Annotated in this window: 112 protein-coding genes, 11 tRNA genes and 1 other RNA gene (1 of these 124 running past the window's edge); 29 read left to right on the top strand and 95 right to left on the bottom strand. The window is 68.4% G+C overall.

What is annotated here, in order from left to right; genetic code table 11:
• The 3 genes from OK345_RS06275 to OK345_RS06265 all read right to left on the bottom strand — a co-directional run.
• Positions 1-1,851: the 5' portion of a hypothetical protein gene (locus OK345_RS06275; RefSeq protein ID WP_265127065.1), read on the bottom strand. The gene continues 6 nt to the left of window position 1, outside the view; the window shows 1,851 of its 1,857 coding nt (coding positions 1-1,851); its start codon is at positions 1,849-1,851; its stop codon lies beyond the left edge, outside the window.
• Entirely contained in the window at positions 1,848-2,807 is a 960-nt protein-coding gene (locus OK345_RS06270; RefSeq protein ID WP_265127064.1) for a glycosyltransferase family 2 protein, read from the bottom strand. Before OK345_RS06270 ends, OK345_RS06275 begins: the two co-directional genes overlap by 4 nt.
• A gap of 68 nt (positions 2,808-2,875) precedes the next feature.
• The gene (locus OK345_RS06265; protein ID WP_265127063.1) at positions 2,876-4,714 is read right to left on the bottom strand and encodes an ArnT family glycosyltransferase; all 1,839 of its coding nucleotides are present in this window, start codon (positions 4,712-4,714) and stop codon (positions 2,876-2,878) included.
• A gap of 40 nt (positions 4,715-4,754) precedes the next feature.
• Between OK345_RS06265 and OK345_RS06260 the strand changes: the two genes are divergently transcribed.
• Genes OK345_RS06260 through OK345_RS06245 form a run of 4 tightly spaced genes read left to right on the top strand, consistent with a single transcriptional unit; the run spans position 4,755 to position 9,142 of the window.
• Positions 4,755-5,708 carry an AAA family ATPase gene (locus OK345_RS06260; RefSeq protein ID WP_425510954.1) on the top strand — a complete coding sequence of 318 codons (954 nt, stop codon included), beginning with the start codon at positions 4,755-4,757 and terminating at the stop codon, positions 5,706-5,708.
• Positions 5,709-5,710: 2 nt separating this feature from the next.
• Positions 5,711-6,670 carry a DUF58 domain-containing protein gene (locus OK345_RS06255; protein ID WP_265127061.1) on the top strand — a complete coding sequence of 320 codons (960 nt, stop codon included), beginning with the start codon at positions 5,711-5,713 and terminating at the stop codon, positions 6,668-6,670.
• Entirely contained in the window at positions 6,663-8,621 is a 1,959-nt protein-coding gene (locus OK345_RS06250) for a transglutaminase TgpA family protein (RefSeq protein WP_265127060.1), read from the top strand. Before OK345_RS06255 ends, OK345_RS06250 begins: the two co-directional genes overlap by 8 nt.
• Positions 8,618-9,142: a Slp family lipoprotein gene (locus OK345_RS06245; RefSeq protein ID WP_265127059.1), complete on the top strand. Its 525-nt coding sequence runs from the start codon at positions 8,618-8,620 to the stop codon at positions 9,140-9,142. Before OK345_RS06250 ends, OK345_RS06245 begins: the two co-directional genes overlap by 4 nt.
• Before the next feature lie 113 nt (positions 9,143-9,255).
• On the opposite strand, the gene OK345_RS06240 is transcribed toward OK345_RS06245, so the two are convergent.
• The 5 genes from OK345_RS06240 to dnaX all read right to left on the bottom strand — a co-directional run bounded on the left by OK345_RS06240 (position 9,256) and on the right by dnaX (position 13,896).
• Positions 9,256-10,557, bottom strand: coding sequence for a hypothetical protein (locus tag OK345_RS06240; protein WP_265127058.1), 1,302 nt, complete (start codon positions 10,555-10,557; stop codon positions 9,256-9,258).
• 42 nt (positions 10,558-10,599) lie between these two features.
• On the bottom strand, positions 10,600-10,950 hold the full coding sequence (locus tag OK345_RS06235) for a histidine triad nucleotide-binding protein (protein ID WP_265127057.1): 351 nt from the start codon (positions 10,948-10,950) through the stop codon (positions 10,600-10,602).
• A gap of 68 nt (positions 10,951-11,018) precedes the next feature.
• Positions 11,019-11,618, bottom strand: coding sequence for a recombination mediator RecR (gene recR / locus OK345_RS06230; protein WP_265127056.1), 600 nt, complete (start codon positions 11,616-11,618; stop codon positions 11,019-11,021).
• Between the two features lie 103 nt (positions 11,619-11,721).
• Complete coding sequence (locus OK345_RS06225; protein WP_265127055.1) at positions 11,722-12,042, bottom strand: YbaB/EbfC family nucleoid-associated protein; 321 nt, start codon at positions 12,040-12,042, stop codon at positions 11,722-11,724.
• A 6-nt stretch (positions 12,043-12,048) separates the two neighbouring features.
• Positions 12,049-13,896, bottom strand: a complete 1,848-nt coding sequence (gene dnaX / locus OK345_RS06220; protein ID WP_265127054.1) for a DNA polymerase III subunit gamma/tau — start codon at positions 13,894-13,896, stop codon at positions 12,049-12,051.
• Positions 13,897-14,037: 141 nt separating this feature from the next.
• Between dnaX and OK345_RS06215 the strand changes: the two genes are divergently transcribed.
• A tRNA-Ser gene (locus OK345_RS06215) sits at positions 14,038-14,130 on the top strand.
• A 49-nt stretch (positions 14,131-14,179) separates the two neighbouring features.
• Positions 14,180-14,276, top strand: an RNA gene (gene ffs / locus OK345_RS06210) — signal recognition particle sRNA small type.
• 321 nt (positions 14,277-14,597) lie between these two features.
• Here the strand turns inward: ffs and OK345_RS06205 are convergent.
• Both OK345_RS06205 and OK345_RS06200 read right to left on the bottom strand, forming a co-directional pair.
• A complete protein-coding gene (locus tag OK345_RS06205) occupies positions 14,598-15,335 on the bottom strand; it encodes an MBL fold metallo-hydrolase (protein ID WP_265127053.1) in 738 nt (245 codons plus the stop codon).
• Positions 15,335-16,084, bottom strand: a complete 750-nt coding sequence (locus OK345_RS06200) for a 3-deoxy-D-manno-octulosonic acid kinase (protein WP_265127052.1) — start codon at positions 16,082-16,084, stop codon at positions 15,335-15,337. The genes OK345_RS06205 and OK345_RS06200 overlap by 1 nt, the downstream gene beginning before the upstream one ends.
• Positions 16,085-16,105: 21 nt before the next feature.
• Between OK345_RS06200 and OK345_RS06195 the strand changes: the two genes are divergently transcribed.
• Positions 16,106-17,152 (top strand): glycosyltransferase family 9 protein, encoded by a 1,047-nt coding sequence (locus OK345_RS06195; protein ID WP_265127051.1) that lies wholly within the window; start codon positions 16,106-16,108, stop codon positions 17,150-17,152.
• A 148-nt stretch (positions 17,153-17,300) separates the two neighbouring features.
• On the opposite strand, the gene OK345_RS06190 is transcribed toward OK345_RS06195, so the two are convergent.
• Both OK345_RS06190 and OK345_RS06185 read right to left on the bottom strand, forming a co-directional pair.
• Positions 17,301-17,699, bottom strand: coding sequence for a DUF6165 family protein (locus tag OK345_RS06190; protein ID WP_265127050.1), 399 nt, complete (start codon positions 17,697-17,699; stop codon positions 17,301-17,303).
• A 345-nt stretch (positions 17,700-18,044) separates the two neighbouring features.
• Positions 18,045-18,135: transfer RNA gene (locus OK345_RS06185), tRNA-Ser, on the bottom strand.
• 207 nt (positions 18,136-18,342) lie between these two features.
• Here OK345_RS06185 and OK345_RS06180 point away from each other — a divergent pair.
• The gene (locus OK345_RS06180; RefSeq protein WP_265127049.1) at positions 18,343-19,047 is read left to right on the top strand and encodes a PP2C family protein-serine/threonine phosphatase; all 705 of its coding nucleotides are present in this window, start codon (positions 18,343-18,345) and stop codon (positions 19,045-19,047) included.
• A gap of 153 nt (positions 19,048-19,200) precedes the next feature.
• Here the strand turns inward: OK345_RS06180 and dnaQ are convergent, their stop codons facing one another.
• From dnaQ to OK345_RS06165, 3 genes are read right to left on the bottom strand one after another with little or no spacing between them, the layout of a single operon-like run.
• On the bottom strand, positions 19,201-19,935 hold the full coding sequence (gene dnaQ, locus OK345_RS06175) for a DNA polymerase III subunit epsilon (protein WP_265127048.1): 735 nt from the start codon (positions 19,933-19,935) through the stop codon (positions 19,201-19,203).
• Between the two features lie 7 nt (positions 19,936-19,942).
• Positions 19,943-20,395, bottom strand: a complete 453-nt coding sequence (rnhA, locus tag OK345_RS06170) for a ribonuclease HI (RefSeq protein ID WP_265127047.1) — start codon at positions 20,393-20,395, stop codon at positions 19,943-19,945.
• 19 nt (positions 20,396-20,414) lie between these two features.
• A complete protein-coding gene (locus tag OK345_RS06165; RefSeq protein ID WP_265127046.1) occupies positions 20,415-21,053 on the bottom strand; it encodes a methyltransferase domain-containing protein in 639 nt (212 codons plus the stop codon).
• Between the two features lie 12 nt (positions 21,054-21,065).
• Between OK345_RS06165 and gloB the strand changes: the two genes are divergently transcribed.
• Entirely contained in the window at positions 21,066-21,830 is a 765-nt protein-coding gene (gloB, locus tag OK345_RS06160) for a hydroxyacylglutathione hydrolase (RefSeq protein ID WP_265127045.1), read from the top strand.
• Positions 21,827-23,017 carry a lytic transglycosylase domain-containing protein gene (locus OK345_RS06155; RefSeq protein WP_265127044.1) on the top strand — a complete coding sequence of 397 codons (1,191 nt, stop codon included), beginning with the start codon at positions 21,827-21,829 and terminating at the stop codon, positions 23,015-23,017. The genes gloB and OK345_RS06155 overlap by 4 nt, the downstream gene beginning before the upstream one ends.
• Positions 23,018-23,166: 149 nt before the next feature.
• Here OK345_RS06155 and OK345_RS06150 read toward each other — a convergent pair whose 3' ends face one another.
• The 16 genes from OK345_RS06150 to OK345_RS06075 form a co-directional block, all read right to left on the bottom strand.
• Positions 23,167-23,304 carry a hypothetical protein gene (locus OK345_RS06150; RefSeq protein WP_265127043.1) on the bottom strand — a complete coding sequence of 46 codons (138 nt, stop codon included), beginning with the start codon at positions 23,302-23,304 and terminating at the stop codon, positions 23,167-23,169.
• A 283-nt stretch (positions 23,305-23,587) separates the two neighbouring features.
• Positions 23,588-25,558, bottom strand: a complete 1,971-nt coding sequence (locus tag OK345_RS06145) for a peptidyl-prolyl cis-trans isomerase (protein WP_265127042.1) — start codon at positions 25,556-25,558, stop codon at positions 23,588-23,590.
• A gap of 176 nt (positions 25,559-25,734) precedes the next feature.
• Positions 25,735-25,811, bottom strand: a tRNA-Asp gene (locus OK345_RS06140).
• A 65-nt stretch (positions 25,812-25,876) separates the two neighbouring features.
• Positions 25,877-25,953 (bottom strand) — tRNA-Asp (locus OK345_RS06135).
• Positions 25,954-26,044: 91 nt separating this feature from the next.
• Positions 26,045-26,121: transfer RNA gene (locus tag OK345_RS06130), tRNA-Asp, on the bottom strand.
• 27 nt (positions 26,122-26,148) lie between these two features.
• Positions 26,149-26,223 (bottom strand) — tRNA-Val (locus OK345_RS06125).
• Between the two features lie 11 nt (positions 26,224-26,234).
• Entirely contained in the window at positions 26,235-26,507 is a 273-nt protein-coding gene (gene hbs / locus OK345_RS06120) for a non-specific DNA-binding protein Hbs (protein WP_265127041.1), read from the bottom strand.
• A gap of 206 nt (positions 26,508-26,713) precedes the next feature.
• Entirely contained in the window at positions 26,714-29,167 is a 2,454-nt protein-coding gene (gene lon, locus OK345_RS06115) for an endopeptidase La (protein WP_265127040.1), read from the bottom strand.
• A 147-nt stretch (positions 29,168-29,314) separates the two neighbouring features.
• Entirely contained in the window at positions 29,315-30,601 is a 1,287-nt protein-coding gene (gene clpX / locus OK345_RS06110) for an ATP-dependent Clp protease ATP-binding subunit ClpX (protein WP_265127039.1), read from the bottom strand.
• A 129-nt stretch (positions 30,602-30,730) separates the two neighbouring features.
• Positions 30,731-31,357: an ATP-dependent Clp endopeptidase proteolytic subunit ClpP gene (gene clpP / locus OK345_RS06105; RefSeq protein ID WP_265127038.1), complete on the bottom strand. Its 627-nt coding sequence runs from the start codon at positions 31,355-31,357 to the stop codon at positions 30,731-30,733.
• A 71-nt stretch (positions 31,358-31,428) separates the two neighbouring features.
• Positions 31,429-32,724 carry a trigger factor gene (gene tig, locus OK345_RS06100; RefSeq protein WP_265127037.1) on the bottom strand — a complete coding sequence of 432 codons (1,296 nt, stop codon included), beginning with the start codon at positions 32,722-32,724 and terminating at the stop codon, positions 31,429-31,431.
• Positions 32,725-32,906: 182 nt separating this feature from the next.
• Positions 32,907-32,991: transfer RNA gene (locus tag OK345_RS06095), tRNA-Leu, on the bottom strand.
• Between the two features lie 82 nt (positions 32,992-33,073).
• Positions 33,074-33,149 (bottom strand) — tRNA-Lys (locus OK345_RS06090).
• A 76-nt stretch (positions 33,150-33,225) separates the two neighbouring features.
• Positions 33,226-33,302, bottom strand: a tRNA-His gene (locus tag OK345_RS06085).
• Between the two features lie 39 nt (positions 33,303-33,341).
• A tRNA-Arg gene (locus tag OK345_RS06080) sits at positions 33,342-33,418 on the bottom strand.
• Between the two features lie 42 nt (positions 33,419-33,460).
• A tRNA-Pro gene (locus tag OK345_RS06075) sits at positions 33,461-33,537 on the bottom strand.
• A 157-nt stretch (positions 33,538-33,694) separates the two neighbouring features.
• On the opposite strand from OK345_RS06075, the gene OK345_RS06070 reads away from it, so the two are divergent.
• Complete coding sequence (locus OK345_RS06070) at positions 33,695-34,456, top strand: Bax inhibitor-1/YccA family protein (RefSeq protein WP_265127036.1); 762 nt, start codon at positions 33,695-33,697, stop codon at positions 34,454-34,456.
• 140 nt (positions 34,457-34,596) lie between these two features.
• Here the strand turns inward: OK345_RS06070 and OK345_RS06065 are convergent, their stop codons facing one another.
• From OK345_RS06065 to grxC, 3 genes are all read right to left on the bottom strand, one after another.
• Positions 34,597-35,604: an isocitrate dehydrogenase gene (locus tag OK345_RS06065; RefSeq protein WP_265127035.1), complete on the bottom strand. Its 1,008-nt coding sequence runs from the start codon at positions 35,602-35,604 to the stop codon at positions 34,597-34,599.
• A gap of 128 nt (positions 35,605-35,732) precedes the next feature.
• Positions 35,733-36,128, bottom strand: coding sequence for a carboxymuconolactone decarboxylase family protein (locus OK345_RS06060; RefSeq protein WP_265127034.1), 396 nt, complete (start codon positions 36,126-36,128; stop codon positions 35,733-35,735).
• Positions 36,129-36,241: 113 nt separating this feature from the next.
• Positions 36,242-36,562 carry a glutaredoxin 3 gene (grxC, locus tag OK345_RS06055; RefSeq protein WP_425510953.1) on the bottom strand — a complete coding sequence of 107 codons (321 nt, stop codon included), beginning with the start codon at positions 36,560-36,562 and terminating at the stop codon, positions 36,242-36,244.
• Between the two features lie 122 nt (positions 36,563-36,684).
• On the opposite strand from grxC, the gene OK345_RS06050 reads away from it, so the two are divergent.
• The 5 genes from OK345_RS06050 to ppx all read left to right on the top strand — a co-directional run bounded on the left by OK345_RS06050 (position 36,685) and on the right by ppx (position 44,212).
• A complete protein-coding gene (locus OK345_RS06050) occupies positions 36,685-38,331 on the top strand; it encodes a M48 family metalloprotease (protein WP_265127032.1) in 1,647 nt (548 codons plus the stop codon).
• A gap of 82 nt (positions 38,332-38,413) precedes the next feature.
• Complete coding sequence (gene phoB / locus OK345_RS06045; protein ID WP_265127031.1) at positions 38,414-39,103, top strand: phosphate regulon transcriptional regulator PhoB; 690 nt, start codon at positions 38,414-38,416, stop codon at positions 39,101-39,103.
• Between the two features lie 103 nt (positions 39,104-39,206).
• Positions 39,207-40,547, top strand: coding sequence for a phosphate regulon sensor histidine kinase PhoR (gene phoR, locus OK345_RS06040; RefSeq protein WP_265127030.1), 1,341 nt, complete (start codon positions 39,207-39,209; stop codon positions 40,545-40,547).
• Positions 40,544-42,628, top strand: a complete 2,085-nt coding sequence (gene ppk1, locus OK345_RS06035; protein ID WP_265127029.1) for a polyphosphate kinase 1 — start codon at positions 40,544-40,546, stop codon at positions 42,626-42,628. The genes phoR and ppk1 overlap by 4 nt, the downstream gene beginning before the upstream one ends.
• 57 nt (positions 42,629-42,685) lie before the next feature.
• Positions 42,686-44,212, top strand: a complete 1,527-nt coding sequence (ppx, locus tag OK345_RS06030; protein ID WP_265127028.1) for an exopolyphosphatase — start codon at positions 42,686-42,688, stop codon at positions 44,210-44,212.
• A 22-nt stretch (positions 44,213-44,234) separates the two neighbouring features.
• Here ppx and OK345_RS06025 read toward each other — a convergent pair whose 3' ends face one another.
• Entirely contained in the window at positions 44,235-45,032 is a 798-nt protein-coding gene (locus OK345_RS06025) for a helix-turn-helix domain-containing protein (RefSeq protein ID WP_265127027.1), read from the bottom strand.
• Between the two features lie 93 nt (positions 45,033-45,125).
• Entirely contained in the window at positions 45,126-45,530 is a 405-nt protein-coding gene (locus OK345_RS06020) for an ester cyclase (protein ID WP_265127026.1), read from the bottom strand.
• A gap of 177 nt (positions 45,531-45,707) precedes the next feature.
• Between OK345_RS06020 and OK345_RS06015 the strand changes: the two genes are divergently transcribed.
• The 3 genes from OK345_RS06015 to lpxH are packed head-to-tail and all read left to right on the top strand — an operon-like array spanning position 45,708 to position 48,138.
• The gene (locus OK345_RS06015) at positions 45,708-46,844 is read left to right on the top strand and encodes a glycosyltransferase family 4 protein (RefSeq protein WP_265127025.1); all 1,137 of its coding nucleotides are present in this window, start codon (positions 45,708-45,710) and stop codon (positions 46,842-46,844) included.
• Positions 46,825-47,364, top strand: coding sequence for a phosphatase PAP2 family protein (locus tag OK345_RS06010; RefSeq protein ID WP_265127024.1), 540 nt, complete (start codon positions 46,825-46,827; stop codon positions 47,362-47,364). Before OK345_RS06015 ends, OK345_RS06010 begins: the two co-directional genes overlap by 20 nt.
• 33 nt (positions 47,365-47,397) lie before the next feature.
• A complete protein-coding gene (lpxH, locus tag OK345_RS06005) occupies positions 47,398-48,138 on the top strand; it encodes a UDP-2,3-diacylglucosamine diphosphatase (protein WP_265127023.1) in 741 nt (246 codons plus the stop codon).
• 33 nt (positions 48,139-48,171) lie between these two features.
• On the opposite strand, the gene OK345_RS06000 is transcribed toward lpxH, so the two are convergent.
• From OK345_RS06000 to OK345_RS05950, 11 genes are all read right to left on the bottom strand, one after another.
• Positions 48,172-48,615 carry a COG3650 family protein gene (locus OK345_RS06000; RefSeq protein ID WP_265127022.1) on the bottom strand — a complete coding sequence of 148 codons (444 nt, stop codon included), beginning with the start codon at positions 48,613-48,615 and terminating at the stop codon, positions 48,172-48,174.
• Positions 48,616-48,659: 44 nt separating this feature from the next.
• A complete protein-coding gene (locus OK345_RS05995; protein WP_265127021.1) occupies positions 48,660-49,100 on the bottom strand; it encodes a DUF2628 domain-containing protein in 441 nt (146 codons plus the stop codon).
• A gap of 130 nt (positions 49,101-49,230) precedes the next feature.
• A complete protein-coding gene (locus tag OK345_RS05990) occupies positions 49,231-49,539 on the bottom strand; it encodes a hypothetical protein (RefSeq protein WP_265127020.1) in 309 nt (102 codons plus the stop codon).
• Between the two features lie 71 nt (positions 49,540-49,610).
• On the bottom strand, positions 49,611-50,447 hold the full coding sequence (locus tag OK345_RS05985; RefSeq protein ID WP_265127019.1) for a ferritin-like domain-containing protein: 837 nt from the start codon (positions 50,445-50,447) through the stop codon (positions 49,611-49,613).
• A 16-nt stretch (positions 50,448-50,463) separates the two neighbouring features.
• On the bottom strand, positions 50,464-51,930 hold the full coding sequence (purF, locus tag OK345_RS05980) for an amidophosphoribosyltransferase (protein WP_265127018.1): 1,467 nt from the start codon (positions 51,928-51,930) through the stop codon (positions 50,464-50,466).
• A gap of 30 nt (positions 51,931-51,960) precedes the next feature.
• Entirely contained in the window at positions 51,961-52,704 is a 744-nt protein-coding gene (locus OK345_RS05975) for a CvpA family protein (protein WP_265127017.1), read from the bottom strand.
• Positions 52,705-52,780: 76 nt separating this feature from the next.
• A complete protein-coding gene (locus tag OK345_RS05970; protein WP_265127016.1) occupies positions 52,781-53,758 on the bottom strand; it encodes an SPOR domain-containing protein in 978 nt (325 codons plus the stop codon).
• A gap of 65 nt (positions 53,759-53,823) precedes the next feature.
• On the bottom strand, positions 53,824-55,086 hold the full coding sequence (folC, locus tag OK345_RS05965) for a bifunctional tetrahydrofolate synthase/dihydrofolate synthase (protein WP_265127015.1): 1,263 nt from the start codon (positions 55,084-55,086) through the stop codon (positions 53,824-53,826).
• The gene (locus tag OK345_RS05960) at positions 55,083-55,694 is read right to left on the bottom strand and encodes a hypothetical protein (RefSeq protein WP_265127014.1); all 612 of its coding nucleotides are present in this window, start codon (positions 55,692-55,694) and stop codon (positions 55,083-55,085) included. The genes folC and OK345_RS05960 overlap by 4 nt, the downstream gene beginning before the upstream one ends.
• A gap of 59 nt (positions 55,695-55,753) precedes the next feature.
• Positions 55,754-56,398, bottom strand: a complete 645-nt coding sequence (locus OK345_RS05955; RefSeq protein ID WP_265127013.1) for a histidine phosphatase family protein — start codon at positions 56,396-56,398, stop codon at positions 55,754-55,756.
• A 166-nt stretch (positions 56,399-56,564) separates the two neighbouring features.
• Positions 56,565-58,730, bottom strand: coding sequence for a S46 family peptidase (locus OK345_RS05950; protein WP_265127012.1), 2,166 nt, complete (start codon positions 58,728-58,730; stop codon positions 56,565-56,567).
• Positions 58,731-58,877: 147 nt separating this feature from the next.
• Here OK345_RS05950 and tdh point away from each other — a divergent pair, with 147 nt between their 5' ends.
• Positions 58,878-59,912 carry an L-threonine 3-dehydrogenase gene (tdh, locus tag OK345_RS05945; RefSeq protein ID WP_265127011.1) on the top strand — a complete coding sequence of 345 codons (1,035 nt, stop codon included), beginning with the start codon at positions 58,878-58,880 and terminating at the stop codon, positions 59,910-59,912.
• Between the two features lie 166 nt (positions 59,913-60,078).
• Here the strand turns inward: tdh and OK345_RS05940 are convergent, their stop codons facing one another.
• The 7 genes from OK345_RS05940 to OK345_RS05910 form a co-directional block, all read right to left on the bottom strand.
• Complete coding sequence (locus tag OK345_RS05940) at positions 60,079-60,777, bottom strand: TorF family putative porin (RefSeq protein ID WP_265127010.1); 699 nt, start codon at positions 60,775-60,777, stop codon at positions 60,079-60,081.
• 104 nt (positions 60,778-60,881) lie between these two features.
• A complete protein-coding gene (locus OK345_RS05935; protein ID WP_265127009.1) occupies positions 60,882-61,943 on the bottom strand; it encodes a sulfate/molybdate ABC transporter ATP-binding protein in 1,062 nt (353 codons plus the stop codon).
• Positions 61,944-61,956: 13 nt separating this feature from the next.
• Entirely contained in the window at positions 61,957-62,919 is a 963-nt protein-coding gene (cysW, locus tag OK345_RS05930; protein ID WP_265127008.1) for a sulfate ABC transporter permease subunit CysW, read from the bottom strand.
• The gene (gene cysT / locus OK345_RS05925; RefSeq protein WP_265127007.1) at positions 62,916-63,785 is read right to left on the bottom strand and encodes a sulfate ABC transporter permease subunit CysT; all 870 of its coding nucleotides are present in this window, start codon (positions 63,783-63,785) and stop codon (positions 62,916-62,918) included. Before cysT ends, cysW begins: the two co-directional genes overlap by 4 nt.
• A gap of 3 nt (positions 63,786-63,788) precedes the next feature.
• Positions 63,789-64,829: a sulfate ABC transporter substrate-binding protein gene (locus OK345_RS05920; RefSeq protein WP_265154799.1), complete on the bottom strand. Its 1,041-nt coding sequence runs from the start codon at positions 64,827-64,829 to the stop codon at positions 63,789-63,791.
• Positions 64,826-65,848: a sulfate ABC transporter substrate-binding protein gene (locus OK345_RS05915; RefSeq protein ID WP_265127006.1), complete on the bottom strand. Its 1,023-nt coding sequence runs from the start codon at positions 65,846-65,848 to the stop codon at positions 64,826-64,828. The genes OK345_RS05920 and OK345_RS05915 overlap by 4 nt, the downstream gene beginning before the upstream one ends.
• Before the next feature lie 18 nt (positions 65,849-65,866).
• Positions 65,867-67,285 (bottom strand): porin, encoded by a 1,419-nt coding sequence (locus OK345_RS05910; RefSeq protein ID WP_265127005.1) that lies wholly within the window; start codon positions 67,283-67,285, stop codon positions 65,867-65,869.
• Between the two features lie 258 nt (positions 67,286-67,543).
• Between OK345_RS05910 and kbl the strand changes: the two genes are divergently transcribed.
• Positions 67,544-68,743: a glycine C-acetyltransferase gene (kbl, locus tag OK345_RS05905; RefSeq protein ID WP_265127004.1), complete on the top strand. Its 1,200-nt coding sequence runs from the start codon at positions 67,544-67,546 to the stop codon at positions 68,741-68,743.
• Between the two features lie 470 nt (positions 68,744-69,213).
• Here the strand turns inward: kbl and OK345_RS05900 are convergent, their stop codons facing one another.
• The 3 genes from OK345_RS05900 to OK345_RS05890 all read right to left on the bottom strand — a co-directional run bounded on the left by OK345_RS05900 (position 69,214) and on the right by OK345_RS05890 (position 72,070).
• Positions 69,214-69,999 (bottom strand): pseudouridine synthase, encoded by a 786-nt coding sequence (locus OK345_RS05900; protein ID WP_265154800.1) that lies wholly within the window; start codon positions 69,997-69,999, stop codon positions 69,214-69,216.
• Positions 70,000-70,026: 27 nt separating this feature from the next.
• Positions 70,027-70,512: a hypothetical protein gene (locus tag OK345_RS05895; protein WP_265127003.1), complete on the bottom strand. Its 486-nt coding sequence runs from the start codon at positions 70,510-70,512 to the stop codon at positions 70,027-70,029.
• A gap of 451 nt (positions 70,513-70,963) precedes the next feature.
• Positions 70,964-72,070: an OmpA family protein gene (locus OK345_RS05890; RefSeq protein WP_265127002.1), complete on the bottom strand. Its 1,107-nt coding sequence runs from the start codon at positions 72,068-72,070 to the stop codon at positions 70,964-70,966.
• 374 nt (positions 72,071-72,444) lie between these two features.
• Here OK345_RS05890 and OK345_RS05885 point away from each other — a divergent pair, with 374 nt between their 5' ends.
• On the top strand, positions 72,445-73,470 hold the full coding sequence (locus OK345_RS05885; RefSeq protein WP_265127001.1) for a zinc-binding alcohol dehydrogenase family protein: 1,026 nt from the start codon (positions 72,445-72,447) through the stop codon (positions 73,468-73,470).
• 158 nt (positions 73,471-73,628) lie between these two features.
• Here the strand turns inward: OK345_RS05885 and OK345_RS05880 are convergent, their stop codons facing one another.
• Positions 73,629-73,958: a hypothetical protein gene (locus OK345_RS05880; protein ID WP_265127000.1), complete on the bottom strand. Its 330-nt coding sequence runs from the start codon at positions 73,956-73,958 to the stop codon at positions 73,629-73,631.
• Positions 73,959-73,999: 41 nt separating this feature from the next.
• Between OK345_RS05880 and yczE the strand changes: the two genes are divergently transcribed.
• The 4 genes from yczE (at position 74,000) to OK345_RS05860 (ending at position 78,169) form a co-directional block, all read left to right on the top strand.
• Positions 74,000-74,608 (top strand): membrane protein YczE, encoded by a 609-nt coding sequence (yczE, locus tag OK345_RS05875; protein WP_265126999.1) that lies wholly within the window; start codon positions 74,000-74,002, stop codon positions 74,606-74,608.
• Between the two features lie 71 nt (positions 74,609-74,679).
• The gene (locus OK345_RS05870; RefSeq protein WP_265126998.1) at positions 74,680-76,713 is read left to right on the top strand and encodes an NADPH-dependent 2,4-dienoyl-CoA reductase; all 2,034 of its coding nucleotides are present in this window, start codon (positions 74,680-74,682) and stop codon (positions 76,711-76,713) included.
• A 281-nt stretch (positions 76,714-76,994) separates the two neighbouring features.
• Positions 76,995-77,453 (top strand): cell wall hydrolase, encoded by a 459-nt coding sequence (locus tag OK345_RS05865; protein ID WP_265126997.1) that lies wholly within the window; start codon positions 76,995-76,997, stop codon positions 77,451-77,453.
• Between the two features lie 98 nt (positions 77,454-77,551).
• Positions 77,552-78,169, top strand: coding sequence for a glutathione S-transferase family protein (locus tag OK345_RS05860; RefSeq protein ID WP_265126996.1), 618 nt, complete (start codon positions 77,552-77,554; stop codon positions 78,167-78,169).
• 73 nt (positions 78,170-78,242) lie between these two features.
• Here the strand turns inward: OK345_RS05860 and OK345_RS05855 are convergent, their stop codons facing one another.
• The 7 genes from OK345_RS05855 to OK345_RS05825 form a co-directional block, all read right to left on the bottom strand.
• Positions 78,243-79,304 carry a suppressor of fused domain protein gene (locus tag OK345_RS05855; RefSeq protein ID WP_265126995.1) on the bottom strand — a complete coding sequence of 354 codons (1,062 nt, stop codon included), beginning with the start codon at positions 79,302-79,304 and terminating at the stop codon, positions 78,243-78,245.
• A gap of 111 nt (positions 79,305-79,415) precedes the next feature.
• Positions 79,416-79,895 carry a hypothetical protein gene (locus tag OK345_RS05850; protein ID WP_265126994.1) on the bottom strand — a complete coding sequence of 160 codons (480 nt, stop codon included), beginning with the start codon at positions 79,893-79,895 and terminating at the stop codon, positions 79,416-79,418.
• 129 nt (positions 79,896-80,024) lie between these two features.
• On the bottom strand, positions 80,025-81,902 hold the full coding sequence (gene prpE, locus OK345_RS05845; protein WP_265126993.1) for a propionate--CoA ligase: 1,878 nt from the start codon (positions 81,900-81,902) through the stop codon (positions 80,025-80,027).
• A 97-nt stretch (positions 81,903-81,999) separates the two neighbouring features.
• A complete protein-coding gene (locus OK345_RS05840; RefSeq protein WP_265126992.1) occupies positions 82,000-83,700 on the bottom strand; it encodes a glycosyltransferase family 39 protein in 1,701 nt (566 codons plus the stop codon).
• Between the two features lie 59 nt (positions 83,701-83,759).
• On the bottom strand, positions 83,760-84,764 hold the full coding sequence (locus OK345_RS05835) for a glycosyltransferase family 2 protein (protein ID WP_265126991.1): 1,005 nt from the start codon (positions 84,762-84,764) through the stop codon (positions 83,760-83,762).
• Positions 84,765-84,771: 7 nt separating this feature from the next.
• The gene (locus tag OK345_RS05830) at positions 84,772-85,761 is read right to left on the bottom strand and encodes a malate dehydrogenase (RefSeq protein WP_265126990.1); all 990 of its coding nucleotides are present in this window, start codon (positions 85,759-85,761) and stop codon (positions 84,772-84,774) included.
• 115 nt (positions 85,762-85,876) lie between these two features.
• Positions 85,877-86,371 (bottom strand): peptidylprolyl isomerase, encoded by a 495-nt coding sequence (locus OK345_RS05825; RefSeq protein WP_265126989.1) that lies wholly within the window; start codon positions 86,369-86,371, stop codon positions 85,877-85,879.
• Between the two features lie 225 nt (positions 86,372-86,596).
• On the opposite strand from OK345_RS05825, the gene typA reads away from it, so the two are divergent.
• The 3 genes from typA to OK345_RS05810 all read left to right on the top strand — a co-directional run bounded on the left by typA (position 86,597) and on the right by OK345_RS05810 (position 90,610).
• Positions 86,597-88,426, top strand: a complete 1,830-nt coding sequence (gene typA, locus OK345_RS05820; RefSeq protein WP_265126988.1) for a translational GTPase TypA — start codon at positions 86,597-86,599, stop codon at positions 88,424-88,426.
• 5 nt (positions 88,427-88,431) lie between these two features.
• A complete protein-coding gene (locus tag OK345_RS05815) occupies positions 88,432-88,911 on the top strand; it encodes a DUF2127 domain-containing protein (RefSeq protein WP_265126987.1) in 480 nt (159 codons plus the stop codon).
• An 88-nt stretch (positions 88,912-88,999) separates the two neighbouring features.
• Entirely contained in the window at positions 89,000-90,610 is a 1,611-nt protein-coding gene (locus tag OK345_RS05810) for an amidase (RefSeq protein ID WP_265127309.1), read from the top strand.
• A 15-nt stretch (positions 90,611-90,625) separates the two neighbouring features.
• Here the strand turns inward: OK345_RS05810 and OK345_RS05805 are convergent, their stop codons facing one another.
• From OK345_RS05805 to OK345_RS05660, 30 genes are all read right to left on the bottom strand, one after another.
• Positions 90,626-92,011 (bottom strand): class II 3-deoxy-7-phosphoheptulonate synthase, encoded by a 1,386-nt coding sequence (locus tag OK345_RS05805; protein WP_265126986.1) that lies wholly within the window; start codon positions 92,009-92,011, stop codon positions 90,626-90,628.
• Between the two features lie 43 nt (positions 92,012-92,054).
• Complete coding sequence (locus OK345_RS05800; RefSeq protein WP_265126985.1) at positions 92,055-92,570, bottom strand: disulfide bond formation protein B; 516 nt, start codon at positions 92,568-92,570, stop codon at positions 92,055-92,057.
• A 157-nt stretch (positions 92,571-92,727) separates the two neighbouring features.
• Complete coding sequence (gene rplQ, locus OK345_RS05795; protein WP_265126984.1) at positions 92,728-93,111, bottom strand: 50S ribosomal protein L17; 384 nt, start codon at positions 93,109-93,111, stop codon at positions 92,728-92,730.
• Between the two features lie 151 nt (positions 93,112-93,262).
• Positions 93,263-94,261 carry a DNA-directed RNA polymerase subunit alpha gene (locus OK345_RS05790; RefSeq protein ID WP_265126983.1) on the bottom strand — a complete coding sequence of 333 codons (999 nt, stop codon included), beginning with the start codon at positions 94,259-94,261 and terminating at the stop codon, positions 93,263-93,265.
• 54 nt (positions 94,262-94,315) lie between these two features.
• Positions 94,316-94,945, bottom strand: a complete 630-nt coding sequence (rpsD, locus tag OK345_RS05785; protein ID WP_057639432.1) for a 30S ribosomal protein S4 — start codon at positions 94,943-94,945, stop codon at positions 94,316-94,318.
• Between the two features lie 14 nt (positions 94,946-94,959).
• Positions 94,960-95,349 carry a 30S ribosomal protein S11 gene (gene rpsK, locus OK345_RS05780; protein WP_042614211.1) on the bottom strand — a complete coding sequence of 130 codons (390 nt, stop codon included), beginning with the start codon at positions 95,347-95,349 and terminating at the stop codon, positions 94,960-94,962.
• Positions 95,350-95,360: 11 nt separating this feature from the next.
• Entirely contained in the window at positions 95,361-95,717 is a 357-nt protein-coding gene (rpsM, locus tag OK345_RS05775; RefSeq protein ID WP_265126982.1) for a 30S ribosomal protein S13, read from the bottom strand.
• A 348-nt stretch (positions 95,718-96,065) separates the two neighbouring features.
• Entirely contained in the window at positions 96,066-97,421 is a 1,356-nt protein-coding gene (gene secY, locus OK345_RS05770) for a preprotein translocase subunit SecY (RefSeq protein WP_265126981.1), read from the bottom strand.
• A 7-nt stretch (positions 97,422-97,428) separates the two neighbouring features.
• Entirely contained in the window at positions 97,429-97,872 is a 444-nt protein-coding gene (gene rplO / locus OK345_RS05765) for a 50S ribosomal protein L15 (RefSeq protein WP_265126980.1), read from the bottom strand.
• A gap of 6 nt (positions 97,873-97,878) precedes the next feature.
• Positions 97,879-98,070, bottom strand: coding sequence for a 50S ribosomal protein L30 (gene rpmD / locus OK345_RS05760; RefSeq protein WP_265126979.1), 192 nt, complete (start codon positions 98,068-98,070; stop codon positions 97,879-97,881).
• Positions 98,063-98,605 carry a 30S ribosomal protein S5 gene (rpsE, locus tag OK345_RS05755; protein WP_225764618.1) on the bottom strand — a complete coding sequence of 181 codons (543 nt, stop codon included), beginning with the start codon at positions 98,603-98,605 and terminating at the stop codon, positions 98,063-98,065. Before rpsE ends, rpmD begins: the two co-directional genes overlap by 8 nt.
• 158 nt (positions 98,606-98,763) lie before the next feature.
• Positions 98,764-99,117 carry a 50S ribosomal protein L18 gene (gene rplR / locus OK345_RS05750; protein ID WP_265126978.1) on the bottom strand — a complete coding sequence of 118 codons (354 nt, stop codon included), beginning with the start codon at positions 99,115-99,117 and terminating at the stop codon, positions 98,764-98,766.
• A 32-nt stretch (positions 99,118-99,149) separates the two neighbouring features.
• On the bottom strand, positions 99,150-99,677 hold the full coding sequence (rplF, locus tag OK345_RS05745; protein WP_265126977.1) for a 50S ribosomal protein L6: 528 nt from the start codon (positions 99,675-99,677) through the stop codon (positions 99,150-99,152).
• An 18-nt stretch (positions 99,678-99,695) separates the two neighbouring features.
• The gene (gene rpsH, locus OK345_RS05740) at positions 99,696-100,094 is read right to left on the bottom strand and encodes a 30S ribosomal protein S8 (protein ID WP_265126976.1); all 399 of its coding nucleotides are present in this window, start codon (positions 100,092-100,094) and stop codon (positions 99,696-99,698) included.
• Positions 100,095-100,317: 223 nt separating this feature from the next.
• Positions 100,318-100,623, bottom strand: coding sequence for a 30S ribosomal protein S14 (gene rpsN, locus OK345_RS05735; RefSeq protein WP_265126975.1), 306 nt, complete (start codon positions 100,621-100,623; stop codon positions 100,318-100,320).
• 18 nt (positions 100,624-100,641) lie between these two features.
• Positions 100,642-101,184, bottom strand: coding sequence for a 50S ribosomal protein L5 (rplE, locus tag OK345_RS05730; RefSeq protein WP_265126974.1), 543 nt, complete (start codon positions 101,182-101,184; stop codon positions 100,642-100,644).
• 11 nt (positions 101,185-101,195) lie between these two features.
• Positions 101,196-101,513 (bottom strand): 50S ribosomal protein L24, encoded by a 318-nt coding sequence (gene rplX / locus OK345_RS05725; RefSeq protein ID WP_265126973.1) that lies wholly within the window; start codon positions 101,511-101,513, stop codon positions 101,196-101,198.
• A gap of 15 nt (positions 101,514-101,528) precedes the next feature.
• Positions 101,529-101,897 (bottom strand): 50S ribosomal protein L14, encoded by a 369-nt coding sequence (gene rplN, locus OK345_RS05720; protein ID WP_019186153.1) that lies wholly within the window; start codon positions 101,895-101,897, stop codon positions 101,529-101,531.
• 13 nt (positions 101,898-101,910) lie between these two features.
• On the bottom strand, positions 101,911-102,180 hold the full coding sequence (gene rpsQ / locus OK345_RS05715) for a 30S ribosomal protein S17 (RefSeq protein WP_265126972.1): 270 nt from the start codon (positions 102,178-102,180) through the stop codon (positions 101,911-101,913).
• Between the two features lie 11 nt (positions 102,181-102,191).
• Complete coding sequence (rpmC, locus tag OK345_RS05710) at positions 102,192-102,377, bottom strand: 50S ribosomal protein L29 (RefSeq protein WP_265126971.1); 186 nt, start codon at positions 102,375-102,377, stop codon at positions 102,192-102,194.
• The gene (gene rplP, locus OK345_RS05705) at positions 102,377-102,790 is read right to left on the bottom strand and encodes a 50S ribosomal protein L16 (RefSeq protein WP_265126970.1); all 414 of its coding nucleotides are present in this window, start codon (positions 102,788-102,790) and stop codon (positions 102,377-102,379) included. Before rplP ends, rpmC begins: the two co-directional genes overlap by 1 nt.
• Positions 102,791-102,795: 5 nt before the next feature.
• Positions 102,796-103,530, bottom strand: coding sequence for a 30S ribosomal protein S3 (rpsC, locus tag OK345_RS05700; protein ID WP_265126969.1), 735 nt, complete (start codon positions 103,528-103,530; stop codon positions 102,796-102,798).
• A 17-nt stretch (positions 103,531-103,547) separates the two neighbouring features.
• Positions 103,548-103,883: a 50S ribosomal protein L22 gene (rplV, locus tag OK345_RS05695; RefSeq protein ID WP_132866034.1), complete on the bottom strand. Its 336-nt coding sequence runs from the start codon at positions 103,881-103,883 to the stop codon at positions 103,548-103,550.
• 12 nt (positions 103,884-103,895) lie between these two features.
• On the bottom strand, positions 103,896-104,165 hold the full coding sequence (gene rpsS, locus OK345_RS05690) for a 30S ribosomal protein S19 (protein WP_265126968.1): 270 nt from the start codon (positions 104,163-104,165) through the stop codon (positions 103,896-103,898).
• A 6-nt stretch (positions 104,166-104,171) separates the two neighbouring features.
• Positions 104,172-104,999, bottom strand: coding sequence for a 50S ribosomal protein L2 (rplB, locus tag OK345_RS05685; RefSeq protein WP_265126967.1), 828 nt, complete (start codon positions 104,997-104,999; stop codon positions 104,172-104,174).
• A gap of 10 nt (positions 105,000-105,009) precedes the next feature.
• Positions 105,010-105,309, bottom strand: a complete 300-nt coding sequence (gene rplW, locus OK345_RS05680; RefSeq protein ID WP_265126966.1) for a 50S ribosomal protein L23 — start codon at positions 105,307-105,309, stop codon at positions 105,010-105,012.
• Positions 105,306-105,911, bottom strand: coding sequence for a 50S ribosomal protein L4 (gene rplD / locus OK345_RS05675; protein WP_265126965.1), 606 nt, complete (start codon positions 105,909-105,911; stop codon positions 105,306-105,308). Before rplD ends, rplW begins: the two co-directional genes overlap by 4 nt.
• A 12-nt stretch (positions 105,912-105,923) precedes the next feature.
• Positions 105,924-106,574: a 50S ribosomal protein L3 gene (gene rplC / locus OK345_RS05670; RefSeq protein WP_265126964.1), complete on the bottom strand. Its 651-nt coding sequence runs from the start codon at positions 106,572-106,574 to the stop codon at positions 105,924-105,926.
• 11 nt (positions 106,575-106,585) lie between these two features.
• Entirely contained in the window at positions 106,586-106,897 is a 312-nt protein-coding gene (rpsJ, locus tag OK345_RS05665) for a 30S ribosomal protein S10 (RefSeq protein WP_005408208.1), read from the bottom strand.
• 598 nt (positions 106,898-107,495) lie between these two features.
• The coding region (locus tag OK345_RS05660; protein WP_265126963.1) for an EF-Tu C-terminal domain-related protein at positions 107,496-108,110 on the bottom strand (615 nt) is incomplete at its 5' end.

The raw sequence follows: 108,110 nt of genomic DNA, 5'->3' as shown, positions 1-108,110 counted from the left end.
CCGCGGCACCACCCGGCACCACTGGTAGGGGTATTGCCCCTGGCCGATGCGCGAGGCCAGCACGACGCACGAGCCCTCCTCCAGCGCCAGCCCGTAGCCTGCCAGTTGCCCCTGCGCCACTGCCCGCTCCTGCAGGGAGGATGTTTCGGCATCGGACGGCGCCCCGGAGCGGGGAACCAGCCGGCAATGCCCGTCCCCGGCCTCCTCCACCGCCGAGCGCAGCCCGCGCACCCGTGCGGCCATCCAGCGCAGCCGTTCGCAGCCGCGCCCTTGCGACAGCCCCAGCCGCCGCGCCCAGTCGTTCATGCGCACGAAGCGCAGCGCCAGCTTGTCCGAATGCGCCGGGATCATCGCAAAGTGCCGGTCGCGCTGTTCCAGCATGCCGGCCAGGTGCGCGCGGTAAGCCGGAGACTCGGGGAAATTCGACGCCACGCTGGCGTAGCGCGCTTGGCCCGGCAGCAGCGGCAGCCGCCAAGCCTGCGGCTCCAGGCCCACCAGCAGCACCACGCTGCGCTCCGGTTCCGGCATCGGCGGTGCCTCCACCGCGAATCCGTCGCGCGCCCAGCGCTCATGCCCCCAGGCGTTCCAGCCCAGCAGCGACACCAGCGCACACAACCCGACCGCCCATCCTCCCCATTTCGCCGCCCGGCCCGGGGCGAACAGCTTCTGGCAGAAGAACCAGAGCAGCAGCGGCGCCAACAGTTCCAGCGCGACCAGGTAGCGGTGGATGCTGAACATCCCCTGCCACAGCACGTAGCCCACGCCGAAGAACGCCAGCACGGCCCCCATGGCCGGTGCGAAAGCCGGTGCCGCGCCCGCACCGCGCACGACGCGCCGCAACGCCACCGCCAGTGCCGACACGTACAGCAGCGGCCAGATGCACTGCACCAGCCAGATCTCGCTGACGCGCCGGGGATTGGCGGCGAACTGCAGCGGCCAGGTCAGGTGCTCCCAGATGCCGCGGGGCAGCCAGCGGGTGTCGGCGACCGAGATCGACGCGGCCAACGGCCCCTGGAACAGGGCGTTGAACTGGGGGAACAGGGGATTGCCGAAGACCTGCCACATCCGCAGGTACCACCACCCGGCCAGCAGCGCCGCCACCACGAGCGCGGCCAGCGTCAGCATGCCGGCCCCGAGCAGGCGCCGCCGCAGCGGCCCGCCCGCGCACAGCGCCGCCAGCCCCAATGCCACCGCATAGATCGCATTGGTCAGCTTCAGCGCGACCGCGATGCCGAGCAGCGCTCCGGCCAGCGCCCAGACCGCGAACGCCGCCTGCGGTGCTGCGGCCTGGCGCTGTTGCGCCGACAGCACGAAATACAGGCTCGCCAGCACGAACAGCGCGGTGGTGTTGTCCGCCATGCTGCCGCCGAACTCGGACAGGAAGGCGCTGCTGCACAGGCCGGCCAACCCCAGCAATGGCGCCAGCCTCGCCCGCTGCGGCTGCCCCTGCAGCGCCCGCGCGGCGATGCCCGCCACCGGCAGGAACGCCAGCCCGTGCAGGGCGCCGAGCACGAACCCGCCCAATGGCGCCGGCAGCCGCGCCATCAGCAGGTAATGGAACACGTCCAGCACCGGGCTGAAGTAGCTCTGCATCTGCGCCGGCGCCAGGTCCAGCGCCAGTCGGCCGTGCAGCAGCGCGTAGCCGTTGTAGAGGTGGTAGTTGCGCAGGTCCCAGTTGGCGTCCTGCCCCATCAGCAGCGCCACCACGCCGCCCAGCAGCATGACCGCCACGGTCGCGCGGGCGACGTTGCCGCGCGAATGGAATGCGAAATACCGGTCCAGCAGGCCGCCGCAGCGGCGCAACCGGGCCGCGATGGCCGGGAACTTCCCGGCGGCGGGAACCGCGCTCATCGCGCCTCTCCCCGATCGCCGGCTCCGTCGCCGCCCGGCAATGCGGGCACCGCGAGATAGGCCATGTGCTTGGCCTCGATGCGGCCGCGGGTCACCGTGTCCAGGATCAGCCCGCAGGCCAGCAGCAGCAACCCCACCAGCATCAGCGCCGCGCACAGGATCGCCGTCGGGAAGCGCGGCACCAGACCCGTCTCCAGGTAGGTCAGCAGCAGCGGCACCGCCAGCGCCAGCGAAAGCGCGACGCTGGCGATGCAGCCGATGGAAAAGAACAGCAGCGGCCGCTCGCTCTTGAACAGCTTGGCGATGGTGCGCAGGATCCGCCAGCCGTCGCGCCAGGTGCTCAGCTTGCTTTCCGAGCCATCCGGGCGGACGCCGTAGGCGGTCTCCACTTCGGCCACCGGCATGCGCAGCTGCAGTGCATGCACCGCCAGCTCGGTCTCGATCTCGAAGCCGCGCGCATGGGCGGCGAACGACTTGGCGTAGCGCCGCGAGAACACCCGGTAGCCGGACAGCATGTCGTCGAAGCTGCGCCCGAACAGCAGCCCGGCGCAGCGCGTCAGCAGCACGTTGCCGAAGCGGTGGCCGGGGCGGTAGGCGGCCTTCTCCCGGTCGCGGCGGGCGCCGACCACCATGTCCAGGCCGTCGTCCAGCAACCGCCGCACCAGGCGCGGCGCGGCCGCCGCCTCGTAGGTGTCGTCGCCGTCGACCAGCACGTAGACGTCCGCCTCGACGTCGGCGAAGCCGCGCCGCACCACGTTGCCCTTGCCCTGCAGCGAGACCTCGCGGACGCGCGCACCGGCCTCGCGGGCGAGCCGGGCGGTGCCGTCGCTGGAGTTGTTGTCGAGCACGACGATCTCCGCCTGCGGCAGCTGCGCGGCGAAATCGCCGACGACCTTGGCGATGGTGGCCGCCTCGTTGTAGCAGGGCACGAGTACGGCGATGCGCGTTCTGTCCATGGAGGGTCCATGCCCGTGGCGGGCGTCGATCGGTTGCGGTGAGGGGAGACGGGCCGGACCCGGCGCGGTCAGCGCGCGACCTGCAGCGGCTGCTCCCACCAGTCCTCGACACTGCCGTCGGTGCCGTGCAGGCGCAGCCCCAGCCAGTAGCGGCCCGGCGCCAGCACGCGGGTATCCAGTTCGGCGCGGAAGCCTACATCGGGATGGTGCGGATCGGTGGAGATTTTCCAGAACCCGGTGACGTCGTAGGGCCGGCCGTACTCGGCCTGCGCGGCGACCTTGCCGTCGAGCAGCACCTCGACCCGGGACAGGCCGACGCCGTCCTTGAACGCCCAGCCGGCCACTTCCACCACGCCGGTTCCGGTCGCCTCCGGCTGCGGGCTGTCGACCCAGGCCATCGCCGGGGTCACGCACGGCCCGTCCACCTTTTCCGCCGGCAGCGCGAACAGCAGGAAGCGCTGGTAGCCGTGGTCGCTGGACACCACCCGCGGCGGCGGCAACGGCCCCACCTGCTCGCAGACGGCGTGGTAGGTCTGCAGCAGGTCGCGGTAGCGCTGGTCGCTGGGCGAGAGCACCAGCAGCTGCGGCCCCTGCCGCCGGCCGTCGTGGATCAAGCCCCACAGCGCCAGCTGCGCGGTACGCCCGTGCTTGTCGTTCAGCGCATGCGGCAGCACGCGGATGGAGGCGTCGTCCAGCTGGAAGCCCAGTTCCGCGCCGACCTTGAAGCTGCCGGCCAGCACCCGGGTGCCTTCCGGCAGCCGCGCCAGTTCCTCGCGCACCGCGGTGGCCAACGGCTCCCAGCCGGCGAAGTTGCGTGGGTAGTACTTGTTGCCGGCCAACTGTTCGCGCACCGTCGGCACCGACACCATCAGGTAGTAGCCGAAGGCACAGGCCAGGCCCGCGCCGGCCAGCCACCAGCTGGTGCGCCGCAGCCAGCGCGGCCAGCCGTTGAACACCACCGGCACCGCCACCAGCAGCGCGAAGTAGCCGGGCAAGGGCCAGTGGAAACTGATGCGCTCGACATCGGTGAAGAAGCCCAGCAGGAAGATCGCCAGCGTGGAAACGCCACCCACCAGCGCGAAATAGCGCCACTGCACGCGCACCCCGCTGCCGGCACGCACCCCGGCCAGCGCCACCCGCCACATCGCGATGCACAGCAGCGGCGTCACCAGCAGCGGCTGGATCACCAGGAACCACAGCCCGGTCCACTGGAACTCCCACGGGTGGCGCTCGACCACCTGGAACTTCAGCCCGGCATCGTGGTTGTCGGCGTTCCACGCCAGCAGCGGCAACCACGCCACCACGCCGACCATCAGCGCCACCCACACCCGCGGGTCGCGCAGCATCGCCCGTCCCTGCGGAATCAACAGCAGGGCGACGAAGCCGACGCCGATCACGCCGATGAAGCGGTAGTGGCTCAATGCGCCGATCAGCAGCCCCAACGCCAGTTCCACCGCACCCAGCGCATCCACCTGGCGCAGCAGCCGCGCGCCGGCATCCAGGCACAGCACCGCCGCCAGCGCCATCGGCACGTCCGGCACCGCCAGGATGCCCAGCGTCGCCGACAGCGGCATCAGCGAGGTCAGGCTGCCGGCCTGCCACCCGGCCACCGCGCCGAACCAGCGCGCGGCGATGCGCGCGATCAACCACGGCAGCAGCGCGGCCACCGCCAGGAACGGCAGCCGCAGGCCCAGCACGTGCTGGCCACCGATCTCCACGCCCAGCCGCGCCATCCATGCGGTCAGCCCGGGCAGGTCGGAGTAGGCCGCCGCCAGGTGCTGGCCTTCCTGCCAGTAGAAAGCCTCGTCCACGAACAGCGGCAGCCGCGCGGCGATCACCAGCTTCACCGCGGTCACCAGCGTCCACAGCACCATGAAGATCGTCTGTGCGCGTTGCTCGCCCTGCATTGGCCTTTACACTCCCGGGATAAACAACAAGAGACGATCGATGCCAACTGCGCCTCATGAGCCCGGAATGCTAACCGATGCACTGCGACAGTCCCTGCAACAGGCACAGGACCAGGTCAATTCGCTGGTGCTGGGCAAGGCCCACGAAGTGCGATTGGCGTTCGTCGCACTGTTGTCCGCGGGACATCTGCTGATCGAGGACCTGCCGGGACTGGGCAAGACCACCCTGGCCCACGCGATGGCCTCGACCCTGGGCCTGGGTTTCCAGCGCGTGCAGTTCACCTCCGACCTGCTGCCGGCCGACGTGCTGGGGGTGTCGATCTACGATCCGCAGTCGCGCCAGTTCCAGTTCCATCCCGGCCCGGTGTTCACCCACGTGCTGCTGGCCGACGAGATCAACCGCGCGCCGCCGCGCACGCAGAGCGCATTGCTCGAGGCCATGGCCGAGCACCAGGTCACGCTCGACGGCGTCACCCACGCCCTGCCCGATCCGTTCCTCGTCATCGCCACCCAGAACCCGGTGGACCTGTCGGGCACCTTCCCGCTGCCGGACTCGCAGTTGGACCGCTTCCTGCTGCGGCTGGCGCTGGGCTACCCCAACAGCGAATCCGAGCGCGCCCTGCTCCGCGGCGCCGACCGTCGCGACCTGATCGCGCAGACACTGCCGCGACTGTCCGACGACGACGTGCGGACGCTGCGTGCGGCCGTGCAGCAGGTACACGCCAGCGATGCGCTGATCGACTACGTGCAGGCGCTGCTGACCCGCAGCCGCCAGCATGCCGGTGTACGCGTGGGCCTGTCGCCGCGCGCCGGCATCGCCCTGCTGCGCGCGGCCAGGGCCTACGCGCTGCTGCTGGGGCGCACGCACGTGCTGCCCGAGGACATCCAGGCGCTGTTCGTGGCGGTAGCGGGGCACCGGCTGGTGGCCGAGGCCGAATCCTCTTCCGGACCGGCGCTGGCGCGCGCCATCCTGCACAGCGTGCAGGTGGACTGAGCATGCCCGAGGCGTTACGTGCCGGTTGGCGGTCGCTGCAGTTGCTGGCCCGGCCGCGGGCGCCCGAGGCCCTACCCGCGCGCCTGGACCGGCGCCGCATCTACGTGCTGCCCACCGGTTTCGGCCTGTTCGTGGCGCTGCTGCTGGCGGTGATGCTGCTGGGTGCGCTCAACTACAACAACAACCCGGCGCTGCTGCTGGCGCTGCTGCTCGGCGCAGCCGGCATCGCCAGCACCATCAACGCCCACCTGCAGCTGTCGGGACTGCGGCTGGAGGCGGTCTCCGCCGAGCCGGTGCCGGCCGGTTCGCCGCTGAAGCTGCGGCTGACCCTGGCGCGCGGCGACAACCGTTCCCGGCGCGGGCTGCAGGTGGCGCATCCGGGTGCCGAACCCGTCTTCGCCGGCCTGGCACAGGACGACCGCACCGAGGTGGACCTGTGGCTGCCCACCACGCAGCGCGGCTGGCTCGACCTGCAACGCATCCGGCTTTCGACCACGCAGCCGCTGGGGCTGGCCCGCGCCTGGGGCTGGCTGTGGCCGGAAGCGCCATTGCTGGTCTACCCGCAGCCGGAAAGCGCGGGCCCGCCGCTGCCGGAAAGCGACGGTGCCCCGGCCCGCACCCGTGCCCATCCGCTGGGCGAGGAACTGCAGCAACTGCGCGGCTACCGCGCCGGCGATGCACCGCGCACGATCTCATGGAAGCATTCGGCGCGGCGCGACACCCTGCTGGTGCGCGAGCATGAGCGCCCGCTCGGCGTGGAGGTGGTGCTCGACTGGCGGACGCTGGCCAACCTGCCCTACGAACGGCGCATCGCGCGGCTGGCGCGCTGGGTCAACGAAGCCGAACGCGAGGGCCGCCGCTACCGGCTGAACCTGCCGGGAAACCCGGTCCTCGGCCCCGGCAACGGCGATGCCCATCGCCACCTGTGCCTGCGCGCGCTGGCGTTGTTGCCGCATGGCTAGTCCGCCCTCGCCCGCGTTGAGTACCGGCAACCGCGGCTGGAGCCTGCTGACCACCGCGTTGGCGTTGCTGCCGCTGCTGCTGCAACTGCCCGCCGCGCTGTCGGCCAGCTTCATCGGCACCGCGCTCGCGGTGGCGTTGCTGTCGTGGCGGCGATCGCTGCCGGCGCCGCTGCGGTTGCTGCTGGTCGCGGTCATGCTCGGTGCCATCTACTGGCAGATGGGCGCGCGCCCCGGCCGCGACAGCGGTTGCGCACTGCTGGCGGCGATGCTGGCGATCAAGTCCTCGGAACTGCGCACCCTGCGCGATGCGCGCAGCCTGCTCGGCTTCGCCCTGTTCGCGCCGTTCGCCGCGTTCCTGCTCGACCAGGGGCCGGTCACCCTGGTGCTGGCGCTGGCCGCGGTGCTGAGCGCGCTGCTGTCGCTGCAGCGGCTGGCCGACGAGGAAGGCCACGCCGCCACCCCGGCATTGCCGGCGCAGCTGCGCGGCATCGGCCGGCTGGTGGTGATCGCGCTGCCGCTGGCACTGGCCGCGTTCTGGCTGTTCCCGCGGCTGGGCTCGCCGCTGTGGGGCATCCCCGAACGCGCCCTGGCCCGGCCCGGGCTGTCGGACTCGATGAATCCCGGGGAATGGATCGACCTGATGGCCGACGACACCCCGGCCCTGCGCGTGCAGTTCTTCGGTCCGGTGCCGGAGCCGCAGCAGCGCTACTGGCGCGGTCCGGTGCTGACCCGGTTCGACGGCCGCAGCTGGACCCGCCCGCAATGGTCGCCGGAACCGGGACTGCCGGCGTTCGTGCCCGGCCCGCAGCGCTGGGACTACCAGCTCGAATACGAGCCCACCGACCGCCGCCTGCTGGTCGCGCTCGACCTGCCGCTGCAGGCGCCGGCCGGCAGCCGCCTCGACAACGACTACAGCCTGTCCAGCGACCTTCCCTTGAGCGCCTTGAGCCGATGGCGCATGCAGTCGGCCGCGCCGCAGCAGTTCCAGGCCGAACTGTCCGCGGCCGCGCGCCGACAGGCCTTGCAGCTGCCGGAAGACTTCAACCCGCGCACGCTGGCGCTGGCGCGGCAATGGCGACAGCAGGCCGGCGCCGACGACGATGCCATCGTGCGCCGCGCCCTGGACTGGATCACCGCCGAGTTCGGCTACACCCTGGACACTCCGCTGCCCGGCCGCCACGGCGTGGACGAATTCCTGTTCCAGCACAAGGCCGGCTTCTGCGAGCACTTCAGCTCCGCGTTCGTGGTGCTGATGCGCGGCGCCGGCATCCCCGCCCGCGTGGTCACCGGCTATACCGGCGGCGTGCGCAACCGGTTCGGCGACTACTGGGTGGTGCGGCGCATGGACGCCCACGCCTGGACCGAAGTGTGGCTGCCCGAACGCGGCTGGGTGCGGGTGGACCCGACCGCGGCGGTAGCGCCCGAACGCATCTACGACACCCTGGAAGACCGCCTCGGCCAGGGCGATGCCGATGCCGTGCTGACCCTGGGCGAGCGCTGGCAGCAGATCACCCAGTTCGGCGATTGGATGCGCCGCGGCTGGAACGACCTGATGCTGTCCTTCGATGCCAACCGCCAGCAGCAACTGCTGCGTCCGTTCGGCATCGAACGCCTGCAACCCGGGCAGCTGATCGCGATCTTCGCGCTGTTCGCCGGCGCCGCGCTCGGCTGGATGGCCTGGCTGCTGGCCCGCGGCGAACGCGAACGCGATCCGCTGCTGCGCGCCTGGCACCGGCTGGGGCGCCGCTACGCGCGCCTGGGCCTGGGTCGCGAACCACACGAACCGGCCCTGCAATGGGCGCAGCGGGTCGCTGCCGTGCGCCCGGACGACGGCCTGTCCGCACTCAGCCGGCGTTTCGTCGCCGCACGTTACGCTGGCGCCGATTCCGACCACGTTTCATTATTGCGCGACCTGCGCAGGCACCGCCCGAAACCCGGAGCACACCCATGAAGACCACGTTCCTGCTTCCCCTCGCCGCCGCCCTCACGCTGGCCGCCTGCGCCACCGCGCCCAAGCCGCTGCAAGGACAGTTCAGCACCGTATCCCCGCGCGACTCGGTCGCCCAGCAGCAGACCGGTGCGCCGGTGCGCTGGGGTGGCCGCATCATCGAGACCCACCCGGGCCAGGGCGAAACCTGCTTCCAGCTGATCTCGCGCCCGCTCAACGGCAGCGGCCGGCCCAACACCAGCTCGTCCGATGCCAGCGACGGCCGCTTCCTCGCCTGCCGCGCCGGTTTCTACGATCCGGCGGTGTTCGAGCCGGGCCGCGACGTCACCTTCATCGGCCGCATCGAGGGCTACGAGAACACCCGCATCGGCGAGTTCGACTACCGCCTGCCCAAGATCGCCGCCGACGTGGTCTACCTGTGGCCGGTGCAGCGCGAGGTGGAAGTGGTTCCCGCCTATCCCTACGGCCCGTGGGGTCCGGGTTGGGGCCCCCGCTGGGGCTGGGGCTACCGCGGCTGGTGGTGATCGGCCGGGCGTGATCCCGCAGGTGTGATCGAGAACAGACGCTGCTTTCGGGCAGCGTCTTTTTTCGATCAGCGTTGGCTGGACGGCGCCATCGGGCAAGTCCGGGCCATGGATCACTCCTGCGCGCGGATCGTCCAGTCGCCGGCCCGCGCCCCCGGCACCAGCGCCCAACCCGGCTTCAGGCGCAACGACCAGCCATCCCCCTTCAGGCCATCGGCGGACGCCACCGCGCCGGTGTACTGCACGGACAGGCGCGACCAGTCCGCCGAGAGCAGGCCGTCCTTCTCGACTTCCAGCACTCCCCAGGCCGCCGCCGCGCGGATGGTTGCATACGCCGCGCCCTCCGGCGGCAGCGGCGTCACCCTGTTGGGATCGAAGCTGAAACTGGCACCGTTCACCGGCGCCGCGAGCACCGGGCCATCGACCAGCCGGGCGCGCAATGCCGCCGAAACGGCGGCCTGCCCAACGGCCCGGGCGGTTTCTTCGGCCTGTATCCCGCGCATGCCGTAATGCGATCCGCTCCGCTCGAAGGCCGCATCGTCGGGTGAAACCGCCAGGCCAAGGGCCGACGCGAGCATCGCCGGCAATCCATCGCGCCGGTTCCAGGCCGCTCGCCAGCCCGGGGATGCGCTGTCGAGCAGCACCCCATACGCGGGCCCCGTGTAGTAGGCGAAGGACCGGGCATAGGCGGCGACGCCGTCGCCTTTCCGCAGGTGGTCGGCCAGATGCGCGGACATGGCGGCATCCTGCGACAGGATCCGGCCGGTGTACTCGGCGATTCCCTCGTGCCGCTCCATCGCGTCCTCGGCCTGCCGCGCATCCGGGAACCGCGCCTGCCGCCATGCGCGGAAGGTCAACGCATCCTGGACCGCGCGGAGCCGCTCTCCCGGATCCGTGGCGGCGACAGCCGCCGCCAGCGCGCGCAGTTCCAGGCGCAGCGACAACCGTCCCTGTTCCGTCTCCAGCTGTTCCTGGTCGGCATGGGTCGCCGCCAGCCCGATCCGCCCCTGGATGCGATGCCAGGCCTCGTGCATGAGCAGGATGGAAAGCGCTGGTTCCTGCTGCGGCAGGGGCAGCATCAGCATGGTCCACGTGCGCCCGTTCCATGCCACCGCGGTATTGGCCACCGGAACCGTATCGGGCAGGCGTCCGCGGAAGACCGCCCCGTCCCGTTCGAGGGAGGTTTCGAGCCCGTCCATGTTCGCCAAGAACCGCCGTGTCGCTGGGTCGGCCAGCAGGGTGGGACCGCACAGGTCCACGCCCCAGGCATTTCCCGCATCGGCCTCGCACAGGGCCTGCATGCGCTGGAATGCCGCCATCGCCGCGGCCGGCTCCAGTGGCGCCTGGGCCATCGCGCCGGCCGATGCGGCCATCGCCAGCGCCAGACAGATATACCTGCGGACGGATCGCCGCATCGTGGGTCCTCCCATCGGGTGGAAGCGGGGTTCCGCGCCCGATCAGGCGGCGCCGAAATGCCCCAGCGGCGCACCGGCCAGCAGGTGCAGGTGCAGGTGGAACACGGTCTGCCCGGCATGCTCGCGGCAGTTCATGACGATGCGGTAGCCGTCCCGGGCCAGGCCCTCGCGGCGCGCGTACTCGGCCGCGGCGAACGCCAGCCTGCCGATCAGCGGCGCCTGGTCCGCGGTCAGGTCGTCCAGCGTGGGGATCACCACGTTCTTGGGAATGAACAGCACGTGCACCGGCGCCTGCGGTGCGATGTCCTTGAAGCCCAGCACCTCCTCGTCCTCGTAGACGATGGTGGCGGGAATTTCGCGGCGGATGATCTTGCCGAAGAGGGTGTCGGTCATGGCGGTGGTCGCATGCGGGAGGAACGGCCCACTAGCTTAGCCCGCGCCGTCGTACGGGCGGGAGGCGGCTATTCCGGCACTTCGCTGCGGCTGCCGAACGCATGCGACAGGGTGCCGCGATCGACGTACTCCAGCTCGCCGCCCAGCGGCAGCCCCTGCGCCAGCCGGCTCGGGCGCACCCGGTGCTGGCGCGCCAGCTGCGCCAGGTAGTGCGCGGTGGCCTCGCCTTCCACCGTGGAATTGGTGGCGATGATCAGCTCCTGCACCTCGCCCTGCCGCAACCGGTCTTCCAACTGGTCCAGTCCCAGCTCGCGCGGGCCGATGCCGTCCAGCGGCGACAGCCGTCCCTGCAGCACGAAATACAGGCCGCGATAGCCGGTGGCGTGTTCGATCGCCAGGCGGTCGGCGGGCGATTCGATCACGCACAGCTGCTGGCGCTCGCGGCTGGCGCTGGCGCACACCGGGCAGACCTCGCTCTCGCTGAAGTCGCGGCACTGCGCGCAGTGGCCGATCCGCTCGATCGCCGCGGCCAGCACCGTCGACAGCCGCTGGCCGCCTTCGCGCTCGCGCTCGAGCAGGTGGTAGGCCATGCGCTGGGCGGTCTTCTGGCCGACGCCGGGCAGCACCCGGAAGGCCTCGATCAATTGTTCGAGCAGCGGCACGCTCATCGGTCGATCCAGTGCGGGAGCAGGCGCGCGAAGCCGGTACGGCCCCGCGACACCTGGAGGAAGGCGGCAGCGGCGGCGCAACCGCACCGCCGGCCCGGCCGCATCAGAACGGCAGCTTCATGCCCGGCGGCAGCTGCATGCCGGCCGTGGCCGAGCCCATGCGCGCCTTGGATTCGGCGTCGATCTTGTTGGAGGCGTCGTTGAAGGCCGCGGCGATCAGGTCCTCCGCCATTTCCGGATCGGCCAGCACCGACGGGTCGATGCGGACCTTGCGGCACTCCTTGGCGCCGGTCAGGGTCACGCTGACCATGCCGCCGCCGGCGCTGCCGGTCACCTCGAGTTTGGCCAGTTCTTCCTGGGCGCGCTGCAGGTTCTCCTGCATCTTCTGCGCCTGCTGCATCAATTGGGCGATATTGCCACGCATGGTCTTTCACTCATCAAAGGGACGGATGGAATCGGGCACGACCCGGGCGCCGTGCTGCTGGACCAGCAGCTGCACCGCCGGGTCGGCCATGAAGGCGGCTTCCGCCGCATTCTGCCGCTCGCCGCGCTGACGATCGGCGCGTTCGTGCAGGGTCTCGACCCCGGCCTCGCCGGTCTCGATCACGATCTTCGGCACCTGGCCGAGCACGGCCGCCAGGGCATCGGCCAACTCGCCCACCGAGCGGTCCGAGCGCAGATATTCGAACCCGGGCGCCAGCGTCAGCCGCAGCGTGCCGCGGGCGTAGTCGACGAACGCGGCATTGGCCGCCAGTTGCCGCGACGGCCCGGACAGCGCGCTGGCTGCCACCAGGTCCAGCCACTGCTCGGCACTGGCCAGGACGAACCCGCCGTCAGTCGTCGCCGCCGGACGCGCTGGAGCTTCCGGTGCCCTGGCCGCAACCGGAGCAGGCGCCGCAGGTGCAGGCGCCCTTCCGTGGCCGTCGGTCCACGGCGGCGCCATCGCCGCTTCCGGACCGCCCGCCATTTCGGCGGCCAGCGCTTCGTCCTCGCGGGACGCCGCAGCAGCGGATACGGGTGTCGAAGGCCAGGGCGGCGTGTCTTCGGCGACGGTGGGCCGGGCTACCGGCTGCGTCCGCGCGACAGGGGCCGAAGCCGGCGGTGGTGCCGCCGGCGCTGCCGGAGCGGATACCGGGGCGGCCGCCGGCGCAGGCTCGGCATTGCCGGGCGCCGCTTCCCGCGGCACCGCCGGGGCGCCGCCGGACGGGCGGAACGCCAGCATCCGCAGCACCGCCATCTCGAACCCGGCGCGCGGGCTCGGCGCCAGGTGCAGGTCGCGGCGTCCGCCCAGTGCCATCTGGTACCAGAGCTGCACCACTTCCGGGCGCAGCCGCGCGGCGAAGGCGGTCACATCGACGCCGTCGCCGGGTACCGGTGCTTCCGGCACCAGCTGCCGCACCTGGGTACGGTGCAGCGCCTCGGCCAGCGCCTCCAGCACCCCGCTCCAGTCCGGCGAGAATTCGGCCAGCGCCGCCACCACCTGCAGCAGGCGGACGCCGTCGCCATCGGCCAGCGCATCGAGCATCGCCCCGACCTGGGTACGGTCGACCGTGCCCAGCATGGTCCGCACCACCTCCTCGCGCAGCGCGCCGCCGGCGTAGGCGATGGCCTGGTCCAGCAGCGACAGGCCGTCGCGCAGGCTGCCGTCGGCGGCCTTGGCCAGCTGCACGATGGCGCTGGGGTCCGATTCGATCTGCTCGGCGGCCAGGATCCGGGTCATCTGGCCCTGGATCTGGTCCTCGTCCAGCCGCTTCAGGTTGAACTGCAGGCAGCGCGAGAGCACGGTGACCGGCAGCTTCTGCGGGTCGGTGGTGGCCAGCAGGAACTTCACGTGCTCCGGCGGCTCTTCCAGCGTCTTCAGCAGCGCGTTGAACGCCGCCTTGGACAGCATGTGCACTTCGTCGATCAGGTAGACCTTGAACTTGCCGCGCGAGGGCATGTACTGCGCGTTCTCGATCACCTCGCGCACGTCGTCCACGCCGGTGTTCGACGCGGCGTCGATCTCCAGCAGGTCGATGTAGCGGCCGGCGTCGATGTCCAGGCAGGCCGCGCACTGGCCGCACGGGTCGGCGCTGGTGCCCTGCTCGCAATTCAGCGACTTGGCGAAGATGCGCGCGATCGTGGTCTTGCCCACGCCGCGGGTGCCGGTGAACAGGAAGGCATGGTGGACGCGGCCGCTGTCCAGCGCGTTGCTGAGCGCGCGGACCACGTGTTCCTGGCCCACCAGTTCGGCAAAACGCTTCGGGCGCCACTTGCGGGCAAGGACGAGATAGGACATCAGGCAACCGTCTTCATCTGAACCGCCATTGTGCCATGCCCGGCCACACCGTCCGCGACCGCGCAGGCCACGCTTGTGGCAAAGCCGCGCGCCCTATAGAATCTGCGCCCCTGCAGCGTGCTGATGGATGCGGCAGGAACCGGAGAGGTGTCCGAGTGGTTGAAGGAGCACGCCTGGAAAGTGTGTAAGCGTCTAAACCGCGCTTCGGGGGTTCGAATCCCCCTCTCTCCGCCAGATTCAGTCAACCGGGCCGCGCTCAGCGCGGCTCGCGTCTATGGAGGCCCCGTCGGCCCCTCGCGACGCTAGGTCGAAAATCCCGCCAGGGCCGGAAGGCAGCAACGGTATCGATCGACGCGGGCGCCGAGGTCAGCCGGCGGGGCCTCCACCCTTTGGGAGTTATTCATCCGGGTCTGAAGGGGCATCCTTCGATCACGACCGACGGCCCAAGGCCGCCCGGCGTAGCTCCGAACCACGGCGGGGATCTTGCAGGAGCGACGTCAGTCGCGAGCTTTTCGAGCAGCAGCCAAAGCGCCCCAGGACAGCCCCCCTCGGATGGGCGGAGAACCTTTCCCCGAGGTCCCTGCGGACAGCTGGCCATTCATTGCATGGACCCGTGGCGACGGGTCAAACAGTTCCGGCATGGGTGAAGAGTCACCTGGCGCGGCGGCGGGTCAGACCGGGCCGGTCCCGGTGGGGATCACCTAGCGCGGCTCGGCCAATGCAATGACCTCGCCGGGCGTCGCTACCCGGTGCCCGCGCTCGCGCAGGCGCTGGCCGTCCTCGGCGCTGGCGTAGTGGTAGAGCACCATCCGCGCCTGCAGCTGCGGCGGGTACTCGCGCTCCAGGTCGTCCACCCCGGTATGCGAGGGATTGCCGTGCAGGCCGCAGTCGTGGGCGATCAGTTCGCCGGCGTCGGCGAAACGGGCCAGCATCTCCGGGATCGGCCGGGTATCGCCGGTCCACACCAGCGAACCATGCAGGCGCAGTCCATAGGCGGTCTCGGGCCAGTGGTGGCGCACCGGGAACACCTCCAGGCGGACGCCGTCGTGCCAGAACGCCTCGCCGACCACGATCAACTGGAACGCGTCCCAGAAGTTGGCGCCGCCCTCGGCCAGCACGTTCGGGTAGTCGGCCACGCGCCGGTGCAGCAGCGGCACCACCGGCGCCGGCACGTACAGCCGCACCTTGCCGCGGCGCTCGGGCGAGAAATAGCTGTCGACGAACAGGCGCTCGAAGCCGGCGACATGGTCCAGGTGTACATGGGTGACGAAGATCGCCTGCGGCATCGCCCCGTACCGGGCGCGATAGGCGGTCAGCCCCTCGCCGCCGCAATCGATGGTCAACCAGGGCCGGCCGTCGCGCTCGATCGTCGCCATCGGCGAACCCAGTTCCACCGCCGATGCATTGCCGACGCCCAGGAAACGCAGCGCCCAGTCCATCAGTAGCCCCGGTTCCAGGCCAGGTCGTAGGCGCGCCGCAGGCGCGCGTAGTCCTTCTCCACGTCCTCGCGGCTGCGCTCGCCGCGCAGCTTCAGCAGCGAGCGCAACAGGCGCTTGAGGTTGCGCTCGCGCCAGCGCGTGGCCGGGATGCGCAGCTGGCTGCGGTCGAAGTCGATCAGCCAGCCGTGGCCGTTGGCGTCGAACAGGATGTTGTGGGCATTGAGGTCGGCATGATCCAGGCCGGCGCGGTGGAAGCGCGCGATCAGCCGGCCCGCCTCTTCCCATGGCGCGCCACGGCCGGCGACCAGCGCGCGGTCGGCCAGCGAGCGTACCCCTTCCAGCCGTTCCATCAGGATCGCCGCGCGGTAGCGCAGCCCCTCGCGCATGTAGAACGCCGCCAGCGGTCGCGGCACCGGCAGCTTGCGCGCCAGCAGCGCGCGCATCAGCCGGAACTCGGCGAAGCTGCGGGTGCGGTCGGCGCGATGCCACAGGTAGCGGTCGCGGCTGAGCCGGGCGACCAGCCCGCCACGCAGGTAGTGCCGCAGCACGCAGGCGCCGAACGGTGCGTCGACGAACCATGCGCCGCCGCGTCCGCCCTCGCCCACCGGCCGCGCCCTGTCGCCCCAGTGTTCCGGGGAAAACAACGCCATGTCGGCTTGCCGCAGGCGTTCGCGGTCGAACAGAATGGCCCCGTAGCCGCGTCCCTCGCGGCAAGGCGTCAGCGCTTCAGTGGCGTCGAATGCGACCATTCTTTCGAGTCTAACAACACCATGCCCCCAGCGTCCTCTTCCCTGTGCCTTTTGCGTTTGTCAGCGCTTGGGGACGTGACCCATGTCGTGCCGCTGGTGCGCACCCTGCAGCGCGCGCAGCCGCAGACCACCCTGCACTGGGTGATCGACAAGGCCGGCCACAAGCTGCTCGACGGCCTGCCCGGGGTGGTGTTCCACACCTACGACAAGCGCAGCGGCCTGGGCGGCATGCGCGCCCTGCGGCGCGAACTGCCAGCGACCGGTTTCGACGCGCTGCTGCAGATGCAGGTGGCCTTCCGCGCCAACGTGCTGTCGGCCTTCATTCGGGCGCGCCGGCGCATCGGCTACGACAAGGCGCGCTCGAAGGACCTGCATGGGCTCTTCATCAACGAACGCATTCCCGACCGCCCCGGCATCCATGTACTCGACGCCATCGGCAGCTTCTGCGAGCCGCTGGGCCTGAAGCAGACCGAGGTCGGCTGGGACCTGGCCACGCCGCCGGAAGCGCGCGACTGGGCACGCGCGCAATGGGACGACGACGGCCGCCCGGTGCTGATGATCTCGCCCTGCTCCAGCCACGTGCGCCGCAACTGGTATGCCGACCGCTACGCCGCGGTGGCCGACCACGCCGCCGGGCGCGGCTGGCGGGTGGTGCTGTGCGGCGGCCGCAGCGAGCTGGAACGCAGCACTGCCGATGCCATCCTCGCCGCGATGCGCCAGCCGGCGCTGGACCTGGTCGGCAAGGACACGCTCAAGCAACTGCCGGCATTGCTGGAGCGCGCCGCGCTGGTGATGACCCCGGACTCGGGCCCGATGCACATCGCCAATGCGGTCGGCACCAAGGTGCTGGGCCTGCACGCGGCCAGCAACCCGCAGCGCAGCGGCCCCTACTCGGACCGCCGCTATTGCGTGGACCGCTACGACGATGCCGCGCGCCGGTTCCTCGGCAAGCCGGCCAGCGAATTGAAGTGGGGCACCAAGATCGAGTTCGACGAGGTGATGCAGCTGGTCACCGTGGACGATGCCATCGCCGCGTTCGAGCGTTATTGCAGCGACCGGAGCGCGTGACCCGGAACGCGGGATGACCTGATCCCGCAACTGCGGAGGATGCCCGGGCCCGGGCATCCGCGCCCATGCGCCAAAGAAGATGGAAGCAACGCGGCGTGGGCGTCCCCGTTCCGGCGGGCTCCCGGGAACGCGAGCCGCCGCGGGCCGGTCACGTCGCCCGGTAATCCTGGTAGGACTTCTCCTCGACGTAGGACGAACCCAGCGCCAGGTTGATGTCCTTCTTGATCCGCGCCCGCTCGTCGTTCTGGAAGTAGACGCTGCGCGCCAGCTGGACGAACTCCTCGTCGAAGGCCTGCGCCTTCTCCTTCAGCCGGATGTCGTCCTCGATCGTCCACAGCCGCTCGTTGACCGCCTTCAGCTCGGCGCGCAGGCGGGCGATGTCCCTGACCGCGGCCGGATGCGCCATCCAGGTCTTTTCCAGCGCGCTCAGTTCGGTACGGACGTTGGCCAGCTTGGCCGGGTCGCTCATGCGCTCGGACTTGATCTGCAGGATGGCGATCTTGTCGAGCAACTCGCCGAAGGAAACGGGGACAAGGATTTCGGACATGGTGGACACCGGAAGAACAAGGCGCCCAGTGTAGCCGCCATGCTGCAAACGGGCATCGCAACGCCCGCAAGCGCCGCCCGCAACTGGAATCCCGCTTCCGCGAGGCCGGCAGGCCCGATCGCGTCGCCCCCGATCCAGAAGCCGCACGGGACGACTGATTGCATGCGCACGCAGGCGCGGGCGATCGGCTGCCGGGGAAGCCCGGGCGCGGCCGGGCAGCGCGGCCCTTGTCCGCTGCGCGCGCCGGCGGTCCCGCGCCGCCCTGCCGCTCCCGGATCGGGAGCGTTTCATCGGTGTCGCCGGCCGGAAATGCAAAACGCCCCACAAGGGGGCGTTTCGCGTATCTGGCGGAGAGGGGGGGATTCGAACCCCCGAGGCGCTATAAACGCCTGCCTGATTTCGAGTCAGGTACATTCAACCGCTCTGCCACCTCTCCAGATGGTCCCCGGCGAACCGGGGGAGCGAATGATACGGGGCCGGCGCGCCGCGGACAAGCCATTGCCGCACTCCCGCGGAAACCGGCGCTGCGGCCGCCGGGCGCAGGCCACACGCAGCCGGCAATCGCGCGTCTTGCCGGATGTCCGCCCGGCCGCGATGATGCCGTTGTGAACTACAGCAAACGCCAGCCCGCCGCGGTCGCCCCATGATCGAATTCGGACACCTCACCCACGTCGGCCTGCGCCGCGAACTCAACGAAGACACCTATTACGGCGACAGCGAGCTGGGGCTGTGGCTGGTGGCCGACGGCATGGGCGGCCACGCCTGCGGCGAGGTCGCCAGCGCGCTGGCGCGGGAGACCATCGTCCGCGAGATCCGCGACGGCACCCCGCTGGTCCAGGCCATCCGCATCGCCGACGAGGAGATCATCCGCACCTCGCGCCGCCGCAACGACACCCTGCCGATGGGCACCACGGTGGTCGCCGCACGGATACAGGGCAATCGCTTCGAGGTGGCCTGGGTCGGCGACAGCCGCGCCTACCTGTGGCGCGCCGGCAAGCTGGCCCAGCTCAGCCAGGACCACAGCTACGTGCAGGAACTGATCGCCCAGGGCAGCCTGACCGCCGAACAGGCGCGCGCCCACCCGCACCGCAACGTGGTCACCCAGGCGCTGGGCGTCACCGACCCGATGCACCTGAACGTGGCCACGATGACCGGCGAGCTGCGACCGGGCATGCAGCTGCTGCTGTGCAGCGACGGCCTGACCGAGGAAGTGGACGACAGCGGCATCGCCGACACCCTCGGGCACGACGACTGCAGCGCCCAGGAATGCGTGGACACGCTGGTCGCCGCCGCACTGGACGGCGGCGGCTCGGACAACATCAGCGTGATCCTGGTGCGCTGCCACTGACTTCTGCCCGGACGCGTCCTGCCCCGGGGAAAGCCCCCTGAGTCAGGGGGCGGCCGCGAAGCGGCGGGGGTCTGGATACCGGTAAGGCGGGGCCCACGATTTGCACCGCAAATCGTGGGGTGTCAGCGCGCATGCGCTGGCGCGTCACCCCGATCAGCCCTCGGCGAGCGCCTGCGGCTCCGGCTCGCCGTCCCACAGCGCCCGCCCGGCCTTCTTGCGCAGCCGTTCCAGCCGCGCCGCGTGCGCCTCCAGTTCCGAGGCGGTGACCGCCACGCGCGGGCGCGGCAGCAGCATCGACGGGTCGAACGCGAGCACGGCCGCGCCGGTGGCGGACGAGCCGTCCTCGGGCTGGCCGAAGCCGATCTCCTCCTGCCCCGAGGTCAGCGCGATGTAGACGTCGCCCAGGATCTGGGCATCGAGCAGCGCACCGTGCAGCTGCCGGTGCGAGTTGTCCACGCCCAGCCGCTTGCACAGCGCATCGAGCGAGTTGCGCTGCCCCGGGAACTGCTCGCGCGCCATCGTCAGGGTATCGACCACCGACGCGCGGTCGCGGATGCGGCCGTACTGCGGCCCCAGCAGCGACAGTTCGTAGTCCAGGAAGCCCAGGTCGAACGCGGCGTTGTGGATGATCAGCTCGGCGCCGTCGATGTAGGCCAGGAATTCCTCGGCGATCTCGGCGAACGCCGGCTTGTCGGCCAGGAACTCCAGGGTCAGCCCGGTGACTTCCTGCGCCCCGGCTTCGAATTCGCAGTCGGGCTTGAGGTAGCGATGGAAGTTGTTGCCGCTGGGCCGCCGCTCCAGCAGTTCGACGCAGCCGATCTCGACGATGCGGTTGCCCTTCTTCCATTCCAGGCCGGTGGTTTCGGTATCGAGAATGATCTGGCGCATATGCCCCTCAGTTTACCGGCGCGGCCGCGCGTACCCGCACCGCCTCGTCGCGCGCCAGCTGGTCCACGCGTTCGTTGTCCGGGTTGCCGGAATGGCCCTTGACCCAGCGCCAGTCGATCTCGTGCCGCTGGCTGGCGGCATGCAGTCGTTCCCACAGCTCGCGGTTCTTCACCGGGTCGCCGCCGGCGGTCTTCCAGTGGCGCCGTACCCAGCCCGGCATCCATTCGGTGATGCCCTGGCGCACGTACTGCGAATCGGTATGCAGCACGATCCGGCACGGCTCGGTCAGCGTTTCCAGCGCCATGATCGCCGCCATCAGCTCCATCCGGTTGTTGGTGGTGTGGGCCTCGCCGCCGCTGACCTCGCGCTCATGGCCCTTGTAGCGCAGCAGCGCGGCCCAGCCGCCGGGACCGGGATTGCCGAGGCAGGCCCCGTCGGTATGTATCTCTATCGTCTTCATTTCGTTCCAGAAACAGGAATCAGGTAACCACCTGGCCGCGCCAGCCTACCGGCACCGCGCTCGGACCGACAGCGGCAGCCACGCGCTTTTCCGCCTCCAGCAGGCAACTGGCGCGCAGCAGTGCCGGTCCGTGGCCGCGCCCCTCCTCGCCCCACAACGGGCCCAGGTAGTGCGGCGGGGCATATTGCAGCCCGGATTCGCGCAGCAGGTGGCGGCAACGGGCCGGCAGCAGCGGATCCGGGCGATGCCGCCGCCAGCGGAGCCGGTACGGGCTAAAGGGATTGAGCGTGGTCAGCCACAGGCGTCCGCCGGGCATCAGCACCCGCGCGCACTCGGCGATCAGCTCACGGCTGCCGGCCAGCGGGGCGTGCTGCAGCACGATGGCGTTGACCGCCTCGCCCGGCAGCGGCAGCGGCAACCGGCAGCGCAGGTCGCCCAAGTAGCCATCGCCCTCCCGGTGCAGCCGCAGACCACGCCCGGGCGGCGGCGGCGTCGGCCACCAATCGCTGGACGGCCCCAACCACAACCAGGGCTGGGCCGGCATCCGCGCCAGCTGGGTCGCCAGGTAGTGATGCTCGATCCGGCGCACCGCCTGTGCCGCCTGCGTGTCAAACCAGGTTGAGACTGCGGCTTGACGGGGGCTCGGGGCGGCAGGCATGGTCCCAATTCTATGCGACTGACCGCCCTGCCCGCATTCGAGGACAACTACATCTGGGCGCTGCAGGCGGCGGACGGCCGCACCGTGTTCGTCGATCCCGGCCAGGCCGAACCGGTGCTGGCGGCCGCCGCGCAAGGCCTGCAACCGGCGGCCGTGCTGCTGACCCACCACCACGCCGACCACATCGGCGGCGTCGCCGAACTGCGCCGGCGCTGGCCGCAGCTGCCGGTCTTCGCACCGCAGGATGAACGCATCCCCCTGGACTGCGTCCGGGTGGGCGACGGCGACCGGGTACAATTGCCCGGCTGGACCTTCGATGTCATGGCGGTGCCGGGCCATACCCGCAGCCACATCGCCTTCGTCGGCCATGGCCGCCTTTTCTGCGGCGACGCGTTGTTCAGCCTGGGCTGTGGACGCATGTTCGAAGGTACCGCCGCCCAGATGCTGGCCTCGCTGAAGCGACTGGCCGGCCTGCCGGCACGGACCCTGGTCTGTTGCGGCCACGAATACACGCTGGCCAACGCCGCCTTCGCGCGGCAGGTCGATCCCGCCAACGCGGCATTGCAACGCCGCCAACAGGAAGTCCTGGACATGCGCCGTCATTCACGCCCCACCGTTCCCGTCGAGCTGGCCAGCGAACTGGCCTGCAACCCGTTCCTGCGCACCGCGACGGCGGAAATCCGCGCTGCGGTGGAAGCGCGCCTGGCGCGGTCGGCCGCCGACGAGACCGAGGTATTCGCCGAATTGCGGCGCTGGAAAGACGGTTTTCGCGCATGAGCCGGCGCGGCCTGGCGCTGGGGCTGCTGCTGGCGCTCGCCGGCAGCCACCCGGCAACCGCACAACCGCTGCCGGCCGTTGCCGGCGTCGCCCAGAACCTGGCCGCACTGTCGGCGCTGCCGCTGGAGGCCGACGCGCTGCCGCCACCGATGGTCCGCAACGGCCAGGAGATCTTCGCCAGCTTCCGTGAGGGCCTGGCCGCGCCGCAATGCGATGCCGAGGCCACCAGCCCGCGCTGGCAAAAGCATTTCGCCCATGCCCCGGCACGCCTGGGCAACGGCGACGACGACGTCCTGCCGCTGTTCGGCTACGTGGTGGACGAGCTGCGCAGCGCCGGGCTGCCGACTGAATTCGCGCTGATCCCCTTCGTCGAGAGCGGCTACCGCCCCGGCGCGCGCAGCCCCAGCGGCCCGGCCGGCCTGTGGCAGTTCATCGCCAGCACCGCCCGCAGCCACAAGGTGCCGATGGACCAGGGCTACGACGGGCGCCTGTCGGCGGTGGATTCGACCCGCGCCGCGGTCCGCTACCTCAAGACCCTGCACGGCATGTTCGGCGGCGACTGGCGGCTGGCGGTGATGGCCTACAACGCCGGCGAGTACCGGATACTGCAATCGCTGCGCCGCGCCGGCATGAACGCGCAGAACGCGCGGCCGGCGGAACTGCCCGGGCTGTCGCCGATCACCTATGCCTACGTCGAGAAGCTGCATGCCCTGGCCTGCATCCTCGAGCAGGCCGAGGCGGAGGACGAACTGATGGCCGCGCTGGATCGCCCGGTGCCGGTGCTGCAGGCCCATCCGGTACCCGCGGGCGCGCCGCTGGAACAATGGGCGCGGCAGCAGACGATGGATCCGGCCCAGGTCGCGCGGCTGAATCCGGCCCTGAAGAACGGACGCAGCGACATCCGCGTGCTGGCGCCGCTCACCCCGGCCTCCCTCGCCACGGCCGCCGCACCCGCCGCGACGGCGCTCGTGGCCACCGCCGATGCACCCGCCGGCAGTCCGTCGGCAACGACCACGACCGCCGCCGCAACCGGCCCGCGCCGGCATACCGTGCGCAGCGGCGAATCGGCCTGGAGCATCGCCCGCCGCTACGGCATTCCGGTCAAGGCGTTGCTGGCCGGCAACGGCCTCACCGCCGCCAGCGTACTCAAGCCCGGCATGGTGCTGCGTTTCGAGGAACCGCGCTGAGCGCACGGGAGGCGGCCCTGTCGCCTCCCGTCCGAAGACCGGTGCCGGTCCCGGCATGTTCGTCCAGCCGCAGCCGGAGAGCCGCCCGGCTCCCTGCCGGCATCGCCCGGAAGCGCCGCCTTGTCCGTGGCATCGCCGGTGCCTTCCCCTCACGAACGGGTCTCGTCCTCCGGGATGAAATCGCCAAGGCAGGAATCGGCACGGTCGTCGCGCTCGGCGACTGAATCGCGCTGCTGGACCGCCGCGAAGGCATCGGGCAGACGTGCCGGACGCACGACCGCCTGCATGCTTCGATCCGCATCGCCTGCGACTATCGTGACGATGCCTGCCTCTTCCCCAGGGTTCGGGACCGGATTCCCCGGGGCCCGGGTGAAGGACCTGTCTTTTCGGTGCCCGGTCGCGACTGACGTCGCTCCTACAAGGAGCGGGGATTGCCGTGGGAGCGATGTCAGTCGCGAGCGTTTCGAGCGACAACCGGGCGCCCCGGCAATGCACTTCCCCGAGGCAGGCCAGAACCAAACAAAAAGCCCGGCGATGCCGGGCTTTTCGTCGGATGCGGATCGCCGCCGGTCAGAGCTGCGCTTCTTCGATCTGCACCTTGAAACGCTTGCGCATGCCGTCGACATAGGCCTTGGCCGCCGCCGCACCGTCGATCTGGCTCAGCTGCTGCTTCAGCATCGCCTGCTGCGGCTCCGGCACCTGCGCCAGGTCGCCCGGCGTCACCTGCGTCACCGCGAACACGGCGTAACGCCCGTCCTCGAGCGCGACCTTGCCGTAACTGGGCTTGCCTTCGGCCGGCACCGGTGCGGCGAAGATCGCGCTGTTGGCCGCGGCGCTGGGTACCGGCGCCATGCGCGGCAGGCCGGGCAGCGGCATCAACTGCAGGTCGTCACTGGCTGCCAGCGCCTGCAGCGTCTGCCCTTCGCCGAGCTTGGCCAGCAGCGCGTCGGCGGCCTTGATCGCCTGCTGTTCGACGCGGTCGGCACGGATGGCGGCGATCACCTGCTCGCGTGCCTTGTCCAGCGGCAGCGCCTGTTCCGGCACGTGCTCGGTCACGCGGATCATCACGTTGTGGTTGGGCCCGATCTCGATCGGATCGCTGACCGTCCCGTCCTGCACCAGCACGTCGGAGAACGCCGCACGCAGCACCGCCGGATTGCTGGCGATGCCGCTGGCGGTGGTGCGGGTGAACGGCCCCAGCGTCTGCACCGGCAGACCGACCTCCCGGGCCGCCGGCTCCAGTGCCGTCGGATTCTTGTAGACCAGGTCGACCAGGCGTCCGCTGAACTCGTTGAACGCGCGCTCGGTGTCGGCCTGCAACTGCTCGGCCGCCAGCTGGTCGCGCACGTCCTCGAACGGTCGGCCTTCGCCGCCCTGGATCTCGCGCAACTGCAGCACGTGGTAACCGAATTCGGTCTTGACCGGCCCGACCACGTCGCCCGCCGCCATCGCGAACAGCGCGTCCTCGAACGGCTGGACCATCACGCCCTTCTCGACCCAGCCCAGGTCTCCGCCCTCGGCCTTGGAACCGGGATCGTCGGAGTTGGCGCTGGCCAGCGCGGCAAAGTCGGCGCCCGGCTGCCGCGCTTCTTCGGCCAGCTTGGCCGCCTTGGCCTCGGCCGCCTTCTGCGAGGCCTCGTCGGCGCCGGCGCTGATCAGGATGTGCGACGCCAGGCGCTGCTCGGGCGCGACGAAACGCATCTTCTCGTCCTCGTAGCGGCGGCGCAGCGTGGCCTCGTCGGCCGCGGCAACGGCCGGAACACTGGCGGCATCCAGCTCGACGTACTCGATCGACACCGTTTCCGGCTGGCGGAAGTCCTGCGTATGGCTGTCGTACCACTGCTTGATCTCGGCATCGCCGATCTCGGCGGTGTCGGCCTCGGGCTCCGGCAGCAGCGCGATCTCGACGTCGCGGGTCTCGCCCAGCAGCCTCAGCAGGCGCTCGCTCTCGCCCTTGGTGGCGAAACCGGACTGGGCCAGCGCGCTGGGAATGATCGACTGCTGCAGGCTGTCGCGCACCAGCCGCTCGAACTGGGCGGGGGTACGCGCCGGCGCGCCCTGCGACAGGGCCAGGCGGTACTGGTCGCCATCGAACTTGCCGTCGCGCTGGAACGCCGGAATGCTGGCGATGTAGTCGCGCACCGCGGCGTCGCCGATGACGATGCCGGACGATTCGGCCGCCAGCCGCACCACCTGCTCGTCGATCAGCTGGTCCAGCACCAGCAGCTTGTTCTCCAGGGATTCGAACTCGCGCGGGTCGAAGTCGTCGCCCTGCTGCTCGCGGGCCTGCATGCGCGCCTGTTCGAAACGGGTGCGGAAGTCCTCGGTGCTGATCTCGTGGTGGGTCCACAGCAGCGACGCCGGCCACCACGACGGTGCCGACTTCCACCACGTCGGCGGCGCCTGCACCTTGGCCACGTTGTTGGCGCCGACACCGCCCAGATAGCTGTTGTCGATCACGAACAGGAAGGGAATCATCAGCAGGCAGATGATCACCGTGGCGATCCAGCCCGAGGTCTTGTCGCGTAGTTTCTGCAGCATTGGAAAATCACGGCCTGATGGCGAGCCGGGCAGTTTAACCCGCTTCGGCCCTGCTTACCCAGCGGGCCGCGCTCCGCACCGCGCGACAGCTTGCGCCGGGCACCGCCCTGGCCGCTGGCGCGGCAGGATCCGGCAAAGAAAAAGCCCCGCGCTGACGCACGAGGCTTTGAGACAACTGGCGGAGCGGACGGGACTCGAACCCGCGACCTCCGGCGTGACAGGCCAGCATTCTAACCAGCTGAACTACCGCTCCACTTTAGACTCTACAACTGCGGCGTCCCCTGCAACGCAGCGCATTGCGGGAAAACACCCTGGAACTGGCGGAGCGGACGGGACTCGAACCCGCGACCTCCGGCGTGACAGGCCAGCATTCTAACCAGCTGAACTACCGCTCCGCACTTTGAAACCTCGTTACTGCCCGTCTTCCCGCGGCCATCCGGCCTTGAGAAAACAAGGCCCCCGATCGCTCAGGGGCCTTCTTGAAACTGGCGGAGCGGACGGGACTCGAACCCGCGACCTCCGGCGTGACAGGCCAGCATTCTAACCAGCTGAACTACCGCTCCACTTTCAATACTGCAACTGACGGTGCTTGGTGGGTGCTGAGGGTTTCGAACCCCCGACCCTCTCCGTGTAAAGGAGACGCTCTACCGCTGAGCTAAGCACCCCAGCAAGCCGCTTAGTTTACGGCATCCTTCAGGGCTTTACCAGCCTTGAACGCCGGATTCTTCGACGCGGCGATCTTGATGGTGTCGCCGGTCTTCGGGTTGCGGCCGGTACGCTCGGCGCGCTCACGCACCTGGAACGTGCCGAAGCCCACCAGCGTCACGGCGTCGCCCTTCTTCAGCGCCTTGGTGATTTCGCCGATGATGGCATCGACAGCGCGGCCGGCTTCAGCCTTGGACAGATCAGCAGCAGCGGCAACGCCATCGATCAATTCGGTCTTGTTCATTCTGTAAAGCTCCCTTTGCGGTGGTTCCGCGGAATCGATGAGTGGGCTTCCGTCCTGTATCGCGAACGGAAGCCGGGAAGTTTTTCAAACGCCGGACACGCACTCCGTACGTGTCCGCGAGTCGTGCTTTTATACCAGCCGCCCCCTACCCACGCAAGCTGAAAAGCCAATAACGGCGCGGGTTTCAGGCATTTTTCCATGCCATTTCAGTGCTTGACGCGCGCGCTCGGAGATGTCTTCGCCTTGCCGCGCACCGCGACCCGCTGCCCGTCCTTGCTCGACTTCTTCGGCGTCAGCGGCGTCTCCAGCGCCAGGTCCAGGACCTCGTCGATCCACTTCACCGGAACGATCTGCAGGTCGCGGGTGACGTTGACCGGAATGTCGGCCAGGTCCTTGCGGTTCTCCTCGGGGATGATCACGGTGCGGATGCCGCCGCGCAGCGCCGCCAGCAGCTTCTCCTTGAGCCCGCCGATGGCGGTGACGCGACCGCGCAGGGTGATCTCGCCGGTCATCGCCACCTCGGCCTTCACCGGCACCTTGGTCAGCATCGACACCAGCGAGGTCACCATGGCGATGCCGGCGCTGGGGCCGTCCTTGGGAGTGGCGCCGTCGGGCACGTGCAGATGCACGTCGTGCTTCTGCAGGAACTCCGAATCGATGCCCAGCCGGTCGGCGCGCGAACGCACCACCGACAACGCGGCCGAGGCCGACTCCTTCATCACGTTGCCCAGCTGTCCGGTGAGGATCAGCGCGCCCTTGCCCGGAACCAGGGTGGACTCGATCTGCAGCAGGTCGCCGCCGACCTCGGTCCAGGCCAGGCCGGTGACCAGGCCGATCTCGTTCTGCTCCTCGGCGCGGCCGAAGTCGAAGCGGCGCACGCCCAGGTACCTGTCCAGGTTGTTCGAGTCGACCACCACCAGCGCCTTGGGCTTTCTTGCCTTCCTGGCGGCCCTCTTGACCGGCTGCGGACCGGCCAGCGCGATCTCCTTGACCACCTTGCGGCAGATCTTGGCGACTTCGCGCTCGAGGTTGCGCACGCCCGATTCGCGGGTGTAGTAGCGCACCACGTCCTGGATCGCATCGGCGGCGATCTCCAGCTCCTCCGGCTTCAGGCCGTTGGCCTTGAGCTGCTTGGGCACCAGGTAGCGGGTGGCGATGTTGAGCTTCTCGTCCTCGGTGTAGCCGGGGATGCGGATCACTTCCATGCGGTCCAGCAGCGGACCGGGGATGTTGAGCGAGTTGGAGGTCGCCACGAACATCACTTCGGACAGGTCGAGATCCACTTCCAGGTAGTGGTCGTTGAAGGCGTTGTTCTGCTCGGGATCGAGCACCTCCAGCAACGCCGAGGACGGGTCGCCGCGGAAATCCATCGACATCTTGTCGATCTCGTCGAGCACGAACAGCGGGTTCTTGCTGCCGACCTTGTTGAGGTTCTGCACGATGCGGCCCGGCATCGAGCCGACGTAGGTGCGGCGATGGCCGCGGATCTCGGCCTCGTCGCGCACGCCGCCCAGGCTCATGCGCACGAACTTGCGGTTGGTGGCCTTGGCGATGCTCTGCCCCAGCGAGGTCTTGCCCACGCCGGGCGGCCCGACCAGGCACAGGATCGGGCCCTTCATCTGCTTCACCCGCGACTGCACGGCCAGGTATTCGAGGATGCGATCCTTGACCTTGTCCAGCCCGTAGTGGTCGGCGTCGAGCGTGTCCTGCGCGGCCTTGAGGTCCTTGCGCACCTTGCTGCGCTTCTTCCACGGCACGCCCAGCAGCCAGTCCAGGTAGTTGCGCACCACCGCGGCCTCGGCCGACATCGGCGACATCTGCTTGAGCTTGTTGAGCTCGGCCTTGGCCTTGCTCTCCACCGCCTTGGGCATGCCGGCCTCGGCGATCTTGCGGGCCAGTTCGTCCAGCTCGCCCGGCGCGTCGTCCAGGTCGCCCAGTTCCTTCTGGATCGCCTTCATCTGCTCGTTGAGGTAGTACTCGCGCTGGCTCTTCTCCATCTGCGACTTGACCCGGCCGCGGATGCGCTTTTCCAGCTGCTGCACGTCGATTTCGCCATCGACCAGGCCCACCAGCATCTCCAGCCGGTCGCCGACCTGCAGGGTTTCCAGCAGGCGCTGCTTGTCGGCCAGGCGCACGCCGATGTGGGCGGCGATGGTGTCGGCCAGGCGCGCCGGCTCCTCGATCCCGGTCAAGGTCTGCAGCAGCTCCGGCGGCAGCTTGCGGTTGGTCTTCACATACTGCTCGAACAGCGACATCAGCGAGCGCGCGATCGCCTCGATCTCGCGCGGCTCGCGCGATTCGTCCGATTCGATCTCCACCGCGTGGCCCTGCAGCGCGCCGTCGTGCTCGACCACCTTGTCCACGCTCACGCGCGACAGGCCCTCGACCAGCACCTTGATGGTGCCGTCGGGCAGCTTCAGCAACTGCAGCACCTGGGCCAGCGTGCCGACCGTGTACAGGTCGGCCGCGGCCGGGTCGTCGGTCTCGGCCGACTTCTGCGCCACCAGCAGGATGCGCTTGTCCGCCTCCATCGCCCGCTCCAGCGCGCGCATGGACTTGTCGCGACCCACGAACAGCGGGATCACCATGTGCGGGAACACCACCACGTCACGCAGTGGCAGCACCGGCAGGTCGAGGACTTCGAGTTGGGAATGGGCCATGAGGGCTCCGCAGGAATTCGGGGAACGGGCAATAAAAAAGCCGATGGCCCCGTTATGGGGCCATCGGCGCAACGATGCAAGAGCTGCGGGAGGACGCCCGGCCGCGACCGTTCACGAGCACCGGAATCCGGCCTCCCGGGCGCCCATTCAGTCGCCGGAGGCGGCCTTGGGCGCGGCTGGCGGCGTCTGGTAGATCAGGTAGGGCTCGGACTTGTGCTCGATCACCGACTCGTCCACCACCACCTTGCTGACGTTCTCCTGCGAGGGCAGCTCGTACATGGTGTCCAGCAGCACCGATTCGACGATGGTGCGCAGGCCGCGGGCGCCGGTCTTGCGCTTGAGCGCCTTCTTGGCGATCGCCGACAGCGCGTCGGGGCGGAACTCCAGCTCCACCTCCTCCATCTCGAACAGCTTCTTGAACTGCTTGGTGATGGCGTTCTTCGGCTCGGTCAGGATCTTGATCAGCGCCGGCTCGTCCAGCTCCTCCAAGGTCGCCACCACCGGCAGGCGGCCGACGAACTCGGGGATCAGGCCGAACTTGATCAGGTCCTCCGGCTCGACCTCGGCCAGGATCTTGCCCACTTCCTGCTTGCGCTCGGCGCTCTTGACCTTGGCGCCGAAGCCGATGCCGCCGGCCTCGGTCGAACGCTGCTGGATGATCTTGTCCAGCCCGGCGAACGCGCCGCCGCAGATGAACAGGATGTTCTTGGTGTCCACCTGCAGGAATTCCTGCTGCGGATGCTTGCGCCCGCCCTGCGGCGGCACCGAGGCCACGGTGCCCTCGATCAGCTTCAGCAGCGCCTGCTGCACGCCTTCGCCGGACACGTCGCGGGTGATCGACGGGTTCTCGCTCTTGCGCGAGATCTTGTCGATCTCGTCGATGTAGACGATGCCCTGCTGCGCCTTGTCGACGTCGTAGTCGCACTTCTGCAGCAGCTTCTGGATGATGTTCTCCACGTCCTCGCCGACGTAGCCGGCCTCGGTCAGCGTGGTCGCATCGGCGATCGTGAACGGCACGTTGAGCAGGCGCGCCAGGGTTTCGGCCAGCAGCGTCTTGCCCGAGCCGGTCGGGCCGACCAGCAGGATGTTCGACTTGGACAGCTCGACATCGTCGCTCTTCTGGCGGCTCTCGATGCGCTTGTAGTGGTTGTAGACGGCCACGGCCAGCGTGCGCTTGGCCCGGTTCTGGCCGATCACGTACTGGTCCAGGACCTCGAGGATCTCGCGCGGCTTGGGCAGCGAGCTGCGCGCCGACTGCGCCTTTTCCTCGAGTTCCTCGCGGATGATGTCGTTGCACAGCTCCACGCATTCATCGCAGATGAACACGCTCGGACCCGCGATCAGCTTGCGCACCTCGTGCTGACTCTTGCCGCAGAACGAGCAGTAGAGGATCTTGCCGCTGTCTCCGGAACGACCTTGCCGGTCTTCGCTCATGCTTCGCTTACCCAGTTACTCGCCCCGATGAACGGGACGATTCGATTTCGAGAATAGCACAGGGCCGGGAGGACGCCAGTCCGCTCCCGACCCTGCGGAAAATGCAGTGTTTTCGGCCACTTGCACCCGTCAGGCTGGCTGGATCGACTCTTCCGGGCGACGCTCGAGCACCTGGTCGACCAGGCCGTAGGCCTGGGCGTCGGCCGCGCTCTTGAAGTTGTCGCGCTCGGTATCGCGGGCGATGGTCTCCAGCGACTGGCCGGTGTGCTTGGCCAGCACCTCGTTCAGGCGCGCACGCAGGGTCAGGATCTCGCGGGCATGGATGTCGATATCCGTGGCCTGGCCCTGGAAGCCGCCCAGCGGCTGGTGGATCATCACCCGCGAGTTCGGCAGCGCATAGCGCTTGCCGGCCGCGCCAGCCGCCAGCAGCAGCGCGCCCATCGAGGCGGCCTGGCCGACGCAGATGGTGCTCACGTCCGGCTTGATGTACTGCATGGTGTCGTAGATCGCCATGCCGGCGGTGACCACGCCACCGGGCGAGTTGATGTAGATGCTGATGTCCTTTTCCGGGTTCTCCGCTTCCAGGAACAGCAGCTGCGCCACCACCAGGTTGGCCATGTGGTCGTCGATCGGGCCGACCAGGAAGATCAGCCGCTCCTTCAACAGGCGCGAATAGATGTCGTAGGCACGCTCGCCGCGGCTGGTCTGCTCGACCACCATCGGAACCAGGTTCAGGGCTTTGGTTCGGTTGTCCATTACGTGAGGCACCTATTTGGGGGGAAACACTTCCCCGCGCCGAGGCGCGGGGCGGGTGGAAAGCGGCCCGCTTACTGGCGGATCGCTTCCTGGAACGTCAGCGCCTGTTCGGTGTGCTGGGCACGCTCGGCGATCCAGTCGATCACCTGCTCTTCCATCACGCGGTTCTGCAGGCCACTCATCAACTGGGGGTCGTTGCGGTACATCTCAATGACTTGCTCCGGCTCCTCGTAGGTGGAGGCGATCAGGCGCATCGTCTCGTTCAGGCGCTTGGGATCCAGGCGCAGCTCGTTGCGACGGGCGACCTCGCCCACCAGCAGGCCGACCAGCACGCGCTTGCGCGCGGCTTCCATGAAGCCCTGGTGGGCGTCGGCGGGCACTTCGCCCGGGTTGCGGCCGCTGCGGCGGATCTGCTCGACCTGCTGCGCCAGCATGGAACGGGCCTCGTTCTCGACCAGGCGCGGCGGCAGTTCGACCGACGAATAGGCCGCGATCAGCTGCTCGCCGACCTCGCGACGCAGGCGGTTCATCAACGCGCCCTTGAGCTCGCGCTCGAGGTTGGCGCGGATGTCGGCATGGAACTGCTCGACGTCACCGCTCTTGACGCCGAAGCTCTTGATGAATTCCTTGCTCACTTCCGGCAGCAGCGGTTCGGACACGTCGGTGGCCTTGACCGTCACCTGGACCTGCTTGCCGGCCAGCGCCGGCACCCGCCAATCGGCCGGGAAATCGACCGTCAGGGTCTTTTCCTCGCCCTTGGCCAGGCCCACCAGGCCCTTCTCGATCTGCTCGAACATCATGCCCGAGCCGATCACCACGCTGCCCTTCTCGGTGCCTTCGGCCGGCAGGCGTTCATCGCCCGCCTGCGACCAGGTTTCCAGCGCGACCAGGTCGCCTTCCTGGGCGCCCCGCTCCACCGGCTGCCAGGTGCGGCGCTGCTGGCGCAGGTTCTCGACCATCTGCTCGATGTCGGCGTCGGTGATCTCGGCGGTGTGGCGCACCACGCTCAGCTTGGCCACGTCGATGTCGCCGAAGTCCGGCACCAGCTCCACGGTGGCGACGAAGTCCAGTTCGCCCTCGCCGGCCTTGTCGATGCGCGGGTTGCCGGCGATGCGCAGTTCGTGCTCGCGCAGCGCGGCGTCGAAGGTCTCGCGCAGCAGGCCGTCCATCGCCTCGGCACGCACCTGCTGGCCGAAACGCTGCTCGATCACCTTGGCCGGCACCTTGCCGGGACGGAAGCCCTTGATGCGCGCGGTGCGTGCGATCTCGCCCAGACGGCCATCGATATGGGTCTGCAGGCGCTCCTCCGGCAAGGAGAAGGTCAGGCGGCGTTCCAGGTTGCCGGTGGATTCGATCGAAGCTTGCATGTTGACTCCTGCCACCGGTGGCGCCCTGGCCCCGGCACGATGTGGTAGAGAAACGGGTTGACGCGGACGCGCATATCCGCCGCAGCCCGGTAGTTTCGCCGATTACGGCGGGCGCTGCCAGCCTGCGGCCTCATGGGTCGCGCCGGGGCCTGCGCCGGGCCGGGACGCCGGTTGCACCCGGCTGGTGCGAAAGGGGGGACTCGAACCCCCACGCCTTGCGGCACTGGAACCTAAATCCAGGGCGTCTACCAATTCCGCCACTTTCGCGAGACAGGCCACGGGCCTGGGCATCATTGTTGCAGGCGGCGCCACAAAGAAAAAGGCACCCGCCGGAGCGAGTGCCTTTGTCTGGTGGGCCGTCAAGGATTCGAACCTTGGACCTATTGATTAAGAGTCAACTGCTCTACCAACTGAGCTAACGGCCCTGAAACTGGACGCACATTTTAGCGTGCTTTTTTTGCTTTGCAACACCCGATTTCAAAAAAAATCGGTCGGGTTCAGTGGGGTGGCTGAGGGGATTCGAACCCCCGACCACCGGAATCACAATCCGGTACTCTAACCAACTGAGCTACAGCCACCGCTGAAACCTGAAACATCCTGCCCATGCACCGCCGCGATGGCGCGCCCGACAGGAATCGAACCTGTAACCGCCGGCTTAGAAGGCCGGTGCTCTATCCAGTTGAGCTACGGGCGCCCGGACCGGATTGTCGCATTCCAATCCCGATACGCAGCGGATTGGTCGGGGTAGAGGGATTCGAACCCCCGACATCCTGCTCCCAAAGCAGGCGCGCTACCAGACTGCGCTATACCCCGGCGGTGAATCTCCCGAGGTTCCCCCCGAAAGGTCGGCTATTGTGGGAAGCCGGGCCGATTCTGTCAACGCCCCGGATGCGATTTCACGCATTTCGCTATGCTTGCCCGCAGCGGCCACCGCGGCCGGCCATTCCATACACCACAGGGAGCAACAGACATGCGCAGCGGCAACCCCGCCCTCAAGGAATCCACCTTCCTCGACCTCGGCTCCGGCACCGTGGTATCGCGCGACAGCGGGACGATGACCCTCAACGGCACCGTCAACAAGACCGGCGTCCTGCTGTTGCTGGCCGTGGCGACCGCCGCGTTCGCCTGGAACAACACCCTGACCGCGACCGGCGAACTGGCCCCGGGCGCGATGCTGTACCTGTGGGGCGGCCTGATCGGCGGCCTGCTCCTGGCGCTGGCGACGATCTTCAAGAAGACCTGGGCACCGGTCACCGCGCCGCTGTACGCACTGTTCGAGGGCTTCTTCCTCGGCACGATCTCGGCGCTGTTCGAGGCGCGCTTCCCGGGCATCGTGTTCCAGGCGGTGATCCTGACCTTCGGCACCCTGTTCGCGCTGCTGTTCGCCTACCGCAGCGGCCTGATCAAGGCCACCGAGAACTTCAAGCTGGGCGTGGTGGCGGCCACCGGCGGCATCGCGCTGGTGTACCTGGCCACCATCGTGCTGGGCCTGTTCAACATCAACATTCCCTTCATCCACGACTCGGGCCTGATCGGCATCGGCTTCAGCCTGTTCGTGGTGGTGGTGGCCGCGCTGAACCTGGTGCTGGACTTCGACTTCATCGAAAACGGGGTCGACGCCGGCGCACCGAAGTACATGGAGTGGTACGGCGCCTTCGGCCTGATGGTCACGCTGGTGTGGCTGTACATCGAGTTCCTGCGGCTGCTGTCCAAGCTGCAGTCGCGCAACTGACGCCCCCCCCCCTCGTAGAGCCGAGCTTGCTCGGCTGCGGCTTTCCCGGCAGGGCCACAGCCGAGCAAGCTCGGCTCTACGGATTCCGCAAACAGCAAGGGCGCCGTGAGGCGCCCTTGCTGTTTGCACGATGATCCCGATCAGAGCCGGCTGGCGATGGCCTGGGCGAAGCCCATGGTGTTGCCGCTGCCGCCCAGGTCGCCGGTCAGCGAATCCTTGGCTTCCAGCGTGGCGACGATGGCCTTGCGCAGGCGCTCGGCGTTTTCCGGCTGGCCGATGTGGTCCAGCATCTGCGCCGCGCCCAGCAGCAGCGCGCACGGGTTGGCCTTGCCCTGGCCGGCGATGTCCGGCGCGGTGCCGTGCACGGCCTCGAAGATCGCCGCGTCTTCGCCGATGTTGGCGCCCGGGGCCAGGCCCAGGCCGCCGACCAGGCCGGCACACAGGTCGGAGATGATGTCGCCGAACAGGTTGGTGGTGACGATGATGTCGAACTGCTCCGGACGCATCACCAGCTGCATGCAGCAGTTGTCGACGATCATTTCCTGGAATTCGATTTCCGGGTAGCGGGCGGCGACTTCGCGGGCGACGTTCAGGAACAGGCCCGAGGTCGACTTGATGATGTTGGCCTTGTGCACCGCGGTGACCTTCTTGCGGCCGGTGGCGCGGGCCAGGTCGAAGGCGTAGCGCACGATGCGCTCGGAGCCCTTGCGGGTGATGCGGGTGCCGGAGAACGCGGTCTCGCCGTCGGCGGAGACTTCCTGGCCTTCGCTCAGGTAGGCGCCTTCGGTGTTCTCGCGCACGGTGATCAGGTCCACGCCGTCGGCGAAGCGCGACTTGGTGTTCGGGAACGACTTGGCCGGGCGCACGTTGGCGTACAGGTCGAACTGGCGACGCAGGGCCACGTTGATCGAGCTGAAGCCGCCGCCCACCGGGGTGGTCAGCGGGCTCTTCAGCGCCACCTTGTTCTTGCGGATCGAATCCAGGGTCGCGGCCGGGATCAGCTCGCCGTGCTTTTCAAGCGCCACCAGGCCGGCGTCGGCGTACTCGTAGACCAGGCCGGCGTCCAGCTTGTCCAGCACGAACAGCGTGGCGTCCATGATCTCCGGGCCGATGCCATCGCCGCGGATGACGGTGATTGTCTGCGTCATTTGATAGATATTCCGAACAGGGAGGGAGAGCGCTGTCCGGCAGCCCGGAGCACAGGCGCTAAAAATGGTTTCAACTGGCAATTATGCCCGATCCGCCCCCTTCTCCCCAAATAGACGATGGTCGGGCCTCAGCCGTGGTCGTGCCCGGCCGGCGCCTGCGCGCTGCCGTTTTCCAGCTGGTCGAGGAAGTCCACCGCCCGCCGCAGGTGCGGGATCACGATCGAACCGCCGACCACCAGCCCCACCGAGAAGGTCTCGAAGAACTCCTCGCGGCCGACCCCGGCCTCCTTGCACTGGGCCACGTGGTAGCTGATGCAGTCGTCGCAGCGCAGCACCAGCGAGGCCACCAGGCCCAGCAGTTCCTTGGTCTTCACGTCCAGCGCGCCGGCCTGGTAGGTCTGGGTGTCCAGTGCGAAGAAACGCCGCACCACCTGGTTGGGCTCGGCCAGGATGCGCTGGTTCATGCGCTGGCGGAACTCGGTGAACTCGGCGATGCGGTCGTCGCCGCTGCTGTGCTTGCTCATGCTTGGTGTCCATGGGAATGGGGGCGGTCGCCCGGGACGGACCGGCAATGGTCCGCCCGGCCGCCCAGGCCGGATCGTTGGTGCAGCGCGCGGCCCTGTCGCCGGGTAGCGGTTCAGCCGGCAAGAAGCGGCTCGAGCTTGCCGGCGCGATGCAGCGCCATCATGTCGTCGTAGCCGCCGACATGGACGTCGCCGACGAAGATCTGCGGCACGCTGGTGCGGCGGGTGCGCGCCATCATCTTCTCGCGCTCGACCGGATCCAGGTCGATGCGGACCTCGGTCCAGGCCTGGCCCTTGCTCTTGAGGAAGTTCTTGGCGGCCACGCAGTACGGGCACACCGCGGTGGAATAGATGGTGATCTCGGGCGCCGCGCCCGGTGCACGGCTGGATGCGTCTTGGCTCACGGGAAACTCCACGCGGGAAACAGGGTCCATATATGGTAGCGGCCGGCTGGTTTTTCGACGTCACCAACGCAACACTGCGGATTAACCGCCGCTTCACACTGCCGCCCCGTTACCGCCTCATCCTCGGCCCAGACCTGCCCCCGGAGTTCCGCTTGCGCCCGCTGCTGCTCGCCACCGCCCTCACCCTGGCCATCGCCGCGCCGCTTGCCGCCGCCCAGGACACCAAGCTGCCGGACATCGGTTCCTCGGCCGGCGAACTGCTCACCCCCGCCCGCCAGGCCGAGTACGGTGGGATGATGCTGCGCGAGCTGCGCAACTACGGCTACCTGCTCGACGACCCGCTGATCGACGACTGGCTGCAGTCGATGGGCACCCGGCTCGGCTCCAACAGCGCGCAGCCGCGGCAACCGTTCACCTTCTTCATGCTCAAGGACCGGCAGATCAACGCCTTCGCCACCCTGGGCGGCTACATCGGGGTCAACGCCGGGCTGGTGCTCACCGCCCAGCGCGAGGACGAGGTGGCGGCGGTGCTGTCGCACGAGATCGCCCACGTCACCCAGCAGCACGTGCTGCGCAGCGTGGAGCGCGCCCAGCGCGACCAGATCCCGATCCTGCTCGGCATGCTGGCCGCGGTGATCGCCGCCCAGCAGGTGGGCGGCAACTCCTCCGGCGACGCCACCATGGCCAGCATCACCAGCGCGATGGGGCTGATGCAGCAGCGGCAGATCAACTTCACCCGCTCCAACGAGTCGGAGGCCGACCGCCTGGGCATCCGCACCCTGGCCCGCAGCGGTTACGACGTGGATGCGATGGCCGGCTTCTTCGAGCGCATGTCGCAGGCGATGCGCGGCAACGAGGGCGGCTACACCACCCCGGATTTCCTGCGCACCCACCCGGTCAACATCACCCGCATCAGCGAAGCCAAGGCGCGCGCCGAGCAGATGAAGAAGGACACGGTGCTGCTGACCACGCAGACCCCCACCGGCACGCGCCAGGAGCGGGTGGACCCAGCCGACCCGTCGCTGTCCGACCCGCTGACGCGCCGCGACAATCCGCTGCTGCCCTCATCGATGCAGCTGGCGGTGTCGCTGGACAGCCTGGCCCGCGGCGGCAGCGGCCAGTTCGACTGGGCGCGCGAACGCCTGCGGGTGCTCAGCGCCAGCACCCCGGCCGAACTGCTGCGCGAGTACGAGAGCCTGCGCCGCAGCCAGAAGCAGGGCCTGAGCGAGCCGCAGCGCTATGGCCTGGCGCTGGCCCGGCTGCGCGGCGGCGCGGCCCCGGAGGCCGAGCAGGAACTGCGCCAGCTGCTGGACACCTATCCGGACAACCTGTGGCTGGCACTGGCGCTGGGCGAGGCCGAATCGCGCAACGGCCGGCACGCGCAGGCCAACCAGCGCTTCGAGGCGCTGCTGCAACGGCTGCCGTTCAACCGCCCGGTGGCGCTGACCTACGCCGCGGTGCTCAACGAGCAGGGCGGGCGCGAGGCCGGCCAGCGCGCGCAGGCCATGCTGCGGCCGCTGCTGGCGCGCTCCGGCGACGACCCGGTGTTCCAGCGCACCTTCGCCCGCGCCTGCGAGCTGGCCGGCGACACCACCCGCGCCGGCGAGGCCTACGCCGAGGCCGCCTACCTCAGCGGCCGCCCGGAGCAGGCGCTGATGCAGTTGCAGGCGCTGAAGAAGAAGCCGGAACTGGACTACGTCGCCCGCGCCCGGGTCGACGCCCGCATCGAGGCGATCACGCCGACGGTGCTGGAACTGCGCCGGCAGGGCATCCGCGACCCGGACCTGCAACGGCGCTGAGCCGCGGCGACCGTCACAAAGGTGTCACGAAACCGTAGTCTACTGGGCGCAATCCCGGCCCGATGTGCAATACGGTGGACACGTGCAGAAACGCATCCTGATCGTCGATGACGAACCCGCGATCCGCGACATGGTCGCCTTCGCCCTGCGCAAGGGCGATTACGAGCCGGTCCATGCCGGCGATGCGCGCGAGGCGCAGACCTCGATCGCCGACCGCGTGCCGGACCTGATCCTGCTGGACTGGATGCTGCCGGGCACCAGCGGCCTGGAACTGGCGCGGCGCTGGCGCAAGGAGCCGCTGACCCGCGAGGTGCCGATCATCATGCTGACCGCACGCGGCGAGGAGAACGACCGCGTCGGCGGACTGGAAGCCGGAGTGGACGACTACGTGGTCAAGCCGTTCTCCGCGCGCGAACTGCTGGCCCGCATCCGCGCGGTGATGCGCCGCACCCGCGAGGACGACGAGGACGGCAGCGTGGCGGTCGGCCCGATCCGCATCGACGGCGCCGCGCACCGGGTGTTCGCCGGCGAGGCGCCGGTGCCGATCGGCCCCACCGAGTACCGCCTGCTGCACTTCTTCATGACCCACCCCGAACGCGTCTACACCCGCTCGCAGCTGCTGGACCACGTCTGGGGCGGCAGCGTGTACGTGGAGGAACGCACCATCGACGTGCACATCCGCCGCCTGCGCAAGACCCTGGAGCCGTTCGCCGCCGAGAACATGGTGCAGACCGTGCGCGGTGCCGGCTACCGCTTCTCGGCCGCGGTCTGAACGTTCCGCATCGCCGCCGGCCCGACAGGGTGCCGGCGACGACCGGTCCTGCTATAACCCCGGGTCCCCCCACGGATTCCCCGCCGCCCCACCCGAGAGTGCAATGCCCCGCCACATCCGTTCTGCCTGGTTGAAGACGCTGGCCACCGTGGCCGCGCTGCTGTTGCTGGCATGGCTGGTGGGATGGCTGGCCGGACATCCGGGACTGGCGCTGGCCCTGGCGGCACTGGGCATCCTCGGCTGGCACTACTGGCGCCTGCGCCGCGTGCTGATGCGGCTGACCGCGCGCCAGCGCTGGGATACCGCCACGGGCACCGGCGCCTGGAACGAACTGGACCGCCTGCTCTACCGCAACCAGCGCGAGATGCGCGCGCACAAGCGGCGCCTGCTCGGCATGCTGCGCAGCTACCGCGCCGCCGCCGCCGCCCTGCCCGATGCGGTGGTGGTGGTGGACCGCAACAGCCAGCGGGTGCAGTGGTTCAACGAGGCGGCCACCACGCTGCTGGGACTGCACCACCCGCGCGACATCGGCGGCGCGCTGGTCGACCGCCTGCAGCCGCTGCCGCTCGCCCACTGGCTGGCCGGCGGCCGCAATGCCGAACCGATCCTGGACGCCCCCTCGCCGGTGAACCCGTCGCTGCGCCTGCACCTGCGGCTGATCCCGTATTCGGACGACTACTGGCTGCTGGTGGCGCGCGACGTCAGCAAGCTGCTGCGGCTGGAACAGGTACGCCGCGACTTCGTCGCCAACGTCTCGCACGAGCTGCGTACGCCGCTGACCGTGGTGCACGGCTACCTGGACATGATGGACCCGGAGGACTTCCCCGGCACCGGCGGCATGCTGGCCGAGATGCGCAAGCAGTCGCAGCGCATGGCGCAGCTGGTGGAAGACCTGCTGACCCTGTCGCGGCTGGAGTCGCAGCAGTACATCGAGCGCGAGACCGTGGCGATGACGCCGATGCTGGCCACGCTGCGGCGCGAGGCCGAGGCCTACAGCCAGGGCCGCCATGCCATCACCGTCGAGGACAGCGCCGGCGTCGACCTGCTCGGCTCGAACAAGGAGCTGCACAGCGCGTTCTCCAACCTGGTGACCAACGCCGTGCGCTACACCCCGGCCGGCGGCCGCATCGACATCCGCTTCGCCCGTGACGGCGACGGCACCGTGCTGTCGGTCAGCGACAGCGGCTACGGCATCCCCGCCCACCACCTGCCGCGGCTGACCGAACGCTTCTACCGCGTGTCCAGCAGCCGTTCGCGCGAAAGCGGCGGCACCGGGCTGGGGCTGTCGATCGTCAAGCACATCCTCGGCCTGCACCAGGCGCGGCTGGAGATCCAGAGCGAAGTCGGCAAAGGCAGCGTGTTCTCCTGCCACTTCGAGGCCGAGCACGCACGCCAGCGCACCGACGCCCCCCTTCCCTCCCCTGCCGAAGACTCCCGCGCATGAGCAGCCCCGCTCCCGTCCCTTCCCCGTCCATGGACAGCGACCTGCTGCGCGATCCGGCGCTGTACATCAACCGCGAGCTGTCGCAGCTGGACTTCAACTTCCGCGTGCTGGCGCAGGCGCTGGACCCGCTGGTGCCGCTGCTGGAACGGCTGCGCTTCCTGTGCATCTCCTGCACCAACCTGGACGAGTTCTTCGAGATCCGCGCCGCCACAGTGCGCCACGCCCAGGACTTCGGCCTGCCGCCGGCGCCCGACGGGTTGACCCCGCAGGCCATCCTAAACGCCATCCACGACCGCGCCGCCGAGCTGGTGGACCAGCAGTACCGCTGCTGGAACGAGGTGCTGCGCCCGGCCCTGCGCCAAGCCGGCATCGGCGTGCTCGGCCGCGAGTCGTGGAGCACGCGGCAGAGGCGCTGGCTGCGCGCCTACTTCCGCAACGAGATCATGCCGGTGCTGTCGCCGCTGGGGCTGGACCCGGCGCACCCGTTCCCGAAGATCCTCAACAAGTCGCTGAATATCGTGGTGGTGCTCAACGGCGTCGACGCCTACGGCCGCGCCGGGCACATGGCCATCGTGCGCGCGCCGCGTTCGCTGCCGCGCATCATCCAGCTGCCCGAAGCGCTCGGCGGCCCGCACACCTTCGTGTTCCTGTCCTCGGTGCTGTCGGCGTTCGTCGACGAACTGTTCCCGGGCATGGAGGTGGAAGGCGCCTACCAGTTCCGCGTCACCCGCAACTCCGAGCTGGTGGTGGACGAGGAGGAAGTGGAGAACCTGGCGCTGGCGCTGCGCGACGAGCTGGTGGACCGCGGCTACCGGCCGGCGGTACGGCTGGAGATCGCCCAGGACTGCCCGCGACCGATCGTGCGTTCGCTGCTGCAGAATTTCGAGCTGCCCGAACATGCGGTGTATCCGATCAACGGCCCGGTCAACCTCAACCGCGTCATCCAGGTCTACGACATGGTGCCGCGGCCGGACCTGAAGTACCCGCCGATGAATCCGCGCACGCTCAAGGACGGCGATCGCATCTTCGAGACGGTCGCCCGCAACGACGTGCTGCTGCACCACCCGTTCGACTCCTTCTCCGCGGTGCTGGACCTGATCAAGCAGGCCGCGGTGGACCCCAATGTGCTGGCGATCAAGCAGACGCTGTACCGCACCGGCAAGGACTCGGGCATCGTCGATGCGCTGATCCAGGCCGCGCGCAACGGCAAGGACGTCACCGTGGTGGTCGAGCTGCGCGCGCGCTTCGACGAGGAGGCCAACCTGGGCCTGGCCGACCGCCTGCAGGAAGCCGGGGTGCAGGTGGTGTACGGCGTGGTCGGCTACAAGACCCACGCCAAGATGCTGCTGATCGTGCGCCGCGAGGGCCGCAAGCTGCGCCGCTACGTGCACCTGGGCACCGGCAACTACCACAGCGGCACCGCCCGCGCCTACACCGACCTGAGCCTGATCACCGCCGACGTGGAGATCGGCGAGGACGTGCACCAGCTGTTCCAGCAGCTGTCCGGACTGGCCCCGCGTACCCGGCTCAAGCGCCTGCTGCAATCGCCGTTCACCCTGCACACCGGGGTGCTGCAGCGGATCGAGCGCGAGACCCGGCTGGCCGCCGGCGGCCAGCCGGGCCGCATCATCGCCAAGATGAACGCGCTCAACGAGCCGCAGGTGGTGCGCGCCCTGTACGCCGCTTCGCAGGCCGGGGTGCAGATCGACCTGATCGTGCGCGGCGCCTGCACCCTGCGCCCGGGATTGCCGGGAATCTCCGACAACATCCGGGTGCGCTCGATCGTCGGCCGCTTCCTGGAGCACAGCCGGGTCTACTGGTTCGGCAACAACGGCGCGCCCGAGCTGTACTGCGCCAGCGCCGACTGGCTGGAACGCAACCTGCTGCGGCGGGTGGAGACCTGCTTCCCGATCCTGGACCCGGACCTGGCACGGCGGGTGTACCGCGAGGTGCTGCAGAACTATCTGGACGACAATCTCAACGCCTGGGAGCTGGCCGCCGACGGCCAGTACCGCAAGTGCGTGCCGGGCCACGACCAGCCGCCGCACTCGGCGCAGATGGCGCTGCTCGAAGGGCTCTGATCCGGGCGCCGGTGCGAGGTGACGCCGCGCCCCGGCCTTCGGCTACCATTCGCCCCCATGCCCCAGTTCTCTCCGACCACCCCGCCGCTACAGGACGGCGACCTGCTGGCCGCCATCGACCTGGGGTCCAACAGTTTCCACATGGTGATCGCCCGCTACCTGCTCGGGCAGCTGCGGGTGGTCGACCGCCTGCGCGAGACCGTGCGCATGGCCGACGGCCTGGATGCCAAGGGCGGGCTGTCGGCCGAGGCGCGGCAGCGCGCGCTCGAGTGCCTGGCCCGCTTCGGCCAGCGCATCCGCGAGGTGCCGTCGCTGCGGGTCCGCGCCCTGGCCACCAACACCGTGCGCCGGCTGCGCTCGCCGCAGGCCTTCCTGATGCCGGCCGAAACCGCGCTGGGACACGCCATCGAAGTGGTCAGCGGCCGTGAGGAGGCGCGCCTGATCTACCTTGGCGTGGCCCACGCGCAGCCGCCCAAGCCGGGCCAGCGCCGGCTGGTGATCGACATCGGCGGCGGCTCCACCGAGTTCATCATCGGCCAGGGCCTGCAGCCGCTGGAGCGCGAGAGCCTGCAGGCCGGCTGCATCGCCAGCACCCAGCGCTTCTTTCCCGGCGGCAAGCTGTCGAAGAAGCGCTGGAAGGAAGCGCTGACCGAGATCGGCAGCGAGTTCCAGCCGTTCGCCGCCAAGTACCGGGCGCTGGGCTGGGACGAGGCGCTGGGCTCGTCCGGCACCCACAAGGCGATCAGCGAGATCTGCGCGGCGATGAAGCTGAGCAAGGGCGCGATCACCGCCGAGGCGCTGCCGCTGCTGCGCGAGGAACTGCTGCGCGCCAAGCGCCTGGAAGACATCAACCTGCCCACCCTGTCCAACGACCGCCGCCCGATCATCGCCGGCGGCATCCTGGTGCTGGAGGCCGCCTTCCAGGCGCTGGGGCTGCAGAAGCTGCTGGTCAGCAAGGCGGCCATGCGCGAGGGCATCCTCTACGACATCCTCGGCCGCGGCAGCGACAACGACCCGCGCGACGAGTCGGTGGCCGCGCTGACGCACCGCTACGGCATCGACACCGCCCAGGCCGGGCGCGTGGAAGCCACCGCGCAGCGGCTGTTCGACCAGGTCTGCGAGGCCTGGAGCCTGGACCCGGACGATGCGCGCATGCTCGGCTGGGCCGCGCGCCTGCACGAGCTGGGGCTGGTGATCGCCCACAGCGGCTACCACACCCACGGCAGCTACGTGCTGGAGAATTCGGACATCGCCGGCTTCTCGCGCCAGGAACAGCAGTTGCTGGCCGCGCTGGTACGCACCCACCGCCGCAACGTGTCCAAGACCGCCTTCGACGCCCTGCCCGAACGCCTGCTGCTGACTGCCCGGCGCCTGGCCGCGCTGCTGCGGCTGGCGGTGCTGCTGCACCGCGCGCACGAGCCGGACCCGATTCCGACGCTGGAACTGACCGTGGACGGCAACCGGCTGTCGCTGGTGCTGTCGCAGGCCTTCATCGATGCCCGCCCGCTGCTGCGCGCCGACCTGATCGGCGAGGCCGAGGGCATGGCCGGGCTGGGCATCAGCTTCCGGCCGTTCGTGGCCTGAGCCCGGCGCGGGCCGGCGGCGCTCACGACGCCGGTGGCGACGCCTGGCCCATGAGCAGCCCGCGCGTCTGCGCATCGGCCGGATAGAAGCACTCCAGCGCCAGCTCGGACAGCATCACGTCCGTCGCCGTGCCGAACACGGTGGTGGTGGAGATCAGCTGCAAGGTCCGCCCCGAACGCGGATCGCGCAGCCGCAACGGCACCGCGATCCGGTCCGCGGGCATGCCACCGGTGGCCGGCGGCGGTGCCGGCAGCGCCTGCAGCTCCCGGTGCAGGGAGCGCAGCACCGGATCGCCGTTGGCATCGGCCTGCTGCGACAGGCGCTCGAGCAGATGATGGCGCCACTGCGCGAGATTCTCGATGCGTGGCGCCAGCCCATCGGGGTGCAGGCTCAGCCGCAATACGTTGACCGGCTCCTGCAGCAGGGCCGGTGCGACGCCCTCGAGCAGCGCGGCGATGGCGGGATTGGCCGCCACCAGTTGCCAATGGCGATCCACCGCCAGCGCCGGGAACGGCATGTGGCCGGCCAGCACCGCATCGATGGCGGCCTTCGCCGCGCCCATTCCCTCCGCTTCCAGTGCCGTCTCCGCATAGGCCGGCGCATACCCGGCGGCCAGCAGCAGGCGATTGCGCGCGCGCAGCGGCATGGTCAGCGGCTCGGCCAGCCGCAGCAGCAGGTCGCGGCTGGCGGCGGCCCGGCCGTTTTCGACGAAGCTCAGGTGGCGTGTGGATATCCCGGCTTCGCAGGCCAGCTGCAGCTGGCTCCAGCGACGGCGCCCGCGCCATTCGCGCAGTACGTCGCCGACCGTTTCATGGTTCATTGCATCGTCTCGCGATCGGTGAAGGGAGTCTTGCCCGGCTGGAGCACGACGCGTCCGCAGCGTGCCCGCACCGCGACGGCCCGGGACCCTGCCTCAGACTATGCCCGCTTCGGCAATGACGGTGTCGATCAACGGGTGCCGGCAGAAGATGCGGTTCTCGACCACGCGACCGTCGCGCTGGCGGATGCAGTCCACGCCGCTCATCCGCAGCGGCTGGCCGCGCCAGGTGCCGTGGGCGATCCAGCGGATGAAGATGACCTCGCCGGTATCGGCATGGTCGGCCAGTTCGAGCCGGAAGTCGGGCACATGCCGCAGCAGGATGCGCAGCGGTGCGGCGTAGCGCGCGATCCCGGGCAGGGGCTCGCGGCAACCCGGCCAGTAGCCCTGGACAGCGGGATCCAGTTCGTCGCTGGGCAGGTCGAAATCCGGATTGGCCCAGAAATCGATGAACTGCTGGACCGTCCAGCGCGGCCGGGCGGCAGGAATGACTTGATTCATCGTGGTACTCCGTTGCGGGAAGGTGGCGCCATGGTGGCGACCATCGCGCTGCCAGGCGATTACCTGCGAGGTCATGACCTGGCCGCAGCGCGGGATGAACCCGTCATATTTCCAGCATCTGGCTGACACCCTGCTGCCATCGACGGTTGCCACCCTGCACGGCAACGGGAGGCCGCCATGCGCTATGCCATCGTCACCGAGACCTATCCACCGGAAGTCAACGGCGTCGCCCTGACCGTGCACGGGCTGGAACAGGGCCTGCGCGGCGCCGGCCACCAGGTGGACGTGATCCGCCCACGCCAGCCGCACGATGGCGCCGACAGCGATGCCGTGCTGGTCCGCGGCGCCGCCCTGCCGCGCTATCCGGGCCTGCGCTTCGGCCTGCCGGCGCCGCAGCGGCTGGCCGCGCACTGGCGCAGCCAGCGGCCCGACGCGGTCTACATCGCCACCGAAGGCCCGCTGGGCTGGTCGGCGCTGCGCACCGCGCGGCGGCTCGGCATCCCGGTCGCCTCCGGCTTCCATACCCGCTTCGACGAATACCTGCCCGACTACGGCGTGGCCTGGCTGCAGGCCGCGGCGCTGCACTGGATGCGGCGCTTCCACAACCAGGCCGACGCCACCCTGGTCCCCACCCGCGAACTGCAGGCCTTCCTCGACGGCCAGGGCTTCGAGCGGGTGCGCCTGCTGGCGCGCGCGGTGGACAGCAGCCTGTTCGACCCGCAGCGGCGCGACCCGGTGCTGCGCGAGGAATGGGGCATCGACGGCCGCGGCTTCGCCGCGATCCACGTCGGCCGCATCGCCGCCGAGAAGAACCTGCAGCTCGCGGTGCGCGCATTCCGCAAACTGCAGCAGGTGCGGCCGAAGGCGCGCTTCGTCTGGGTCGGCGACGGCCCGCTGCGCGAGAAGCTGGCCCACGAGAACCCGGACTTCATCTTCTGCGGGGTGCAGCGCGGCGAAGCGCTGGCGCGCCACTTCGCCAGCGGCGACCTGTTCCTGTTCCCCAGCCGCAGCGAGACCTTCGGCAACGTCACCCTGGAGGCGATGGCCAGCGGCCTGGCGACGGTGGCTTTCGACTACGGCGCCGCCCGCGAGTACCTGCGCAACGGCAACAACGGCGCGGCGGTGATCAGCGACGAAGGCTTCATCAACGCCGCCGTGCAGCTGGCCGGCGACGACGAGATGCGCACCACCCTGGGCGCCAATGCCAGCCAGGCGATGCAGCAGCTGCATCCGCAGCGGGTGATCGCCGAGTTCGAGGCGCTGCTGGCGGAGCTGGCCCATGCCCGGAGCGCACATGCGACCGATGCCGCCTGAAGGCCTGCTCGGCCGCGAAGCGCGCTGGTGCCGGCGCGCCAACCGTTATGGCCGGCGGCGCCGGGTGCGGCAGCTGTTCGCCGCGATCAGCCGCCTGGGCGACGGCCTGTTCTGGTACCTGCTGATGGCCGCGCTGGTGGTGGTCGACGGCCTGGACGGGCTGCGCGCCTCGGTGCACATGGCCGCCACCGGCGTGGTCGCGCTGCTGCTGTACAAGGCGCTCAAGCGCTGGACCCGGCGCCCGCGCCCGTTCGCCGCCGACCTGCGCATCCGCGCCTGGGTGGCGCCGCTGGACGAATTCAGTTTCCCCTCCGGCCACACCCTGCACGCGGTGTCCTTCAGCATCGTGGCGCTGGCGCACTATCCGTGGCTGGCACCGCTGCTGGTGCCGTTCACCGTGGGCGTGGCGCTGTCGCGGGTGGTGCTGGGCCTGCACTATCCCAGCGACGTGCTCGCCGCCAGCGCGATCGGCGCGGTGCTGGCTTCCACCGCGCTGCTGGCCTGGCCGCTGCCGGGCTGAGCAGCGCCGCAACACGCGCCCTACAATGCGCGGATGACGACACTGTTCATTTCCGACCTGCACCTGGACCCGAGCCGTCCGGCGATCACCGAACTGTTCCTCGACTTCCTGCGCGGCGAAGCGCGGCAGGCCGAGGCGCTGTACATCCTCGGCGACCTGTTCGAGGCCTGGATCGGCGACGACACGCCCTCGCCCGCCGCCGACGCGGTGGCCACGGCCCTGCACCAACTGCACGATGCCGGCGTGCCGGTGTACTTCATCCGCGGCAACCGCGACTTCCTGCTGGGCGAGGACTACGCCAGGCGCGCCGGCTTCCGCATCCTGCCCGACCCCAGCGTGATCGAGCTGTACGGCAAGCCGGTGTTGCTGCAGCACGGCGACCTGTTATGCACCGACGACACCGCCTACCAGGCGTTCCGCGCGCAGACCCGCGACCCGGCGTTCCAGGCGCAGTTCCTGGCGCAGCCGCTGGCCGCGCGCATCGCCTTCGCGCAGCAGGCGCGCGCCGCCAGCCAGGCGCGCCAGTCCGAGCTGAAGGAAGGCGACCGCGCGCAGTTCGAGACCGTCACCGACGTGGCGCCGGACGAGGTCGCCGCCACCTTCGCGCGCTACGGCGTGGACACGATGATCCACGGCCACACCCACCGCCCGGCGATCCACAGCCTGCAGGCCGGCGGACGCAGCTGCACCCGCATCGTGCTCGGCGACTGGTACGAGCAGGGCTCGGTGCTGCGGGTGGACGCCGACGGCTACCGGCTGGAAGCGCTGGGTTGAACGGCTGGCGGCGGCTGCCGCCGGCCTGCTGCCTCACAGCGGCGGCATGTCCACCGCCGGATCGCGCGCGCAACCCTTGAGCATGCGGGTACCCAGCACGAACTCGGCGGCGTAGGGGTACTCGTAGTCGGACATGCCGTCCGAACACGGCTCGCGGCGCACGTCCAGCGCGAACACCTCCTCGTCGTCCTGGCCGCTGAGATGCAGGCCGGCGCCATCGACCTGGCGCGTGGCCTGCAACCGCCGTGGCGATTCCATCGTTTCCGGGGTGGTGTATTCCAGCACCTCGCCTTCCACCCTCACGCTCCAGAACGGTTCGGTGCCGGCGACCAGCAGCGGGTCCGGGAAATCCCCGGCGGCCGGTGCGGCCTCCGCTCCGGTCGCCTGCGCCGCTGCGTTCTCCACGTTCGGCGGCTGCGGGGCGCACGCCGCCAGCGCGAGCAGCGGCAGCAGCGACAACGGACGGAACGGGTTCATGGCGATCTCCTTCGATGGCAGGACACCGGCGGGGCGGGCGACCGCTACAACCATGGCGGCTGCGCCAGCACCATCCGCTTGTAGTAGCCGATATTGGCACGCACCGCGTAAACCGCCGCGAAGCCGTAGCCCACGACGCGCGTCACGCTGTCCAGGCCCGCCAACTCGAGCAGCAGAATGACCGCCAGCGCGATCAGCACATAGACCACTGCCTGCCGCCACAGGCCCTTGGCCAGGTAGTAGAACGGCCCCAGCAGGAAGGCCAGCAGGTTGAACTGGACCCGCCGCCGTTCGGAGAAAGGCAGTTCGCGAAAGCGCGGCAGTTCGGGGCCGCCGGCCGCTTCTATCGCGCGGAAGCGTCGCTTCCACGTCTCGGACACGTCCAGCGCCGCGATCCGGTCATGGTGCGTGCCCCGCTCCTCCCGCGCCGGCGTCAGCGCCGTGTCGGAAGACTGGTAGGGATTGCTGTCGTAGGGGTCGCTCATCCTGTTGCCTGTCCAAGTCCTGCCGAATCGAATCCTGTCGAAACCCGAAGGCCGCGCCTTCCGCCGCCACTCCATGCGGGCAACCTGCCCCGGCGGACCGGCCGTGCCTGCCACCTGCCCCGCCGCCGGCTCACAAGCGGTCGTCGTCGATCTCGATGCGTGCATCGCGGGTGGCTTCGCCGCGGGCGATGCGGCAGCGCACCCGTACATCCTCGCCGCCGGCGCGCAGGCGGCCTGCGACGTGCAGCACGTCCACCCGCAGCGTGTGCGATGCCGACCACTGGAATACCGGGATGCCGGCCGCGGCATACGCGGCCTCGGCGCTGCGCTGGCAGATGGGTACCAGCTCGCTCGGCTGCTCGATCCTGCGGTCCGGGTCCAATGCCGCCACCGATACCCAGGACGCGATCAGCCATGACGCGCTTGCCGTGCTTCCCATCGCAGCCTCCTGCCATCGTCATCGCAGCGGCGATGGTGTCGCCGCCGGCCCGCATCCGTCAAACCGGCCGCTCAGCCCGCCTGTTCGACCAGGTTGGCCAGCTCGTCGGCGTCGAAGCCGGCCAGCAGCCGCGCCTCCATGTTGAACGGGCCGTGCAGGTAGCCGCCGGCGTATTCGTGCAGCAGCTCCTTGAAGCGCGTGCGCGGCTCGACCCCGGCGCGTTCGCAGTACCAGCGGTACCAGCGCGAACCGGCGGCGACGTGCGCCACCTCCTCGCGCAGGATGATCTCCAGCACGTCGGCGGTGGTTTCGTCGCCCAGCCCGCGCAGCCTGGCGATCATCCCGGGAGTGACGTCCAGCCCGCGCGCTTCCAGTACCCGCGGCACCAACGCCATCCGTGCCAGGCCGTCGTGCGCGGTCTTCTCGCACATTTCCCACAGGCCGTTGTGGGCCGGGAAATCGCCGTAGTCGTGGCCGTGCGCCAGCAGGCGTTCGCGCAGCAGCAGGAAGTGCCGCGATTCGTCGTCGGCGCAGCTCACCCAGTCGGCATGGAACGACGACGGCAGGCCGCGGAAGCGGTACACCGCATCCCAGGCCAGGTCGATGGCGTTGAGTTCGATATGGGCGATGGCATGGATGAACGCCGCACGGCCTTCCACGCTGCCCAGGCCGCGCCGCGGCAGCTCGCGCGGATGCACCAGCAGCGGCCGCGCCGGCCGGCCCGGCATCCGGATCGGCTCGGGCGGCGGCGCAGCGGCCGGCAGTTTCAACGCGCCGTCGCGGTAGCCCGCGGCGAAATGCCGGCTCAGCGCCGCCTTGCGCAGCGGGTCGGCCTCGGCCAGGCAGGCCTGCGCTGCCCGCAACAGGTCGCCGCCGATATCGGGCACCGCCAGGGTCGCGTCCGCCATCGCCGTCACCGCGGCCTCAGGCGCGGCGCTTGTTCTTCGCGTCGTCCGAACGCAGCTGCTGGATGCGCTCGAAGTAGCCCGGCTCGATGCCGGTCACGTACTGGCCGGTGAAGCAGGACGAATCGAATTCCGGCAACTCCTGGTTGCCCTCGCGCACCGCCGCTTCCAGGTCCTCCAGGTCCTGGTAGATCAGCCAGTCGCAGCCGAGCATCTTCTCGATCTCCTCGACGCTGCGGTCGTGCGCGATCAGCTCGTCGGCCGAGGGCATGTCGATGCCGTAGATGTTCGGATAGCGCACCGGCGGCGCGGCGCTGGCCAGGTAGACCTTGCGCGCGCCGGCGTCGCGCGCCATCTGCACGATCTGCTGGCTGGTGGTGCCGCGCACGATCGAGTCGTCCACCAGCAGCACCACGCGGTTGCGGAATTCCAGGTGGATCGGGTTGAGCTTGCGGCGCACCGATTTCACCCGCTCGCCCTGCCCCGGCATGATGAAGGTGCGGCCGACGTAGCGGTTCTTGACGAAGCCCTCGCGGTACTTCACCCCCAGCACGTTGGACATCTCCAGCGCGGCGTCGCGCGAGGTGTCCGGGATCGGGATGATGGTATCGATGTCGTGGTCCGGGCGCAGGCGCAGGATCTTCTCGCCCAGCTTCTGGCCCATGCGCATGCGCGCCTTGTGCACCGAGACGTTGTCGATCATCGAGTCCGGGCGCGCGAAGTACACGTACTCGAAGATGCACGGCGAATGCCGGGTGTCGGTGGCGCACACCTCGGAGAACAGCTCGCCGCGGGCGGTGATCACCAGCGCCTCGCCCGGGCGCACGTCGCGCACGCGGGTGAAGCCGAGGATGTCCAGCGCCGCCGATTCGGAAGCGACGATGTACTCGTCGCCGCCCTCGCCCTCGCGCTTGCCCAGCACCAGCGGACGGATGCCGTGCGGATCGCGGAACGCCACCAGGCCCAGGCCCAGCACCACGCTGACCACCGCGTAGCCGCCCTTGCAGCGGCGGTGCACGCCGGCCACGGCGCGGATCGCCGCTTCCGGGGTGAGCATGCGCTGCGCGTCCAGCTCGTAGGCGAACACGTTCAGCAGCACCTCGCTGTCCGAATCGGTGTTGATGTTGCGGCGATCGGCCTCGAACACCTGCTGGCGCAGCGCCTCGGTGTTGATCAGGTTGCCGTTGTGCGCCAGCGCGATGCCGTAGGGCGAGTTGACGTAGAACGGTTGCGCCTCGTCCATGCCTTCCGAGCCGGCGGTCGGGTAGCGCACGTGGGCGATGCCGATGCGGCCCTTCAGCACCGACATGCGCTTTTCGTCGAACACGTCGCGCACCAGGCCGTTGGCCTTCTGCACGCGCAAGCGGGTGCCGTCGGCGGTGGCGATGCCTGCCGCGTCCTGCCCACGATGCTGGAGGACGGTCAAGCCGTCATACAGCTGCCCGGCGACGTTTTCGTTGCCGACAATACCGACGATGCCACACATCTTGCGCGATCTCCGCGGGGCTGTGCCCGATTACTGTGAAGGTGGCCGTGCCTGGCCGGAGGACTCGACCCGTGCCGGGTCGGGCTGACCCGGGCGCACCTGCGCCGGGTCGATGTTGGAGGGCAGCACCCGTGCCGGATCCTGTGGGTTGGCCTGGCCTGCGGCGTCGTTGCGGCCCTGTCCCAGCACCTTCGACATCGCTTCCTGCAACCCGCTGCCCGCTACCATTTCGTTCAATGCGGCATTATCGCCTGCCATCGGCAACTTGCCCAAGTCCATTTCCGGCAGGCCGCGCAGGTCCACGTCGGGCATGGACAGGTCCGGCAACTGCGCGCGCATCCAGTCGGCGCCCGGCAGCAGCACCGGCAGCAGCTTCGACTGCTGCCAAGCGGCCTCGCGCGGCAACGGCGTGAAGCCCATCAGCAGCACCAGTACGCTGCCGAACAAGCCACCGCGCAGCACCCCCAGGCCGAAGCCCAGCGCCCGGTCGGTGCTGTTGAGCCGGGTCGCCTCCAGCGCGCTGCGCAGCACCATCCCGAGGATGACCACCACCACCAGCACCGCGACGAAGGTCAGCGCGTAGCCGCCCAGGTAGTGGGTCATCGACGGCTGGCCGCCCTCGGCCAGCCAACGCGCGGTGGTGTCGCCGAACTGGAACGCGGCCCAGCCGGACAACAGCCAGGACAGGGTCCCGACGACGATGCCGACGAAACCCTTCATCAGCCCGAGCAGGGCCGAGACCCCGATCACCACCATCAGCACCAGGTCGATCATCCGCAGCACTCCATGCTCGATTCCACCGGTATTGCCCGTCCGGCCTCCGGCAACGACGGCGGGTGCAGCATCCCGTTCAAGGGTGCGGCCGCACCATGCCGGCAATGCCCACCTTGGCCGCGACCTGCGCCTTGAGCTGCTCGGCCTCGGCCCGGTTGGCGACCGGCCCGACCCGGACCCGGCTCAGCGTGCCCTTGTCGGTACGGACCTGCTCGACGAAGGCGCTGAAGCCGGCCGCGCGCGCCTTGTCGCGCAGCGCGTTGGCGTCGGCCGCCTGCGAGAACGCGCCCAGCTGCACGGCGAAACCGACGTTGCTGGCGGCCGGTGCCGCCGGTGCGGCGACGGCGGGCTTGGTGGTGGCCGGCGCCGGCTTGGGCTCCGCCTTGGGCGGCTCGGGCCTGGCCGGGGCAGGCTTGGCCGGCTCCGGCTTGGGCGTGGTTGCCGCCACCGGCCGGGCCGGTTCCGGCGGCAGCGGTTCGCTGCGTACCGGCGGCGCCGCGGCGTCGGCATCCAGCGTCACCACCTGCGCGTTGACGTCGCTGCGCAGCTTGGTCGCCTGCAGGCGCACCGATTCGGCCTGGGCGCGGTCGGCATACGGTCCGATCCGCACCCGCCACGCGGTGCGGCCGTTGATGGTGTCGGCCTGGCTGAAGCCGGGCAGCTGCGATTTCTTCAGGTAGGCGATCACCGCATCGGCATCGGCCTCGCTGGCATAGGCGCCGAAGTTGACCGCGTAGTTGCCGGCGGCGGTGGCCGGCGGCAGCGCCTGGCCGTCGTCGTTGCCGGCCAGGTCGGCGGCATCGGGGTTGTCCTGCAACGGCTGCACGCCGGCGGGCATGCCCGTCGCCCCGCCCGATGCGGCGCCGGCCGGCGTCACCAGCGGCAATTCGCGGGTCTCGAACTGGCCGCCGGCAGGCGCCTCGGGCGCCGTCAGCGGCACGTCCCTCACCCCGCTGTCCGGCGCCGGTCCCTTGACCAGCATCGGCAGGAAGATCACGGCCAAAGCCACCAGAACGATGGCACCAATCAGTCGCTGTTTCAGGGAAGTATCCACAGAAGCTTGCTAGCGGCGCGGCGGAATGCCTTGGCGATTATAAGCGGCCCGGCCGGCCCGCGACCTCAGCCAGCTGAACGGAGCAGGCGCAACGCCGCCGCCGCGGTATGGAAGGAACCGAACACCAGCACCCGGTCGCCCGGCCGCGCGCCGGCCAGCGCCTGTTCCAATGCCTGGGCCACGTCCGTGGCCACCGGTGCGGCGGCCGCGGCGGTGCCCTGCAACCGCTCGCGCAGGGCCTGGCCGGACTGTCCGCGCCCGCCCTCGCCTTCCAGTCCGGCCAGCTGCCAGCGGACGACCTGCGGTTGCAGCGCCTCGACCACGCCGCGCACGTCCTTGTCGGCCAGCGCGGCGAACACCGCCACGGTGGCACCGGCCGCCGGCCGCGCCTTCAGCGCCACGGCCAGCTCGCGCGCCGCCTGCGGGTTGTGGCCGACATCCACCAGCACCTCCACGCCGTCGCGCAGGAACGCCTGCAGGCGACCGGCGACCTGCGCCGAAGCGATGCCCGCGGCCCAGGCCGCCTTCGGTACCGGCCGGTCGAGCGCGCGCAGCGCGGCGATCGCGGCGGCGGCATTGGCGCGCTGCACCGGCGCCCACAGCGCGGGCTGCGGCAGTTCGATGCGGAACGACACGTCGCGCCAGCGCCAGCGGCCGCCCTCGAGCGGCTCGGCGAAGAAGTCGCTGCCGAAGCGGATCGCATTGGCGCCCAGCACGTAGGCCCGCCGCAGCACGCTGGAAGGCGGGTCGATCTCGCCCAGCACCACCGGCTTCCAGCCGCGGATGATGCCGGCCTTCTCGGCGCCGATGCTTTCGCGGTCCTCGCCCAGCCAGTCGCTGTGGTCGATGTCGACGGTGGTGATCACCGCCACGTCGGCATCGACGATGTTGACCGCGTCCAGTCGCCCGCCCAGCCCCACTTCCAGTACCGCCAGGTCCAGCGCCGACTGCTGGAACAGCCACAGCGCCGCCAGCGTGCCGTATTCGAAATAGGTCAGCGCGGTGTCGCCGCGCGCGGCCTCCACCGCCTCGAACGCGGCCACCAGCGCCGCGTCGTCGGCCTCGGCGCCGTCGATGCGCACGCGTTCGTTGTAGCGCAGCAGGTGCGGCGAGGTGTAGCAGCCGACCTTCCAGCCGGCGGCGCGGGCGATGGCCTCGACGAAGGCCACGGTCGAGCCCTTGCCGTTGGTGCCGGCCACCACGATGGTGCGTGCGGCCGGCTGGCCGAGCTCCATGCGCGCGGCCACCCCGCGCACGCGCTCCAGGCCCAGTTCGATGTTCTGCGGGTGCTGCTGCTCGATGTAAGCCAGCCATTGGTCCAGCGTCATTCACTCACCTGTTCGCTTGCCATGCCAGCGGCGCCCAGCGCCTGGATGGTTTCCACGGTTGATCCGAATACCGAGCGCCGGCCCAGCAGCCGCACCTGGAGCGGGGAGCGTTCCCGGTGCTGCTGGTGGAAGCGACGGTCCACGCACAGTCGTCGCCGCGACGCCTGGGGAATGCTATCGCGCAGTTGCCAGCGGCACAGCCTGTCGCTGCTGGATTCGGCCAGCCGCATGCTTCTCGTTTCGGCATGCGGCTGCCCCAGCAGGCGGGTGAACGTCCACGGCAGGCTGTTGGCCAGCAGCAGCCACAGGACGAAACCGATCACCACCGGCGCCGATACCAAGTACAGTCGGTACTGCGCCCTGCCCAACGCACGCAGCGCCGCGAGACGGCCCGAGCTGCGCGCCACGTGCAGCATCGCCAGGTGCAGGACGACGCCCCCCATCAGGCATAGCGCCATCCCCTGCCCGCCCGCCAGCACCCCGGCCGGGAAGAACGTCACCGCCATGCCGTGCACGCACAGCGCCACGACCAGCAGCGCGCCGACGTTGGCGACGACATCCTGCCAGCGTGGCCGCAGGCGGCCGAACCACACGTGTTTCCAGTCCACCGTCTATCGTTTCCGGCGATGGCCGCATGCACCGGCCGATATGCGCGATCGCACCCGGCTCACAACGCCCGGTGCTTGGCCTCGCCGAAGAACGGGGTGTGGTGGGCGCAATCGTTCAGGCGCACCACTTCCAGGCTGTCCATGTCCGGGCCTTCGAGCAGGTTGAGCGTGGTCGGCGCCTGGCGGAAGGTCCACAGCCGGGCGATCGGCAGGCCCAGCACCCTGCACAGGATGACGCGGTTGACCGCATCGTGGGCCACCACCAGCAGCGTGTCGGAGTCGCCCAGGCCTTCGGCGGCCTTGGCCAGCCCGCGCCAGCTGCGGTCCAGCACCTGCCGCAGCGACTCGCCGCCGGGCATCAGCACGGTGTCCGGCTCCTCGCGCCAGGCGCGCAGGCGGGCCGGATCCTTGTCGTTGATCTCGCTGGCCAGCAGGCCCTCCCACTCGCCGTGGGCGATCTCCTGCAGGTCCGGCTCGGTCAACAGCATCGGCTCGCGCTCGCCGCCCAGCGCGAACTTCGCGGTGGCCTGCGCGCGCGACAGCGGCGACGCCACTGCCCGGGTGATATCCACCGACTTGAGCCGCTCGCCCAGCGCCTTGGCCTGCGCCTCGCCGATCGGCGAAAGGGGAATGTCGATCTGGCCCTGGTAGCGGCCTTCGGCGTTCCACGGCGTTTCGCCGTGGCGGGCAAGCAGGATGCGCATGCAGCGATGATTCCGTTGGGAAGGGAGGCCTCTCCGCGCCAGCGCGGAGGGAGCGGCATGATACCGCGCCGCAACAGGGGTGGCCGCTGAGCCGGCCGACCGGCACTTCCCCGCCGGCGAATCCCGGGCGGGGCCTGCGCCGCCGCCCGGGGTCGAAGCGCCGGCCTTACCTGGCCAGGCCCAGTTCCTTCAGCAGCTGCGGCGCCGGGGCCACTTCCTGCATGATCCACTGCATGTAGCGGCTGTCGACCGCGATCATGCGGGTCATGATCGGGTCGAACACCCAGTTGGAGCTGACCGATTCCCAGTTGCCGTCGAAGGCCAGGCCGACCAGCCGGCCGCGGGCGTCGAGCACCGGCGAGCCGGAGTTGCCGCCGGTGATGTCCAGGTTGGACAGGAAGTTGACCGGCACCGAACCCAGGCGCTCGTCTTCCAGGCCGCCGTAGCGCTTGGCCTTGACCGCATCCAGCAGCGCCTTCGGCGAATCGAACGGATCGGCGCCGGTTTCCTTGGCGACCACTCCCTCCAGCGTGGTGAACGGGGTGTAGGCCACGCCGTCCCTGGGCTCGTAGCCCATCACGTTGCCGAAGGTGATGCGCAGCGACAGGTTGGCGTCCGGGTACACGAACTCGCCCTGGCTCTTCTTGTAGTCGGCCAGCGCCTGCAGGTACAGCGGGCGGGCCTGCAGTGCTTCGCCGGCGCGGGTCTTGCGCTCCCGCTCCTGCTCCAGCAGCGCCGGCATCACCGCCACCGCGTACTGGATGGCCGGATCGTCGCTGGCTTCGAACGCGGCGTGGTCGGCGGCGAACCACTTCAGCCGCTCGTCCAGGCTGCCCAGCGCACTGCCCGACAGCTTGCCGACCAGCGCCTCGACCGCCGCGGCGTCGTTGCCGGCCAGCCACTGGTTGAGCACTTCGTTGTTGCGCTGGTCGGCCGGCAGCGCCACGTACTGGTTCAGCCAGTAGCCCTGCAGCTGCTGGTCCATCTTCGCCACGTAGCGACGGTCCATCTGCTTCAGGCTGCCCTCGATCGACGGCAGGTCGCGCTCCTGGTAGCCGGACTCGCGCTCGGCGTCGGGCTTGCTGCGCTCGAGCGACAGGCGGTACAGGTTGATCGCCGCCGACAGCACGCCGGTGTTGTTGAACTGGCCCACGATCAGGTCGCGCTCGCGGGTGGCCTTGGCCTTGTCGTTCAGCGAAATCAGTTTGGCGTGCGCGGCCAGCGCGGCACGGCCCTGGCTGCCCTGCTTCTTCAGCCATGCCAGCACCGCCGCTTCCTCGGCATGCTTCTGGCCGGCGGCGTCGATGCGCTTGAAGCCATCCAGCTGGCCGGTGAAGTTCTTGGCGGTGTTGTTCAGGCCGGCCATGGTCGCGGCGTACTTCACCTTGACGTCGGCATCCTGCTCGCCGGCCTTGCCGATCAGGTCGATCAGCGCCTGGTAGTGGCGGGCGATGGTCGGGTAAGTCCAGCTGGCGGTGTTGTCGAACTCGCTGGCCAGCGCGTAGCGGTTGGTCGAGCCCGGGTAGCCGGCCACCATCACGAAATCGCCGGCGCCCAGCGGCTGGTCGGCGAACTTCAGGAAGCGCTTGGGCTGGTAGGGCACGTTGTCCGGGGAGAACGCGGCCGGCTTGCCGTCCTTGCCGACGTAGGCGCGGTAGAAGGCGAAGTCGCCGGTGTGGCGCGGCCACATCCAGTTGTCGATGTCGCCGCCGAACTTGCCCACGCTGCCCGGGGGCGCGTAGGCCAGGCGCACGTCCTTGATCTCCAGGTTCTTGAACAGGCGATAGACGTTGCCGCCGGAGAAGCTGTACAGGCGGCAGCGGAAGCCTTCCTCGGCTTCGCACGCGGCCACCTGGGCCTTGTCGAAGGCCTCCAGCGCGCGGGTGCGCGCCAGCGGGTCGTTGCCGGCGGCGGCGATGGCGGCCCTGGCCTGCTCGGTCACGTCGGTGATCTGGTCCAGCACGTACACGCGGGCGTTCGGGCCGGCGCTCAGCTCGTCCTTCGGCGCCGGGGCGTTGAAGCCGTCCTTGATCAGGTTGTTCTCGGCGGTCGAGTTCAGCTGGATGGCGCCATAGGCGCAGTGGTGGTTGGTCACCACCAGGCCCTGCGGCGAGACGAAGCTGGCGGTGCAGCCGCCCAGCGCCACCACCGCCCCCATCGGGTCGCCGGTCAGGTCGGACAGCTGCTCGGGGGACAACTCCAGGCCGGCCTGCTTCAGCGGACCGGCGATTTCCGGCAGCTGCTGCGGCACCCACATGCCTTCGGCGGCATGGGCGAGCTGGGCCAGCCCGAGGCTGGCGACGATGGAGAAGGCAAGCAGGTTCGAGCGCATCGAGCGACCCCCTATGGATGGAACCGGCGATTGTAACGCTGGCAACCATCGCCACCGAGCGTGCCATTGGCCATGCCCGGCAAGGGCGGCGGTTACAGGTGAAAGCATATAATCGGCGTTCTTTTCCTATCTGCGGACCGGCCGGCAATGGCACAGACAATGAAGGCGCTGGTGAAGCGCGAAGCGACCAAGGGCATCTGGATGGAGGAAGTGCCGGTCCCCGTCCCGGGACCCAACGAGGTGCTGATCAAGCTGGAGAAGACCGCCATCTGCGGCACCGACCTGCACATCTACCTGTGGGACGAGTGGAGCCAGCGCACGATCAAGCCGGGCCTGACCATCGGCCACGAGTTCGTCGGCCGCGTCGCCGCGCTGGGCTCGGCGGTGACCGGCTACGAGATCGGCCAGCGCGTGTCGGCCGAGGGCCACATCGTCTGCGGCCACTGCCGCAACTGCCGCGGCGGGCGTCCGCACCTGTGCCCCAACACCGTGGGCATCGGCGTCAACGTCAACGGCGCCTTCGCCGAATACATGGTGATGCCGGCCAGCAACCTGTGGCCGATCCCGGACCAGATCCCGTCGGAGCTGGCCGCGTTCTTCGATCCCTACGGCAACGCCGCGCACTGCGCGCTGGAGTTCAACGTGATCGGCGAGGACGTGCTGATCACCGGCGCTGGCCCGATCGGCATCATCGCCGCCGGCATCTGCAAGCACATCGGCGCGCGCAACGTGGTGGTCACCGACGTCAACGACTTCCGCCTGAAGCTGGCCGCCGACATGGGCGCCACCCGCGTGGTCAACGTCGCCAACACCTCGCTGAAGGACGTGATGGCCGACCTGCACATGGAAGGCTTCGACGTCGGCCTGGAGATGAGCGGCAACCCGCGCGCGTTCAACGACATGCTCGACTGCATGTACCACGGCGGCAAGATCGCCATGCTCGGCATCATGCCCAAGGGCGCCGGCTGCGACTGGGACAAGATCATCTTCAAGGGCCTGACCGTGCAGGGCATCTACGGCCGCAAGATGTACGAGACCTGGTACAAGATGACCCAGCTGGTGCTGTCCGGCTTCCCGCTCGGCAAGGTGCTCACCCACCAGTTGCCGGTGGACAAGTTCCAGGAAGGCTTCGACCTGATGGAACAGGGCAAGGCCGGCAAGGTGGTGCTGAGCTGGAACTGATCGCCCGCCGGCCCCTGCAGGAGCGACGCCAGTCGCGACAGGGGCCTCGTGCAAGATTCATCGGCAAGGCCCCTGTCGCGACTGACGTCGCTCCTGCAGGGGCAGGTTCGGACATGGAAAAGGCGCCCTGCGGCGCCTTTTCCGTGTCCGGCAGCGGTGCCCGGGATTACTGCGAGACCTTCACCGAAAGCACCACGCGGTCGTCGGCCAGCTTGCCGAAGTTGGTGTCGCCCTTGCTGTCGGTGCCGTAGTAGTTCAGGCCCACGCTGACGATGCCGAAGCTCTTGCTCACGCCCACGCCCCAGTCGGTGTAGTCCTCGGCCACGCCGCTGTCGAACGTGCTGCGGCCGATGCTGGCCGACAGGCTGAAGTCGTTGGGCAGGCCCCACTCGCCGCCGATGCCGTAGTACCAGCCGTCGGTATCGCTGGCCCATACGTCGTTGCTGTAGGCCACGGTCAGGCTGTAGTTCTCGGCGAAGCTGGTGGTGGTGATCAGCTCGTTGTAGTTGAGCTCGCTGGCGCCGGGATAGGTATAGCGGTTGAGCATCACGTCGAAGTTGACGCTGTCGCCGATGTCGAAGCCGTAGCCGACGAAGTAGTCCACCTCGAAGTCCGGGTCGCCGTCGCCGAAATCGACACCCGAGGCCCAGGTGCCCACGTACAGGCCGAACGGCGCGGTATAGGTGATGCCGGCCTGCCCGGTCGGGTTCTCGTCGGTCTGCGAGGCGCCGCGGAACACGTAGTCGGACACCGCGCCGATTTCCCAGCTGATCGGAGACGAGGTTTCTTCCTGCGCAAGGACGGCGAACGAGGCGGACGACAGGACGGCGCAGGCAACAGCGACAAGACGCTTGCTATGCATCATGCGAATCTCCAGGTGGGTGGCGGGCGGGAGGCGCTGCCGTGGACCGGCGAACCGGTTCACGATTTTTTAACCGACCTGATATTGCGACGCAACAATCCCCGCCGTCAATACGGCAGTTCGCCCCCGCCCTGCGCGGCCGCCGGGAACACCCCGTAGCGCCGCACCACCAGCTGCAGCGGCGTGCCCGGGGCGTAGGCCGGCGCCCCGGCCGGCAGCTCCAGGTCCACCTCGGCCGGATCGGCCTGCAGCCTGGCCCGCATCCGCACCCGCGGCCCGCTGCGCTGCACCGCCACCACCGTGGCCGCCCAGCCGTCCTCGCCCACGCCCAGGTCTTCCGGGCGCACGTAGATTTCCAGTTCCCCGTCGGGCAACGGCACCTCCGGCGCCGGCCAGTCGCGGCCGGCCACCGACAGCCGGCCTTCGCGCAGCCGTGCCGGCAGCCGGTTGGCCTCGCCGACGAAGCCGTACACGAACGGCGAGCGCGGCCGGTCGTAGACATCGGCCGGCGACCCGACCTGCTCGATCCGGCCGTGGTTGAGGATGGCCACGCGGTCGGCCAGCTCCAGCGCCTCTTCCTGGTCGTGGGTGACGAACAGCGTGGTCAGGCCGGTGCGGTCGTGCAGTTCGCGCAGCCAGCGCCGCAGGTCGCGCCGCACCTGCGCATCCAGCGCGCCGAACGGCTCGTCCAGCAGCAGCACGCGCGGCTCGATGGCCAGCGCGCGCGCCAGCGCCACCCGCTGGCGCTGCCCGCCGGACAGCTGCGCCGGATACCGCCCGCCCAGTCCGTCCAGCTGCACCAGCGACAGCAGTTCGTCCACCCTGGCCGCGATCCGCGCCTTCGGCCAGCGCGCCTGGCCGCGCCGCACCTGCAGGCCGAAGGCGATGTTGTCGCGCACGTCCAGGTGCCGGAACAGCGCGTAGTGCTGGAACACGAAGCCGGCCCGCCGCGCCTGCACGCTCAGTCCGGTGGCGTCCTCGCCGTCGAACAGGATGCGGCCGCTGTCGGCGTGCTCCAGTCCGGCGATGGCGCGCAGCAGGGTGGTCTTGCCCGATCCCGACGGTCCCAGCAGCGCCAGCAGCTCGCCCTGGCGCACGTCCAGGCTGACATCGTCCAGTGCGGCGAACGCGCCGAAGCGCTTGCTCAGGTGTTCGATCTTGATGCCCATCGGCCTTGCCCCGTCAGTGTCGGTGGTTGGCGGCCAGCGATTCGCCGTGGCGCCATTCCAGGTAGGACTTCAACGCCAGCGTCACCAGCGCGGTCAGCGCCAGCAGCGACGCGGCGGCGAACGCCGCGCTGTAGGCGTACTCGTTGTAGAGGATCTCCACGTGCAGCGGCAGCGTGTTGGTGCGCCCGCGGATATGCCCGGACACCACCGACACCGCGCCGAACTCGCCCAGCGCGCGTGCGCTGCACAACAGCACGCCGTACAGCAGCGCCCAGCGGATGTTGGGCAGGGTCACCCGCCAGAACGTCTGCCAGCCGCTGGCGCCCAGGCTCAGCGCGGCCAGTTCCTCGTCCACGCCCTGCTGCTCCATCAACGGCATCAGCTCGCGCGCGATGAACGGGAACGTCACGAAGATCGTGGCCAGCACGATCCCCGGCAAGGCGAACACCACCTTCGGCAGCTGCACGGTGAACTCGCCGACCAGCGGCAGCGACAGCGATACGCCCTCGTCGATCAGTGGCCAGGCCCAGCCCTGCGCGCCGAAGATCAGGATGAACACCAGGCCGGCCACCACCGGCGACACCGCGAACGGCAGGTCGATCAGCGACACCAGCCAGCGCTTGCCGGGGAACTGGTGCTTGCTGACCGTCCACGCCGCGGCCACGCCGAACGCCAGGTTCAGCGGCACCGCGATGGCGGCCACCAGCAGGGTCAGCCTGATCGCCGCCAGCGCATCCGGTTCGGACACCGCGGCCAGGAACGCCTGGGTGCCGCCGCGCAGCGCCTCGATGAACACCAGCAGCAGCGGCAACAGCAGGAACGAAAGCAGGAAGCCCAGCGCGCCCAGCACCAGCAGCACCTGCACCCACACCGGCTCGGTGACGGCCGAGCCGGCGCTGCGCCGGTGGCTGTCGCCGGCGTCCACGCCCGTGTCCTCCGGCAGCGCGGCGATCACCGCGGAAATGGCCTCGCTCATCCGCCCCTCCGTTTACCGGTACGCGCCAGTCGCGACTGCAGGGTGTTGATCGCCAGCAGCAGCGCGAACGACAGCAACAGCATCAACGCGGCGATGGCGGTGGCGCCGGCGTAGTCGAATTCCTCCAGCTTGATGGTGATCAGCAGCGGCGCGATCTCCGACACGTGCGGCAGGTTGCCGGCGATGAAGATCACCGAGCCGTACTCGCCCACCCCGCGCGCGAACGCCAGCGCGAAGCCGGCCAGCACCGCCGGCCACAGTCCCGGCAGGATCACCCGCCACACGATCTGCCAGCGGCTGGCGCCGAGCGTGGCCGCGGCCTCCTCCAGCTCGCGCTCGGCCTCGGCCAGCACCGGCTGCACCACCCGCACCACGAACGGCAGGCCGATGAACACCAGCGCCACGGTGATGCCCAGCGGGGTATAGGCGACCTTGATGCCGACCGACTCCAGCCAGCGGCCGATCCAGCCGCTGGGCCCATACAGCGCGGTCAAGGCGATGCCGGCCACGGCGGTCGGCAATGCGAACGGCAGGTCGATCATCGCGTCGAACAGGCGCTTGCCGGGGAAACGGTAGCGCACGAACACCCACGCCACCCAGGTGCCCATCAGCGCGTTGAACGCCGCCGCGGCCAGCGCGGTGCCGAAGCTGACCCGCAACGCCGCCAGCACCCGCGGCTCGGTCCAGATCCGCCACAGCTCCGCCGGCCCCAGCTGGCCGGCATAGACGAACACGCCCACCAGCGGGATCAGCACGATCAGGCTCAGCCAGGTCAGCGTGTAGCCCAGGCTCAGGCCGAAGCCCGGCACCACCCGCCGCCGGCGTGGCGCCCGGTACTTGCGTACATCGATCGCGGTGCTGCCCATGACTCAGCGCACCGCGTAGATCTGGTCGAACACGCCGCCGTTGGCGAAATGCCGGGCCTGCGCCGCTTCCCAGCTGCCGAACGCATCCTCGACGCGGAACGCTTCCACCGCCGGGAAGCGCCCCGCATGCCGGCGCAGCACCTCGGCATCGACCGGACGCAGGTGGTTGCGCGCGAAGATCGCCTGCGCCGGTTCGCTGTAGTGGAAGTGCAGGTAGGCATCGACCAGCTCGGTGCTGCCATGCCTGCCCGCCACCTTGTCCACCCGCGCCACCGGGTTGTGGGCACGCACGGTCAGCGACGGCACCACCACCTCGTAGTCGGCGCCGCCCAGTTCGGCGCGCAGCAGGCCGATCTCGTTCTCGAAGGTCAGCAGCACGTCGCCGATGCCGCGCTGGACGAAGCTGGTGGTGGCGCCGCGGCCGCCGGTGTCCAGGATCGGCACGTTGGCGAACAGCTTGCGCACGTAGTCCTGCCCGGCGCGGTCGCTGCCGCCGGCCTGGCGCCGCGCCCACTCCCAGCCGGCCAGATAGCTGTAGCGGCCGTTGCCGGAGGTCTTGGGGTTGGGCAGGATCACGCCGACGCCGGGCTTCACCAGGTCGACCCAGTCGCGGATGCCCTTGGGGTTGCCCTTGCGCACCAGGAACAGGATGGTCGACCACGACGGCGCGCTGTGGTTGGGCAGGCGCCCGGCCCAGTCCGCCGGCAGCAGCCCGGCCCTGGCGATCTGGTCGATGTCCAGCGGATTGTTCATCGTCACCACGTCCGCTTCCAGGCCGTCGATCACCGAGCGCGCCTGCTTGCTGGAACCGCCGTGCGACTGCTCCACCACGACCGTCCTGCCGGCGGCCTTCTGCTGCGCGACGAACACCGGGTTCAGGTCCTTGTAGACGTCGCGGGCGACGTCGTAGGACACGTTGAGCAGCGTCGCGTCCTTGGCCTGGACGGCGCCGGCGGCCAGCACCGAGGCGATCGCCAGCGCCCGCAGCCAGCGCCTTGGGTTCATGCCGCGATTCCCGCTGGCGACGATCGGCAGCGTGGTCATTTCTTCGCCTGCAGCCGGTCGAACTCGCCGCCATCGGAGAAATGCACCTGCTGCGCCCTGGCCCAGGAGCCGAACACGCCGTCGATGGTCACCAGTTCGACGTTCGGGAACCGGGCGACGTCGGCCGGATCGGCCAGCTCGGGATGGCGCGGCCGGTAGTAGTGCTTGGCGGCCAGCTTCTGCCCCGCCGGCGAGTACAGGTATTGCAGGTAGGCCTGCGCCGCCTCGCGGGTACCGTGCTTGTCGACGTTCCGGTCGACCAGCGCCACCGGCGGCTCGGCCAGGATCGACAGCGACGGCACCACGATGTCGAACTTGTCCGGGCCCAGTTCCTCGATCGACAGGAACGCCTCGTTCTCCCAGGCCAGCAGCACATCGCCGATGCCGCGCTGGACGAAGGTGGTGGTGGAACCCCGCGCGCCGGTATCCAGCACCGGCACGTTCTTGAACAGCGCGCCGACGAAGTTGCGGGTCTTGGCCTCGTCGCCCTTGAAGATCTTCAGGCCATAGGCCCAGGCGGCCAGGTAGTTCCAGCGCGCGCCGCCGGAGGTCTTGGGGTTGGGCGTGATCACCGAGATGCCCGGTTTCACCAGGTCGTGCCAGTCGCGGATGTTCTTCGGGTTGCCCTTGCGCACCAGGAACACGATGGTCGAGGTGTACGGCGAACTGTTCTCCGGCAGGCGCGACTGCCAGTTGCCGGGGAACAGCTTGGCCCGCTCGGCGACCGAATCGATGTCGTAGGCCAGCGCCAGCGTCAGCACGTCGGCCTCCAACCCGTCGATCACCGCGCGCGCCTGCTTGCCGGAACCGCCGTGCGAGGTCTCGATGTTCACCTTCTGGCCCTTGCTCTGCTGCCAGTGCTGGGCGAAGGCGGCATTGAACTCGCGGTAGAACTCGCGGGTGGGATCATAGGAGACGTTGAGCAGCTTGAGATCCTTGGCGCCGGCGGCGAAGGCGAGGGTCAACGCGAAGGCGGCCAGGGCCACGCGCAGGTGCGACTTGAAATGCTGGGCTTTCATGGGATGGCTCCGGTTCGGTCAGAAGGCGACTTGCAGGCGGGAGAACACCGCCTTCTCGTCCTCGCGATCGGCGCCGGCCAGGGCGCCGCCGTCGAAGCGGGTATGCAGGTAGTTCACGACCAGCTTGAGGTTGCTGTTGAGGTACCAGTTCAGGCCCAGCGCCCATTCGGTGGCCCGGGTCGCGGCGACGTCCGGGTCGGCGAACAGCGGGAAGGCGCCGTCGTCCACGTCCAGCACGCCGTAGCGGCCGACCAGTTCGAACGCCCCCCAGCCGTTGCCGCCGGGCTTGAACGGGCTGGCCGGGCGCACGCCGCGGTAGCTCGCCTCCTCGCCGGTCAGCACCCAGCTGGCGGTGGCCTGCCAGGCGCTGTTCTCCAGGTCGGCGCGGTTGCCGGCCAGCTCCAGCTCCTGCTTCGAGCGGATGTACTCGGCCTGCAGCCCGAACGGGCCGCGGTACAGGTAGCCCTGCGGCGAGAGGCGGGTGTGGCGACCGTCGGCGGCGACCGCGGCCCGGTAGTTGAAGAACTGCTGCTGGCCCTGGGTGCGGTAGCGCGGCAGGAAATTGTTGCCGGTACCTTCCTTGTCGCCGGTGCTGCCGGCGATGCCGAAGCCGATGCCCGGCAGCGGTTCGAAGAACAGCCGCGCCGCGTACTCGAAATTGCCGTCGGAATTGCTGCTGGCGCCGTCGCGCCCGTCCGCCGTGCCGTTGTAGACGCCGACCACGTAGTTGAACTTCGAATCGGCCAGCACGCCCTGCAACTGCACGCCCAGTTCGCGGTTGGGCGCCAGCTCGGTGGGGAACGCGCGTTCGATCAGCGCGATGGCGTTGCCCGATTGCAGCCGCTCCAGGCCGACCGGCCCCTTCACCTTGCCGGCGCGCAGCGTATAGGCCGGGTCGAACTTCAGGTCGACGTAGGCATCGACCACGGTGGCGCTGTCGCCGGCGAACTCGGGGGTGATCCGGAACCCGACCAGCTTGCCCAGCGATCCTTCCAGGGTCGGGCGGACGCGGCGGAGCAGGAAGGAATCGTTGGCCGGCACCTGGTCGTCGTCCTGGAAGAAACGCGCGTCGCCCTGCACCAGCCCGCGCAGCTTGAACTCGTAGGCGCCGTCCCCGGACTTGACCGCCGCGCCACCCGCACCGACGGTCACCACCGGCGCTTCCTTGGCCTTGGCCACGCGCGCCTCCTCCTGCAGCTCCAGGTTGCGCTCCAGCGCGCGCAGGCGCTGGTCCAGCGTTGCCAGATCCAGTTCGTTGCCGTCGGCGGTCTGCGCGGCGCCGCCGAAGCGGCGCTCCAGCGCTTCCAGCCGCTGCTGCAGCTGCTCCACGGTCGGCCGTTCCTGCGCGAAGACCGGGGCAACCAGCGAACAGGCCAGCGCGCCCACCAGCCACGCCCGCGCACCCTTCGCCCTGTTGCCTGCCGGTATCGTCCGCATTGCGCATTCCCCGTGCGATGGCCGCATGCGGCCGGAAACGCGATGCTGCGCACGCACAAAGCCCGGGGGAAATGACTTGAGGGACGGGGTTCATGCCTTATCCGCATAAACCCCACGCCATGGCAGGAGGCGCCACGGCGGTTCGCCAGGCTCCGGAGCCATACCCGCCCGTCGCGAGCTTTCCGGACAGACCCGGGGATGCCCCCCGTGGATGGACGAAGGACCTAAAATGAGGCCCTTTCCCACCGCCTCCCTGCCATGTCCGCCTCCCTGACCCAGCACTATGCCGACGAACTGGACGCCATCCGCGCCCAGGGCCTGTTCAAGTCCGAGCGCATCATCACCAGCCCGCAGTCGGCCGAGATCACCCTCGACGACGGCCGCACGGTGCTCAACTTCTGCGCCAACAACTACCTGGGCCTGGCCGACCATCCGGACCTGATCCAGGCGGCCAAGGACGCGCTGGACAGCCACGGTTTCGGCATGGCCTCGGTGCGCTTCATCTGCGGCACCCAGGACCTGCACAAGCAGCTGGAAGCGCAGATCGCCCGCTTCTTCGGCAAGGACGACACCATCCTCTACGCCGCCTGCTTCGACGCCAACGGCGGCCTGTTCGAGCCGTTGCTGGGCGAGAACGACGCGATCATCTCCGACGCGCTCAACCACGCCTCGATCATCGACGGCGTGCGCCTGTGCAAGGCCAAGCGCTTCCGCTACGCCAACTGCGACATGGCCGACCTGGAAGCGCAGCTGCAGGCGGCCGACGCGGCCGGCTGCAGGACCAAGCTGATCACCACCGACGGCGTGTTCTCGATGGACGGCTTCATCGCCCCGCTCGATGAGATCACCGCGCTGGCGGAAAAGTACGGCGCGCTGGTGCACATCGACGAATGCCACGCCACCGGCTTCCTCGGTGCCAGCGGCCGCGGCTCGGCCGAGGTCAAGGGCGTGCTGGAGAAGATCGACATCATCACCGGCACCCTGGGCAAGGCGATGGGCGGCGCGCTGGGCGGCTTCACCTGCGCCAGCGCCGAGGTGATCGAACTGCTGCGCCAGCGCTCGCGCCCCTACCTGTTCTCCAACTCGCTGCCGCCGCACGTGGTGGCCGCCGGCATCAAGGCGTTCGAGATGCTCGACGCCGCCGGCGACCTGCGCGAAAAGCTGGCCGAAAACACGGCGTATTTCCGCGAAAAGATGACCGCCGCCGGCTTCGACGTGAAGCCCGGCGTGCACCCGATCAGCCCGGTGATGCTGTACGACGCGCCGCTGGCGCAGAAGTTCGCGCAGCGGCTGCTGGAGGAAGGCATCTACGCCATCGGCTTCTTCTTCCCGGTGGTGCCCAAGGGCCAGGCGCGCATCCGCACCCAGATGAGCGCGGCACACACCCGCGAGCACCTGGACCGCGCCATCGATGCCTTCACCCGCATCGGTCGCGAGCTGGGCGTGATCGGCGGCTGATCCTCCTCGCGTATGCAGAAAAGCGCGAAGGCGCCACGGGCAACCGCGGCGCCTTTGTCCCTCTGCTCTTCACGCTCGTGCCGGAGCGTGGCCTGTTCTTGCTGGCCAGCAGCGCCGGCGCGGCCTTCGACGGCGACTTGCCGTTGGCGGCGCGGATGCCGCCGGCCTCCATCCGGGCGTCGAATCCGTCGGCTTGCAGCCGGCAACCCCATCCCGCTGCCCGTGGAAGCGGTGGCCGCCGCAGGGATCCCGGTCGCCCTTCGTTATCGCCGCCGGCGACATGCCCGCCACGATGGCACTCCTGCGCCCCGCCAGCACCGCCACCGCCAGGCGCATGATCGGCACGCCGGGCCGACCGCGAACCGTCCCGTACCCGCTGGCACCGCGCTCCAAGGAAGCCCGCGTGCGGAACGCGGAGCCTGGCGCGGTTCGCGGTTCGGGCTTCCGCTCCCGGCCACTGCACGAAGGAATCAGCCGGTGGTACCACCGTCCAGCGCGCGCACCTCGTCGCCGCTCAACTCGCGCCACTGGCCCTTGGGCAGGTCGCCGAGCGGAAGCGGGCCGATGGCTATCCGCACCAGCCGCAGCACGCCGATATCGAAGGCCGCCAGCAGGCGGCGGATATGCCGGTTGCGGCCTTCGTCCAGCACCACTTCCAGCCATGCGTGCTTGCCGCCGCTGCGCAACAGCGTGACCGCGCTGGCGGCCAGCCGCTCGCCGTCGTCGACCACGCCCTCGCGCATCGCCTGCAGTTGCGCCGGCGACGGAATCGCGTCCACCTGTACGTGATAGGTCTTCTGCGGGCCGGTCAACGGGTCGGTCAGCCTGGCCGCCCATTCCGGGTCGTTGCTGAAAAGCAGCAGGCCCTCGCTGGCCTTGTCCAGCCGCCCGACCGGCGCCAGCCAGGGCAGCGACGCACCGTCGAAACAGCGGTACACCGTGTCGCGCCCCTGCTCGTCGTGCGCGGTGGTCACCAGTCCGCGGGGCTTGTTGAGCATCAGGTAGATGCGAGCGCCGGCTCCCAGCGCCACACCGTCCACCGTCACCTGCTGCCGGTCGCGGCGGACCGGGAACTCGGGGTCCCGGACCACGCGCCCGTCCACTGCCACCCGGCCATCGGCGATCCACTGCGCGGCCTGCGTGCGCGAACAGAGGCCGGCCTTGGACAGCACCCGCGCCAGCCCATGGCGCGCTTCGCCCGGCACGGCGGCACGGCGCGCGCCTCCACGGCGTGGTGGTGGCCGCCCGGCATTCACTTCAGGAAATCCCCGCTATGCGGGGCCTTACTTGGTTTCCACCGGCGGCGCCTCGGCAGCGGCCTCGACCGCGGCCGGACGCGCCTTCACCACGCGCACGCCGCGCGCCTTCATCCAGGCGTCGAACTCCTCGGCGGTCATGCGCTTGCCGCCCTGGCTCATGTCGAAGCGCCAGGGGGTATTGTCGAATTCGGTCCGCGGCTTGTAGGCGGCCGGATCGTTGGAATTGATCGCAGGACCGGCCGGCACCGCGCTGGCGATGTTCTGGCAGCCGTCCACGCGCAGGCGCATCAGCACCTGGTCCAGCGACTGCTCCTGGCTGAAATTGGACGTCAGCACGCCGGCCGGCATTCCCAACTGGCCCTGACGGGTGTGCAGTTCCGCAGCGACCGGTGCGATCACGGTCGCCGGCAGCGCCACCGGCTTGATGCTGGCGGCCGAGCAATCCACGGCTGCGTGGGCGACGGGAATCAGGGCCAGGCCAAACGCGCCAGCCAGTGCAATACGCAGCATCGGGATACTTCCATTGGGACGAGGACGGACGCGGCGAGTGTAGGCAGGCCCCGACAGGCTTTCAACCATTGTCGATGGCGATGGCGACAAACCCGGTGCGTGCCGGGTCCAAACTGCTACGCAGCTCACGCATGCCGTTTCCCGGATACGGGGCGGGCTCTCCGGCAATACATGTCCGCAGCTGCTCGAAAAGCTCGCGACTGACGTCGCTCCTACAACCACTTGCCGCTCCTTGTAGGAGCGACGTCAGTCGCGACCGATGGACGCCGAGGCCCTGAACAAGCCCCTCGCAAAGAAGGCCCTTCATCCAAGCCCATGAACCCGGCCCAGGAACTGGCGAGGCCGGTCGCACGCCCTCCTCCCCCGGGAAAAGGCCATAGAAAGAACAAGGCCCGGAAAAGAACAAGGCCCGGCATATGCCGGGCCCTGCTCTTGAAACCGAAGCGTCCGATCAGTTCTGGACGTTCAGCTCGGTACGACGGTTCTGGGCGCGACCTTCCGGATTGTCCGAGCCATCCGGGTTGGTGTTCGGAGCAATCGGACGGCTCTCGCCGTAGCCGATCGGGCCGACCATGCGCGAGGCATCCACGCCGTTCTGCTGCAGGTAGTCGTACACCGCGGTGGCGCGACGCTCCGACAGCTTCTGGTTGTACTCGTCGGTACCCTTCGAGTCGGTGTGACCGGCGACTTCGACGCGCAGATCCGGGTAACGCTTCAGGATCTCGGCGGCTTCGCCCAGGATCGCAACGGCGTCCGGACGCAGGGTGGCCTTGTCGAAGTCGAAGTTCACGCCCTTCAGGTCGATCGAGACCGGCACCGGGCAACCGTCCGGACCGATGGTCTGACCCGGCTGCGAATCCGGGCAGCGGTCGTCGCAGTTGTTGACGCCGTCGCCGTCGTCATCCAGGTCGGCGCAGCTCGGGGCGACCGGAGCCGGAGCCGGCGGCGGGGCAGCGACCGGAGCCGGTCCCAGCGGGATCACGATGCCGACCGAAGCCAGCACGTCGCCGAACCAGTCTTCGTCGTTGCCGGCCAGGCGCGGGTTGACGCTCTGGTCGTCGAAATCGGCGCGGTAGGCGACTTCGGCGCGCACGGCGACGCGCTTGTCGAAGGTGGTCTGCAGACCGACGCCGACCTTGGCGGCCAGGTTGCCGTCTTCACGCTGTGCCGGCGAGTTCGGCGAATTGATCACGTACTCCTCTTCCGACTTCTGGTAGCCCAGGCCGAACAGCAGGTACGGGTTCCAGCCACGGCCGTCCTGGATGAAGTGGCGGCGCAGGTCCAGCGACACGCCGTACTGGCTCCAGTTCAGATCCTGGTTGGAATCGAAATTCGGGTTCTGATAGTTCAGCTCGCCATCCAGCGACCAGTTCGGGCTGATGAACTTACCGAGGCCCAGGGTCACGAACGGGGCATCGTTGGTGCCGCGATCGTTGTCCTGGAAGTTGAAGCCGGTCGAACCGGTCAGGTACCAACGGTCGTCGAATTCCTGCGCCGACGCAGCCTGGGCAAAAGCCAGACCACCCAGCAGCGCGGCAGTAAGAATCTTCTTGTTCATGAATACAGCTCCTTTTCGGGGGTATGAAACCGGTAGAGGCATGGTCCAGCACAGGTAATTCGTCAGTGTTCAGACGGCCGTTTCCGCACGCCATCGCCGCGAACATTATGCTCTGGCAGGTGAAGACGACGTTAACGGTCCCGTAACATGTGAAGACGACCACCAGACCTCTACGTGTCCGGCATGCGGCACCCTATACAGCTTCATGAAGGTTGGCAATAGCCAGCGGTGACAAGGCTTTGCGGCCCCGGTCACGACCGGCAAGGCGGTAACGGCATGTCGTTCGCGGCAATATTCCCGTCCTATATCCGCGGGGCGGTGAAATGGCGGGGGATACGTATGATTCGATATCCCCTCCCACACCCGGAGCTCCCATGAAAGCCGTCGGCCTGACCCATTACCTGCCCATCGACGATCCCGATTCGCTGCGCGACCTGGAAATACCCGCACCGCCGCCGCCGCAGGGACAGGATCTGCTGGTCAGGGTGGAGGCGGTCTCGGTGAATCCGGTCGACACCAAGCTGCGCGCGCCCAAACCGGACGTGGAGCAGACCCCGCGCATCCTCGGTTTCGATGCCGCCGGCGTGGTCGAGGCGGTCGGTCCGGACGTCATCGCCTTCCAGCCGGGAGACGAGGTGTACTACGCCGGCGACGTCACCCGGCCCGGCAGCAATGCCCAGTACCAGCTGGTGGACGAGCGCATCGTCGGCCGCAAGCCGACCACGCTGGATTTCGCCGAAGCCGCGGCGCTGCCGCTGACCACCCTGACCGCCTGGGAACTGCTGTTCCAGCGCATGCCGTTCCAGTTCGACGGGGGGCACAACAGCGATCGCAGCCTGCTGGTGATCGGCGGCGCCGGCGGCGTGGGCTCGATCGCCATCCAGCTGGCGCGGCACGCCGGGTTCACGGTGATCGCCACCGCCTCGCGCGAAACCACGGCGGCCTGGTGCCGGCAGCTGGGCGCGCACCATGTCGTCGATCATCGCCAGCCGCTGCAACCGCAGCTGCAGGCGCTGGGTTTCGACAACGTGGATGCGGCGATCAACCTGGCCGATACCGATCGCTACTGGCAGCCGCTGGGCGAACTGCTGGCACCGCAGGGCCATGTCGGCCTGATCGTGGAGCCGGCCGGCGAACTGCGCATCGGCGATCCCTACAAGGCCAAGTGCATCGGCATCCACTGGGAACTGATGTTCGCGCGCGCGCGTTTCCGCACCGCGGACATGATCGAACAGCACCGCCTGCTCAACCGCGCAGCCAGCCTGGTCGACGCCGGCGAACTGCGCACGACGCTGACCGAAACCCTGGGGCCGATCAACGCCGCCAACCTGCGCGAAGCGCACCGTCGGCTGGAATCGGGCAGCACCATCGGCAAGCTGGCACTGGCCGGCTGGGAATAGACCACTTCGCCCGGAGGCCGGCGCGGGACAGCCCCGCGCCGGCTCACCGATGGCGATCCGGGCAACTCCTTCGCAGCGCGCCGCCGCACGGCGTTCCCTCAGCGGGCCGAGCCGAAGTCGGCCGTCATCCGCCGCTACCGCGGCCATTGCTCCACTCATCAGGCCGGATTCCGCAACATCCATTCCAGTCGCGTCGCCGCGGCGAAGGCCACGTGCATCCACTCCAGTGTGCCGGCACCGACCTCTCCGCCGCCGCATCGGCGGTAGCGGTCGCCGCACATACGGCGACATGCTGGACCATGTACTGGCCAGAAATGCTCGACCGACAGGCTGCCATCGGCCAGTGCGACGTTGAACGGCAGGGTGCGCATGCTTTCGTACGGCGCCAGCTTGCGTTGCCGTGCGTCGCGGCGGAAGGAACATCGGACGGCCTCATCGTCGGGCAGTGGCCGGCGATTGCAGGTCGGCGCCGCAACCGCCCCGCGCATTGCCGGCTAGACTCCTCGCCCCGCCCGCTGCTTCCGCGACGATGACGACCTCCCTGTTCCTGCGCGTGCTCCAGCTGCTGGCCGGCCTGTTCCTCTACGGCATCGGCGCGGCAGTGATGATCCGCGCCGGCATCGGCATCGCCCCCTGGGACGTGCTGAGCCAGGGCATCGCGGTGCAGACACCACTGTCGTTCGGGCTGGCCACCAACCTGGTCGGCGCGCTGGTGCTGTTGCTGTGGTGGCCGATCCGGCAGAAGCCGGGGGCCGGCACGGTGCTCAACGTGCTGCTGATCGGCCCCAGCGCCCAGTTCGGCCTGTGGCTGCTGCCGGACGCGCACGGGCTGGCGGTGCAGCTTCCGATGTTCCTGCTGGGCCTGGTGCTGGTGGCCATCGCCACCGGGCTGTACATCGGCGCCCGCTTGGGCCCGGGCCCGCGCGACGGCCTGATGACCGGCCTGCACGCCCGCTACGGCTGGGCCATCTGGAAGGTACGCACGGCGATCGAGGCCAGCGTGCTGGCGCTCGGCTGGTGGCTGGGCGGCGACGTCGGCCTGGGCACCCTGGCCTTCGCGCTGCTGATCGGTCCGCTGTGCGGCATCACCCTGCCCCTGTTCGGACTGCGCAAGGCGGCTCCCGCGCCAGCGGCCTGAATCCCGCGAAGACTTGCTCCACGCGAGGTTTCGCGGCACCCTGCGCGCTTCCGTACGCAAGCGTATCCAGCATGTCGCCAGCCGCCGAAGCCACTCCCTATCCACACCTGTTCGCCCCCCTGGACCTGGGCTTCACCCGGCTCCGCAACCGGGTGCTGATGGGCTCGATGCACACCGGGCTGGAGGACCACGCCCGCGATTTCCCGAAGCTGGCCGCCTATTTCGCCGAGCGCGCGGCCGGCGGCGCCGGCCTGATCGTCACCGGCGGCTTCTCCCCGAACGTGGTCGGCTGGCTGGCGCCGTTCGGCAGCAAGCTGTCCTGGCCATGGGAAGTGCGCCGGCACCGCCAGGTCACCGCCGCGGTGCACGGGCATGGCGCGAAGATCTGCCTGCAGCTGCTGCATGCCGGCCGCTACGGCTACCACCCGCTGCAGGTGGCGCCGTCGAAGCTGAAGGCGCCGATCAACCCGTTCACCCCGCGCGCGCTCTCGGCCCGCGGCGTGGAGCGGCACATCGCCGACTACGCCCGCGCCGCCCGGCTGGCGCGCGAGGCCGGCTACGACGGCGTCGAGGTGATGGGCTCGGAGGGCTACCTGATCAACGAGTTCATCGCCGCGCGTACCAACAAGCGCGACGACGCCTGGGGCGGCGATGCCGCCAAGCGGATGCGCTTTGCGGTGGAGATCGTGCGCCGCATCCGCGAGGCCTGCGGCCCGGACTTCATCATCGTCTACCGGCTGTCGCTGCTGGACCTGGTCGAGGACGGCAGCAACTGGGACGAGATCGTGCAGCAGGCCCAGGCCATCGAGGCGGCCGGCGCGACGATCATCAACTCCGGCATCGGCTGGCACGAGGCGCGCGTCCCCACCATCGCCACCTCGGTGCCGCGCGCGGCCTTCGCCGGCGTCACCGCCAAGCTCAAGCCGCATGTGCGCATTCCGCTGGTGGCGACCAACCGCATCAACATGCCGGACGTGGCCGAGGGCATCCTCGCCGCCGGTGGCGCCGACATGGTGTCGCTGGCGCGACCGCTGCTGGCCGACCCGCAATGGCCGAACAAGGCGCGCGCCGGCAGGGCCGAGGCCATCAACACCTGCATCGCCTGCAACCAGGCCTGCCTGGACCACGTGTTCCAGAACAAGCGCGCCAGCTGCCTGGTGAACCCGCGCGCGGCCCATGAGACCGAACTGAACTACCTGCCGGCAGCGCAACCCAGGACCGTCGCCGTGGTCGGCGCAGGCCCGGCCGGCCTGGCCTGCGCCACCGTCGCCGCCGAGCGCGGCCACCGCGTGACCCTGTTCGACGCCGCCGCCGAGATCGGCGGCCAGTTCAACGTGGCCAAGCGCATCCCCGGCAAGGAGGAGTTCCACGAGACCCTGCGCTACTTCCGCCACAAGCTGGCCGAGACCGGCGTGGACGTGCGGCTGGGTACCCCGGTCGATGCCGCCGCGCTGGCCGGCTTCGACGAGGTGGTGCTGGCCACCGGCATCGTCCCGCGCAAGGTGGACTTTCCCGGCGCCGACCACCCGATGGTGGTGAGCTACCTGGACGTGCTGCTGGGCCGGGTCGAAGCCGCCGCCAAGGTCGCCGTCATCGGCGCCGGCGGCATCGGCTTCGATGTCGGTGAGTTCCTGGTCCACGAGGGCGAGTCGCCGTCGCTGGACCCGGCGCGCTGGATGGCCGAGTGGGGCGTGGACCCCCGCTTCGAGGCGCGCGGCTCGCTCGCCACGCCGCGGCCGGAGCGCCCCGCCCGCCAGGTCTGGCTGCTGCAGCGCAGTCCCGGCAAACCCGGTGCCCGCCTCGGCAAGACCACCGGCTGGATCCACCGCGCCACGCTCAAGGCCAAGGGCGTGAAGATGCTGGGCGGGGTCGAATACCTGGGCGTGGACGACACCGGCCTGCGCATCCGCGTCGACGGCACCGAACAGACCCTGGAGGTCGGCACCGTGGTGGTCTGCGCCGGCCAGGAGCCGCGCCGCGAGCTGGTCGAGGCCCTGCAAGCCGCAGGCAAAACGCCGCACCTGATCGGCGGCGCCGACGTCGCCGCCGAGCTGGACGCCAAGCGCGCGATCGACCAGGGCAGCCGCCTGGCGGCCCGGTTGTAAGGTCCGCTGCCGGAGCGGGTGCTGGCGGCCCCGCTCCGTTTTCCAGCCAGTTACCAACCTGAATGTCAACAAGCCCCATTCAGGAATGGTTTTGGGTTGCCCCCCTACCTTGCGCGCACTTTCGCTCGCCACCCAGTTCCGGTGAGCATCCGGTCCGATCGATGGACCGGTCCCGGGCGGCCCGTTCTGGCCGCCCCCCCATGACGCCAAGCCTGTCCTGCTCCCCTCCCCAGCTGCGTTGGAAGGAAGCATGCCGCGGCCCATACGGAGCAAGGAGATTCATGAAACTGGCCTGGATACTCTGGCTGTCGCAACTGTTGCCGCAGCCAGCCGCCGACTCGCTGTGCCTGAGCACCACCGTTTACCTGGAAGCCCGCGACCAGACCCTGCGCGGCCAACAGGCCGTAGCCGAAGTGGCCCTGCGCCGGCTCGACAGCGGCCTGTGGGGCGACTCGATGTGCCAAGTGGTGACCGCACGCAAGCAGTTCGCCCCCACCATCGTTGCCCCCGGCACCCAGCTGCGCAACACCGATGCCTGGGCCGAAGCCGTGAACGTGGCCTTCGCCGCCGAGCGCAACTGGGCGCTGCCGGCCGGCGAGCGCCAGGAGATCGTGCCCGGGGCCAGCCACTTCGCCGCGCTGGCGATCGCCAGCCCGAGCTGGCGCAACGCCTACCAGGTGGCGACCATCGGCGACCATACGTTCTACAAGGTGCAGACGCTCAAGCCGCGCTCTTCCTGAACCGGGACGCCACGCGTCCCAGCCGGCAGGCATGCCTGCCGGCATGCCGCCCTGCGCATTTGTGCGGATAATCGGGGTTTCCCTTCCCGAGGCACTCCATGAAGCTCTACACCAAGCCTGGCGCCTGCTCGCTGGCCGACCACATCGCGCTGATCTGGTCCGGCCTGCCTTTCGAAGTCCAGATCGTCGATGCGGCGACCATGAAATCACCCGCATACCTGGCCATGAACCCGGCCGGCGCGGTGCCGGTGCTTGAGGACGATGACTGGGTACTGACCCAGAACGCGGCCATCCTGCATTACATCTGCGACAAGGCACCGGCCGCCGGCCTGGACGGCGGCAACGACCCGCGCACCCGCGCCGAGGTGAATCGCTGGCTGTCCTTCGTCAACGCCGACCTGCATCCGGTGTACTACCCGATCTTCGGCTCGACCAAGTACCTGGAAGACGAAGCGGTCATCGCCCGCACCCACCAGAACGCACGCGACAAGCTCAAGGGCCTGTACCAGCGGCTGAACGACCGGCTGGCCCGGCACGACTGGCTGGGCGGCACCCCGCGTCCCTCCATCGCCGATGCCTATACCTATGTCACCCTGCGCTGGGCACGCGGGCTGAAGATCGATCTGGCCGGCATGGACGCGCTGGACCGCTTCGAGCAGCGGATGCTGGCCGACCCGGGGGTGCAGGCTGCATTGACGGCCGAAGGCCTGGCCTGACCCCCGACGCAAGGCCTGCAGCCGAAAAGGCCCGGCAATCGCCGGGCCTTTTCATTTCCCGTGACCGCACCCCTCAACCGATCTCGCGGATCACATTGCCCTGGCCGTCGCGCAGCGAGGTAGGCCGCACCTCGATCTGCAGCGTTCCGCCGGGCAACGGATACCGGCCACGTTGCGCATGCACACCGTCCAGCAGCGTTTGCAGGCTGGCATCGGAGAGAACGCAGCGCGCTTCGTCGCCGTCGATCGCGATGGCGTCCACGGCTCCCGGTTCAAACCGCCAGCGCCTATCCCTGCCGAGCACCACCAGTGGCTTGCCGTGGCGCAGGCGCAGCGGCAGCAGCTCGAGCACGCTGGGAACCTGCCCCGCCCCCAGCACCAGCGTGGCGACACCATTGTCGAGCGACCATTCCAGCGTCTCCACGAACAGCATGCCGGTACTGGAACCCTCGCGCCGGCTGCCGGCCTCGATCTGCCCGGCCAGCGCCGGGTCCTGCAGCAGCGAGCCGCGCGACAGGTCGGTGATCCACAGCGGCATGGCCGGCTCCAGCACCCGCAGTACGCCGGTGGTGGACCAGCGCTTGACCGCCGCCATCTCGTCGTCGGTCAACCCCACCACCTGCAGGAAGCGCAGATGACCGTTGGCGGTATCGATTGCCCCCAGCCGCGGATCGGCGACGAAGGCCAGGTGACGCAGCCGGGTTTCGGTATCCAGCGCGATGGGGCCATTGGCATCGAGATGGTGCCCCTCCTCGAACACGTTGCCGCTGCCGAAGACGTAGCGGGCAAGGTTCTGCAGCAGGTTCATCGGCCACACCGGCGGCGTGCCATCACCGCCTTCGCCGGGCGCCATCGCCAGGCGGAAAGTCAGTTCGAATCCGTAGCCGCTGTCCTGCGGATCGTCGCTCTGCTTGTCGTACAGCTCGGAAAAGCCATAGGTGACATAGCTCCAGTGCGGGCGCGGCGCTTCGCTCCAGTACACACTGATGCCGTCGAGCGGATCGTGGCCCCCCAGGGTGTAGGGCATGACGGTGCCATAGTGCCGGGGCTCCTGCCCCGGGTACGCGGCCGCCAATGCGGCATTGATGGCATCCCAGCCGGGGCTGCCGGCCTCATCGTGGTCGTCATGGGCCATGCCTGGCGCTCCTGTCGCAAAGAAGCCGGCATGGTAGTGCATGCCCCGGCCGGCACGACCGCAGTGGCATAGCCCGCAGGCCGCTGGCGAAGGGCCAGCGGCCCGGCCGCCTCAGGTCGATACCAGCGCGCGCGTCTCTTCCAGCCAGCGCGTGGCGAAGGCATGGCTCTTGGACTTGCTGAGCGCATTGGCCACATCCGGCCACAGCTGCTCCAGCCCGGTCGCGGTATCGGCGCGTTCGATCTTCAACTGCAGGAAGTACCCCTTCAGGCCCAGGTGCTTGCGCACCGACTCGGTCATCCAGTCGTACAGCTGCTGGTAGCGCTCCGGATCGTTGCCGATCTTCGCGGTCGCCATCACCTTCGGCGCCGCGGACGCCTGCCCGGCCACCGCCTCGATCAACCCCATCGCGGCCAGCTGCGCCAGCGCATCGTCCGGCGCCCGCAGGTTCTGCCCCAGTTGTCCGAGTTCCTCGTCGTCGCGCTGGCCGTCCACCATCAGCAGGATCGAGCGCAATGCCGGCGGCAATTTCCGCCCGCGATCCTCGATCTCCTGGCGGCCAGCCTCCGTCTTGGCATGGATCAAAGCCATCTTCCCCCCCTGTTGTGCTGCATCGCATTGCAATGGGGCAGGCTGCCGCGGCGCTTGCGCCGGCGCGGACCTCGCTCTGCCCCTCCCCTGCGATCGCACAGACTGGCCGCCAGCCGGCGGCCCCCCGCGCTATTTCCCCAGCGCGCGGCGGATCTCCTCCAGTGCCCCCGGATCGTCGAGCGTCGAAAGATCCCCCGGGTCGCGCTGCTCCGCCAATGCCTGCAACGAACGCCGCAACAGCTTACCCGAACGGGTCTTGGGCAGCGCATTGACCACGTGGATATGCGCCGGCCGCGCCACCGCCCCCAGCTGATCCGTGACCCGTTGCATCATTTCAGCCACCAGGCCGCTGCAGTCGCCCGGCTGCGCCTGCTTCATGGTGACGAACACCATCGGCACCTGCCCCTTCAGCTCGTCCTTGACGCCGATGACCGCAGCCTCGGCCACGCCCGGATGGCTGGAAATGGCCTCCTCGATCTCGCGCGTGCCCAGGCGGTGGCCGGCGACATTGATGACGTCGTCGGTGCGGCCGAGGATGAAGGTATAGCCCTGCTCGTCGCGGATGGCCCAGTCCAGCGAGCTGTAGAGCAGCTCCTTGAAATGGCCGAAGTAGCTCTTCAGGAAGCGCTCGTCGTCGTTCCACACCGTGCTCATGCAGCCCGGCGGCAACGGCGGCTGGATCACCAGCACCCCCTTCTGCCCGGGCGGCACCTCGTCGCCGCTGCGTTCGTCGATCACCTTCATCCGGTACCCCAGATTGGGGAACCCGGGCGAGCCGAACCTGACCGGTTTCATGTCCAGGCCCGGCAGCAGGGTCAGCGCCGGCCAGCCGGTCTCGGTCTGCCAGTAGTTGTCGATCACCGGCTTGCCCAGCGCATTGCTGATCCAGTCGGCGGTCGGCTCGTCCAGCGGTTCGCCGGCCAGGAACAGGTATTCCAGCGCAGACAGGTCGTGGTCGCGGATGAAGGAGACGTCGTGCTTCTTCAGCACGCGGATCGCGGTCGGCGAGGAGAACATCGTGCGCACGCCGTACTTCTCGCACAGCGACCACCAGATGCCCGGATCCGGGTTCACCGGCAGCCCCTCGTACAACAGCGAGGTGCAGCCGCCGATCAGCGGCCCATAGACGTTGTAGGAATGCCCCACCGCCCAGCCGACGTCGGAGGTGGAGAACATCACCTGCCCCGGCGCGCAATCGAACACGGTGCGCATCGACTGCGCCATCGCCACCGCATAGCCGCCGACGTCGCGCTGCACCCCCTTGGGCTTGCCGGTGGTGCCGGAGGTATAGAGCAGGTAGCTGGGCTCGTTGGACTCGAGCCATTCCACCGGCACCTCGGCCTCGCCGACCTCGGCGCGCAGCGTCGCGTAGTCGACGTCGCGGCCGGCCAGCTTCGGCTCGGCCGGGTCCAGGCCGCGGGAAACGATGAGCACCTTCGGCGGCGGGAATTCCGCCTCGGCGCAGGCCGCATCCACCATCGGCTTGTAGGGAATCACCTTGCCGCCGCGCATGCCGGCATCGGCGGCGATCAGCAGCTTCGGCTGCGCGTCGTCGATGCGCAGCGCCAGGTTGTGCGCGGCGAAACCACCGAACACCACCGAGTGCACCGCACCGATGCGCGCGCAGGCCAGCATCGCGAACACCGCCTCGGCCATGTTCGGCATGTAGATCACCACGCGGTCGCCACGCACCACGTCCAGCCGCTTGAGCACCGCGGCGAAGGCGTTCACCTCGCGGTACAGCTCGCGGTAGCTGATCTCACGGGTGACGTTGGTTTCGGTGGAGACTGCCACCAACGCGAGCTGGTCGGGCCGCTCGGCCAGGTGCCGGTCCACGGCGTTGTAGCAGAGGTTGGTCTGCCCGCCGACGAACCAGCGCCGGAACGGCGGATTGGAATAGTCCAGGACCTGCTGCGGTGGCTTGTGCCAGTGGATCCGCTGCGCCTCTTCGCCCCAGAACGCCTCCGGTTCGTCGATCGAACGACGGTAGATCTCTTCGTAGCCCACAAAGCCCTCCCAGACCTGCGATGACCCTTGCGAGCATAGTCCGGAGAAATCTGCCTGGCGCTGCGACCATGGTCGTAATACCGCACCCCGGATGCGGTCAGAGGCGGCCCGGGCTGATCAGGTACATCTCCACCTCGTTCGGTTCGGCCGGGGTGGGAGCATCGGCCCTTTCCCGTGCCGGGGAGATACCGCTGGCACGGGCCGCCGCAACCGTCCTGGGCAACCAGGACAAGCCGCGCAAGGCCCGCCTGGGCACCTGCCCGTATCGTCCCACCCGGGTGGCCTGCATGCGCCCTTCCTCGACCTGCACGCGCAGCGAGGCGACCCAGCGCGAAGGCTTCCTGGCCTCCATGAACGCCCCGTGCCCGGCAACCAGGAAGGGCGGGCTCATGTCGTCCAGTTGCCGGTATCCGAACCGGCCGCGAACGTCGTCGCCGCTCCGGATCGCCTGCATCAGTCGGTTCTCGCCGTCGGGGTACACGGGCATCAGCAACGCCCGGCACCGGTTCAAGTCGGTGGTCCAGCCACTTGCAACGTCGTAAAGCGGAATCCCCGGGTATCGCTGGCGCGCATCCTCCCGGGCCTGCGTAAACGCTTCCTTGGCTGCAGCCGCGTAGATGAGCCCGCGCTCTCCGCGGTCCAGGTATGGCGCGCTGGCCAACCAGATCGCTACCGTGGCCGACACCGCCATCGACAATCTGGCTGCCGCTCCGGCGCGCGCCAGGTGAACCACGGACACCATCAGATTCACGACGAGGATCGCGGCCGGCACGATACTCGGCGCGTAGTACCGCTGCTGCATCACCGGCAACAGGTAGCTGCTCAACGAAGCCGTGCCGAAAGTGAAATAGAACAGCGGCCAGGCCCAGAAACCCACCACCGCCAGCCATGCCAATCCCATATGGCCGGGTAGTCGTCGCTGGTACCAGATAAAGGCCAGCCGCAAGGACGCGACAGCAGCCAGAGCGAACAAGGCGGAGGTATGCGGGCCAAGCAGGTACCGCAGCGTACGCAGCCTTGCGATCGGCGAGCGCCCCTGGGTCTCGATGAAGCCGGCGACATCGTGCGGCACCAGCAAGCTGGCCACACTGGAATGCCACTGCCCGGCGGCAATGCGGAACACCAGCGATTCGATCGCCAACACCGCGGCAAAACCGATCGCCAGCGCAATGCCGTCTCGCAGTGAAGCGGCAAGATTGCGCCGCAGGCCCATCAATGCCATCACCGCCAACGGCACGGGCAGCAGCACCAGGCCGCTTTCCTTCAAGGTGAACGCGGTGGCGATGCTGGCGCCGAGGCCGAAGGCGAACCAGGCGGACCGGCGCGAATCCCCTGGCTTGGCAGCCACGGCCTCCAGCCAACAGCACAGGAACAACAGGCCGAGCATCAGGAAGAGCGTCGATGCCAGATCGGGAAGCATCGCGCCGGCATACAGGAAGAACACCGGTTGCGTGCCTGCCAGCACCATCGCGGCCACCGCGGCCATGCGCGACAGCACACGCCGGGCGAGGAAGTAACCCACCGCCCCCAGGCCCACGAAAAACAGGGTGTAAGGAACGACCAGAAGCTCCAGGTCCACTCCCGGCGCATACATCATTGCCCCGGGCAACAGGAACATCACCCGACGTTCGGCGAGCGAGGTCACCGAAATGGGCTCCCCCAACGCAATCTTGATCGCCCCGATGAGATAGCGGGTATCGTCGCTGCAATACAACCCGGTGAAGAAGTAGTACCCGATCAGCGAAAAGCAGATCGCTACCAGGCCGGCGTACGGCATTTCTCGAATCAGGTTGCGCAAGCTTGATGCCTCAGACTAGGGAAAGCGTCGCTGCAGATCGACAGGACCCGACAGCCGACTCAGCGCAGGAAACGATGCACTACCCGCCGCGGTATACGACTGTAGTCGAAGGCGAAGAACCCCTGCAGCAGCACGAAGCCGACGATCGCGGAAATGCTGACCACCGCGATGGTACCGGCCGGCGACTCGACGCCGCGAAGGAAGTTCGTATACCAGGTGAGGCCACCATGGACCATGGCGAACGCCAACAGCCCCAGGCCGCCGAGCAGCTGCACCGACGCCAGGCTGAAATCGCGCAGGAAGTACTCGTAGAAGATCCGCTTCAGGAAGTTGCGCGCATGTGACCGGGCGAACCGCGGCACTTCCCTGAAAGGATTGAGACCGGAGCGCTCTTCCCCATAGACCGCGCGCATCGGCACGTCCACCACGACCGCATCCACCAGGTGCAAGCGGAACAGCAGATCGCTCTCGAAGAAATAGCGACGCTCCAGCTTGTCCAGTTCCACTTCGCGCAGGCAGTCGGCATGGATGGCGGTGTAGCCATTGGTTGGATCGAACACGTGCCAATAGCCGCTGGACAGCTTGCAGAGGAAGGACAACGACGCATTGCCGATCAAGCGCACGACCGGCATCGCCACCACGTCGCGGATGTGAAAGAAACGGTTGCCCTTCGTGTAATCCGCCTCATGGGCGGCGATGGGGGCGACGAATTCCGGGATCAGGGCCGGGTCCATCTGGCCGTCCGCGTCCAGCTTCACACAGATCTGCGCGCCGAGTTCGAGCGCTCGGCGGTAGCCGGCGACCACTGCCCCCCCAACCCCGAGATTCCGGCTGTTGAACAACACCTGGACCCGGGAATCGCCCGACTCGGCCTGGACCCGGAGTCCGCTGGACTCCGGGCAGGCATCGTCGACAACGATGATGAGGTCGACCTCGGCGCCGATCCTGGAGATGACGTCGAGCACGGAATTGCTTGCACGATACGTTGGAATGACGACGGCGACCGTCGGCTTTGCAGCGGCGCTGCCGTCCATCAGCGCCGCCCCCGGCGTGCAGGCAACCACCTTCCGATCAGCCCAGCAGATCGGCCACGCCGGCGCGCTCTTCTTCCAGCTCGGCCAGGGTGATGTCGATGTACTTCTTGGAGAAGTCGTCGATCGGCAGGTCCTTGACGATGCTGTACTTGCCGTTCTCGGTGGTCACCGGGAAGCCGAAGATCACGCCTTCCGGGATGCCGTAGGAGCCATCGGACGGAACGCCCATGGTCACCCACTTGCCGTTGCTGCCCAGCACCCAGTCATGCACGTGGTCGATGGCGGCATTGGCGGCCGAGGCGGCCGAGGACAGGCCACGGGCGGCGATGATCGCAGCGCCGCGCTTGCCGACGGTCGGGATGAAGGTGCCGGCGTTCCATTCCTGGTCGTTGATCAGCTCGGCCACCGAGGCGCCGCCGCTGGTGGTGGCGAAGCGGTAGTCCGGGTACATGGTCGGGCTGTGGTTGCCCCACACGGTGAACTTCTCGAAGCTGTCCACGGCCTTGCCGGTCTTGGCGGCCAGCTGGCTCAGGGCGCGGTTGTGGTCCAGGCGCAGCATCGCGGTGAAGTTCTTCGGATCCAGGTCCGGCGCCGACTTCATGGCGATGTAGGCGTTGGTGTTGGCCGGGTTGCCGACCACCAGCACCTTCACGTCGCGCTTGGCCACGGCGTTCAGCGCCTTGCCCTGCACGGTGAAGATCTTGGCGTTCTCCAGCAACAGGTCCTTGCGCTCCATGCCCGGGCCACGCGGACGCGCGCCGACCAGCAGGGCGACGTCGACGTCCTTGAACGCGACCAGCGGATCGGCGGTGGTCACCACGCCGGCCAGCAGCGGGAACGCGCAATCTTCCAGCTCCATCACCACGCCCTGCAGCGCGGCCTGGGCCTTTTCGTTGTCCAGCTCGAGCAGCTGCAGGATGACCGGCTGGTCCTTGCCCAGCATTTCGCCGGAGGCGATGCGGAACAGCAGGGCGTAACCGATCTGGCCGGCAGCGCCGGTCACGGCAACACGTACGGGTGCTTTCATGGGGGTTTCCTCTGCTAAGAAGCTTGGTGGGGTGGACAAGCCACGGCGGCGCGGCAACGCGGCGTCACCTGCCCGGATTCGGGATTGGCCGCCCATGCAGGCGGCCGGGGGGCGGTCAGGCGGCGAGGATCTTGTTCCACTCGGCCACGCGGTCGGCCTTGGCGGCCAGCGCGGCGTCGGCATCGCCTTCGATGGTGATCTTGTTGATGGTGTCGCCCTGCTTCACCGCATCGACCACGTCCAGGCCTTCGAGCACCTTGCCGAACACGGTGTGCTTGCCGTCCAGCCAGTCGGTCTTGATGTGGGTGATGAAGAACTGGCTGCCGTTGGTGTTCGGGCCGGCGTTGGCCATCGACAACACGCCGCGCTCGTGCTTGACGCCGTTGTTGGTCTCGTCCTCGAAGCGGTAGCCCGGGCCGCCACGGCCGGAACCCTCGGGGCAGCCGCCCTGGATCATGAAGTCGGCGATCACGCGGTGGAAGCTCAGGCCGTCGTAGAAGCCGCGCTTGGCCAGGTTGACGAAGTTGGCCACGGTCAGCGGCGCCTTGTCGGCGAACAGCTCGACCTTGATCGGGCCGCGGGAGGTGTCGAAATGGGCGATCAGGGACATGGAAATCCTTGGGTTACGGGGGGCGTTTTACCAGCCCAATAGAATACACCCAGGCCGCCGCCCGGGCCGATGGGGTGCGGCCGGGGCGCCCCGGCCGCCGGCTGTCCGCGCCCAGCTGAATGGAGCCCTCGGGGCCCGACGGTCGGATTTTTCGCGATCTGCCCCCGAGCCCGTATAATGTTGGACTTCTTTTTCCAAATCCGGCGCCGACTGGCCCCCTTTCGCATGTCCATCGAAAATCTTCGCAACATCGCCATCGTCGCCCACGTCGACCACGGCAAGACCACCCTCGTCGACCAGCTGCTCAAGCAGTCCGGCACCCTGTCCGAGCGCACCGTGCTGGCCGAGCGCGTGATGGACAGCAACGACCAGGAAAAGGAACGTGGCATCACCATCCTGGCCAAGAACACCGCCATCCGCTGGAACGGCAACCGCATCAACATCGTCGACACCCCCGGGCACGCCGACTTCGGCGGCGAGGTCGAGCGCGTGCTGTCGATGGTCGACTCGGTGCTGATCCTGGTCGACGCCATGGACGGCCCGATGCCGCAGACCCGCTTCGTGACCCAGAAGGCCTTCGCGATGGGCTTCAAGCCGATCGTCGTGGTCAACAAGGTGGACCGCCCGGGCGCGCGTCCGGACTGGGTGATCGACCAGGTGTTCGACCTGTTCGACAAGCTCGGCGCCACCAACGAGCAGCTGGACTTCCCGATCGTCTACGCCTCGGGCCTGAACGGCTACGCCGGCCTGGAGGACACCGTGCGCGACGGCGACATGACCCCGCTGTACGAGGCGATCATGCAGCACGTGCCGGCCCCGAGCGTGGACATCGAAGGCCCGTTCCAGATGCGCATCAGCCAGCTGGACTACAACAACTTCGTCGGCGTGATCGGCATCGGCCGCATCCAGCGCGGCAAGCTGAAGAAGAACATGCCGGTCACCGTGATCGACCGCGAAGGCAAGAAGCGCCAGGGCAAGGTGCTGCAGGTACTCGGCTTCATGGGCCTGGAGCGCATCGAGGTCGAAGAGGCGCAGGCCGGCGACATCGTGGCCATCTCCGGCATCCAGGAGCTGACCATCTCCGACACCATCTGCGCGCTGGACTTCCCCGAGGCGCTGCCGGCGCTGACCGTGGACGAGCCGACCATCTCGATGACCTTCCAGGTCAACAACTCGCCGTTCGCCGGCAACAAGGACCTGTCCGGCGGCAAGTTCCTGACCAGCCGCCAGATCCGCGAGCGCCTGGACCGCGAAAAGGTGCACAACGTTGCGCTGCGCGTGGAAGAAGGCTCCGACGCCGACAAGTTCCTGGTCTCCGGCCGCGGCGAGCTGCACCTGTCGGTGCTGATCGAGAACATGCGCCGCGAGGGCTACGAGCTGGCGGTGTCGCGCCCGGAAGTGATCATCAAGGAGATCGACGGCCAGCAGATGGAGCCGATCGAGCAGCTGGTGGTGGACATCGAGGAACAGCACCAGGGCGGCGTGATGGAGAAGCTGGGCATCCGCAAGGGCCAGCTGAAGAACATGGAGCCGGACGGCAAGGGCCGCGTGCGCCTTGACTACATGATCCCGGCGCGTGGCCTGATCGGCTTCCAGAACGAGTTCAAGACCCTGACCCAGGGCTCGGGCCTGCTGTTCCACGTATTCGACCACTACGGCCCGAAGGAACAGGGCGCGATCGCCAAGCGTCCGAACGGCGTGATGATCGCCAATGCGCCGGGCGTCACTCCCGCCTATGCGCTGGGACCGCTGGAAGAGCGCGGCCGCCTGTTCGCCGCCGAAGGCGACAACGTGTACGAAGGCCAGCTGGTCGGCATCCACTCCAAGGACAACGACCTGACCGTCAACGCCATCAAGACCAAGCCGCTGACCAACATGCGCGCTTCGGGCAAGGACGATGCGATCAAGCTGACCCCGGCCATCAAGTACACGCTGGAGCAGGCACTGGACTTCATCGAGGACGACGAGCTGGTGGAAGTCACCCCGAAGGAAATCCGCCTGCGCAAGAAGTTCCTGACCGAAAGCGACCGCAAGAAGGCTTCGCGCGGCGGCTGATCGCGTTGGCCGGCAACAAGCCCTACAACCCGGATCCGCACGCGCATCCGGGTCTGGCAGCCATCGCGCTGCTGGAAGCGGGAAAGGCCGTGCTGGCCTTTCTCGCGGCGGCCGGCCTGGAAATCTCCGGGCCCGCCCCGCTGCGCAACATCGTCGATGCCCTGATCCGCCGCATCGGCGGCGACCCCGAGCAGGGATCGTTCTCCTCGCTGCTGGACCTGATCACCCCCGACACCGTGCACCTGGGCGCCGCCGCGCTGGTCGCCTATGGCCTGCTGCGCGCACTGGAAGCATGGGGCCTGTGGCGGGCCCGCGCCTGGGCCTCGTGGCTGGGCTGCATTTCCGCGGCGCTTTACCTGCCACTGGACCTCTACGCCATCTTCCAGCACCCGGGCTGGGCCACCTGGTTGCTGCTGGCGATCAACCTGCTGGTGGTCTACGTGCTGGCGCGCGATATCGGCAAGCGCCACCAGGCAAGGCCCTGACCACCGGCTCCCGCACGATTGCCAAGGCCCCCGATGGCTGGTTAGCCTGCGTGGGTCCAGAAGGAACCTGATGATGCGCTGCCTTGCGATGCTGTCGGTCGTTGTCGTCGCCTTGTGCGCCTGCCAGGCCGAAACGCCACCGCCGCCGCGATCGACTCCGATCGCCACCCCCCTGCCGCCTGCGGACGACATCCCCCCGTTCCCCTATGCCGAAGCGGACATCGCCGGCCTGCAGGCGCGCATGGCCAGCGGCGAGCTGGACAGCGTCACCCTGACCCGCGCCTACCTGGACCGCATCGCCGCCATCGACCGCGCCGGCCCCACCCTGCGCGCCGTGATCGAGCTCAATCCCGATGCGCTGAAGGACGCCGCGCGGCTGGATGCCGAACGCCGCGCCGGCCGCCTGCGCGGGCCGCTGCACGGCATCCCGCTGCTGATCAAGGACAACATCGGCGCCCGCCCCATGAGCACCACTGCCGGCTCGCTGGCGCTGGAAGGCTTCCGCCCCGACGACGCCTTCCTGGTCGCGCGCCTGCGTGCGGCCGGCGCGCTGATCCTGGGCAAGAGCAACCTCAGCGAATGGGCCAATTTCCGTTCGCCGCATTCCACCTCCGGCTGGAGCGCGCGCGGCGGGCAGACCCGCAACCCCTACGCCCTCACCCGCAACCCCTGCGGCTCCAGCAGCGGCAGCGCGGTGGCGGTGGCGGCCAACCTCGCCACGGCTGCCGTCGGCACCGAAACCGATGGCAGCATCGTCTGTCCGGCCGCGGTCAACGGCATCGTCGGGCTCAAACCGACGGTAGGCCTGGTCAGCCGCAGCGGCATCGTGCCGATCTCGTTCAGCCAGGACACCGCCGGGCCGATGACCCGCAACGTGGCCGACGCCGCCACGCTGCTGACCGCCATGGCCGGGCGCGACACCGCCGACCCGGCCACCGCCACCATGCCCGGGCGGGCGGTCTACGACTACACCGCGCGCCTGCGCGGCGATGGCCTGCGCGGCGCCCGCATCGGCCTGCTGCGCAACCGGCTGAGCGAGCGGCCCGACATCGCCGCGGCGATGGACAACGCGGTGGAGGTGCTGCGCGAGGCCGGCGCCACCGTGGTGCCGGCGGAGATTCCCGGCGACGGCGGCTGGAACGAACCCGAACGCGAGCTGCTGCTCTACGAATTCAAGGCCGGGCTGGAGCGCTACCTGGACGTCCACGGGGCGCCGATACGGACGCTGGCGCAGCTGATCGCGTTCAACCACGAGCACGCCGAACGGGAGATGCCGTTCTTCGGCCAGGAGCTGCTGGAAGAGGCCGAGGCCAAGGGTGGCCTGGGCGAGCGCGCCTATATTTCCGCACGGACCCGTGCCCGCCGCCTGGCCGGCACCGAGGGCATCGACGCCGCGCTGCGGCTGCAACGACTCGATGCCCTGATCGCCCCCACCACCGGCGTCGCCTGGCCCACCACGCCCGGCCAGGGCGATGATTTCCCCGGTGGCAGCTACGGTGCCGCCGCCGTGGCCGGCTACCCCAGCCTGAGCGTGCCCATGGGCCACGCCGACGGCCTGCCGCTGGGCCTGCTGTTCATGGGCACCGCCTGGAGCGAACCGCGGCTGATCGAACTGGGCTACGCCTACGAACAGCTCACCCGCGCGCGCCGGCCACCCGCCTTCCACGGCGGTCAGCCATCGCCGCCCCGCTCGCGCTGATCCCGGCGCCTGCCGTCAGGAAACCGGAAGCTTGCCCTGCTTGCGCACGATCGCCATCGCGATCTCCAGCGACTGCTCGTAGTTCAGGCGCGGGTCGACGCTGGAACGGTAGGCCCGCTCCAGATCGCGCTCGGTCAGTTCGCGCGCACCGCCGGTGCATTCGGTCACGTCCTCGCCGGTCAGTTCCAGGTGCACCCCGCCCAGGCGGGTGCCGGCGGCGGCATGCAGGTCGAACGACAGCTCCACTTCGCTGCGGATGTTGTCGAAACGCCGGGTCTTGTAGCCGTTGCTGGTGCTCTCGGTGTTGCCGTGCATCGCATCGCACACCCACAGCACGCGGCGGCCATCCCGCTTGACCGCGTTGAGCAGCGGCGGCAGCTTCTCGGCGATCTGCGCCGCGCCCATGCGGTGGATGAAGCTCAGGCGCCCCGGCTCGTCGTCGGGATTGAGTACGTCGATCAGCCGCAGCAGCTGGTCCGGCTGCACCGATGGCCCGACCTTGATCGCGATCGGGTTGCGCACGCCGCGCAGGTACTCGACGTGGGCGCCGTCCAGTGCCGCGGTGCGCATGCCGATCCACGGGTAGTGCGTGCTCAGGTTGAACCAGCCCCACTGCCGCGGCACCTGCCGCGTCAGCGCCTGCTCGTAGGGCAGCAGCAGCGCTTCGTGCGAAGTGTAGAAGTCGATGCGGTTGAGGTTGTGCACCGGCGAGCCGGACAGCGTCTCCATGAAGCGCACCGCATCGTCGATCGAGGCCACCATGCGCTGGTAGTCCTCGGCCAGCGGCGAGCAGCCCACCCAGCTCAGGTTCCAGTATTCGGGGTGATGCAGGTCGGCGAAACCGCCATCGATCAGGGCACGCACGAAGTTCATCGTCATCGCCGAACGCGAGTGCGCGGTGATCATCCGCTGCGGGTCCGGCATCCGCGCCTGCGCGGTGAACTCCGGCGCGTTGATCACGTCGCCGCGGTAGCTCGGCAGTGCCACGCCGTCGCGGGTCTCGGTATCGGCCGAACGCGGCTTGGCGTACTGCCCGGCAAAGCGCCCCACCCGGATCACCGGCGTGCGCAGGCCGTGCACCAGCACCAGGCTCATCTGCAGCAACACCTTGAGCCGGTTGGAAACCGTGCTCGATTCGCAGTCGCTGAAATTCTCGGCGCAATCGCCGCCCTGCAGCAGGAAACGCTTGCCCTCCTGGGCCTCGGCCAGTTGCCGCTTCAGCGCGAAGATCTCCCAGGACGTCACCAGCGGCGGCAGGCGTTGCAGTTCGGCCAGCGCCGCATCCAGCGCCACCGGGTCCGGATAGGTCGGCATCTGCAGACCGGGCTTGCTGCGCCAGCTGTCCGGCGCCCAGTGCTCGGGCAGGTTGACAGGCTGCGGGCTGCGGTCCGGGGAGTTCATGGGAAAGGTTCCAGTGGGGGGAAACAGGAGAAGCTTGCGGGGATCAGAGCAGGCGCTTGGCGCGCGCGCGCCAGCCCGCGTACAGCGCCCAGCCGCCGAGCAGCACGAACCACACCAGGCTCCACATCGGCATGCTCAGGCCCAGGAACTGCCAGTCGATGTTGCCGCAGTCGCCGGTACCGGTGAGGACCGTGCGGAACACCTCCAGCGGCCCCATCGTCTCGCTGAGGAAGCTCAGCGGGGGACCACAGCTGGACATCGCGTCCTTCGGCATCACCTGCACCCAGACGTGGCGGCCGGCGATGCCGATGCCGACGGCGGCCGCGATGAAGGCCAGCACGCCGTAGGTCTTGCGTCCGGCACCGTCGCCCGGGCCATGCAACGCGCCGATCAGGAACAGCAGCCCCAGCGCGGCAAAGGCCAGCCGCTGGAAGATGCACAGCGGACAGGGCTCCAGCCCCAGCTGCAACTGCAGGTAGATGGCATACCCCAGCAGCCCGGCACAGACCAGGAAACCCAGCAGGAACTGGGCGCGGAAATTCCATCGCAATGGATTCATCGCAAACGCTCGTCGATATCGAGCGACAAGGGTAGCAGGCCGGCATCGCCGTCCGAACCCCGCGGTTGCCGCGTTTATCGGATCACTGCGTCGCCGGAAACGAAAAACCCGGCTCGAGGCCGGGTTCTCCGCAAGACATCTGGCGCGAACGGTCCGATTACTCGGCCACTTCCTCGGCCACGACCGGACGGTCGACCAGCTCGACGTACGCCATCGGCGCGTTGTCGCCGGCGCGGAAGCCGCACTTGAGGATGCGCAGGTAACCGCCCGGGCGGGCCTGGTAACGCGGGCCCAGCTCGACGAACAGCTTGCCCACGGCTTCCTTGTCGCGCAGGCGCGCGAAGGCCAGGCGGCGGTTGGCGACGCCATCGGTCTTGGCCAGGGTGATCAGCGGCTCGGCGACGCGGCGCAGTTCCTTGGCCTTCGGCAGGGTGGTCTTGATCAGTTCGTGCTTGAACAGCGAGGCGGCCATGTTCTTGAACATCGCTTCGCGGTGGGCGCTGGTGCGGTTGAACTTGCGACCGGATTTCTGGTGGCGCATGGTGTTGGTTCCTGTGGAATGTTGAAACTACTGGGAATCGCTGTCGCCTTCCTGGCGTTGAAACATGGACTGCGGATGGCCCTGACCAGTCGTCCAGACCGGATGTGCGCCGCGGGCCTTCAGGCCCGTCGGCGCGATGCTGCGGGTGCTGTCAGCCGAGCATGCCGTGCTGGGCGACGCCGGCCGGCGGCCAGTTCTCCAGCTTCATGCCCAAGGAAAGGCCGCGCTGGGCGAGCACTTCCTTGATCTCGGTGAGCGACTTCTTGCCCAGGTTCGGGGTCTTGAGCAGCTCCACTTCGGTCTTCTGGATCAGGTCGCCGATGTAGTAGATGCTCTCGGCCTTGAGGCAGTTGGCCGAACGCACGGTCAGCTCCAGGTCGTCGATCGGGCGCAGCAGCACCGGGTCGACGCCGTTGTTGGCCGGCTTGGCCGCACCGCGGTCGCGGTGGGTGAAGTCACCGAACACCGACAGCTGGTCGCTGAGGATGTCGGCGGCGGTGCGCACGGCTTCCTCGGCGTCGATCGTGCCGTTGGTCTCGATGTCCAGCACCAGCTTGTCCAGGTCGGTACGCTGCTCGACGCGGGCCGCTTCCACCGAATAGGCGACGCGGCGCACCGGCGAGAACGAGGCGTCCAGGACCAGGCGGCCGATGGCACGGGTTTCTTCGTCCGGACGACGGCGGGCGGCGGCCGGCTGGTAGCCGAAACCGCGCTCGACCTTCAGGCGCATGTTCAGCGCGACGTCCTTGGTCAGGTGGCAGATCACGTGATCGCCGTTGAGGACCTCGACGTTGTGGTCGACCTTGATGTCGGCGGCGGTCACGATGCCCGGGCCCTGCTTGGACAGGGACAGGGTGGCGCTGTCGCCGGTGTGCATACGGATCGCCACGTCCTTCAGGTTGAGCAGGACTTCCAGCACGTCCTCCTGCAGCCCTTCGACCGTGGTGTACTCATGCAGCACGCCGTCGATCTCGACTTCGGTGATGGCGAAGCCCGGGATGGACGACAGCAGCACGCGACGCAGGGCGTTGCCCAGCGTATGCCCGTAACCACGCTCCAAGGGCTCGATGACGACCTTGGCGCGGGTCTCGGTAAGGCGTTCGATCTGCGGACCGCGAGGACGCAGAACCTGGTTGGCGGTAACCGTCATGTTGCGGGTTCTCCTGCGAACCTCCGGTGCGACCCGGAGGTTCTCCATTGTGAATTACTTCGAATACAACTCGACGATCAGCGCTTCGTTGATATCCGCAGGCAGGTCGGCGCGATCCGGCACGGCCTTGAAGATGCCGCTGAACTTCTTCGAATCGACTTCCACCCACGACGGGCTGAGGTCGTGCTGTTCGGCCACGGTCAGGGCTTCCTGCACGCGCAGCTGCTTCTGCGCCTTTTCGGACAGGGCGATCGCGTCGCCCGCCTTGACCTGGTACGAAGCCAGGTTCACCGACTTGCCGTTGACCGTGACGCCACGGTGCGAAACCAGCTGGCGCGCGGCCGGGCGGGTGACGGCAAAGCCCATGCGGTAGACGACGTTGTCCAGGCGGGTTTCCAGCAGCTGCAGCAGGTTCTCGCCGGTGTTGCCCTTCTTGGTCGAGGCCTTCTTGTAGTAGTTGCGGAACTGACGCTCCAGCAGGCCGTAGATACGCTTGACCTTCTGCTTTTCGCGCAGCTGGGTGGCGTAGTCGGACAGCTTGCCCTTGCGGGCGGTGGCGCCGTGCTGGCCGGGCTTCTGCTCCAGCTTGCACTTGGAGTCCAGCGCACGGGCCGGGCTCTTGAGGGAAAGATCGGCGCCTTCGCGGCGGGCGAGCTTACAGGTAGGACCGATATAACGAGCCATTTCTTATCGCTCCTTTAGACGCGACGCTTCTTCGGCGGACGGCACCCGTTGTGCGGGATTGGCGTCACGTCGATGATGTTGGTGATCTTGTAGCCCACGTTGTTCAGCGAGCGCACGGCCGACTCACGACCCGGACCCGGGCCCTTGATGCGGACTTCCAGCGACTTCACGCCGTAATCCAGCGCAGCGCGGCCGGCCTTTTCGGCGGCGACCTGTGCGGCGAACGGGGTCGACTTGCGCGAGCCGCGGAAGCCGGCGCCACCGGAGGTCGCCCAGGACAGTGCATTGCCCTGACGGTCGGTGATGGTCACGATGGTGTTGTTGAAAGAAGCGTGGACGTGGGCGACGCCATCGGTGATGACGCGCTTGATCTTCTTCTTGGTCTTAGCAGCGGGCTTAGCCATTTGTCAGTCCCTTACTTCCTGATCGCCTTGCGCGGACCCTTGCGGGTGCGGGCGTTGGTACGGGTACGCTGGCCACGCAGCGGCAGACCGCGACGGTGACGCAGGCCACGGTAGCAACCCAGGTCCATCAGACGCTTGATGGCGATGCCGATTTCGCGGCGCAGGTCGCCCTCGACGATGTACTTGCCGATCTCGGCGCGCAGGCGCTCGATTTCCGGCTCCGACAGGTCGCGGATCTTGGTGGTCGAAGTCACGCCTGCGGCATCGCAGACTTTCTTCGAGCGGGTACGGCCGATGCCGTAAATGCTTTGCAACCCGACCCAGACATGCTTCTGGGCTGGCAGGTTGACGCCTGCAATACGCGCCATGACGCGGTTCTCCAGCTGAGTGATGGCCGACTGCGCGCCACGGGCACGCCAATCCGGCAGGATGGATCAAAAAAGTGAACTAGCGATTCTAACAAGGTCTCGGTTTACATGGAAGCCCGTGGAACCGGAAGGTTCCATGGACCCGGCATGGGGAGTGTGCCCATGCTCCGGCGCCGGATGTCGTTGGCGGCGGGAAACCTCCCCGCCTCCGCCCGCGCTACTCCCGCGCGGAACCACCACATCTCACCCCCACCCGAGACCGCTGCAGGGGCCGCCCTTCTATTCGGAAGGCCGCGTCCGGGAACCGGAGGGCCTTCGCGTCGGGAAGCGGAAATTATAACCGGGGAATCAGTTGCGGGCAAAACCGCCGCGCGAACCGCCCTTCAGGTTGGCCTTCTTCAACAGGCTCTCGTACTGGTGCGACATCAGGTGGGCCTGGATCTGCGCAATGAAGTCCATCACCACCACCACCACGATCAGCAGCGAGGTGCCGCCGAAGTAGAACGAGGCGTTGAGCTGGGTGCGCATGATCTCCGGCAACAGGCACACGATCACCAGGTACACCGAGCCGGCCGCGGTCAGGCGGGTCAGCACGCCGTCGACGTAGTCGGCGGTGGCCTTGCCCGGACGGATGCCCGGGATCAGCGCGCCCGACTTCTTCAGGTTGTCGGCCGTTTCCTGCGAGTTGAACACCAGTGCGGTGTAGAAGAACGCAAAACCGCTGATCAGGCCGGCGAACACGATCATGTGCAGCGGCTCGCCCGGACCCAGCGCGTTGGCCACGCGCTGCAGCCAGGTGGCCTGGCTGGCCTGGCCCGACCACATCGCCAGGGTCGCCGGGAACGCCAGGATGCTGGAGGCAAAGATCGCCGGGATCACGCCGGCCATGTTCAGCTTCAGCGGCAGGAACGAGGTCTGGTTCATGTACGCGTTGCGACCGCCCTGGCGGCGCGCGTAGTTCACGGTGATCCGGCGCTGGCCGCGCTCGACGAACACCACGAAGTAAGTGAAGGCCAGCACCAGCAGCACGATCATCAGCAGCGAGATGAAGCTCATGTTGCCGTCGCGATAGGCCTCGACGGTCTGGATCACCGCCGACGGCAGGCCGGCGACGATGCCGGCGAAGATGATCAGCGACACGCCGTTGCCGATGCCGCGCTCGGTCACCTGCTCGCCGACCCACATCAGGAAGATGGTGCCGGCGGTCAGCGCGACCACCGCGGTCAGCACGAAGCCCATGCCCGGCGCATAGACGACCGGCGCGCCGCCCGGCGACAGCTGGTTCTGCAGCGCCAGGGCGATGCTGCCGCCCTGCACCACCGCCAGCAACACGGCGCCGATGCGGGAATATTGCGTGATCTTGCGGCGACCCGATTCACCTTCCTTCTGCAACGCCTTCAGCGTCGGGAAGATGTGGACCGCCAGCTGCATCACGATCGATGCCGAAATGTACGGCATCACGTTCAACGCGAAGATGCTGAAACGGTGCAGGGCGCCGCCCGAGAACATGTTGAACATGTCCACGATGCCGCCGCCCTGCGCCTGCATCAACGAAAGCATGGCATCGGGATTCACGCCAGGCACCGGCACGTAGCAGCCGATGCGATAGACGAGCAATGCCCCGAGTACGAACAGAAGACGCTGGCGAAGTTCAGTGAACTTGCCCATTCCGCCCGCGAGGTTACCGATGCCAGCTTGCGCCATGTTCCAGTTACTCCTGTACGCTGCCGCCGGCAGCTTCGATCGCAGCCTTGGCGCCGGCGGTAGCCGCAACACCCTTCAGGGTGAACGCCTTGGTCAGCTCGCCCTTCTTGACGATCTTGGCCTTCTTGGCCGTCGACGGGACCAGCTTCGCGGCACGCAGTGCGGCGAAATCGATCTCGCCGGCCGGCAGCTTGTCCAGCTGGTAGGACAGCACTTCGGCGGTGTCCTTGGCGATCGGCGAACGGAAGCCGATCTTCGGCAGACGGCGCTGCATCGGGGTCTGGCCGCCTTCGAAGCCAGCCTTGATCTTGCCGCCACCCTTGCGGGCGAACGAACCCTTGTGACCGCGGCCGGCGGTCTTGCCGAGGCCGGAGCCGATGCCGCGGCCGACGCGGGTGCGCTCGGTGCGGGCGCCCGGGGCCGGGCTCAGTTCATTGAGACGCAGAGTCATGGTCGATTACTCCTCAACCTGGACGAGGTAGTGAACCTTGTTGATCAGACCGCGAACCTGCGGGCTGTCCTTCAGTTCACGCACATCGTTGAGCTTGTTCAGGCCCAGGGCACGCACCGACAGGCGGTGGCGCTGCTGGGTTCCACGCAGGCCGCGCACCAGGCGCACCTTCACGGTCTTGTTGGACTCATTAGCCATGGTTGAGTTCCTCCACCTTCTTGCCGCGCTTGGCCGCGATGCGGGCCGGCGACTGCATGCCGGCCAGACCCTTCAGGGTGGCGCGCACCAGGTTGATCGGATTGCGCGAACCGACGGCCTTGGCCAGCACGTTCTTCACGCCAACGGCTTCCAGCACGGCGCGCATGGCACCGCCGGCGATGACGCCGGTACCTTCGGAAGCCGGCTGCATGAACACGCGGGCGGCACCGTGGCCGTCCTTCACTGCATGCCACAGGGTGCCGTTGTTCAGGTCGACGTTGACCAGGTTCTTGCGGGCCTGCTCCATCGACTTCTGGATGGCGACCGGCACTTCGCGCGCCTTGCCGTAGCCGAATCCGACCTTGCCCTCGCCGTCGCCGACCACGGTCAGCGCGGTGAAGGTGAACTGACGACCGCCCTTGACGGTCTTGCTGACGCGGTTGACCGCGACCAGCTTCTCGATCATGCCGTCGTCGACTTTCTCTTCGCGGTTGCGGTCGCGATCACGACCCCGCGGTGCACGTTCTTCTGCCATTTCGATTCCTTGATTGTTGAAATATGTACGGCTCGAGGCCGCTTATGGTTGTGGAATGCCGCATTGGATCGCCAGCCGCTGCAGAAGAACGGTGGCGCCCGGCGCAACCCGCGCCGGCAGGTAGGCGGGAACGGGGCATCACCCCGTTCCCCGATACCTCAGAACTGCAGGCCGCCTTCGCGGGCCGCATCGGCCAGGGCCTTGATGCGACCGTGGTAGCGGTAGCCCGAGCGGTCGAACGCGACCTTCTCGATGCCCGCAGCCTTGGCGCGCTCGGCGACCAGCTTGCCGACCTTGACGGCGGCGTCGCTGTTCTTGCCGTTCTTCAGGCCTTCCTTCACGTCGGCCTGCAGGGTGTTGGCGGCAGCCAGCACCTTGGAGCCGTCGGCGGTGAAGACCTGCGCGTACAGGTGCTGGCCGGTACGCAGCACCGTCAGACGCGGCACGCCCAGCTCGCGGATGTGTGCACGGGTCGACTTGGCGCGACGCAGACGAGCGATGTTCTTGTTCATGATCTTTTTCCTTGGAAAGCTGAGGACCCGAATTAGGCCTTCTTGGCTTCCTTACGAATGATGACTTCACCGGCGTACTTCACACCCTTGCCCTTGTAGGGCTCCGGCGGACGGAAACCGCGGATCTTGGCCGCGACTTCGCCGACGCGCTGCTTGTCGGTGCCCTGCACCACCACCTCGGTCTGGGTCGGGGTCGACAGGGTGATGCCTTCCGGCGCGACGAACACGATCGGGTGCGAGAAGCCGAGCGACAGGCTCAGGTCCTTGCCCTGCATCGCGGCGCGGTAACCGACGCCGACCAGCTCCAGCTTCTTCTCGAAGCCTTCGGAAACGCCATGGACCATGTTGGCCAGGATGGCGCGCACGGTACCGGTCAGGGCGATCTGCGACGGATCGTTGGCGGCCAGGGTGGCGACGCCGTTCTCGACGGTGATTTCAACGCCGGCGGACTTGGCCAGCGACAGGGTGCCCTTCGGGCCCTTGACGCTCACCAGCTCCGGCTGGATGTTCAGTTCAACGCCCTTGGGCAGGTTGACCGGCTTCTTGGCTACGCGGGACATAGTGGACTCCTTCTCGCCTTAGGCCACGAAGCACAGGACTTCGCCGCCGACGCCCAGCTGGCGCGCCTGCGCATCAGTCATGATGCCCTTGGAGGTGGAAATGATGGCGATGCCCAGGCCGTTGAGGACCTTCGGCAGCTCGCTCTTGCCGCGGTACTGGCGCAGGCCCGAGCGCGAGTAGCGCTTCAGGGTAGCGATGACCGGCTTGCCTTCGAAGTACTTCAGGACGATTTCGAGTTCGGCCTTGTTGTTCTCGATCTGGTTGACGCGCAGGTCGGTGATGTAGCCCTCGGCCTTCAACACCTCTGCGATTGCCACCTTGATCTTGGAGGACGGCGCCTTCACCGTCTGCTTGCCAACCGCGGCCGCATTCTTGATGCGGACCAGCAGGTCGGCGATGGGATCAGTCATGCTCATAGTCGATTACCTTTGAGTGCACCGATATCCGCTTTCGCGAAAATCTCGTGTTTTCCTGGGGTGGGCCAGGGCCCTTGACGCGTTGCCCACCGCAAACCGGCAGGCAAGGAGCGGGATTATACGACAAAGAGTCCGACTTGCGTCGGACTCCCTGAAAAGATGCCCCGGCGGTACCCTGCCCCGGCATCCCCGGACCGCCCCGCTGGGCGGACCCGGTTCGCTCTTACCAGCTGGCCTTGCGCAGGCCCGGCACGTCGCCGCGCATGGTGGCTTCGCGCAGCTTGTTGCGGCCCAGGCCGAACTTGCGGTACACGCCACGCGGGCGGCCCGACAGTTCGCAACGGGTGCGCTGGCGGCTCGGCGACGAATCGCGCGGCAGCTTGGCCAGCTTGGTAGCCGCATCGATCTTCTCTTCGTAGCTCGCGTCCACCGAGGACACGATCTTCTTCAGAGCAGCGCGCTTTTCGGCGTACTTCTTGGCCAGCTTTGCCCGCTTGATGTCGCGGTTGACCATGGAGGTCTTTGCCATTTCGGTTTCCTCGACGAATCAGTTACGGAACGGGAACTTGAACGCTGCCAGCAGCGCCTTGGCTTCCGCATCGGTCTTGGCGGTGGTGGTGATGGCGATATCCATGCCGCGGATCGCGTCGACGGCGTCGAAGTCGATTTCCGGGAAGATGATCTGTTCCTTCACACCCATGTTGAAGTTGCCGCGACCGTCGAAGGAACGACCGGAAACACCACGGAAGTCGCGCACGCGCGGCAGCGAGATGTTGATCAGGCGGTCCAGGAACTCGTACATCTTCACCCGGCGCAGCGTGGTCTTGCAGCCGATCGGCCAACCATCGCGGATCTTGAACGACGCCACCGAGATGCGCGACTTGGTGACCACCGGCTTCTGGCCGGAGACCTTGGCCATGTCGGCGACGGCGTTTTCCAGGATCTTTTTGTTGGTCGCGGCTTCGCCCACACCCATGTTCAGGGTGATCTTGACCAGCTTCGGCACTTCCATCGGATTGGTGTAGCCGAACTGCTTCATCAGCGCCGGCACCACTTCTTCCTTGTAGATTTTTTCGAGACGGGAAGTCATCAGCTCATTCCTCAGGCGTCGAGCGCCTCACCGCTGGAGCGGAACACACGCAGTTTGCGCCCATCCTCCAGCACCTTGAAGCCAACGCGTTCGCCCTTGCCCGTGGCCGGGTTGACGACGTTCACGTTGGAGATATGGATCGACGCTTCGCGCTCGACCACGCCGCCGGCGATGCCCGCCTGCGGATTCGGCTTGGTGTGCCGCTTGACGATGTTCACGTTGGAGACGACCACGCGGTCGCCGTCAACGCGGACGACTTCGCCCTGCTTGCCCTTGTCCTTGCCGGTGTTGACGACAACCTGGTCGCCCTTCTTGATACGGTTAGCCATGTCTAAGTCCTCCGCTCACAGCACTTCGGGAGCGAGCGAGACGATCTTCATGAACTTCTCGGAGCGCAGCTCGCGGGTAACCGGCCCGAAGATGCGCGTGCCGATCGGCTCTTGCTTGTTGTTGAGCAGGACCGCGGCGTTGCCGTCGAAGCGGATCAGCGAACCGTCGGCGCGACGCACACCCTTGCGGGTACGCACCACGACGGCGTCGTACACTTCACCCTTCTTGACCTTGCCGCGCGGAATCGCGTCCTTCACGGTGACCTTGATGATGTCGCCGATGTGCGCGTAACGGCGCTTGGAACCACCCAGCACCTTGATGCACATCAGTTCCTTGGCACCGGAATTGTCGGCGGCATCGAGGTAGCTCTGCATCTGGATCATGATTCAGATCTCCTTATTCGGCCGCGCGGGTGACGATTTCCACCACCCGCCAGTTCTTGGTCTTGGACAGCGGCGCAATCTCGGTCACACGCACGACGTCGCCTTCGTTGCAGGCATTGTCGGCGTCGTGAGCGTGCAGCTTGGTCGAGCGCTTGATGTACTTGCCGTACAGGGCGTGCTTGACCTGGCGCTCCACCAACACGGTGACCGTCTTGTCCATCTTGTTGCTGACGACACGGCCTTCGACCGTGCGCAGCGTCTTGTTTTCGTTGTTGTCGCTCATCGCGGCCATCCTTACTTCGTGCTGCCGATCAGATGCTTGACGCGAGCAATCTCGCGGCGCACCCGGCGGGTTTCGTGGGTCTTCGGCAGCTGCCCGGTGACCTGCTGCATACGGAGCGAGAACTGCTCCTTACGCAGGTCGATCAGGTGGGCCTTGAGTTCGTCAGCCGACTTTTCGCGGAGTTGTTTGATGTCCATCAGCGCACCGTCCGGGTCACGAAAGTGGTGGTCACCGACAACTTGGCGGCAGCCAGGCGGAACGCCTCGCGGGCCACGTCTTCGGCGACGCCCTCGATTTCATAGATCATGCGGCCGGGCTGGATCTGGGCCACCCAGTATTCCACGTTGCCCTTACCCGAACCCATTCGGACTTCGATGGGCTTCTTGGTGATCGGCTTGTCGGGGAACACACGGATCCACATCTTGCCGCCGCGCTTGACGTAGCGGCTGATCGAGCGGCGGGCCGCCTCGATCTGGCGCGCGGTCAGCTGACCGTGCGCCGTCGCCTTCAGGCCGTACTCGCCGAAGCTGACGGCATTAGCGCTCCAGCTCAGGCCGTCGTTGCGGCCCTTGTGCATCTTGCGGTATTTGGTTCGCTTGGGTTGCAACATTGCCGTTACCTCGCTTCACGAGCCGGGCGCGACGGACGGTCACCACGGTCGCCACGATCGTTGCGATCGCCGCGCGGGGAGTCGTCCTGCTTCTCCTGGCCAACCTGGGAGAAATCGAAGATCTCGCCCTTGTAGATCCAGACCTTGATGCCGATGATGCCGTAGGTCGTCTTGGCTTCAGCGAAGCCGTAGTCGATGTCGGCACGCAGCGTGTGCAGCGGCACGCGGCCTTCGCGGTACCACTCCGAACGGGCGATTTCCGCGCCGTTCAAGCGGCCGGCCACGTTGACCTTGATGCCCAGGGCACCCAGGCGCATCGCATTGCCGACCGAGCGCTTCATCGCGCGGCGGAACATGATGCGGCGTTCCAGCTGCTGCGCGATCGACTCGGCAACCAGCTGCGCGTCCAGCTCGGGCTTGCGCACTTCGGTGACGTTGATGTGGGCGGGAACGCCCATCATCTCGCTCACTTCCTTGCGCAGCTTCTCGATGTCCTCGCCGCGCTTGCCGATCACCACGCCCGGACGGGCGGTGTGGATCGTCACACGCGCGGTCTTGGCCGGACGCTCGATCAGGATCTTGCTGATGCCCGCCTGCGCCAGCTTCTTGCGCAGCATTTCACGGACCTTGAGGTCGGCCGCCAGGTAGCTGGCGAACTCGGCCTTGTTGGCGTACCACTTGGAGTTCCAGTCCTTGGCAATACCCAAGCGGATTCCAATCGGATGAACTTTATGACCCATCGTCTTTTCCTTTCCGCTTACTTGCCGGCGCCCACAACCACAGTGATGTGGCTGGTGCGCTTGAGGATGCGGGTACCGCGGCCTTTCGCCCGCGCCATGAAACGCTTCAGGGTCGGACCTTCATCAACCATGATGGTCTTGACCTTCAGCTCGTCGACATCGGCACCCTGGTTGTTCTCGGCATTGGCGATCGCCGACTCCACCACCTTCTTGATCAGGTGGGCAGCCTTCTTGTCCGAGAACTTCAGCAGGTTGACGGCGCGTTCGGCCGGCAGGCCGCGCACCTGGTCGGCGACCAGGCGTGCCTTCTGCGGGGAGATGCGCGCGGTGCGCAGGATTGCTTTCGCTTCCATCGTCATCTCTCCTTACCTACCCGACTTCTTGTCGCCACCGTGACCCTTGAAGGTACGGGTGACGGCGAATTCGCCAAGCTTGTGGCCGACCATGTTCTCGTTGACCAGCACCGGAACGTGGTTCTTGCCGTTGTGCACGGCGATGGTGATGCCCACCATTTCCGGCAGGATCATCGAACGGCGCGACCAGGTCTTGATCGGCTTCTTACTGCCCGCAGCGGCCTCCACCTTCTTGATGAGGTGGTGATCGACGAACGGGCCTTTCTTGAGTGAACGTGCCATGGTCGATTAGCCCCTACGATCGCGGACGATGAACTGCTGGGTGCGCTTGTTATGGCGCGTCTTGTAACCCTTGGTCGGCACACCCCACGGGGTGACCGGGTGCGGGTTGCCCTGGCCGGCCTTGGCCTCACCACCACCGTGCGGGTGGTCGACCGGGTTCATGGCCGCACCGCGGACGGTCGGCTTGACACCGCGCCAGCGCTTGGCGCCGGCCTTGCCCAGCTTCTCCAGGTTGTGCTCGTCGTTGCCGACTTCGCCGATGGTGGCGCGGCATTCGACCGGCACCTTGCGCATTTCACCCGAGCGCAGGCGCAGGGTGGCGTAGATGCCTTCGCGGGCGACCAGCTGCACGGCGGCACCGGCGGCGCGGGCGATCTGGGCGCCCTTGCCCGGCTTCAGCTCGATGCCGTGGACCGTGGTGCCGACCGGGATGTTGCGCAGCGGCAGGGTGTTGCCGGTCTTGATCGGCGCATCCGAACCTGCGATCACCTGGTCGCCGGCCTTCAGGCCCTTCGGCGCGATGATGTAGCGGCGCTCGCCGTCGACGTAGCACAGCAGGGCGATGTGGGCGGTGCGGTTCGGATCGTATTCGATGCGTTCCACGCGCGCCGGAATGCCTTCCTTGTTGCGCTTGAAGTCGATGATGCGGTAGTGCTGCTTGTGACCACCACCCACGTGACGGGTGGTGATGCGACCGTGGTGGTTACGACCACCGGACTTGCTCTGCGGCTCCAGCAACGCTGCGTGCGGGGCGCCCTTGTGCAGATCGGGCGTGACCACGCGCACGGCCGAACGACGGCCTGCGGAGGTGGGCTTGAATTTCATCAATGGCATGGGATGTACCTCAGGCCTTGGCCGTTACGTCGATGGACTGGCCATCGGCCAGACGCACGTACGCCTTGCGCCAATCGCCGCGACGGCCGGTGCGGTTACGGAAGGACTTGTTCTTGCCCTTGACGTTGACCACGTTGACCGCTTCGACCTTGACGTCGAACAGCTGCTCGACCGCGGCCTTCACATCGGCCTTGGTGGCTTCGTTCGAAACTTCGAAGACGTACTGGTTGGAGAGTTCCTGCAGGCGCGCGGTCTTCTCGGAGACTCGCGGAGCGCGCAGCACGCTGAAGATTTTTTCGTTGCTGCTCATGCCAGCCACTCCTCGACCTTCTTGACCGCGTCAGCGGTGATGACGACCGTGTCGGCACCGACCAGAGCGACCGGATCCATGCCCTGCACGTCACGCACCTGCACGTAGGGCAGGTTGCGGGCCGACAGGTACAGCGACTCGGAAGCCTCTTCGGTCACGATCAGCGGGCGCTTGCCCACTTCCAGACCGGCCAGCTTGGCGATCAGCGCCTTGGTGCTGGTCGCTTCGACGTCGAAAGACTCGACGACCGTGATGCGGCCCTGGCGGTTCAGCTCGGACAGGATCGCGCAGATGGCTGCACGGTACTGCTTGCGGTTGACCTTCTGCTCGAAGCTGCGCGGCTTGGCCGCGAAGGTGACACCGCCGCCGACGAAGATCGGAGCCGTCAGCGCGCCATGACGCGCACCGCCGCCCTTCTGCTTCTTCGACTTCTTGGTGGTACCAGCCACTTCAGAACGCGTCTTCTGCGCCTTGGTGCCGGCGCGCGCGGCGTTGCGATAGGCAACGACGACCTGGTGGACCAGATCTTCGCTGAATTCGCGACCGAACACGGCTTCGGAGACCGAGACCTTGTTGTTGCTACCCGTGATAACGAGTTCCATCGTCATCTCTCCTTATGCCTTGCTCGCCGGACGCACGATCACGTCGCCACCGGCTGCGCCAGGCACGGCGCCGCGAATGGCAATCAGACCACGCTCGACGTCGACCTTGACCACTTCCAGGTTCTGCGTGCTCTGCTGCACGGCACCCATGTGGCCGGACATCTTCTTGCCCGGGAAAACGCGACCCGGGGTCTGGCGCTGACCCAGCGAACCCGGCGCGCGGTGCGACAGCGAGTTACCGTGGGTTGCATCGCCCATACGGAAGTTGTGGCGCTTGATGGTGCCCTGGAAACCCTTGCCCTTGGTGACGCCCTGGACGTCGACCTTCTGGCCGACCTCGAAGATGTCCGCCTTGACCTCGCCGCCGACGGCGTAATCGCCCAGCTGCGAATCCTCGACGCGGAATTCCCACAGGCCGCGACCCGCTTCGACCTTCGCCTTGGCGAAGTGGCCGGCAGCCGGCTTGTTGACCAGCGCGGCACGACGGGCGCCGACGGTCACCTGCACGGCGCTGTAGCCGTCGGTTTCGACGGTCTTGATCTGCGCGATGCGGTTCGGGGTGGCTTCAATCAGGGTCACCGGGATGGAACGGCCATCTTCGGTGAAAACACGGCTCATGCCGGCCTTGCGGCCCACGAAGCCCAACGAATATTTCTTCGTCATGGTCGCAGCCCTCAGGTCAACTTGATCTGCACGTCGACGCCGGCAGCCAGTTCGAGCTTCATCAGCGCGTCCACGGTCTTGTCGTTGGGGTCGACGATGTCGAGCACGCGCTTGTGCGTGCGGGTCTCGTACTGGTCACGCGCGTCCTTGTCGACGTGCGGGGAGACGAGAACGGTATAACGTTCGATCTTGGTCGGCAGCGGGATCGGGCCACGCACTTGCGCGCCGGTCCGCTTTGCCGTCTCGACGATCTCGCTGGCCGAACGGTCGATCAAACGATGATCGAACGCCTTCAGCCGAATCCGGATCTTTTGGTCCGCCATGACGGGGGTATCCTTCGTTAAAAGAGCGACGGGCAAGGCCTCTGGGATGCCTGCCCCGGTGAATTCCTGAATTCGGGTCGCCGCCGGATCCTGCGCGGCGCCAAGGCCAGTCCCTGGGCCTCAAAAACTGAGGCAGACCAGTTTCCCGATCTGCCCAGACGAAAAAGTATAGCGCGCGTACAAAGTGCTCGTCAATAGCATTGCTATCGACTTTGCCTGAACGGCGCGACCTTCCCGGTCTGGCGAACACGAGCGGCGTCCTGCCTCTCTTTTCGCGGTGTGAATCCGACGTCCTACCCAGGAACGCCGGGGCGCGAATTCTACAGAGAAAAAATCCGCCTGCCAAGCCCTTTGACCTAGAAGGACGCCCGGAGAGCGGCTTCAACCGCACAACGTGCCCGCGTCAAGTTCATATCGGCACTTCCCGATGCCCTGAACGACAAAGGGCGGCCCGAGGGCCGCCCTTTGCGTCAGTCATCGATGGACCCTGCGGAAGCCGCCGGATCCCCGCCTTACCAGCCATTCGGCTGTTGAAAAGCGCGTCACGGGGACGACCAACCGGCAAAGCCGGGTGCCCGTGCGCAACCGGGCCGGTCTGTTACTTGATGATCTTGGAGACCACGCCGGCACCGACGGTACGACCGCCTTCGCGGATCGCGAAACGCAGGCCTTCGTCCATCGCCACCGGGTTGATCAGCGTGACCGACATCTTCACGTTGTCGCCCGGCATCACCATCTCCACACCTTCCGGCAGCTGCACCGCGCCGGTGATGTCGGTGGTACGGAAGTAGAACTGCGGACGGTAGCCCTTGAAGAACGGGGTGTGACGGCCGCCCTCGTCCTTCGACAGCACGTACACTTCGGCGTCGAACTCGGTGTGCGGGGTGATCGAACCCGGCTTGGCCAGCACCTGGCCGCGCTCCACGTCGTCACGCTTGGTGCCGCGCAGCAGCAGACCGGCGTTGTCGCCTGCCTGGCCCTGGTCCAGCAGCTTGCGGAACATTTCCACGCCGGTCACGGTGGTCTTCTGGGTCGGGCGGATACCGACGATTTCGATTTCGTCGCCCACCTTGATGATGCCGCGCTCGATACGACCGGTCACCACGGTGCCGCGGCCCGAGATCGAGAACACGTCTTCCACCGGCATCAGGAACGGCTTGTCGACGTCACGCTCCGGGGTCGGGATCCAGCTGTCCAGCGCCTCGACCAGCTT

Origin of the sequence: Xanthomonas chitinilytica, from assembly GCF_026107455.2 — a bacterium.
Lineage (GTDB): Bacteria > Pseudomonadota > Gammaproteobacteria > Xanthomonadales > Xanthomonadaceae > Stenotrophomonas > Stenotrophomonas chitinilytica.
This window is presented reverse-complemented; position numbering and strand designations above follow the sequence as displayed.

What these genes read in the sequence shown, in the direction of transcription:
- OK345_RS06270 (WP_265127064.1), bottom strand. Translation starts at nt 2,807, where the DNA reads ATGGACAGAACGCGCATCGCCGTACTCGTGCCCTGCTACAACGAGGCG.
- OK345_RS06265 (WP_265127063.1), bottom strand. Translation starts at nt 4,714, where the DNA reads ATGCAGGGCGAGCAACGCGCACAGACGATCTTCATGGTGCTGTGGACG.
- OK345_RS06260 (WP_425510954.1), top strand. Translation starts at nt 4,755, where the DNA reads ATGCCAACTGCGCCTCATGAGCCCGGAATGCTAACCGATGCACTGCGA.
- OK345_RS06255 (WP_265127061.1), top strand. Translation starts at nt 5,711, where the DNA reads ATGCCCGAGGCGTTACGTGCCGGTTGGCGGTCGCTGCAGTTGCTGGCC.
- OK345_RS06250 (WP_265127060.1), top strand. Translation starts at nt 6,663, where the DNA reads ATGGCTAGTCCGCCCTCGCCCGCGTTGAGTACCGGCAACCGCGGCTGG.
- OK345_RS06245 (WP_265127059.1), top strand. Translation starts at nt 8,618, where the DNA reads ATGAAGACCACGTTCCTGCTTCCCCTCGCCGCCGCCCTCACGCTGGCC.
- OK345_RS06240 (WP_265127058.1), bottom strand. Translation starts at nt 10,557, where the DNA reads ATGCGGCGATCCGTCCGCAGGTATATCTGTCTGGCGCTGGCGATGGCC.
- OK345_RS06235 (WP_265127057.1), bottom strand. Translation starts at nt 10,950, where the DNA reads ATGACCGACACCCTCTTCGGCAAGATCATCCGCCGCGAAATTCCCGCC.
- recR (WP_265127056.1), bottom strand. Translation starts at nt 11,618, where the DNA reads ATGAGCGTGCCGCTGCTCGAACAATTGATCGAGGCCTTCCGGGTGCTG.
- OK345_RS06225 (WP_265127055.1), bottom strand. Translation starts at nt 12,042, where the DNA reads ATGCGTGGCAATATCGCCCAATTGATGCAGCAGGCGCAGAAGATGCAG.
- dnaX (WP_265127054.1), bottom strand. Translation starts at nt 13,896, where the DNA reads ATGTCCTATCTCGTCCTTGCCCGCAAGTGGCGCCCGAAGCGTTTTGCC.
- OK345_RS06205 (WP_265127053.1), bottom strand. Translation starts at nt 15,335, where the DNA reads ATGGACTGGGCGCTGCGTTTCCTGGGCGTCGGCAATGCATCGGCGGTG.
- OK345_RS06200 (WP_265127052.1), bottom strand. Translation starts at nt 16,084, where the DNA reads ATGGTCGCATTCGACGCCACTGAAGCGCTGACGCCTTGCCGCGAGGGA.
- OK345_RS06195 (WP_265127051.1), top strand. Translation starts at nt 16,106, where the DNA reads ATGCCCCCAGCGTCCTCTTCCCTGTGCCTTTTGCGTTTGTCAGCGCTT.
- OK345_RS06190 (WP_265127050.1), bottom strand. Translation starts at nt 17,699, where the DNA reads ATGTCCGAAATCCTTGTCCCCGTTTCCTTCGGCGAGTTGCTCGACAAG.
- OK345_RS06180 (WP_265127049.1), top strand. Translation starts at nt 18,343, where the DNA reads ATGATCGAATTCGGACACCTCACCCACGTCGGCCTGCGCCGCGAACTC.
- dnaQ (WP_265127048.1), bottom strand. Translation starts at nt 19,935, where the DNA reads ATGCGCCAGATCATTCTCGATACCGAAACCACCGGCCTGGAATGGAAG.
- rnhA (WP_265127047.1), bottom strand. Translation starts at nt 20,395, where the DNA reads ATGAAGACGATAGAGATACATACCGACGGGGCCTGCCTCGGCAATCCC.
- OK345_RS06165 (WP_265127046.1), bottom strand. Translation starts at nt 21,053, where the DNA reads ATGCCTGCCGCCCCGAGCCCCCGTCAAGCCGCAGTCTCAACCTGGTTT.
- gloB (WP_265127045.1), top strand. Translation starts at nt 21,066, where the DNA reads ATGCGACTGACCGCCCTGCCCGCATTCGAGGACAACTACATCTGGGCG.
- OK345_RS06155 (WP_265127044.1), top strand. Translation starts at nt 21,827, where the DNA reads ATGAGCCGGCGCGGCCTGGCGCTGGGGCTGCTGCTGGCGCTCGCCGGC.
- OK345_RS06150 (WP_265127043.1), bottom strand. Translation starts at nt 23,304, where the DNA reads ATGCAGGCGGTCGTGCGTCCGGCACGTCTGCCCGATGCCTTCGCGGCG.
- OK345_RS06145 (WP_265127042.1), bottom strand. Translation starts at nt 25,558, where the DNA reads ATGCTGCAGAAACTACGCGACAAGACCTCGGGCTGGATCGCCACGGTG.
- hbs (WP_265127041.1), bottom strand. Translation starts at nt 26,507, where the DNA reads ATGAACAAGACCGAATTGATCGATGGCGTTGCCGCTGCTGCTGATCTG.
- lon (WP_265127040.1), bottom strand. Translation starts at nt 29,167, where the DNA reads ATGGCCCATTCCCAACTCGAAGTCCTCGACCTGCCGGTGCTGCCACTG.
- clpX (WP_265127039.1), bottom strand. Translation starts at nt 30,601, where the DNA reads ATGAGCGAAGACCGGCAAGGTCGTTCCGGAGACAGCGGCAAGATCCTC.
- clpP (WP_265127038.1), bottom strand. Translation starts at nt 31,357, where the DNA reads ATGGACAACCGAACCAAAGCCCTGAACCTGGTTCCGATGGTGGTCGAG.
- tig (WP_265127037.1), bottom strand. Translation starts at nt 32,724, where the DNA reads ATGCAAGCTTCGATCGAATCCACCGGCAACCTGGAACGCCGCCTGACC.
- OK345_RS06070 (WP_265127036.1), top strand. Translation starts at nt 33,695, where the DNA reads ATGCGCAGCGGCAACCCCGCCCTCAAGGAATCCACCTTCCTCGACCTC.
- OK345_RS06065 (WP_265127035.1), bottom strand. Translation starts at nt 35,604, where the DNA reads ATGACGCAGACAATCACCGTCATCCGCGGCGATGGCATCGGCCCGGAG.
- OK345_RS06060 (WP_265127034.1), bottom strand. Translation starts at nt 36,128, where the DNA reads ATGAGCAAGCACAGCAGCGGCGACGACCGCATCGCCGAGTTCACCGAG.
- grxC (WP_425510953.1), bottom strand. Translation starts at nt 36,562, where the DNA reads ATGGACCCTGTTTCCCGCGTGGAGTTTCCCGTGAGCCAAGACGCATCC.
- phoR (WP_265127030.1), top strand. Translation starts at nt 39,207, where the DNA reads ATGCCCCGCCACATCCGTTCTGCCTGGTTGAAGACGCTGGCCACCGTG.
- ppk1 (WP_265127029.1), top strand. Translation starts at nt 40,544, where the DNA reads ATGAGCAGCCCCGCTCCCGTCCCTTCCCCGTCCATGGACAGCGACCTG.
- ppx (WP_265127028.1), top strand. Translation starts at nt 42,686, where the DNA reads ATGCCCCAGTTCTCTCCGACCACCCCGCCGCTACAGGACGGCGACCTG.
- OK345_RS06025 (WP_265127027.1), bottom strand. Translation starts at nt 45,032, where the DNA reads ATGAACCATGAAACGGTCGGCGACGTACTGCGCGAATGGCGCGGGCGC.
- OK345_RS06020 (WP_265127026.1), bottom strand. Translation starts at nt 45,530, where the DNA reads ATGAATCAAGTCATTCCTGCCGCCCGGCCGCGCTGGACGGTCCAGCAG.
- OK345_RS06015 (WP_265127025.1), top strand. Translation starts at nt 45,708, where the DNA reads ATGCGCTATGCCATCGTCACCGAGACCTATCCACCGGAAGTCAACGGC.
- OK345_RS06010 (WP_265127024.1), top strand. Translation starts at nt 46,825, where the DNA reads ATGCGACCGATGCCGCCTGAAGGCCTGCTCGGCCGCGAAGCGCGCTGG.
- lpxH (WP_265127023.1), top strand. Translation starts at nt 47,398, where the DNA reads ATGACGACACTGTTCATTTCCGACCTGCACCTGGACCCGAGCCGTCCG.
- OK345_RS06000 (WP_265127022.1), bottom strand. Translation starts at nt 48,615, where the DNA reads ATGAACCCGTTCCGTCCGTTGTCGCTGCTGCCGCTGCTCGCGCTGGCG.
- OK345_RS05995 (WP_265127021.1), bottom strand. Translation starts at nt 49,100, where the DNA reads ATGAGCGACCCCTACGACAGCAATCCCTACCAGTCTTCCGACACGGCG.
- OK345_RS05990 (WP_265127020.1), bottom strand. Translation starts at nt 49,539, where the DNA reads ATGGGAAGCACGGCAAGCGCGTCATGGCTGATCGCGTCCTGGGTATCG.
- OK345_RS05985 (WP_265127019.1), bottom strand. Translation starts at nt 50,447, where the DNA reads ATGGCGGACGCGACCCTGGCGGTGCCCGATATCGGCGGCGACCTGTTG.
- purF (WP_265127018.1), bottom strand. Translation starts at nt 51,930, where the DNA reads ATGTGTGGCATCGTCGGTATTGTCGGCAACGAAAACGTCGCCGGGCAG.
- OK345_RS05975 (WP_265127017.1), bottom strand. Translation starts at nt 52,704, where the DNA reads ATGATCGACCTGGTGCTGATGGTGGTGATCGGGGTCTCGGCCCTGCTC.
- folC (WP_265127015.1), bottom strand. Translation starts at nt 55,086, where the DNA reads ATGACGCTGGACCAATGGCTGGCTTACATCGAGCAGCAGCACCCGCAG.
- OK345_RS05955 (WP_265127013.1), bottom strand. Translation starts at nt 56,398, where the DNA reads ATGCGCATCCTGCTTGCCCGCCACGGCGAAACGCCGTGGAACGCCGAA.
- OK345_RS05950 (WP_265127012.1), bottom strand. Translation starts at nt 58,730, where the DNA reads ATGCGCTCGAACCTGCTTGCCTTCTCCATCGTCGCCAGCCTCGGGCTG.
- tdh (WP_265127011.1), top strand. Translation starts at nt 58,878, where the DNA reads ATGGCACAGACAATGAAGGCGCTGGTGAAGCGCGAAGCGACCAAGGGC.
- OK345_RS05940 (WP_265127010.1), bottom strand. Translation starts at nt 60,777, where the DNA reads ATGATGCATAGCAAGCGTCTTGTCGCTGTTGCCTGCGCCGTCCTGTCG.
- OK345_RS05935 (WP_265127009.1), bottom strand. Translation starts at nt 61,943, where the DNA reads ATGGGCATCAAGATCGAACACCTGAGCAAGCGCTTCGGCGCGTTCGCC.
- cysW (WP_265127008.1), bottom strand. Translation starts at nt 62,919, where the DNA reads ATGAGCGAGGCCATTTCCGCGGTGATCGCCGCGCTGCCGGAGGACACG.
- cysT (WP_265127007.1), bottom strand. Translation starts at nt 63,785, where the DNA reads ATGGGCAGCACCGCGATCGATGTACGCAAGTACCGGGCGCCACGCCGG.
- OK345_RS05920 (WP_265154799.1), bottom strand. Translation starts at nt 64,829, where the DNA reads ATGACCACGCTGCCGATCGTCGCCAGCGGGAATCGCGGCATGAACCCA.
- OK345_RS05915 (WP_265127006.1), bottom strand. Translation starts at nt 65,848, where the DNA reads ATGAAAGCCCAGCATTTCAAGTCGCACCTGCGCGTGGCCCTGGCCGCC.
- OK345_RS05910 (WP_265127005.1), bottom strand. Translation starts at nt 67,285, where the DNA reads ATGCGGACGATACCGGCAGGCAACAGGGCGAAGGGTGCGCGGGCGTGG.
- kbl (WP_265127004.1), top strand. Translation starts at nt 67,544, where the DNA reads ATGTCCGCCTCCCTGACCCAGCACTATGCCGACGAACTGGACGCCATC.
- OK345_RS05895 (WP_265127003.1), bottom strand. Translation starts at nt 70,512, where the DNA reads ATGCTGCGTATTGCACTGGCTGGCGCGTTTGGCCTGGCCCTGATTCCC.
- OK345_RS05890 (WP_265127002.1), bottom strand. Translation starts at nt 72,070, where the DNA reads ATGAACAAGAAGATTCTTACTGCCGCGCTGCTGGGTGGTCTGGCTTTT.
- OK345_RS05885 (WP_265127001.1), top strand. Translation starts at nt 72,445, where the DNA reads ATGAAAGCCGTCGGCCTGACCCATTACCTGCCCATCGACGATCCCGAT.
- OK345_RS05880 (WP_265127000.1), bottom strand. Translation starts at nt 73,958, where the DNA reads ATGCGCGGGGCGGTTGCGGCGCCGACCTGCAATCGCCGGCCACTGCCC.
- yczE (WP_265126999.1), top strand. Translation starts at nt 74,000, where the DNA reads ATGACGACCTCCCTGTTCCTGCGCGTGCTCCAGCTGCTGGCCGGCCTG.
- OK345_RS05870 (WP_265126998.1), top strand. Translation starts at nt 74,680, where the DNA reads ATGTCGCCAGCCGCCGAAGCCACTCCCTATCCACACCTGTTCGCCCCC.
- OK345_RS05865 (WP_265126997.1), top strand. Translation starts at nt 76,995, where the DNA reads ATGAAACTGGCCTGGATACTCTGGCTGTCGCAACTGTTGCCGCAGCCA.
- OK345_RS05860 (WP_265126996.1), top strand. Translation starts at nt 77,552, where the DNA reads ATGAAGCTCTACACCAAGCCTGGCGCCTGCTCGCTGGCCGACCACATC.
- OK345_RS05855 (WP_265126995.1), bottom strand. Translation starts at nt 79,304, where the DNA reads ATGGCCCATGACGACCACGATGAGGCCGGCAGCCCCGGCTGGGATGCC.
- OK345_RS05850 (WP_265126994.1), bottom strand. Translation starts at nt 79,895, where the DNA reads ATGGCTTTGATCCATGCCAAGACGGAGGCTGGCCGCCAGGAGATCGAG.
- OK345_RS05830 (WP_265126990.1), bottom strand. Translation starts at nt 85,761, where the DNA reads ATGAAAGCACCCGTACGTGTTGCCGTGACCGGCGCTGCCGGCCAGATC.
- OK345_RS05825 (WP_265126989.1), bottom strand. Translation starts at nt 86,371, where the DNA reads ATGTCCCTGATCGCCCATTTCGACACCTCCCGCGGCCCGATCAAGGTC.
- typA (WP_265126988.1), top strand. Translation starts at nt 86,597, where the DNA reads ATGTCCATCGAAAATCTTCGCAACATCGCCATCGTCGCCCACGTCGAC.
- OK345_RS05810 (WP_265127309.1), top strand. Translation starts at nt 89,000, where the DNA reads ATGCTGTCGGTCGTTGTCGTCGCCTTGTGCGCCTGCCAGGCCGAAACG.
- OK345_RS05805 (WP_265126986.1), bottom strand. Translation starts at nt 92,011, where the DNA reads ATGAACTCCCCGGACCGCAGCCCGCAGCCTGTCAACCTGCCCGAGCAC.
- OK345_RS05800 (WP_265126985.1), bottom strand. Translation starts at nt 92,570, where the DNA reads ATGAATCCATTGCGATGGAATTTCCGCGCCCAGTTCCTGCTGGGTTTC.
- rplQ (WP_265126984.1), bottom strand. Translation starts at nt 93,111, where the DNA reads ATGCGCCACCAGAAATCCGGTCGCAAGTTCAACCGCACCAGCGCCCAC.
- OK345_RS05790 (WP_265126983.1), bottom strand. Translation starts at nt 94,261, where the DNA reads ATGACGGTTACCGCCAACCAGGTTCTGCGTCCTCGCGGTCCGCAGATC.
- rpsD (WP_057639432.1), bottom strand. Translation starts at nt 94,945, where the DNA reads ATGGCTCGTTATATCGGTCCTACCTGTAAGCTCGCCCGCCGCGAAGGC.
- rpsK (WP_042614211.1), bottom strand. Translation starts at nt 95,349, where the DNA reads ATGGCTAAGCCCGCTGCTAAGACCAAGAAGAAGATCAAGCGCGTCATC.
- rpsM (WP_265126982.1), bottom strand. Translation starts at nt 95,717, where the DNA reads ATGGCGCGTATTGCAGGCGTCAACCTGCCAGCCCAGAAGCATGTCTGG.
- secY (WP_265126981.1), bottom strand. Translation starts at nt 97,421, where the DNA reads ATGGCGCAAGCTGGCATCGGTAACCTCGCGGGCGGAATGGGCAAGTTC.
- rplO (WP_265126980.1), bottom strand. Translation starts at nt 97,872, where the DNA reads ATGACTCTGCGTCTCAATGAACTGAGCCCGGCCCCGGGCGCCCGCACC.
- rpmD (WP_265126979.1), bottom strand. Translation starts at nt 98,070, where the DNA reads ATGGCTAATGAGTCCAACAAGACCGTGAAGGTGCGCCTGGTGCGCGGC.
- rpsE (WP_225764618.1), bottom strand. Translation starts at nt 98,605, where the DNA reads ATGGCAGAAGAACGTGCACCGCGGGGTCGTGATCGCGACCGCAACCGC.
- rplR (WP_265126978.1), bottom strand. Translation starts at nt 99,117, where the DNA reads ATGAACAAGAACATCGCTCGTCTGCGTCGCGCCAAGTCGACCCGTGCA.
- rplF (WP_265126977.1), bottom strand. Translation starts at nt 99,677, where the DNA reads ATGTCCCGCGTAGCCAAGAAGCCGGTCAACCTGCCCAAGGGCGTTGAA.
- rpsH (WP_265126976.1), bottom strand. Translation starts at nt 100,094, where the DNA reads ATGAGCATGACTGATCCCATCGCCGACCTGCTGGTCCGCATCAAGAAT.
- rpsN (WP_265126975.1), bottom strand. Translation starts at nt 100,623, where the DNA reads ATGGCAAAGACCTCCATGGTCAACCGCGACATCAAGCGGGCAAAGCTG.
- rplE (WP_265126974.1), bottom strand. Translation starts at nt 101,184, where the DNA reads ATGACTTCCCGTCTCGAAAAAATCTACAAGGAAGAAGTGGTGCCGGCG.
- rplX (WP_265126973.1), bottom strand. Translation starts at nt 101,513, where the DNA reads ATGGCTAACCGTATCAAGAAGGGCGACCAGGTTGTCGTCAACACCGGC.
- rplN (WP_019186153.1), bottom strand. Translation starts at nt 101,897, where the DNA reads ATGATCCAGATGCAGAGCTACCTCGATGCCGCCGACAATTCCGGTGCC.
- rpsQ (WP_265126972.1), bottom strand. Translation starts at nt 102,180, where the DNA reads ATGAGCGACAACAACGAAAACAAGACGCTGCGCACGGTCGAAGGCCGT.
- rpmC (WP_265126971.1), bottom strand. Translation starts at nt 102,377, where the DNA reads ATGGACATCAAACAACTCCGCGAAAAGTCGGCTGACGAACTCAAGGCC.
- rplP (WP_265126970.1), bottom strand. Translation starts at nt 102,790, where the DNA reads ATGTTGCAACCCAAGCGAACCAAATACCGCAAGATGCACAAGGGCCGC.
- rpsC (WP_265126969.1), bottom strand. Translation starts at nt 103,530, where the DNA reads ATGGGTCATAAAGTTCATCCGATTGGAATCCGCTTGGGTATTGCCAAG.
- rplV (WP_132866034.1), bottom strand. Translation starts at nt 103,883, where the DNA reads ATGGAAGCGAAAGCAATCCTGCGCACCGCGCGCATCTCCCCGCAGAAG.
- rpsS (WP_265126968.1), bottom strand. Translation starts at nt 104,165, where the DNA reads ATGGCACGTTCACTCAAGAAAGGCCCGTTCGTCGATCACCACCTCATC.
- rplB (WP_265126967.1), bottom strand. Translation starts at nt 104,999, where the DNA reads ATGCCATTGATGAAATTCAAGCCCACCTCCGCAGGCCGTCGTTCGGCC.
- rplW (WP_265126966.1), bottom strand. Translation starts at nt 105,309, where the DNA reads ATGAGCAGCAACGAAAAAATCTTCAGCGTGCTGCGCGCTCCGCGAGTC.
- rplD (WP_265126965.1), bottom strand. Translation starts at nt 105,911, where the DNA reads ATGGAACTCGTTATCACGGGTAGCAACAACAAGGTCTCGGTCTCCGAA.
- rplC (WP_265126964.1), bottom strand. Translation starts at nt 106,574, where the DNA reads ATGACGAAGAAATATTCGTTGGGCTTCGTGGGCCGCAAGGCCGGCATG.
- rpsJ (WP_005408208.1), bottom strand. Translation starts at nt 106,897, where the DNA reads ATGGCGGACCAAAAGATCCGGATTCGGCTGAAGGCGTTCGATCATCGT.